This is a genomic window from Streptomyces sp. NRRL B-24484 (assembly GCF_000717715.1).
Classification (GTDB): Bacteria; Actinomycetota; Actinomycetes; order Streptomycetales; family Streptomycetaceae; genus Kitasatospora.
The window spans coordinates 56,477-138,881 of record NZ_JOAI01000017.1 but is presented as its reverse complement, the minus strand read 5'-3'; the positions used below and the strand labels follow the sequence as shown (position 1 = coordinate 138,881).

75 protein-coding genes, 2 tRNA genes and 1 pseudogene are annotated in these 82,405 nt (G+C 74.4%); 46 read left to right on the top strand and 32 right to left on the bottom strand.

Features of this window, described 5'->3' with window-relative positions:
• Positions 1–266 precede the first annotated feature (266 nt).
• The 3 genes from IE98_RS0117525 to IE98_RS0117515 form a co-directional block, all read right to left on the bottom strand.
• Positions 267–1,913, bottom strand: a complete 1,647-nt coding sequence (locus IE98_RS0117525) for an amidohydrolase (protein WP_030269946.1) — start codon at positions 1,911–1,913, stop codon at positions 267–269.
• Positions 1,910–3,340: an APC family permease gene (locus tag IE98_RS0117520; protein ID WP_078661093.1), complete on the bottom strand. Its 1,431-nt coding sequence runs from the start codon at positions 3,338–3,340 to the stop codon at positions 1,910–1,912. The genes IE98_RS0117525 and IE98_RS0117520 overlap by 4 nt, the downstream gene beginning before the upstream one ends.
• 156 nt (positions 3,341–3,496) lie before the next feature.
• Entirely contained in the window at positions 3,497–4,417 is a 921-nt protein-coding gene (locus tag IE98_RS0117515; protein ID WP_030269943.1) for an Lrp/AsnC family transcriptional regulator, read from the bottom strand.
• Positions 4,418–4,866: 449 nt separating this feature from the next.
• On the opposite strand from IE98_RS0117515, the gene IE98_RS0117510 reads away from it, so the two are divergent.
• Positions 4,867–5,895, top strand: a complete 1,029-nt coding sequence (locus tag IE98_RS0117510; RefSeq protein ID WP_052390631.1) for a substrate-binding domain-containing protein — start codon at positions 4,867–4,869, stop codon at positions 5,893–5,895.
• A 52-nt stretch (positions 5,896–5,947) separates the two neighbouring features.
• Here the strand turns inward: IE98_RS0117510 and IE98_RS47955 are convergent.
• The 3 genes and pseudogenes from IE98_RS47955 to IE98_RS0117495 form a co-directional block, all read right to left on the bottom strand.
• Positions 5,948–6,129: pseudogene (locus IE98_RS47955) on the bottom strand (AMP-binding protein); the annotation flags it as partial.
• Positions 6,130–6,667: 538 nt separating this feature from the next.
• Entirely contained in the window at positions 6,668–7,039 is a 372-nt protein-coding gene (locus tag IE98_RS0117500; protein ID WP_030269939.1) for a hypothetical protein, read from the bottom strand.
• Positions 7,036–7,245, bottom strand: a complete 210-nt coding sequence (locus IE98_RS0117495) for a hypothetical protein (protein WP_030269938.1) — start codon at positions 7,243–7,245, stop codon at positions 7,036–7,038. The genes IE98_RS0117500 and IE98_RS0117495 overlap by 4 nt, the downstream gene beginning before the upstream one ends.
• A gap of 165 nt (positions 7,246–7,410) precedes the next feature.
• Between IE98_RS0117495 and IE98_RS0117490 the strand changes: the two genes are divergently transcribed.
• Both IE98_RS0117490 and IE98_RS0117485 read left to right on the top strand, forming a co-directional pair.
• Positions 7,411–8,190: a hypothetical protein gene (locus tag IE98_RS0117490; protein ID WP_030269936.1), complete on the top strand. Its 780-nt coding sequence runs from the start codon at positions 7,411–7,413 to the stop codon at positions 8,188–8,190.
• Between the two features lie 109 nt (positions 8,191–8,299).
• Positions 8,300–9,538 (top strand): SUKH-4 family immunity protein, encoded by a 1,239-nt coding sequence (locus IE98_RS0117485; protein ID WP_030269934.1) that lies wholly within the window; start codon positions 8,300–8,302, stop codon positions 9,536–9,538.
• Positions 9,539–9,581: 43 nt separating this feature from the next.
• Here the strand turns inward: IE98_RS0117485 and IE98_RS0117480 are convergent, their stop codons facing one another.
• Positions 9,582–11,081 carry an FAD-dependent monooxygenase gene (locus tag IE98_RS0117480; RefSeq protein ID WP_030269931.1) on the bottom strand — a complete coding sequence of 500 codons (1,500 nt, stop codon included), beginning with the start codon at positions 11,079–11,081 and terminating at the stop codon, positions 9,582–9,584.
• Positions 11,082–11,176: 95 nt separating this feature from the next.
• Between IE98_RS0117480 and IE98_RS0117475 the strand changes: the two genes are divergently transcribed.
• From IE98_RS0117475 to IE98_RS0117410, 14 genes are all read left to right on the top strand, one after another.
• Positions 11,177–11,818 carry a TetR/AcrR family transcriptional regulator gene (locus tag IE98_RS0117475; RefSeq protein WP_078661091.1) on the top strand — a complete coding sequence of 214 codons (642 nt, stop codon included), beginning with the start codon at positions 11,177–11,179 and terminating at the stop codon, positions 11,816–11,818.
• 224 nt (positions 11,819–12,042) lie between these two features.
• Entirely contained in the window at positions 12,043–13,260 is a 1,218-nt protein-coding gene (locus IE98_RS0117470) for an esterase/lipase family protein (RefSeq protein ID WP_030269927.1), read from the top strand.
• Between the two features lie 585 nt (positions 13,261–13,845).
• Positions 13,846–13,930: transfer RNA gene (locus IE98_RS0117465), tRNA-Ser, on the top strand.
• A gap of 27 nt (positions 13,931–13,957) precedes the next feature.
• A tRNA-Tyr gene (locus IE98_RS0117460) sits at positions 13,958–14,037 on the top strand.
• 353 nt (positions 14,038–14,390) lie between these two features.
• A complete protein-coding gene (locus IE98_RS0117455; RefSeq protein WP_078661090.1) occupies positions 14,391–16,031 on the top strand; it encodes an AMP-binding protein in 1,641 nt (546 codons plus the stop codon).
• A gap of 253 nt (positions 16,032–16,284) precedes the next feature.
• Entirely contained in the window at positions 16,285–16,572 is a 288-nt protein-coding gene (locus IE98_RS0117450; protein ID WP_078661089.1) for an acyl carrier protein, read from the top strand.
• Entirely contained in the window at positions 16,569–17,999 is a 1,431-nt protein-coding gene (locus tag IE98_RS0117445) for a flavin monoamine oxidase family protein (RefSeq protein WP_078661088.1), read from the top strand. The genes IE98_RS0117450 and IE98_RS0117445 overlap by 4 nt, the downstream gene beginning before the upstream one ends.
• 158 nt (positions 18,000–18,157) lie before the next feature.
• The gene (locus IE98_RS0117440; RefSeq protein WP_030269919.1) at positions 18,158–19,864 is read left to right on the top strand and encodes a class I adenylate-forming enzyme family protein; all 1,707 of its coding nucleotides are present in this window, start codon (positions 18,158–18,160) and stop codon (positions 19,862–19,864) included.
• A 6-nt stretch (positions 19,865–19,870) separates the two neighbouring features.
• Positions 19,871–21,286 (top strand): KamA family radical SAM protein, encoded by a 1,416-nt coding sequence (locus tag IE98_RS0117435; RefSeq protein ID WP_030269917.1) that lies wholly within the window; start codon positions 19,871–19,873, stop codon positions 21,284–21,286.
• Positions 21,287–21,325: 39 nt separating this feature from the next.
• Positions 21,326–22,399, top strand: a complete 1,074-nt coding sequence (locus IE98_RS0117430) for an ATP-grasp domain-containing protein (protein WP_030269915.1) — start codon at positions 21,326–21,328, stop codon at positions 22,397–22,399.
• A 5-nt stretch (positions 22,400–22,404) separates the two neighbouring features.
• Positions 22,405–23,622, top strand: coding sequence for a phenylacetate--CoA ligase family protein (locus tag IE98_RS49150; protein WP_030269913.1), 1,218 nt, complete (start codon positions 22,405–22,407; stop codon positions 23,620–23,622).
• Positions 23,619–24,923 (top strand): MFS transporter, encoded by a 1,305-nt coding sequence (locus tag IE98_RS0117420; protein ID WP_030269911.1) that lies wholly within the window; start codon positions 23,619–23,621, stop codon positions 24,921–24,923. The genes IE98_RS49150 and IE98_RS0117420 overlap by 4 nt, the downstream gene beginning before the upstream one ends.
• Positions 24,920–25,789: an SDR family NAD(P)-dependent oxidoreductase gene (locus tag IE98_RS0117415; RefSeq protein WP_030269909.1), complete on the top strand. Its 870-nt coding sequence runs from the start codon at positions 24,920–24,922 to the stop codon at positions 25,787–25,789. The genes IE98_RS0117420 and IE98_RS0117415 overlap by 4 nt, the downstream gene beginning before the upstream one ends.
• Positions 25,790–25,954: 165 nt before the next feature.
• On the top strand, positions 25,955–27,205 hold the full coding sequence (locus IE98_RS0117410) for a phenylacetate--CoA ligase family protein (protein WP_030269907.1): 1,251 nt from the start codon (positions 25,955–25,957) through the stop codon (positions 27,203–27,205).
• A gap of 42 nt (positions 27,206–27,247) precedes the next feature.
• Here the strand turns inward: IE98_RS0117410 and paaI are convergent, their stop codons facing one another.
• Complete coding sequence (gene paaI, locus IE98_RS0117405) at positions 27,248–27,688, bottom strand: hydroxyphenylacetyl-CoA thioesterase PaaI (protein WP_052390629.1); 441 nt, start codon at positions 27,686–27,688, stop codon at positions 27,248–27,250.
• Between the two features lie 281 nt (positions 27,689–27,969).
• Between paaI and IE98_RS0117400 the strand changes: the two genes are divergently transcribed.
• Positions 27,970–29,646 carry a serine/threonine-protein kinase gene (locus IE98_RS0117400; RefSeq protein WP_063748944.1) on the top strand — a complete coding sequence of 559 codons (1,677 nt, stop codon included), beginning with the start codon at positions 27,970–27,972 and terminating at the stop codon, positions 29,644–29,646.
• A gap of 45 nt (positions 29,647–29,691) precedes the next feature.
• Here IE98_RS0117400 and IE98_RS0117395 read toward each other — a convergent pair whose 3' ends face one another.
• Entirely contained in the window at positions 29,692–30,036 is a 345-nt protein-coding gene (locus tag IE98_RS0117395; protein ID WP_030269901.1) for a hypothetical protein, read from the bottom strand.
• 139 nt (positions 30,037–30,175) lie between these two features.
• Between IE98_RS0117395 and IE98_RS0117390 the strand changes: the two genes are divergently transcribed.
• The 5 genes from IE98_RS0117390 to IE98_RS47950 all read left to right on the top strand — a co-directional run bounded on the left by IE98_RS0117390 (position 30,176) and on the right by IE98_RS47950 (position 33,472).
• A complete protein-coding gene (locus tag IE98_RS0117390) occupies positions 30,176–31,012 on the top strand; it encodes a class I SAM-dependent methyltransferase (RefSeq protein WP_234443576.1) in 837 nt (278 codons plus the stop codon).
• Between the two features lie 87 nt (positions 31,013–31,099).
• The gene (locus IE98_RS0117385) at positions 31,100–31,609 is read left to right on the top strand and encodes an SUKH-4 family immunity protein (RefSeq protein WP_030269897.1); all 510 of its coding nucleotides are present in this window, start codon (positions 31,100–31,102) and stop codon (positions 31,607–31,609) included.
• A gap of 604 nt (positions 31,610–32,213) precedes the next feature.
• A complete protein-coding gene (locus IE98_RS0117375) occupies positions 32,214–32,804 on the top strand; it encodes a hypothetical protein (RefSeq protein WP_199922925.1) in 591 nt (196 codons plus the stop codon).
• A 107-nt stretch (positions 32,805–32,911) separates the two neighbouring features.
• The gene (locus IE98_RS0117370) at positions 32,912–33,172 is read left to right on the top strand and encodes a hypothetical protein (protein WP_030269891.1); all 261 of its coding nucleotides are present in this window, start codon (positions 32,912–32,914) and stop codon (positions 33,170–33,172) included.
• A gap of 51 nt (positions 33,173–33,223) precedes the next feature.
• On the top strand, positions 33,224–33,472 hold the full coding sequence (locus IE98_RS47950; RefSeq protein WP_052390628.1) for a hypothetical protein: 249 nt from the start codon (positions 33,224–33,226) through the stop codon (positions 33,470–33,472).
• 970 nt (positions 33,473–34,442) lie between these two features.
• On the opposite strand, the gene IE98_RS0117355 is transcribed toward IE98_RS47950, so the two are convergent.
• Positions 34,443–35,147: an HU family DNA-binding protein gene (locus IE98_RS0117355; protein ID WP_030269885.1), complete on the bottom strand. Its 705-nt coding sequence runs from the start codon at positions 35,145–35,147 to the stop codon at positions 34,443–34,445.
• 764 nt (positions 35,148–35,911) lie between these two features.
• On the opposite strand from IE98_RS0117355, the gene IE98_RS0117350 reads away from it, so the two are divergent.
• Positions 35,912–36,553: a DedA family protein gene (locus IE98_RS0117350; RefSeq protein ID WP_030269883.1), complete on the top strand. Its 642-nt coding sequence runs from the start codon at positions 35,912–35,914 to the stop codon at positions 36,551–36,553.
• A 27-nt stretch (positions 36,554–36,580) separates the two neighbouring features.
• Here IE98_RS0117350 and IE98_RS0117345 read toward each other — a convergent pair whose 3' ends face one another.
• Positions 36,581–37,036: a hypothetical protein gene (locus IE98_RS0117345; RefSeq protein ID WP_030269882.1), complete on the bottom strand. Its 456-nt coding sequence runs from the start codon at positions 37,034–37,036 to the stop codon at positions 36,581–36,583.
• Between the two features lie 243 nt (positions 37,037–37,279).
• Between IE98_RS0117345 and IE98_RS0117340 the strand changes: the two genes are divergently transcribed.
• The 9 genes from IE98_RS0117340 (at position 37,280) to IE98_RS0117300 (ending at position 45,124) form a co-directional block, all read left to right on the top strand.
• A complete protein-coding gene (locus IE98_RS0117340) occupies positions 37,280–38,812 on the top strand; it encodes an MFS transporter (protein ID WP_030269877.1) in 1,533 nt (510 codons plus the stop codon).
• Complete coding sequence (locus IE98_RS0117335) at positions 38,809–39,402, top strand: TetR/AcrR family transcriptional regulator (RefSeq protein WP_052390627.1); 594 nt, start codon at positions 38,809–38,811, stop codon at positions 39,400–39,402. Before IE98_RS0117340 ends, IE98_RS0117335 begins: the two co-directional genes overlap by 4 nt.
• 148 nt (positions 39,403–39,550) lie before the next feature.
• A complete protein-coding gene (locus IE98_RS0117330; protein WP_078661086.1) occupies positions 39,551–40,108 on the top strand; it encodes a DUF2231 domain-containing protein in 558 nt (185 codons plus the stop codon).
• Between the two features lie 455 nt (positions 40,109–40,563).
• Positions 40,564–41,145, top strand: a complete 582-nt coding sequence (folE, locus tag IE98_RS0117325; protein WP_030269870.1) for a GTP cyclohydrolase I FolE — start codon at positions 40,564–40,566, stop codon at positions 41,143–41,145.
• Between the two features lie 68 nt (positions 41,146–41,213).
• Complete coding sequence (locus IE98_RS0117320; RefSeq protein WP_030269868.1) at positions 41,214–41,927, top strand: helix-turn-helix transcriptional regulator; 714 nt, start codon at positions 41,214–41,216, stop codon at positions 41,925–41,927.
• Between the two features lie 32 nt (positions 41,928–41,959).
• Positions 41,960–42,460: a DUF3291 domain-containing protein gene (locus IE98_RS0117315; RefSeq protein ID WP_030269866.1), complete on the top strand. Its 501-nt coding sequence runs from the start codon at positions 41,960–41,962 to the stop codon at positions 42,458–42,460.
• A gap of 150 nt (positions 42,461–42,610) precedes the next feature.
• On the top strand, positions 42,611–43,531 hold the full coding sequence (locus IE98_RS0117310; protein WP_030269864.1) for a phosphatidylinositol-specific phospholipase C: 921 nt from the start codon (positions 42,611–42,613) through the stop codon (positions 43,529–43,531).
• Between the two features lie 303 nt (positions 43,532–43,834).
• Positions 43,835–44,323 carry a DUF3995 domain-containing protein gene (locus IE98_RS46355; protein WP_199922924.1) on the top strand — a complete coding sequence of 163 codons (489 nt, stop codon included), beginning with the start codon at positions 43,835–43,837 and terminating at the stop codon, positions 44,321–44,323.
• A 120-nt stretch (positions 44,324–44,443) separates the two neighbouring features.
• Positions 44,444–45,124 carry a hypothetical protein gene (locus IE98_RS0117300; RefSeq protein ID WP_159400953.1) on the top strand — a complete coding sequence of 227 codons (681 nt, stop codon included), beginning with the start codon at positions 44,444–44,446 and terminating at the stop codon, positions 45,122–45,124.
• A gap of 212 nt (positions 45,125–45,336) precedes the next feature.
• Here IE98_RS0117300 and IE98_RS0117295 read toward each other — a convergent pair whose 3' ends face one another.
• Both IE98_RS0117295 and IE98_RS0117290 read right to left on the bottom strand, forming a co-directional pair.
• Positions 45,337–45,675: a hypothetical protein gene (locus tag IE98_RS0117295; RefSeq protein ID WP_030269860.1), complete on the bottom strand. Its 339-nt coding sequence runs from the start codon at positions 45,673–45,675 to the stop codon at positions 45,337–45,339.
• Between the two features lie 417 nt (positions 45,676–46,092).
• A complete protein-coding gene (locus tag IE98_RS0117290) occupies positions 46,093–46,377 on the bottom strand; it encodes a hypothetical protein (RefSeq protein ID WP_159400952.1) in 285 nt (94 codons plus the stop codon).
• Between the two features lie 1,666 nt (positions 46,378–48,043).
• Between IE98_RS0117290 and IE98_RS0117275 the strand changes: the two genes are divergently transcribed.
• Both IE98_RS0117275 and IE98_RS0117270 read left to right on the top strand, forming a co-directional pair.
• Positions 48,044–48,706 carry a hypothetical protein gene (locus IE98_RS0117275; RefSeq protein WP_030269856.1) on the top strand — a complete coding sequence of 221 codons (663 nt, stop codon included), beginning with the start codon at positions 48,044–48,046 and terminating at the stop codon, positions 48,704–48,706.
• Positions 48,703–49,590 carry a hypothetical protein gene (locus IE98_RS0117270; protein ID WP_030269854.1) on the top strand — a complete coding sequence of 296 codons (888 nt, stop codon included), beginning with the start codon at positions 48,703–48,705 and terminating at the stop codon, positions 49,588–49,590. The genes IE98_RS0117275 and IE98_RS0117270 overlap by 4 nt, the downstream gene beginning before the upstream one ends.
• Before the next feature lie 144 nt (positions 49,591–49,734).
• Here the strand turns inward: IE98_RS0117270 and IE98_RS0117265 are convergent, their stop codons facing one another.
• The 5 genes from IE98_RS0117265 to bla all read right to left on the bottom strand — a co-directional run bounded on the left by IE98_RS0117265 (position 49,735) and on the right by bla (position 55,060).
• Positions 49,735–50,391 carry a GPP34 family phosphoprotein gene (locus IE98_RS0117265; RefSeq protein ID WP_030269852.1) on the bottom strand — a complete coding sequence of 219 codons (657 nt, stop codon included), beginning with the start codon at positions 50,389–50,391 and terminating at the stop codon, positions 49,735–49,737.
• Between the two features lie 160 nt (positions 50,392–50,551).
• Positions 50,552–52,534, bottom strand: a complete 1,983-nt coding sequence (locus IE98_RS0117260) for a pentapeptide repeat-containing protein (protein ID WP_078661083.1) — start codon at positions 52,532–52,534, stop codon at positions 50,552–50,554.
• Between the two features lie 186 nt (positions 52,535–52,720).
• A complete protein-coding gene (locus tag IE98_RS0117255; RefSeq protein ID WP_030269848.1) occupies positions 52,721–53,278 on the bottom strand; it encodes a DinB family protein in 558 nt (185 codons plus the stop codon).
• A gap of 255 nt (positions 53,279–53,533) precedes the next feature.
• Entirely contained in the window at positions 53,534–53,878 is a 345-nt protein-coding gene (locus tag IE98_RS0117250; protein ID WP_030269846.1) for a hypothetical protein, read from the bottom strand.
• A 255-nt stretch (positions 53,879–54,133) separates the two neighbouring features.
• Positions 54,134–55,060 (bottom strand): class A beta-lactamase, encoded by a 927-nt coding sequence (gene bla, locus IE98_RS0117245; RefSeq protein WP_030269845.1) that lies wholly within the window; start codon positions 55,058–55,060, stop codon positions 54,134–54,136.
• 264 nt (positions 55,061–55,324) lie between these two features.
• Here bla and IE98_RS0117240 point away from each other — a divergent pair, with 264 nt between their 5' ends.
• Positions 55,325–56,836 carry an alpha/beta hydrolase gene (locus tag IE98_RS0117240; RefSeq protein WP_030269843.1) on the top strand — a complete coding sequence of 504 codons (1,512 nt, stop codon included), beginning with the start codon at positions 55,325–55,327 and terminating at the stop codon, positions 56,834–56,836.
• Between the two features lie 100 nt (positions 56,837–56,936).
• Here IE98_RS0117240 and IE98_RS0117235 read toward each other — a convergent pair whose 3' ends face one another.
• Together IE98_RS0117235 and IE98_RS0117230 are read right to left on the bottom strand one after the other, a co-directional pair.
• Complete coding sequence (locus tag IE98_RS0117235; RefSeq protein WP_106976606.1) at positions 56,937–57,740, bottom strand: NAD-dependent epimerase/dehydratase family protein; 804 nt, start codon at positions 57,738–57,740, stop codon at positions 56,937–56,939.
• A gap of 125 nt (positions 57,741–57,865) precedes the next feature.
• Positions 57,866–58,342, bottom strand: coding sequence for a DUF2000 domain-containing protein (locus IE98_RS0117230; RefSeq protein ID WP_052390624.1), 477 nt, complete (start codon positions 58,340–58,342; stop codon positions 57,866–57,868).
• Positions 58,343–58,391: 49 nt separating this feature from the next.
• On the opposite strand from IE98_RS0117230, the gene IE98_RS0117225 reads away from it, so the two are divergent.
• Positions 58,392–59,204: a helix-turn-helix transcriptional regulator gene (locus IE98_RS0117225; RefSeq protein WP_030269838.1), complete on the top strand. Its 813-nt coding sequence runs from the start codon at positions 58,392–58,394 to the stop codon at positions 59,202–59,204.
• Positions 59,205–59,303: 99 nt separating this feature from the next.
• On the opposite strand, the gene IE98_RS50860 is transcribed toward IE98_RS0117225, so the two are convergent.
• Positions 59,304–60,299: a transglycosylase SLT domain-containing protein gene (locus tag IE98_RS50860; protein WP_234443575.1), complete on the bottom strand. Its 996-nt coding sequence runs from the start codon at positions 60,297–60,299 to the stop codon at positions 59,304–59,306.
• Between the two features lie 1,287 nt (positions 60,300–61,586).
• Between IE98_RS50860 and IE98_RS51950 the strand changes: the two genes are divergently transcribed.
• The 3 genes from IE98_RS51950 (at position 61,587) to IE98_RS0117205 (ending at position 63,846) form a co-directional block, all read left to right on the top strand.
• Positions 61,587–62,702: a hypothetical protein gene (locus IE98_RS51950; protein ID WP_159400951.1), complete on the top strand. Its 1,116-nt coding sequence runs from the start codon at positions 61,587–61,589 to the stop codon at positions 62,700–62,702.
• Between the two features lie 187 nt (positions 62,703–62,889).
• Positions 62,890–63,348, top strand: a complete 459-nt coding sequence (locus IE98_RS0117210; RefSeq protein WP_030269832.1) for an NUDIX hydrolase — start codon at positions 62,890–62,892, stop codon at positions 63,346–63,348.
• Positions 63,349–63,438: 90 nt separating this feature from the next.
• Entirely contained in the window at positions 63,439–63,846 is a 408-nt protein-coding gene (locus IE98_RS0117205; protein WP_030269830.1) for an NUDIX hydrolase, read from the top strand.
• A 39-nt stretch (positions 63,847–63,885) separates the two neighbouring features.
• On the opposite strand, the gene IE98_RS0117200 is transcribed toward IE98_RS0117205, so the two are convergent.
• Positions 63,886–64,236 carry a zinc ribbon domain-containing protein YjdM gene (locus tag IE98_RS0117200; protein WP_030269828.1) on the bottom strand — a complete coding sequence of 117 codons (351 nt, stop codon included), beginning with the start codon at positions 64,234–64,236 and terminating at the stop codon, positions 63,886–63,888.
• Between the two features lie 195 nt (positions 64,237–64,431).
• Complete coding sequence (locus IE98_RS0117195; protein WP_030269827.1) at positions 64,432–65,373, bottom strand: LysR family transcriptional regulator; 942 nt, start codon at positions 65,371–65,373, stop codon at positions 64,432–64,434.
• A 134-nt stretch (positions 65,374–65,507) separates the two neighbouring features.
• Between IE98_RS0117195 and IE98_RS0117190 the strand changes: the two genes are divergently transcribed.
• On the top strand, positions 65,508–66,767 hold the full coding sequence (locus IE98_RS0117190) for an MFS transporter (RefSeq protein ID WP_030269826.1): 1,260 nt from the start codon (positions 65,508–65,510) through the stop codon (positions 66,765–66,767).
• Between the two features lie 210 nt (positions 66,768–66,977).
• Here the strand turns inward: IE98_RS0117190 and IE98_RS0117185 are convergent, their stop codons facing one another.
• The 8 genes from IE98_RS0117185 to IE98_RS0117150 all read right to left on the bottom strand — a co-directional run bounded on the left by IE98_RS0117185 (position 66,978) and on the right by IE98_RS0117150 (position 75,332).
• Complete coding sequence (locus IE98_RS0117185; protein ID WP_030269824.1) at positions 66,978–67,682, bottom strand: hypothetical protein; 705 nt, start codon at positions 67,680–67,682, stop codon at positions 66,978–66,980.
• Positions 67,683–67,693: 11 nt separating this feature from the next.
• Positions 67,694–68,824: a nucleotide disphospho-sugar-binding domain-containing protein gene (locus tag IE98_RS0117180; RefSeq protein ID WP_030269822.1), complete on the bottom strand. Its 1,131-nt coding sequence runs from the start codon at positions 68,822–68,824 to the stop codon at positions 67,694–67,696.
• Positions 68,825–69,149: 325 nt separating this feature from the next.
• Positions 69,150–69,485, bottom strand: a complete 336-nt coding sequence (locus IE98_RS0117175; RefSeq protein WP_030269820.1) for a hypothetical protein — start codon at positions 69,483–69,485, stop codon at positions 69,150–69,152.
• A 151-nt stretch (positions 69,486–69,636) separates the two neighbouring features.
• Entirely contained in the window at positions 69,637–70,392 is a 756-nt protein-coding gene (locus IE98_RS0117170; RefSeq protein WP_030269819.1) for a YqjF family protein, read from the bottom strand.
• Between the two features lie 175 nt (positions 70,393–70,567).
• Positions 70,568–71,356 (bottom strand): hypothetical protein, encoded by a 789-nt coding sequence (locus IE98_RS0117165; RefSeq protein ID WP_030269817.1) that lies wholly within the window; start codon positions 71,354–71,356, stop codon positions 70,568–70,570.
• Positions 71,357–71,459: 103 nt separating this feature from the next.
• Positions 71,460–71,942, bottom strand: coding sequence for a SigE family RNA polymerase sigma factor (locus IE98_RS0117160; protein ID WP_324605778.1), 483 nt, complete (start codon positions 71,940–71,942; stop codon positions 71,460–71,462).
• Between the two features lie 275 nt (positions 71,943–72,217).
• Positions 72,218–72,637 (bottom strand): VOC family protein, encoded by a 420-nt coding sequence (locus IE98_RS0117155; protein ID WP_030269813.1) that lies wholly within the window; start codon positions 72,635–72,637, stop codon positions 72,218–72,220.
• Positions 72,638–72,797: 160 nt separating this feature from the next.
• Positions 72,798–75,332: a DEAD/DEAH box helicase gene (locus tag IE98_RS0117150; protein ID WP_030269811.1), complete on the bottom strand. Its 2,535-nt coding sequence runs from the start codon at positions 75,330–75,332 to the stop codon at positions 72,798–72,800.
• 294 nt (positions 75,333–75,626) lie between these two features.
• Here IE98_RS0117150 and IE98_RS44705 point away from each other — a divergent pair, with 294 nt between their 5' ends.
• The gene (locus tag IE98_RS44705; RefSeq protein WP_030269809.1) at positions 75,627–76,226 is read left to right on the top strand and encodes a DUF4328 domain-containing protein; all 600 of its coding nucleotides are present in this window, start codon (positions 75,627–75,629) and stop codon (positions 76,224–76,226) included.
• Positions 76,227–76,281: 55 nt separating this feature from the next.
• On the opposite strand, the gene IE98_RS0117140 is transcribed toward IE98_RS44705, so the two are convergent.
• Positions 76,282–76,782, bottom strand: coding sequence for a hypothetical protein (locus tag IE98_RS0117140; RefSeq protein WP_052390623.1), 501 nt, complete (start codon positions 76,780–76,782; stop codon positions 76,282–76,284).
• Positions 76,783–77,036: 254 nt separating this feature from the next.
• Between IE98_RS0117140 and IE98_RS0117135 the strand changes: the two genes are divergently transcribed.
• From IE98_RS0117135 to IE98_RS0117120, 4 genes are read left to right on the top strand one after another with little or no spacing between them, the layout of a single operon-like run.
• Complete coding sequence (locus IE98_RS0117135) at positions 77,037–78,359, top strand: helix-turn-helix domain-containing protein (RefSeq protein ID WP_234443574.1); 1,323 nt, start codon at positions 77,037–77,039, stop codon at positions 78,357–78,359.
• A 54-nt stretch (positions 78,360–78,413) separates the two neighbouring features.
• Positions 78,414–79,199 (top strand): toll/interleukin-1 receptor domain-containing protein, encoded by a 786-nt coding sequence (locus IE98_RS0117130; protein ID WP_030269803.1) that lies wholly within the window; start codon positions 78,414–78,416, stop codon positions 79,197–79,199.
• Entirely contained in the window at positions 79,196–81,145 is a 1,950-nt protein-coding gene (locus IE98_RS0117125) for a hypothetical protein (RefSeq protein ID WP_052390622.1), read from the top strand. The genes IE98_RS0117130 and IE98_RS0117125 overlap by 4 nt, the downstream gene beginning before the upstream one ends.
• A complete protein-coding gene (locus IE98_RS0117120; RefSeq protein ID WP_052390621.1) occupies positions 81,142–82,299 on the top strand; it encodes a hypothetical protein in 1,158 nt (385 codons plus the stop codon). Before IE98_RS0117125 ends, IE98_RS0117120 begins: the two co-directional genes overlap by 4 nt.
• The last annotated feature ends 106 nt before the right edge of the window (positions 82,300–82,405 follow it).

The window sequence follows — 82,405 nt, the reverse complement described above, 5'->3', positions numbered from 1 at the left end:
CCCCCTCGTCGGCATGGCCGCCGCCGTCGCCGTCGGCATCCTCGTCGGCGTCCTCAACGGACTGGTCATCGTCTACGGCCGCGTCAACCCCACCATCGCCACCCTGGCCGGCCTCGCCGCCTACAAGGGACTCGCCCAGCTCATCTCCGACGGCCGGAGCCCGCCGCGCCCGCCCGGGCGTCCCGGGCCGACGCGCCGCGGGCCCGCACCCCGGGGGAGGGGGTGCGGGCCCGCGTTTGCGCACGCTGCGGAGCGCCGACGGTCCGTCAGGCGGCCCGGTGGACGACCTCGCCGCCGAGCACGCCCAGCTCCACCCGGGCGTCGAGGAAGGCCCTCGGCTCCAGCTCGAACAGGTCGTCGGAGAGCATCACCAGGTCGGCGAGCTTGCCCGGGGTGACGCTGCCGAGCTCCTGCTCCAGGTGGACGGCGTACGCGCTGCCGAGGGTGTAGCCGCGCAGCGCGGTCGCCAGGTCGAGCGTCTCCTCCGGCATCCACGGCTCGCCGCCGGCCAGGCCGCGACGGGTCACCGCGGTGTAGAGGCCGACCAGCGGGTCCATCTCCGCGACGTTCCAGTCGCTGGACAGCGCGAGCACCGCGCCGGACCTGTGCAGGCTGCGCATCGGCCACGCCTTGTTCCAGCGGTGCTCGCCGACCGCCTCGGCCCAGTCCCGGCCCGGGCCGGCGATGTCCGGCGAGCAGTGCCGCGGCTGCATGCAGGCGACGACACCGAGTTCGGCGAAGCGCGGCACGTCGGCCGGGTCGAGGCACTCCACGTGGACGACCTGGTGCCGGGCGTCGTTCGGCCCGTTGACGGCCCGGGCGTGCGCCACCGCGTCCAGCACGGTGCGGATCCCGCGGTCCCCGGTGGCGTGCACGAAGGCCTGGAAGCCGGCCGCGTCCAGCCCGGCCAGCACCTCCGCGAACTCCTCCGGCGGGTAGAAGGTCTCCCCGCGGTGGCTGTGGTGCCCGGCGTACGGCTCCAGCAGGGCCGCGGTGTGCGGCTCCACCACGTCGTCGATGTACAGCTTCAGCGGTCCGACCCGGAACCGGTCGGAGGCGTGGCGCCGGGCGGCCGCCGCGAACGCCGCCAGGTCCTCGGCGGTGGTGCCGCGCGGGTGGAAGAGCCCGGCGACCAGCCGGGACCGCAGCCGGCCCTCGGCGAGCGCCCGTTCGAACAGCGGCAGGTCGTCGAGGGAGTTCTGCGGCTCCACCACCGTGGTGATGCCGTACCGGGCGGCCATGTCGAGGCTGCCGGCCAGCCGCCGGTACTGGCGGTCCGGATCCGCCCAGGGCGCGCCGGCCGCCCGCAGCGCCCGGTGGCCGTCCCGGGAGAGTCCGCGCACCGCGAAGTCGGTGAGGAAGCCCGTCGGTTCGCCCGTCGCCGGGTCCTTCTGCACGGTGCCGTACGCGGTCCGTTCGGTGCCGCGGCCGATCCCGAGGCGGCGCAGCGCCGCGGTGTTCAGCCAGGCGGTGTGCACGTCGTAGCTGAGCACGAAGGCCGGCCGGTCCCCGGTGAAGCGGTCCAGGTCGGCCGCGGTGGGCATCCGGCCGCCCGGGATCGCCGAGTAGTCGAATGCCTCGCCCTCGATCCACTCGGCGTCCGGGTGCGTGCGCAGCCGGTCGGCGATCCGGGCGCCGATCTCGTCGAGGCTGCCGGCGCCGGCGAGCTGGACGCAGTCGGCGTCGGAGCCCAGCCGGACGTGGTTGTGGCTGTCGACGAAGCCGGGCAGCACCAGCCGCCCGCGGGCGTCCACCGTCTCGGTGTCCGGGCCGGCGAAGGCGCGCCAGCCGTCGCCGTCGCCGACCCAGGCGATCCGGCCGTCGCGGACGGCGACGGCCTCGGCGCGCGGACGGGCGTCGTCCACGGTGTGGACGTGGGCGTTGTGGAGGACGAGGTCGGCGGGGCGGGTCACAGCCGGGCTCCGTTCAGCGGGGCGGCGGCGCCGTCGGCGCCGGCGGGCTCGGGTTCGCCGGCCACGTCGGCGGGCAGGCTGAGCACCCAGTGCGTGGCGCTGCGCGGCCGCAGGTACGCGAACCAGTAGCACGCGCCGGCGAGCAGGATGCCGCCGGTGATCAGCAGGTCGCGGGCGGTCTGCTGGGTGAGCGAGTAGCCGAGGACGGCGATGGTGACGAGCGGCACGGCCGGCCACAGCGGCATCCGCCAGGCGGGCACGGCGCGGTGGCGGGCTCGCCGGGCGGTCAGCGCGGCGCAGCCGAGCAGCAGGTAGATCACCGCGACCACGACACCGGTGAAGCCGAGCAGGGCGTCGATCGGCACCGCGAGGGCGAGGACGACGCCGGGCAGGCCGATCGCCAGCGTCGCGGCCCACGGCGAGCCCCACCGGGGGTGCAGCGAGCCGAGCACCCGGTTCACCGGGTCGGGCCAGGTGCGGTCGCGGGCGGAGGCGTACAGCACCCGGCCGTTCTGCAGCACCATGACGATCACCGCGTTGAGGATGGCGGCGGCGATGCAGAGGCTGACGAAGGTGCCGACGGTGCTGCCCGCCCAGGAGTCGACGACCGCGACGAGGTCGCCGGCGGCGAGCCGGTCGGGCGAGTCGACGCCCAGGCAGATCGCGGCGACCGGCACGGTGATCAGCACGACGCCGGCCAGCAGCGACCAGAGCACCGTGCGGGCCACCGTGCGGCGGGGGTCGCGGAGGTCCTCGGAGAGGTAGACGGCGGTGCCGAAGCCGTTGTAGGTGAACAGGGCGACGGCGAGGCCGGAGACCAGCAGGCCCGCGGTGAACGGGCCGGTGCCGCCGTGGCCGTCCGGGACGGCGGCGTGCACCAGGCTGCCCAGCGGCTGGTGGACGTGGGTGAGGCCGAGCACGCTGACCACGGCCGCGGCGAGCACCTCCAGCCCGAGGAAGAGGCCGGTGATCAGCGCGTTGGACTTGATGTCCAGCACGCCGACGGCGACGGCGAGGGCCATCACCACGGCACCGGTGACCGCGGGGTCGAGCGAGGCCACGGACGACAGGTAGCCGGCGGTACCGAGCGCGATGATCGGCGGGATCACCAGCAGCGACACCACGGAGATCACGAAGACCAGCCAGCCGGCGAGGCGGCCGAGCAGCTGCCCGACGATCGAGTACTCGCCGCCGGCGCTGGGGACGAGCGTGCCGAGCTCCGCGTAGCAGAAGCCGACGCCGAGGGAGAGCAGCGCGGCGATCAGCAGGGTGAGGACGGCGCCGCTGCCCTGGGTCTGCAGCAGCGGCGGCACCACGATGAACAGCGAGGAGGCCGGGGTCACGCAGGAGAGGGTCAGCAGGACGCCGCCGAAGACGCCGAGCGAGCGGGGGAGCGCGGCGACGCCGCTCCGGGGGGATCTGGACATCAGCCGTCCCGGCAGGGTGAGGGAGAGGGGGACGCCGGTCATTCAATGCCGGGCGAAAACACCGCGTCAATGGCCTGCGGGAACATTTCCGCAGGTGATTCGCGCCTTCACCGGCGATTCGTAGGGAGGTGCCGGTGGCAGCGACCGATCCGCCGGTCAGGCCGGGAGATCGTAGCTGTACGTCTCCTTCACGATGTCGAGGTGGTACCAGGATTCCGCGCGGACCACGCCCGGCAGGGCGCGCAGCACGTCCAGGGTGCCGAGCAGGGCGGCCCGGTCGGCGGCGTCCACCCCGCAGACCACGTCGAAGCGGCCGTGGCCCGCCGCCACGTAGTTCACCCCCGGCAGTCCGACGGCGAGCGCGGCCGCCTCCCGGGCACCGCCCCGCACCCCCAGCCCCACGCCGACCGCCTCCCGCACCCCGAGCGCCTGCGAGGCGACCAGCCCGGTCACGTGGACGGCCCCCGACTCCAGCAGCCGCAGCACCCGGGCCCGGGTCGCGGGCTGCGACAGCCCGACCCGCTCGGCCAGCGCCGCGAACGAGGCCCGCCCGTCCACCTGCAGCAGACCGAGCAGCACCCGGTCCGTCTCGTCGACCGGCGGTGGCGGCCCCTCGGCCGGCCGCGGCGCCGCCGGCCCGCCCGGCAGCGGCGAGTACGCGTCGCGCAGCAGCTCCGCGCAGCGGAACACCTCGATCCCGTGCACCCCCGGGACACCGCGCAACGCGGTGAACTCGCGCTCCAGCGCGCGGTCGTCCGCGACCCGGACCTCGGCCACCACCGCGCCGCCGCCCGCCGTGCAGGAGACGAACGACGTCGCGGGACGGGCCGCAGCGGCCTCGGCGACCGGCCGCGCCGGGCCCTCCACCGCGAGCGACACATGGGCCACGGCCGTGATGCCGACCACCGACGGCCGGACGATCCCCACCGCGCGCACCGCCCCGGAGGCGGTCAGCCGGTGCACCCGGGCCCGCGCCGCCTCCCGCGAGACGCCGAGCAGCTCGGCCAGGCGCTGGTAGCTCACCCGGCCGTCCCGCTGCAGCTCGCGCACCAGCGCCGCATCCAGCCCGTCCAGCACCGCCGCCACACCCTTCCCGCAGACCTGCGCACCACCGCTGCGCCGAGCGTAGTGCGCCGGGCCGGGACGGCCGCACCGGCCGCGGGCGGGCGGGGGGCCGGCGGGGATGCGCCGCAGGGCCGAGGGCGCCACCGCCGGCCCGCCGGCGCGGTGCACCCGGGGACGAGTCGGGCGCGCCGCGCCGGCGGTGTGCGGAGTGCGCGGGCCCGCACTGCGGGCAGGCCGAGCACCGCGTTCGCCCATCAGAAAACCCCACACTCCAACAGAACCGAACGCGCGGCAGCATCACACCGCACGCTCCGACACCGCGTCAAGGCCCCGTCCGGCCGCCCGCGTTCCCTCACGCACCCCTGTCGCGTTCTTGCTGTCGTACCGTCCCGCCCGCCACTCCCGTCGCCGTCCCGCCGCCCCGGCCGCCGACCGGGAGCCCGAACCCGCCCGAGGTCGCCATGCCCCGCCACCCCCTCCCCCCGAAGCCGGCCGGCGCCGTCGCCGTGCTCGCCGCCATCGCCACCCTCGGCGCCTGCACCGTCCAGGGCCCCGAGACCGGCCGGCCCCGCAGGATCTCCGTCGCCTACATCCAGAAGCAGGGCGACCAGCAGTACTTCCGGGACGAGGCGGACGGCGCCCGGGAACGGGCCTCCCGACTCGGCATCGACCTGGAGGTGGTGGATGTCGGCACGGACGCCGCCCGCACCCTCGACGCCGTCCGCACCGCCGCCGCCCACGGGGCGAGCGGCGTCGTCGTGGCGGTGCCCGACCCGGCGCTCGGACCGCAGCTGGTGCGGATCGCCCACGACGCCCGGATCGAACTGCTGGCCTCCGACGACCAGATCTGCGCCGACCTCGCCGACCCCGGCATCTGCGCCCGGCGCAAGCTCGTGCCCCGGGTCGGCTACAGCGGTGCCCGGATGGGGGAGGAGGTCGGCCGGCGCGCCGCCGAGGAGTACCGCAAGGCCGGGTGGAAGGCCGCGGACACCCGGATCGTCGCCGCGGCCAGGATGGACCTCAGCGTCTGCCGCGAACGCGTCGACGCCGCCAGGCTGGCCTTCCTCCAGGACGCCGGCCAGGTCCGCACCCTGAACGTCACCACCGACAACACCCCGGACGGCGCCCGAACCGCCGTCGCCTCCACCACGGCCGCCGAGGCCGGCAACCCCGAGCACTGGGTGGTGTGGGGCTGCAACGACGAGAACGTCCGGGGCGGTCTCGCCGCGCTGCGGGCCGCCGGCGTCCCCGACACCGACGTCATCGGCGTCGGGCTGGGCGGCTACCTCGCCTGCCGGGACTGGCAGAACGGGGACCGCTTCGCCATGCGGGCCGCCCTCGCGGTCAGCGGCCGGGACGTCGGCGCCCTCGCCGTGCAGACGATGTACGACAAGGTGCGCAACGGCAGACCCTTCCCCGCCGAGGCCTTCGCGCCCACCGCCATGGTCGACCCGGACACCTGGCGCGCCTCGGGCGCCGCCTGCGGCTGACCCGGAGCGAGGCTGCCCCGTGCGGCCACCGGGTGGCCCGTCGTCCCGTGGGAAAGCTCCTACCCCTCGCCCACGCCACCTGCGTCAGGTAGCCGCCCGAGGTGTGCAGGGGATGGCCTTCGGCTTCGCCGTCGTCCCCGAGGCGTACATGATGTACAGCGGGTGCTCGGCGTCGAACGGCTGCGCCTCGTGCTCCGGCGACTGCCGGTCCACCAGGTCGTGCCACCACAGGTCCCCGACGAGCGGCTGCCGGCGGTGTTCGCGGAGTTCCGCCGGGTGCTCGCCCCCGGCGGTTGCCTGCTGGTCGCGTTCCAGGTCGGCGAGGTGCCCCGGCGCCGGACCGAGGCCTTCGGCCACGGCATCGACCTGGTCTTCCACCGTCGCCGGCCCGAACAGGTCGCCGAGCTGCCGGAGGCCGCCGGCCTGCCGGTGATCTCCCGGACGCTGCGCGCCTGCGACGAGGACGGCCCCTTCCCCCGAGAAGACCCCGCAGACCTTCCTGGTGGCCCGCACATCGCGGACGTCCGCCGCCTCGTGACCGACCGTCCGCGGACCGGACCCGGGTCGCCAGCCGGTCCGCGGGCCGGCACGAGGCGCGGCCCGGGCCGCGACCTGAGTAGGGGGCAGGGCGGCCGGGCCGGCGCGGAAGGGGCGGTGGCCCCTCCGCCTCCGACGGTACGGGCCGGACGGCGGGACGCGGTCGGACGCGCCGTGCGTCCCGCGGCTTCCACCCGTCGGGAGCCCGGTCGGGACGGGCTCCGCGGGGCCGCCCTCAGACCAGCCAGGTCCTGAGCGCGGCGGCGAGGTCGGCCGCGGAGGAGGCGGGGCGCCGGAGTTCGTCGGCCACGGCGGAGACCCGTTCCTGGTCGAGCTTGACGGAGACACCGCTCGCCAGCAGGTAGCCGTGCGCGACGGCGACCGCCACCCGGAGGTTCGACCGTTCCAGCCACGGCAGCCGGCCCAGGGTGTGGGCGAGCGCGGCGGCCCGGGCGAACGGCCCGTCATAGACCTCCTGCCCGGCGACCACGGCCCGGTGCCGTTCCACCGCGGAGATCGCGACCCCGTAGTCCACCGGCGCCGGATCGCCCACCCCGGCCCGCTCGGCGACCTCCAGGATCCAGGCGAGATCGACGTGGAGGATCACGCGGCCTCGATCCCGTCGAGCAGGTCCCTGTACTCGTCGAGCACCTCCTGCGCCCCGGCCATGAAGACCTCGCGCAGCTTCTCGTTGTCGTCCCGGATCAGCTGCGCGACGTAGTCGTTCACCGGCATCCGCCGGGTCTCGGCCGCGTGCCGGGCCATCTCGGCGACGGTCTCGTCCATGCGGAGATTCACCTGGGTCTTCGCCATACCTCGAAGATAGCAGGTGATAGCAGGGTGGAGGAGGGCGCCGGGGCCCGTTCCCGGGCGGGCGCCCGCAGGAAACTCCGGAGCGGTCCGCTCCGCGGGGCGGCCATAATGACCGGCGCCCGCCGGAGGTTCGTCTCCGGCGGACCGGAGACACCAGGAGAGACCTTGGCACGGCCCGCCGCCCGTACGGCCCCGGTACTGATCGCCCTGCTCGCCCTCGCGGCCGGCTGCTCGTCCGCACCCGCACCGGCCCCCGCGCCGGGAACGGCCGGCGATACCGCCGTCACGGCCCCGGCGCCGTCGACCGCGCGGCCCGGCACCGCGCCGTGGCGGAGCCTCGCGGCACTGTCCCCCGAGCAGTTGACGGACCTGCTGCTGTCCGGCGAGGACCTGCCGCCCGGCATCACCTCCCAGCCTGCCGAGGATTCCTCCGAGGGCGGTGCCGACGCGGTGGCCGCGACGGCACGGCAGTACCCGGCCTGTGCACCGGTCCTCGCCCTCTTCTCCGAGGAGGAATCGGTCGGACGCTACTACCACGTCACCGGGAACAACGTCCTCGGGGGCCTCACCCGGCTGGGCCTGCTCGGGGCCGCCGGGGGCAGGGAACGCTACGACGCCCTCGCCTCCGCCGTGTACGGCGGCGGGTGCACCGGCTTCCGGCTGGCGAGCGGACCGCAGGTGCAGGTCGAGGCGGTCGGGACCGAGGGGCTGGAGGCACCGGCCGTCGGGTTCCGGATCGTCACGGCCACGGGCGCGCAGCTCTCCCCCGGGGGCGTCACCCGGGACTACCTCTACGCGGCGGTCGGCGACAACCGCGCCCTCTTCCTCACCGCCGACGACACCGCGAACGCGCCGGTGCTGCGGGCAGACCTGGTGAACGCCCAGATCCACCGCCTCGTCGCCGCCGCGAGTGCCCCCGGGGCCGGTGCCTCCGCAGGGCACTGACGACCGTCGGCGGCCGTCCGCCCGCCGCCGTCCGGACGGGCTCCGAGGGTCGTCGGCGGGGTGCCGTAGGCTCGTGGTCGAAGATCATCGGGGAACGGGGGAGCGGGGCATGGGGACGGCGGCGTGGCGGCCGGACGGGTTTCCGGAGCGGCTGGCGGAGCATCAGGAGGCGCTCGCGGAGGTCGCCCGGGTCTACGGGACGGACGACGGTGCGGGGCCGGAGGAGTGGGCGGCGAGGCTGCGGTTCGCGGCCCTGGTGCGGGGTGACGGTGCGCTCGCCGCGTGGCTGGACGGCCTCGGCCTCGCGATGCCCTGGCGGGTGGTGTGGGCGCACTGGCGGCCGATCGAGGTGTGGGACACCGGCGCCGTCGCGCCGGGCTGGACCGGGCCGGTCGCCCTGCACGGCTTCCGGGCCGGCGGGAGCGAGGTCTGCCTGCGGTCGCGCTACGACCACACCTACCGGTGGTACGCGCTGGAGGACGGCGCCCCGCTCGGCGAGCCGTCGCCGGACGAACCGGCCCGGGCGGAGCCGCCGGCCGCCCCGGACTCGGCGCTGGACACCGGCGACCCGCTCAACTCGATGGTCGAGGTCACCGTCACCCGGGCCGGCGCGGCCACCGTCCACGCGCTCTACCCGGTGGCCCACGACGACGACGTCCACGTGCTGCCCGGCGACCGGGTACTGATCGCGGGTTACAGCGGCGCCGCGCTCTTCGACTTCGGACCGCCGGCCGCACCGTCACCGGCGGTCTCCGGCCAGGACGCGGCCGCGGGCGCGCACCTCCGGGAGACCGCGCCCAACCTCCTGCCCCGGGACGTCTGGTGGGACGCCGCGCGGCTCACGCCCGAGGACGTGCATCCGTACTACGGCGGCGTGGTCCTCGCCGACCCCGGGCAACTCGCCGCGGCGACCGGTGACGCGGCGCCGGCCCGGCCGCTGGCGACGTTCGGGCTGCCCCGGATCTCGGCGCTCGGCTGGCTGGAAACCGACCGGGCGATGAAGGAACTCACCGTCACCGACGGCCGCCTGGTGATCGCCGAGGTCCACGGCGAGCCGGCCCTGTGGCTCGACCTCGCGACCGGCCGGATCGTCGACGGGTACGGCGACACGGTCAACACCTCGTTCACCGCCTTCGCCGCCTGCCTGGCGATGACCGACTGGGCGCTCTGCCTCTCGGTCGGCCGGGCGACCCGTGGCGGCGACGCATTCGGGGAGCACTACGCCTTCCTCGCCTTCGTCCGCGACTCGCTCGTCCGGATCGATCCCGAGGCGGCGGCCGAGGCGGAGGACGACGAATGGTGGTGGCTGGGGCAGACCGAGGACCACTGCTACTCGCTGGGCGCCTGACGGCTTCCGCCGGCGCCCTGCCGGCGGCCCGCCGGACGGCCGGTCAGGGCAGCCGCACCAGGTGGTCGGCGACGGCGGCGAGCACCTCGTCCGGGTCGGCGGCCGGCCCGTCCGTGGCCCAGCAGACGTAGCCGTCGGGGCGGATCAGCAGGGCGGCCGCGCCCGGCCCCTCGGTGCAGGTGGCGCGGACGAGGTCGACCCGCGGCGGGAGCGGCAGACCCTCCGGGACGGCTCCCGCGAGGTCGAGCAGGACGGCGTGCCCCGCCGCGAACAGCGACGACAGCCGGACGGTACCGGCGCCGCCGGTGAGCTCGGTGTCCGGCACGCGCCCGCCGGTCAGCGGGTGGGCGCCGTTCAGCGGATAGCGCAGTGCGAGGCCGGACATCAGCCCCGCGATGTGGCGGTTGGCGTCGGGCAGGCGCAGCAGGTCGACGACGATGTCGCGCAGCGCGGCCACGTCCTCGCCCGGGTCCGGGTCCGCCAGGACGCGCTGGGCCGAGGTGTGGTGCAGGACCTGCGCGCCGACCGGGTGCCGCTCGGCGTGGTAGCTGTCCAGGAGGCCGTGCGGTGCGCGGCCCCGGACGGTGGCGGCGAGCTTCCAGCCGAGGTTGACGGCGTCCTGGATGCCGAGGTTGAGGCCCTGGGCGCCGAGCGGCGGATGGACGTGCGCGGCGTCGCCGGCGAACAGGACCCGGCCGGTGCGGTACTGGTCCAGCTGCCGGGTGGCGTCGCCGAACCGTGAGGAGTTGTCCACCGCGCCGAGCACGGTCCCCTCCCCGTACAGGGCCCGCAGTGCCTCGGCGATCTCCTCGCGGGTGACGGGGGTCTCGCGGGCGGGGGCCTCCTGGCCCGTGCGGCCGAAGGTGAAGCGGTAGCGGCCGTCGCCGAGCGGGGCCAGCACCGCCCAGTGGTCGCCCGCCCGGCGGGTCAGGGTGCTGATGTGTCCGAGTCGCTGCGGCACCGGCGGGGAGACGGCGGACAGCCGGATGTCGGCCAGCACCGCCCGCTGGGTGCCCGGCCGGCCGGGGAACGGGAGGCCGAGGAGGCCGCGCACCGTGCTGTGGCCGCCGTCGCACGCCACCAGGTGGCGTGCCCGCACCTGCAGGCCGTCCGCCGCGACGACCACGCCGTCCTCGTCCTGGTCGACCGCGGAGACGGCCGCGCCGCGCAGGATCCGGGCACCGAGGGCGGTCGCCCGCGCTTCGAGCACCTGCTCGATCTCCCACTGGGGGAGGGTGATCGGGCAGGGGTGCCGGGTGTGCCAGGGGGTGCAGTCCAGGGGCACCGGCAGGGCGGCGAAGTGTCCGCCGACCGGCTCGCCGGGGGCGGTCCGTCGCCGGATCGGCTCCAGCAGCCCGCGCATCTCCAGCAGTTCGGCGGTGCGGGGCTGGATCGCGCCGCCCTTCGCCTGCTCCACGCGCCGGGGCAGCCGCTCCAGCACCACGGTGTCGATCCCCGCCAGTGCCAGCTCGCAGGCCAGCATCAGGCCGGCCGGTCCCGCGCCGACGACGGCGACCTCGGTGTCGATCCCGGTCCGGGTCATGGTCCTCACTCCGCTCGTCCGATCTCTCGCCTCAGGGCAAATATATACCAGGTGCAGAAATATCCCCGGTTGCCGTCTCTGCTAGGTTGACTGCCGTGGACGGCGCACCAGGGCTGCGGGAACGCAAGAAGCGGCGGACCCGCGCGGCGATCTCCGACGCGGCGATCGCCCTCTTCCTCGAACACGGCTTCAACCAGGTCTCGGTGGCCCAGGTCGCCGAGGCGGCCGAGGTGTCCAAGCGCACGCTCTTCGCGTACTTCCCGACCAAGGAAGACCTCGTGCTGCAGCGCCTCGCCGACCACGAGGCCGAGGCCGCCCGCGTCGTGCGGGCCCGCCCGGCGGACGTCGACCCGCTGACCGCCCTGCGCGAGCACTTCCTGCACGGGCTGCGCGAACGGGACCCGATCACCGGCCTCAACGACCACCCGCACGTCCTGCGGCTGACCCGGATGATCCAGGACGCACCCACCCTGGCCGCCCGGATGGACCGCTTCAAAGCCGGTGCCGAGCGGGCGCTCACCGAGGCGCTCCGGGAGACGGCGGACGTCCCCGGGCTCGCCGCGCGGCTCGCCGCCGTCCAGATCGTCGCCGTCCAGTGGGTGCTGGCCCAGGACAACGCCGCGCTCCTGGCCGCCGGCGAACCCGCCGACGCCCGCTACCCGGCTGCGGTCGCCGACGCGGAGCAGGCCTACGCGCTCCTGGCGAACGGGCTGCGGGACCTGACGCCGCGACGGTGACCCGCGGCCGGTGTGCTGCGCCCGTCCTCCCCGCTGTGCACCCACCCTGGGCGACGTTCGTGTGATCAGCCGACCAATGGTCCGTCGAGGGGAACGGTTCGCGTGGGAACCGCCCGGGGTCGACCGTGCCGTCCGATGATGCTCCCGTCACCCGCACGGGCCTGCGGTCCTCAGCCCCGTCCCGCGGCTGCCGCGGCCCGTGCGTACCCGAAGGAGGTACCCCCTTGTCCGACCAGGACGAGAAGGCGGAGCAGAGCGTCGGCGCCTTCACCCTCGCGGCCCCGCTGGACTCCACCGCCCCCACCCCGCTCCCGTACCCCGTACCCACGCCCGACGAGGAGTGGCAGCTGCCCCACGGCTTCGCCCACGTCTTCTACGGCGAAGGCCACCAGGGCATCACCCGGCCCGTGATCATCGCCGACGGCTTCAACCTCGGCCGCAGCGACCTCACCTGGCTCTACGCCGGCCTCGACCGCGACTACCCCTTCCTGACCGAGCTGCGCCGGCGCGGCCGCGACGTCGTCCTGCTCGGCTTCGACGAGCGCTCCGCCTCGATCATGGTCAACGCCGAGGCCGCGACCGCCTGCATCATGCGGACCAACGCCGAGCAGCTGGGCTCCGCCGGGCTGACGGTCGGCGGCTTCAGCATGGGCGGCATCATCACCCGCTACGCCCTGGCGCGGCTGGAGATGCAGCGGATGGACCACCGCACCCGGCTCTACTTCTCGTACGACAGCCCGCACCGCGGCGGCGTCGTCCCGATCGGACTCCAGGCCTTCTCCCACTTCATCCCGGTGCCCAACGACTTCGCGCGGCAGATGGACAGCCCGGCCGCGCGGCAGATGCTCTGGCGCCACTACGACCCGGCCACGGGGACGATCGGCGTGGCCCCCGAGCGCATCGAGTTCCTGCAGCAGCTGGAACGGCTCGGCGGCTGGCCGCGCATCCCGCGGCTGATCGGCGTCGCCAACGGCCGCGGCGACGGCACCGGACTCGCCGTCGAACCCGGCGACATCACCCTCACCGTGAACCGGATCTACCCCGGCACCACCTTCTACGCCCAGGCCCAGGGCGACAACACCGTCGTCGCCGAACTCAAGCGCCGCTTCCCCAAGGCCGAGAAGACCGTCACCACCAACGGCTTCCCCGAGCTCGACGGAGCCCCGGGCGGCACGCTGCGCTCCTACGGCATCCTCGCCGACATGCTCGAGAAGTTCGGGGCCCAGGTCGACCTGCGCCACGAACACGTCTGCTTCGTCCCCTCCGTCAGCGCGGTCTCCATCCGGGACCTCGACGACAACAAGGCCCTGTACGCCACCATCGACGACCTGGACCCGTCCGAGAGCGACCTCGACGACTTCCTGTGCTCCAGCACCACCACCGAGCACACCGCCGTCACGCGTGAACTCGGCGAATGGATCCTGGACCGCCTGCCCGACTGATCCGAACCGCGCCCGGCACCGACGGACGCACCCCGGACCGACCGGCGCGCCCGCCACCGAGCGGGCGCGCCGCCGGCGTTCCGGCTGCCCGGCAGGACGTCGGCCGGTCGGCGTCCGGTGTGTACGCCAGGAGATCCCGCGCCGGGTGATCCGCGCGAGCGGTCATGGCCCCTCCATTCCGTCGTGCCGTCCCCGGCCGTCGGGCGGGAATCGCGTGCTCTGTTCCGAACGGATCGAAGCAGACGGTACGGACGACGGTCGGCCGCGGGGTGCCGAAAAGCGTTTGTCCGCCGCGGTGGTGGTGCTGCACAGTGGATCCATCGCGCCGCACAGGCCCAGGAAGGAGCGCGAACATGAAGACCCTCGACCGTGTCCAGTCGTATCGGCGCTCCTCGAGTTCCCGGATCGGCGGGACGTCCTCGTAGTGTGCTGACCGGCGCTGTTGCCGGGCCGCCCACGGGGAGCACCCCCGGCCGGGCGGCCCTTTCCGTGCGCCCGGCAATGCCGGACGGTGCAGTCGGAAGCACGCCTGACGACGGATCGGGAAGGCCGAAGTCGGAATCCCCGTCCGGCCGTGCAGTACCGGGAGAGTTGGCCGAGTGGTAAGGCGGCGGCTTGCTAAGCCGTCGTCGGGGTCGCACCCGCGCGCGTTCGATCCGCGCACTCTCCGCGCACGTTTCACGACCTCTTCCACCAAGGGCGAGCTGGGCAAAGGAGAGCCCAAGGGCCTGTAAAGCCCCCGCTCCGGCTGTGACGGTTCGAATCCGTCCTCGCCCACCCGCGATGCCGTCACCGACGGTCCGCCCCGCCGACCCGGCGCGTCGGCCGGTCGGGAGGCGGTGGCACTCCGCAGGGCTGTCAGTGCCGAGTGGTGCCGGCCGCCGTCGGGCGGCTCCCCGCGTCGCTGTCGGATCGTCAACTCCGGTTCTCTGTAGCGGAAACCGTTGGCCAAGGGGTCCGGATCCCGCAAATGGACGGGAGTGGGCGGTGATCGGCCGCACCCGTTCACGTTTCAAGCACAAGCTCTCGCACAGATCAACTCAACAACCATTGTGGCTACGCATGTTCGAAGGTAGAGTCCCGGTTCGCCGAGCGCGGAGTCGCTCGCGAGCATTCAATTTGGGGCGGGCATGTCAAAGATTCGAGGCGTCAATGGGGTCGCCTTCGACCTGTTTGACGCGTTCACGGAAATCGTCGCGCGATTTCCCGAACGTCCGGCGATCGTGCACGGCGGCCGCGTCGTGAGCTACCGCCGGCTGCAGGAGCTGGCGAACACCCTGGCAGTGCGCCTGGGGCCGGAGCCGGGCGCGGTCGCCGTGGAGGCGACGCACGCGCCGGGAACGGTCGTGGCGCTGTTGGGAGTTCTGGCGGCGGGCGGTGTGTACTGCCCCGTCGATCCGGCCTTCCCGGTCGAGCGGCAACGGGCGATGGCGACGGCGGCCGGTTGTCGGAGAATGGTCGCGGCGGCGCCCGCCGCGGCGGTCCGACTCGGCCTGGAATTAGTCGAGTCAGGCCCGTTCGAGGACCTCGCGGCAGACCTTCCGGGAAACCCGGGAGCCGACCGGCCGCATTCCCCGGTCCACGGCGAAGCGTTCCCGCCGGACGCGCCCGGGGCACCCGACCCGACTGTGCACCTCGGTGCCCACCGGCCCGACGCACCGGCGTACATCCTCTTCACCTCGGGCTCCACCGGGCAGCCGAAACCCGTGGCGACCCCGCGGCGTGCGGTGTCCGCCGCCGTCCACTCGCTGCGCGAACTCTTCGGCCTGGCACCCGAGGACCGCGTGCTGCAGTTCGCCTCGCTGAACTGGGACACCTGCTTCGAGGAGATCCTGCCGGCCCTCACCACCGGAGCGGCCCTCGTCCTCGACGACGACGCGTACGCGGGGTCCTTCCCCCGCTTCCTGCGGACGGTCGAGCGCAACGGGATCACCGTCCTCGACCTGCCGACCGCCTTCTGGCACGAACTCGTGCTGCACCTCGCCGAGGACGGGCTCGCCCTGCCCGGCTGCGTGCGGACCCTCGTCATCGGCGGCGAGGCCGCCGCGCCCGCCCGGCTGGCGGACTGGAGCCGACTCGACACCGGCCGGATCCGTCTGGTCAACACCTACGGCTGCACCGAGACGACCATGATCACGCACGCGGTCGACCTGCACGGGCCCGCGGCCCCGGCAGGCCTGCCCGCGTGGGACGGCACGGCGCGGGCGCCGATCGGCCGGGCACTCCCGCACGTGGTGCAACGCCTGGGCGAACAGGGCGAGTTGCTCATCGGCGGTCCTGCGGTGGCGCTCGGCTACGTCGGTCTCCCCGAGGCCACCTCGGCCCGGTTCACCGTCATCGACGGCGAGCGGTACTTCCGGACCGGCGACCGGGTCGCCGAAGCACCGGACGGCGTGCTCACCCACCAGGGCCGGCTGGACGGCGAGATCAAGGTGCGCGGCATCCGCGTGGACCCCGCGGAGGTGGAGGCGCACATCGCCGGCCACCCGGGGGTGGCCGCCGTCGCGGTGGCCGGCGCGACCCTCGCCGGGCGGTCGGTGCTGGTCGCCTACGTGGTGCCCCGAGCCGGGGCGTCGGGCCGCACCCTGGACACCGACGTCCTGTCGTACCTCCGCGGCACCGTGCCCGCCCACCTGGTGCCCGGCCGGATCACCGTCGTGCCCGCCCTCGTGCTCACCGCGAGCGGCAAGGTGGACCGGGCCGCCTCGCACCGGCAGCTCTCCGCACCGCAGACCACCCCGCTCGCCGCCCCGGCCGCCGCCGCCACCTGACGCGGACCCGCCCGCCTGCACCACCCGCCCGGCATCCGCCGCACCGCTGGCCCCGCCGGCCCGCACCGTTCGGCCCGCACACCCCCGCGCCACCCCGCACCGCGCCATCCGCACGCCGCCTGCGCCACCCGCACGCGGCACTCCGACGCACCGCACCGCCGCCGTCCGACACCCCGGTACGCGGCACCGACGCACCGCACCGCCGTGCCCGAAACCCGGCACGCGGCGCACGACCAGGTCAAAGGAGACCTCCATGAGCGTTGACACCACCGACGCCGCTGCCGGCGCATCCGCCGCTCCCGGTGTCCAGGCCCGCCCCGGCGACGGGGTCGAGGGTGTGGCGGCGATCTTCCGACGCGTGCTGGAGACCTCCGACGTCACGGCCGACTCCGACTTCTTCGAGCTCGGCGGCGACTCGCTGATCGCCACCCGGGTGCTGAGCGCCGTCGCCCGGGAGCACGGGGTCGAGCTCTCCTTCGAGGACTTCCTGCTGGCCCGCACCCCCGAGGGCCTGGCCCGGGCGATCGAGGCCGCCCGATGAGCGGCACCGGCCGTGGTGTCGGCGCCGACCACCTCGCCGGCGGCCCTCCGGCCCCGTCCGGCGCCCCGAGAGCGAGCAGAGTCCCGAGAGCGAGCGGAGCCCCGGGCGCGGGCAGCGCCGTCGTGGTCGGCGCCGGGCTCGCCGGACTCACCGCCGCGGCCGGCCTGTCGGCGCACGGCGTGGAGGTCACCGTGCTGGAGGCCCGCGACCGGGTCGGCGGGCGGATGCACGGCCTCCAGGTCGCACCCGGCAGCTGGGTCGACGCCGGCGCCGCCTACCTCGGTGAGCGCCACACCGAACTCCTCGCCCTGACGGCCGGCCTGGGCCTCAAGACCATGCCGACGACGATGCTCGGCGCCAGCCGCTTCGCGCTCGGGGCCGAGGACGCCACCCGGGACGGCCGGTTCCCGCCGCTGAACGCCGTCGCGCTCGGCGACCTGTTCGAGCTGCTGGACGAACTCACCGCCGCCGTCCGGCCGGACGCGCCCTGGCTGACCCCGGACGCCGTCCGGCTGGACACCACCACCGCCGCCGCCTGGGCGGACCGGCACCTGACGCACCCGGACGCCCGGCTGTTCTTCCCGCTCTTCCTCGGCGAGATGATGGCCGCCGACCCGGCCGACGTCTCCGTCCTGCACATGGCGTTCTACCTTCGCTCCGGCGGCGGCCTCCGCTACCTCAACGCCTTCGAGGGCGGCGCCCAGCAGGACCGGATCGCCGGCGGCGCCCACCTGGTCTGCGAGCGGCTGGCCGAGCGGCTGGGCGGGCGGGTGCGGCTCGGCGAGCGGGTCACCGCCGTCCACCAGGACGAGGACGGGGTCACCGTGCACGCCACCGGCGGCCCGTACCGCGCCGACGTCGTGGTGATGGCCGTGCCGCCGCTGCTCGCGGACGCCGTGGAGTTCAGCCCGGCCCCGCAGGTCGGCCGCGCCGGCGAGCGGACGGCCCGCGGCTGCGCGGTCAAGGTCAACCTGGTCTACCCGGCGCCGATCTGGCGCGAGCACGGCCTCTCCGGCTGGTCGGTGAACGCCGAGGGCCCGCTGCTGTCGACCGTCGACGACTCGCCGGCCGAGGGCGGGGTCGGCGTGCTGACCGGGTTCGTCACCGGCAGCGAGGCGCACCGCTTCGCAGCCCTCGACCCGGAGCGGCAGCGGGCGGCGGCGGTCGCGCAGGCCGCCCGGCTGTTCCCGATGCTGCCGGAGCCGATCGGCTTCCACGTCACGGACTGGGTGAACGAGCCGTACAGCCGCGGCTGTTACGCCGCCCTGTTCGGACCGGGGGACTGGCTCCGCAACGGGCCCGCCCTCACCGCGCCGCACGGCCGCGTCCACTGGGCCGGCACCGAGACCAGCACCGAGTTCTTCGGCCTGATGGAGGGCGCCGTCCGCTCCGCCCACCGGGTCGTCGCGGAGATCACCGCCCGCTGAGGCCGCCCCACCGCGGCGCACCCCGCCGCACCCCGTGCAGGCCGGCGCCACCATACGCCCCCACCTGCACCGATCCGCCCACCCGCACCTCCACCGGTGCCATGCACCAGCAGATCTGACGGATCGTCAGATTGTCCCGCCCACCTCAGGAGAGCGACATGAGCGAGCAGACGTCCATCGCCCCCCTCGCCGCCCGGCAGCAGCTGATGACCGAGCCCGAGCTCGGCGCCGGCAACTTCCTCGACCACGCCATCGCCGCCAACCCCAACCGGGCGGTGCCGTACCTGTACACCCACCGCACCGACCACCGCGGCGCCGTCGTGCTGCGCGGCCACAGCCTGCTCGACGTCGCCGCGCTCCGCGACCGCTACGCCGCCTGGTACGTGGCGAACGGCGTGCGCCCGGGCGAGCCGGTCGGCATCGTGGTCGGCGAGGGCCTGGAGCCGCTGCTGCACTTCCTCGCCCTCACCGCGCTGGGCGCCGTCCCCGCCCTGATCAACGACGCCATGCGGCACGACGTGATGGTGCGCTACCTCGACCACGTCGGCGTGGTCGGTGTCGTCGCGGACGACCCGACCCGGCTCGCCGCCGCCTACCGCGAGGACCCGCAGCGCCGCCCGCGGTTCATCGCGATGGCCGCCGAGATCCAGGCCTTCGACGCCTCCGCCGTGCAGCTGCCCGAGCAGTACCCGTACCGGCACGCCGCCGAGGACGTCGTCGCGCTGATCCACTCCTCCGGCACCACCGGCACGCCGAAGTCGACGATGCTGGCGCACCGCCAGTTCTGGGACGGCAAGCAGCCGCGGATGGTGCGCTTCCCCGCGGAGCCGTACGACCGGCTGATGTCGCTGATGCCGCACACCCACGCGGGCGGGCTCAGCTACTTCCTCACCGCCACCCTGCTCGGCCTGCCCACCGTCGTCATGGCCGACTGGCGGCGCGCCGTGGTCGAGCCCGTCATGGAGGCCTTCCGGCCGACCATGGTCGCGTCCTTCCCGCGGACCTTCGTCGAACTGGCCACCGGGGAGCTGCCCGTGGCCGGCGCGGCGAAGGTGCACTCCTGGTTCAACACCGGCGACAGCGCCCACCACGGGCACATCCGCAGGCTGGTCCGGCTCGGCGAACGCCCGACCGGCCTGATCAAGCCCTGGCTGCTGCCGCAGGAGCAGGCCGAGCAGCCCGCCCTGCCCGGTTCGCAGTTCATCGACGGCCTCGGCTCCTCCGAGATGGGCATGGCCCTGTTCGGCCAGGTCACCACGCCCGAGACCGTCCGCAACGACCGCTGCGTCGGCAGGCCGCTGGAGGTGGTGACCCGGGCCGCCGTGCTCGACGAGGACGGCCGGGAGGTCCCGGACGGCACCGTCGGCATGCTCGGCGTCGTCACCCCGTCCCGCACGCCCGGCTACTGGAACAACCCGCGGCTGACCGCCACCTTCGAACTGTCCGGCTACTGGCTCACCGGCGACGTCGCCCGCCGCGACGCCGACGGCGCGTTCTACCACCTGGACCGCACCGTCGACGTGATCGACACCGCCGACGGCCCGGTCTACAGCCTGCCGATCGAGGAGGTGCTGCTCGCCGACTGCGACGACCTGGTGCAGGACTGCTCGGTGGTCGGCGTCCCGGGAGCCGCGGGGGAGGGTCAACGGCCCGTCGCGGTCGTCCGGTTGCAGGCCGGGGCCGCCGAGGCCGCCGCCGAGGACGTCCAGCGGGCCGCCAACAAGGCGCTCGCCGAGGCCGGGCTCGCCGAACTCGCCGCCGTCAGCATCGCCCGGACCCCGGAGGACTTCCCGCTCGGGCCCACCGGCAAGGTGCTCAAGCGCGAACTCCGCACCCGCTTCGCCACCCTCTTCACCGGCCAGTAGCCCCTGATGGACCACCACACCGTCCGGCAGCCGTACCAGTACGTACGGACCGCCCTGGCCGAGCCGGACTGGCGCCGGCTGCCGGGCTGGCGCGACGTCACCGAGGCCCAGTGGCGCGACGCCCAGTGGCAGCGCGCGCACTGCGTCAAGAACCTCCGGCAGCTGCGCGACGTCGCCGGCACCCTGCTCACCGACCGGTTCTACGAGGGACTCGCCGCCGACCAGGCCGAGTCCGCCACCATGCCGCTGCTGCTGCCGCCGCAGATGCTCAACACCATGGCCCCGCACGCCCCGCACGACCCCGGGGCGTTCACCGAGGCGTTCCTGGCCGACCCCGTGCGGCGCTACATGCTGCCCGTGCGCGCCGACCGGCACCCGCGGTGGCCCAGCCACCCGAAGGCCGAACGCGACTCGCTGCACGAGGCCGACATGTGGGTCGCGGAGGGCCTCACCCACCGCTACCCGACCAAGGTGCTGGCCGAACTGGTCGCCACCTGCCCGCAGTACTGCGGCCACTGCACCCGGATGGACCTGGTCGGCACCTCCACCCCCCAGGTCGCCAAGACCCGGCTGGTGCTGCGGCCCGTCGACCGGCAGGAGCAGATGCTCGACTACCTCAAACGCACCCCGGCCGTGCGCGACGTGGTCGTCTCCGGCGGCGACCTCGCCAACGTGCCCTGGCCACAGCTGGAGTCCTTCCTCCTCCGGCTGCTCGACCTCGGCTCGGTGCGGGACATCCGCCTCGCCAGCAAGGCCGTCGTCGGCCTGCCGCAGCACTGGCTGCAACCGCACGTCCTCGCCGGACTCGGCCGGGTCGCGGCACTCGCCGCCCGCCGCTCGGTCAACCTCGCCGTGCACACCCACGCCAACCACGTGCAGTCGGTGACCCCGCTGGTCGCCGAGGCTGCCAGGGCCCTGCTGGACGCCGGCGTCCGCGACGTCCGTAACCAGGGCGTGCTGATGCGCGGCGTCAACGACACCCCGGAGGACCTGCTCGACCTGTGCTTCGCCCTGCAGGGCGAGGCGAACGTCCTGCCCTACTACTTCTACCTCTGCGACCTGATCCCCGGCGCCGAACACTGGCGGACCCCGCTCCACCAGGCCCAGCGCCTCCAGGAGGCGATCATGGGCTACCTGCCGGGCTACGCCACCCCGCGGCTGGTCTGCGACGTCCCGCACGTCGGCAAACGGTGGGTGCACCAGGCGGTCGCCTACGACCGCGAACGCGGCATCTCCTACTGGACGAAGAACTACCGCACCGCGCTGGAACTCCGCACCCCCGACGGCGCCCCCGACGGCACCGCACCCGAGGACCCGCTGGAGCGGCGCCACCCCTACTACGACCCGGTCGACACCCTGCCGGAGGCCGGCCGCCGCTGGTGGTCCGAGCAGTCCGCACCGCCCGGCGACCGAGCCAGCTGACGCACCCACCCGCCTGCCGCACCCCCCGTGAGGACGACGATGACCCCACCCCAACCGCAGCTGCCCGACACCGGACCCGGCACCGGATCCGACACCGCGCCCGGCGGCCCGCTGCGCCGGATGTGCTGGATCTTCCCCGACCGCGAGTCGACCCGCACCGGCGCCATGTGGAAGCACTACTTCTGGGACATGTACGCCGAGGTCGCCGAGTCGATGGGGATGAGCTGGACACGGCACGCGCCGGACGCCGTCACCGTCGACGGCACCGACCTCCGCCGGCCCCGGGTCTACGTCGACGACCAGGAGGTCACCCCGCAGGACACCCTCTTCGTCACCGCGCTCTACTCGCTGCCCTACCAGTCGATGGACGTCTTCAACCAGTACGCCCTGTACGCCGTGCTGGAACAGGCCGGCTTCTACCTGCCGTTCCCGCCGCAGATGTCGCTCATCGGCAACGACAAGCTGGCCACCCTGCTCCACCTCGCCGACTCACCGGTGCCGCCGATCCCGTCCGTGCGGATCGGCTCCGGCCGCGACGTCGGCAAGCACCTGTACGAGGTCGCCCTCGGCGGCATGACCTACCCGGCCATCGTCAAGCCGGCCGGATGGTGCGGCGGCGGCGGGATCAACCTGGCGCGCAGCGCCGAGGACGTCCGCGGCCTCGCCAGCCTCGCCCAGGGCGGCGACACCACCCTCGTCGTCCAGCCCTACCTCGGCGACGGCACCGTCGACCACCGGGTCTACGTCGTCGACGGCAAGCCGTACGCCCTGCTCAAGCGCATCCCCGAGGACGGCTCGCCGGTCGCCAACGCCAGCCGCGGCGGCACCATGCAGTTCGCCGACATCCCGGACGAGCTCGCCGCCGCCACCGCCTGGTTCGCCGAGCGGCTGCCGATGCCCTTCTTCTGTATCGACTTCCTGCACGACGGCGAGCGGTTCTGGTTCTCCGAACTCGAACCGGACGGCGTCATCGCCCCCGACTTCGACGACCCGAACCGCTCCGTCCAGCGGGACGTCACCCGCGCCCGCTTCACCGCCTACCGGGACGCCCACGCGAAGTGGCTCGCCGACCGCGGCGAGGCCCCCACCACCGCCGAGCCGGAAGCGAGCTGACACCCGTGTTCTCCCTCACCCCGGCCGCCGCCGCGCCCCGGCTGCACGTCGCCCGGCGCACCCTCGCCCGGCTGCGGACCGTCCCCGAGCTGGCCCCCCGCTACACCGGGCACGCCGACCCGCACGCCCTCGACGACCTGGCCGCGCTCCCGCCGCTCGCCAAGGACGACCTCAACACCGCCCTCGCCCACCTCGAACCCCAGGCCGAACACGGCGCCACCTGGCTCTTCCAGAGCGGCGGCAGCACCGGCGCCCCCAAGATCGGCTACGCACCCACCGGCTTCTACATGGCCGGCGTGCACGCCCACTGGCAGCCCCTCGACCCCGACGACGTGTTCGTCAACGCCTGGGGCGCCGGCCGGATGTGGGGCGCGCACTTCCTCGCCGCCGCCCTCGCCGACCTCTCCGGCTGCCGGATCATCGCGGTCGGCTCGGTCGCCGCCGACGAGTACCCCGACTGGCTGTCCTTCTTCGCCGCCCGCCGGGTCACCGCCATCGGCGGCACCCCGAGCGTGCTGCGGCTCTGGTTCGCCCACGCCCGCGCCGCCGGCATCACCCTGCCCGACCTGCGCAAGGTGCTCTGGCTCGGCGAGGCCTGGCAGCCGCAGCTCGCCGAGGACATGGCCGCCGTCGCCCCGCTGGCCCGCCGGCACGGCATGTTCGGCAGCACCGAGACCTGGGTGGTCGGCACCAACGGCCCCCGGTGCCCGGCCGACACCTTCCACACCCTGCCCGAGCAGCTGGTGCACGTCGGCCCCGACGAGCTGCTCGACTTCACCACCCTGAACCCCGAGATGCTCAACCCCGTGCTGCGCTACCGCACCGGCGACGCCGGCCGCCTGGTCGCCTGCCCCTGCGGCCGCCCAGGACCGGCGATGCAGGTGCTCGGCCGCCGCGACAGCGTCGTCCAGGTCCGCGGCCTCGGCCTGCACGTCCAGGAGGTCGTCGCCCGGGCCGAGGGCGAGCCCGGCGTGACGCAGGCCCAGGTCCTGGTCACCGAGCAGGGCGGCCGGGCGTCCGCCGTCGAGGTGCTGCTGCTCACCGCCGCCGGCGCCGAGGTCGACACCGAGCGGCTGCGCAAGGAGATCCTCGCCGAGACCTTCACCCTCAGCACCGCCTTCCAGCACGACCCGCAGTCGTTCCGGGTGCGCGCCGTCGCCGCACTGATCAGCAACGACCGCACCGGCAAGACGTCCGACCTCGTCGTCCGGGAGGACTCGTGAAACCGCGCCTGCCCGCCTCCCTCGGCCGGGGCTTCAACCTGTTCTGGGCCGGCCAGACCATCAGCACCGTCGGCGACCGGGTCACCGTCTTCGTCGTCCCCACCCTGATGATCTTCGTGCTGCACGCCTCCGCCCTCCAGGTCGGCATCGTGGCGATGGCCCAGTACCTCGGCATCCCGCTGCTCGGACCGATCGCCGGCGTGCTCGTCGACCGCTGGGACAAGCGGTGGACGATGCTCGCCTGCGACCTCGTCCGGCTGGTCGCCGTCGGCGTCATCCCGCTCGCCTACTGGCTCGGGTGGCTCTCCACCCCGCTGATCTTCGGCTGCGTCGCCGCGATCAGCGGCGCGACCATCTTCTTCACCGTCGGCTACCTGATCGCCGTCCCCGCCGTGGTGCCGAAGGACGACCTCGTCCGGGCCTACTCCCGCCTGGAGGGCAGCCGTTCCGTCTCCGAGGTCTCCGGCCCCTCCGTCGCCGCCGGCCTCTACGGCGCCCTCGGCGTCGCCGCGCTCCTCGTCGACGCCGCCAGCTACCTGGTCTCGGCGCTCTGCCTGCGCTCGATGCCCTCCTGGGGGGACCGCACACCCGTCACCGGCTCCGTCCGGGAGCGCCTCACCCTCGGCTTCCGGCTCAACTGGTCCGACCCGGTGCTGCGCCGGGTCGTCGTCGCCGCCATCACGCTGAACTGCGGCGGCCCGATCTTCGTCACCGTGCTGCCCGTCCTCGCCTACCGCGGACTCGGCGTCTCCGTCGCGGTGTTCGGCGCGGCCATGTCGGTCGCCGCGGTCGGCGCACTGCTCGGCGCGGTGGTCGCCCCCAAGATCAGCGAGCGGTTCGGCACCGGCCGGACGATGGCCTACGGCCTGCTGCTGCACTGCCTGGTCGGCCTCGGCGTGCTCGCCGCCCCCACCCTGCCGACCGGCCCGGTGATCGCCGTGACCATGGGCTGCTACGGCTTCTTCATGTCCTGCATCAACGTGTGCAGCGCACCCGCCCGGCAGTCCCGGATGTCCGCGCAGAACCAGGGCGTCATGCACGCCGCCTACCGCACCGTCACCTGGGGCGTCATCCCGCTCGCCGCCCTCGTCGGCGGCTGGGCCGTCAGCCTGCTGACCGACTCCCTCGGCATCCTCGACGCCGCCCGCGTCGTGATGGCCGGCGGCACCCTGCTCGCCGCGTTCTCCTTCCTGCCCGCGATCCGGATCCAGCCGCTGCTGGACGCCGCCGAACGCGAGAAGGCCCGAGCGGCGGCCGGGGACGGGACGGCCGACGCGGCCCTCGCGGAGCGCGCCTCATGACCACCACGCGCAGGACCGTCCTCATCACCGGGACCTCCTCCGGCATCGGCCTGGCCACCGCCGTCGCCGCCGCCCGGGCCGGGCACGCCGTGGTCGCGACCGTGCGCGACCCCGACCGCGCCGGCGCCCTGCGCGAGGCCGCCGCGCAGGCCGGTGCCGAGGTCGACGTCCGGCGGCTCGACGTCACCGACGCCGACTCCGTCACCGCCTGCCTCGACGCCGTCGCGGGCGAGTACGGGCGGCTGGACGCGGTCGTCAACAACGCGGGCATCTCCAACTTCGACCCCACCCTGGAGATGTCCACGATGGCCGCGCTGCGGACCAACCTGGAGGTCAACTTCTTCGGGGTGATCGCGGTCAGCCGCGCCGCGATGCCGCTGCTGCGCGCCGCCCGCGGCAGCCTGATCACCATCGGCAGCGTGCACGGCGTCGTCGGCCAGCCCTTCAACGAGGCTTACTGCGCCGCCAAGTTCGCCGTCGAGGGCTTCATGGAGAGCCTCGCCCCGGTCGCCGCCGCGCACGGCGTCCGGGTGTCCCTGGTGGTGCCCGGCTTCGTCCGCGGCACCAACTTCGGCATCTTCCCGGACGTCAACCGCACCACCGTCCAGGCCGCCTCCGGCCCCTACGCCGACACCTTCGCCGACTACGTCGACTGGGTCCGCACCAAGGGCTGGGAGGGCGCCGGCCAGCAGCCGCAGGACGTCGCCGAGGTCGTGGTCGACACCCTCGGCGACGAGCACCCGCCGTTCCGGATCCCGGCCGGCCGGTGGGCCGCCGACTACCTCGACCAGAAACTCACCGACCGCGACGGCACCCGCGTACAGACCCTCGCCCACACCTGGATCGGCCGCCCCGACCTGCCCTAGGAGTTTGTCTTCAAAGGCACTCGGGAGGTGCCCCCACGCGCCCCTGTGCGGCATCCGTCGCCTTTGAGGACACGCCTCAGCAACCGTCCCCGAAGGGCGCCCCTCGTGGCACACCCGAGCGCCCCCTGAAGAAACGACGCCCCGACACACCCGCCCGGAGGACCCGTGCCCGCCAAGTCCCTGCAGGAACTCGTCGACCTCGCCCGCACCCACTCGCCGTTCTACGCCGAGGCCTACCGCGACGTCCCGCGGACGGTCTCGCACCTCACCCAGCTGCCCGTCGTCGACCAGGACGCCTTCTGGGCCGCGACCCGCGAGGACCGCCTGCTCACCGGCCCGCTCACCGACGCCGGCGTCTACAAGTCAGGCGGCACTACCGGCGCCCCCAAACTCTCCCCGTGGACCCGCACCGAGCACGCCGAGGCGCTCACCGCCTTCGGCACCGGCATGGTGCAGGCCGGCCTCAGGCCAGGCCACCGGGTCGCCAACCTGTTCCGCGCCGGCGAGCTCTACAGCGGCTTCCTCTTCATCGAGGGCGCCCTGCACCACGCGCCGGTCGACAACGTCCGCCTGCCCGTCGGCGGCTCCGCGCCCAACGACTACATCGCCGACCTGGTCACCGGCTTCGGCGTGCACGTCCTCGCCGGCGAACCGATGAAGCTCAGCGCCGTCGCCGAACACCTCGTCCGCCGCGGCGAGGTCGCCGCCTCGGTCGAACTGCTGATGTTCGGCGGCGACCTGCTCTTCACCGACCTGCGGCCGCTGCTCACCCGGGCCTTCCCCAAGGCGGCGATCTCCTCGGTCGGCTACGCCTCCGTCGACGCCGGCCTGGTCGCCTCGCCCGTCCCCGGCGACGACGTCCGGGTGCACGAGGCCTTCCCGCACCGCACGCTGGTCGAGATCGTCGACAGCGCGACCGGCGAGCCGATCACCACCCCCGGCGTCCCCGGCCGCGTCGTCGTCACCAACCTCTTCCGCACCCTGATGCCGATCCTGCGCTACCCGGCCGGCGACCGCGCCGAATGGCTCGACGCCGACTGCCGCCGCTTCCGGCTGCTCGGCCGCTCCGAGGAGGGCGGGCGGGTCGGCATCGTCTCCATGCCGACCGAGGACATCCGCGCCGTCCTCGTCGCCGCCGACCCCGGCCGGCACATCGCCGGCATGCAGATGGTGCAGCGCCGCCGGGACGGGCGGGACGGCATCGTCCTGCGCCTCGGCTACACCGAGCAGCCCCCCGCCGACCTCGCCGAGCGCCTGATCGCCGCCGTCTACGCGGCCCGGCCCACCTACCCCGAGGAGGTCGCCGCCGGCGCGATCCACCCCCTCGCGATCGAGTGGGTGCCGCGCTCCGAACTCGTCACCAACCCGCGGACGGGCAAACTGCGCCAGGTCGTCGACGAGCGCCCCGAGGACTGACGCACCGCCGCACCGCGGACGGACCGTCGCGCTCCCCGGAATTCACCCGCCGTCGACCGGCTTTCCGGAGAGCGTGACGCTCTGCCCGCGGAATTCCGCGACGACCCTCCCGGTGGATTGCCGGACGGTCACGTCGTAGATTCCGTGCCGCCCCGAACGCGACCGTTCCGCCGCCTCCGCCACCAATGCGTCGCCGACCGCCGCCGGAGCGAGGAAGGTGACCTGCGCGGCCTGCGCGACGGTCACCGGACCGTAGCTGTTGCACGCGTACGAGAATGCCGCGTCGGCGAGCAGGAAGATGAAGCCGCCGTGCGCGATGCCATGGCCGTTCACCATGTCGGCGGACACCTCCATGCCCATGCGCGCGTGCCCCGCGGACACCTCGTCGAGGGTGATCCCCAGCGACCGGCACGTCCGGTCGCGCTCGAACAGCGCGGCCGTCCGGGAATTGTCGGCAACGCCCTGATCCGCATTCTCGTCCACATTCCCCTGCCTTCCCGGGACCGGCCCGGACCATTCGTCTATCCGTTCCCGGGAATTACACCGACCCGCACCGCCGGCTGTCAACGACGGTCCGATCGTCCGTCAGCACCCCGGGCCGTCGCATGAATTCCGGACGGGCCGGCCGCACCGCACCGATGAACACCGCAGGCCACCCACCCCGACCGGCCGCACACCGGAAGGTGTCCGATCCACTACCCTGAGTGCCGATCCGGCCGGGGAGGGCCGGATCGTCCAGGGGTGGGACGGAAGGGCGATCGACGATGTCCACGGACGACGGCCGCGTGGTGGCGGGCCGCTTCGAGCTCCTCGCCAGACTCGGCGGGGGCGGCATGGGGACGGTCTGGCGGGCCGTGGACCGCGAACTCCACCGGGAGGTGGCGCTCAAGGAGGTCAGGCCGACCGAGGCGGGCGGCGACCGGCCGACCGGGGTGATGCGCGAGCGGGTGATGCGGGAGGCGCGGGCACTGGCCCGCCTCCAGCACCCGCACGCGGTGACCATCCACCAAGTGGTCGACGCACACCCCTTCCCCTGGCTGGTCATGGAACTCGTCCGGGGCGAGTCGCTGCAGGACGTCCTCGACCGGCAGGGCCCCCTGCCGCCCGCCCGCGCCGCCCGGATCGGCCTCGACCTGCTCGCCGCACTCGAGGCCGCCCACCGGGCCGGCATCCAGCACCGCGACGTCAAGCCCGCCAACGCCGTCGTCCGGCCGGACGGAACGGCCGTCCTCACCGACTTCGGCATCGCCGCCGTGGCCGACCTGCCGGCCCTCACCGCCGTCGACGCGGTCATCGGCACCCCCGCCTACATGGCACCCGAACGCGCCGCCGGCGAACCGGGCGGCCCGGCCGCCGACCTCTGGTCCCTCGGCATGCTGCTGTACACGGCGGTGGAGGGCACCAGCCCCCTCCACCGCGACACGCCACTGGCGGCGCTGGCCGCCGCCCGTGACGGCCGCGTCCCGCCGCCCGTACGGGCCGGTGCCCTCGCCCCGGTGCTGCGCGCACTCCTGGTGCCGGAACCGGCGCTGCGCCCCGACGCCGGCGAACTGCGGCGGATGCTGGCGGCGGTGGCCGACGGGAGGGTGACCGGCGGGGCGCCCGGCGCGGGCGGTGACGGAACCGCCGACGCGGCCACCGTCACCGCCGCGCCCACCCCCGGACCGTCGGCCGCGGCCCGGACGCCGGTCCACCCGCCGGTCCACCCGCCGACCCACCCGGACGGGCCCGGCCGGCCCGGCCTGCCCACCGTGCCGGGCCCGGCGGCGCCGCCCGACCCGTCGGCGGCGACCACGCCGATGCCGGGCGCCCGACGCAGACCGGTGCCCGCCCTCGTGGCGGTCCTCGCCCTCGCGGCCCTCGGCGGCGGCGCGCTGACCACCCTGCTGCTCGGGCCCGCGCGGGACACCCGCACCCCGTCGCGGGCCGCCCCGGTGAGCAGCGCCCCCGCGGGCTCCCCGGCCCCGGCCCCGCTTCCGGCCACGCCGTCCGGCGCGCCGTCCGGGACGCCCGCGACCAGCGCGACCGCGACGACTCCGCCGTCCCCGGCGGGGTCCGCCGGGGACGGCCCCGGGGACGGCCCCGGGGTTGCGGGCGAGGCGAGCGCCGGCACCTGGATCGCCCAGCTCTCCTCGGTCGACGCCAGCCTCGGGCGCAGCGCGGCGGAACGCGAACTGGCGGCCGTCCGGCAGCAGATCCCCCAGGCGGTCCTGCTGCGGAGCGACGACTTCGCCTCGCTCCGCCCCGGGTACTGGGTCGTCTACGCCACCGGCCCCTTCGCCGACGGCCGGGCCGCCCTCGCCTTCTGCGCCGCCGGAGGCCGCACCACCGACGACCGGTGCGTGGGCCGCTACCTCACCCACCGTGCCGCCGACCTCGGGCTGATCTGCCGGCACGCCCCGGAATCCGCCGACAACCGCTGCCGCGCCCCCGGCGGCTGACCCCGCGGGCCGGCGCCACCGGGCCGTCGTGGCCGCGGCGGTGCATCAACGGCCGGTGGCGTCACCGGTGCTCGTGAGCGGTGCGGTCGTGAGCGTGCCGTCCGGGTGGAGCGTGAACCGGACGGACTCGGAGACGGCGGTGCGCGCATCGTTCGCGCCGTAAGCCCTGAGCTCGAGGTCCTCGGCCTTGCCGAAGTGCAGGTCGGCCTCGGCCGCGTGCGCCCATGCGTTCACCCGCACGTGGACGGACCAGTGCTCCACGTCCACCGTCCGCCACGCCCCCCAACTGGCCTCCGGCAGAGACCCCGCCGCCGCCCCGCCCCGCAGCCACAGGCCCGCGAGCACCAGGACGACGACCACCAGCAGACAGACCGCCCCCCGCAGCTTCATGATCGCCAAATTACCACCGGGCCCGCCCGTCACCCCCGACCCCGTGCCGCGTTGTGAGGGAGTGCGGCAGACTGACTGCGGACGCCCGCGAAACAACCGCACGCACGACGACGATCACTCTCACGGCAGGGGTGGCACGGTGGCAGACGGCACACGGCAGGCGGAACCCGCGATGAACCCGGCGGTGCGCGAGACGTACGGCCCGGCGGACCTGAGCCGGAACCCGGTCTTCGGCGGCGGATTCATCAACTTCGGCGACTGGCAGGCGATCGACCTCACCCGGCCGCTCGACGAGACCGACCGGATCCGCAGCCAGCAGGACCTCTACCGCCGCGTCCTGGCCGCCGCCGCGCCACCCGCCGAACCGGCGATCCTCGAGGTCGGCTGCGGCCTCGGCATGGGCTGCGCCCTGGCCCTCGACGCGTACGGCCGCGCCACGGTCACCGGCATGGACATCCACCCCGAGCAACTGCAGCGGGCGCGCGACACCCATGCCGACCTGCTGCGCCGGGAGCCGGAGCGGCTGCGGTTCGTCCAGGGCGCCGCCGAACACGTCCCGCTGGAGAAGGACGCCTTCGACGCCGTGATCAGCGTGGAGGCCGCGCAGCACTTCCCGGACCTGGGGGCCTTCGCCGAGGAGACGTCGAGGGTGCTGCGGCCCGGTGGCCGGGCGGCGGTCGTCAGTTTCTTCACCGTCGACGACGCACCCGGCCGGTCCGCGGAACTCGCCGGCCTCCTGGACACCTTCGCCAACGGCCTGGACATCGCCCGTCCGGTGCGCCACCTCGCGGACGCGCTCACCGGCGCGGGCCTCACCGACGTGGCCGTCGAGTCGATCGGCCGGCACGTCTGGCCCGGCTGGGACACCTGGCTGAGCCGGTGGTGGGCCCCGGAGACCTGGCCGCGCAACTTCCTGCGCGCCTACGAGTGCGGAATCCTCGACTACTACCTCGTCACGGCGCAGCAGCCCCGGTAGGAGTCCCGGCGCGCCGGCCGACGGGCGCACCCGGACGGCGTCCGGACGCGGTCGACGGGGACCGTCCGGTGGGGGAGGATCACTCCCGTGAGCCACCCCCTGCTGCCCCTGCCGGAGCCCGCGTACGTCCTGATCCGCGTCGAGGCTCCGCCCGAAGCACCCGCCCGGATCGCCGACCGCCTCCGGGAACCAGGCATCCCGGGCGGGCTGATCGGATACGAGTACCGGCCCCTGGGGGAGCCGCTGTACCTCGGAGCGGTCGGCGAGCAGGGTGCGGTCGCCGTCGCCGCATCGGGCCTGTTCGGCTACATCGCCGTGGACGCGGCCACCGGGCAGGTGGTCCAGGTGCCCCGCGCCGACTCGGCGGCGACCCGTCACGTGAACGGCGATCTGGACTCGTTCACCCGGTGCGTCGAGGCCGTGATCGCCCGCTTCCCGTTCTACGCGGAGGACGAGGAGGACCGCTTCGGCGAGGTGGCGGAGGAGCTCCGCGCCCTCCTGTCCGGCATCGACGGGACCGCCCTCGCACACAGCGGGTTCTGGGAGACGTTCTGCGACGACGTCGAGATGGGGAGTTACGCCGACGGCGACGACTGATCCACCGACGCCGGACACCCTGCCGCGTGCGGGCCTGCACCTCGACGGAGGGCACCCACGGTGGGCGCGCGCCGGGCCCCGCCAGGACCTCGACGGTCAGCGGCTCGTACTCGTACGGGCTCTCGCGGACGGTGAACCCGGCCGAGCCGGGAAACCGCGATCACCGCCGAGAGCATGGCCTCCTGCACCGCCCCGTAGTGACGGAACGCCGGATCGTGCCACTGCTCCAGGTCACAGGCCCGCGACAGACAGTCCTGAAGCCGCGGACGGCAGTTCCAGGAGACCGCCACCTCACTGGCGTCGTCGCCGACGGTCTCGTCGTAGCCGACCACGGCACCCGCGGACAGCACCGGGTCCCCGGTCACCAGCGCGGCCGGAAGGCCCGCAGCCGGCAACTCGTCCCGCACCCACCCGGCGAGCCGCTTCCGCGCCGACACCACCTCGGGACCCGCCTCCTCCACCATGCCCGGCACCCTGCGTCCTCCCTCCGACACCTCCCGGCCCGGTGGTGTCGGTGCCGGCCCCTACGGTGGCCCGGACCGACGGCGCACGGCCCCGCAACGCGGCCGCGCGCCGCCCCCCCGCCACCGAGGAGCCGCAGACCGTGGGATACCACACCGAGTTCACCGGCCGGATCGAGGTCGTTCCACCGCTCAACGCGGCCGAGCGGAGCTATCTGCGGAGGTTCGCCGGGAGCCGGCGGATGGACCGGGACGCCGGCCCCTACTACGTCGACGGCCCGCCCCACCGGCCGTTCGACCGCTCCGGGCGGGCCGGGAACGAGGATGTCCGCGACGCCAACAGTCCGCCGGAAGGACAGCCCGGCCTGTGGTGCCACTGGGAATCCGTCGAGGACGGGAGCGGCATCGAGTGGAACGGGGCCGAGAAGTTCTACTTCGCCGCGGAGTGGATGACCTACCTCGTCGACCACTTCCTCAAGCCCGGCGCGGCCGCCCAGGGCCACCCCGGATTCGGGCACTTCACCTTCGACCACGTCCTCAACGGCACGATCGAGGCGGTCGGCGAGGAACCGGGTGACGAGTGGCGGCTCCTCGTTCGGGACAACACCGTCAGCACCATCGCCCCCGACCCCGGGGAACCGGACTGGATGTGCGAAGCCTGTCTGCGGACCGTCGAGAGCGAGGACACGGCCTGCTGCGCCCACGCGGAGACCGTTCCGGTGTGGCCGGCCTGACGGACCGGGCGGCCATACTTCCGCCATGATCGGCAACCACGGCGCTTCCCCGGTTTCGGACAGCCTGCCGCCCGCGGCCCGGGCCGCGCCGGAGGCCACGGACTGGAGTGCCCCCCGCGGCCGGCGGCAACTCCCGCTACCGGTGGATCGCGCGCCGGTGCCTGCGGGCCCGGGGTGAGGAGATCGGCGACCCGGTCGCCGAGGAGGAGGCGGCGGCCCGCCGCGCGGCCCGCGAGGGGGCCGTCCCGGAGGATCCCTGGGCGGACCCGCAGGCCGTGGCGGACGCGCGCCGCCGGGAGGCCGAACGCCCGGAGGACACCGCGGAGTACGCCTGGCTCCGGCACGCCCGCCGGCCGGACCGCCGGTGACGAGGCGTACCTCGCCTGCGTCGCCGTCGACGCCGGACCGAGCTCCAGGTCGTGCCGGAGGGCACCCCGCTGGTCGGACGCGTCCCCTCGGAACTCGAACGGTGGCTGACCGGGCTGGAGGCGAACCGGTCGGGGCTGCTGTACACCCACGCAGGAGACCCCGGCTCCCGGGACCTCGGCCTCGTGCTGCGCGCCCAGCGGGCCGGCGACGTCGTCCGCTCCCGCCCCCTGTTCACGGTGGACCGCCGAGTGGAGGCCACCTGGGACTGCCTGCCGGCCGGCGAGCGGTCCCGCTGCTGACCGTCGCGGGCCCGACGTCCCCGGTCCTCGTCGGTCCTCGTTCACGGGCGACGGCCTCGCCCACCCCGAGAACCACCCCGAGGTCGCGGCCTTCGGCGGTGGCGAGTTCGGGCTCGGGCCCGCCCCGGACGTCGGCGTACTCGATCACCTGGTGGGCCGCAGGCTCACCGATCTCGGCGAGTAGGGCCCTCTGTTGGCCGGGGATGTGCCACACCGCGACCACGGCCGGGTCGGCACGGGTGACGTGCTCGCCCCACCCCGCCGACCAGGTCGTCGTACGTCACCACGGCGGGGTCCTCCCGGAGTGTCGTGGCATCGGGTCCGACGGCCGCATCGCCCGCCGACTGCAGGAGATGCGCCCCGCAGACCGAGGCCGCGGGAGCGTGAAGCCTCACCGCGGGCCACCGTTCGGCCCCACCCGGCCCACCCGGCCCACCCGAACGCGGGGGGCTGACCACCCGGTCCGCGGGGCCGGTGGACCGGTGCGCGCTTCGGCCGTCGTTCCGGCAGATCGCCGCGGTTCCGGCACGGTGATCCCAGGGTCGATCGGGGGACTTGATACAGCATCCGAGGCAGGACCCGCCGCCGTACGGTTCCGCCGGCGCCGCAAGTGACTGTCGCGGTCTCCGGGCAGGGCTCCACGGCATCCACGGGGCTGTGCGCCGGTCGGGGAAGTCCCGCTTCGGCATGGAGGGCATCGACCTGTCGGCCCTGTCTCCCCGCCGAGGGAGACCGCGTCTGCGCGGTCAACGACAACTCGCCCATCGGCCTGGCGACCGTCACCGCGGCCCACGACGACCAGGGCGGCTACGGCGAGCTGGACGTGGACCTGAAGGTCTGGAACCTGCGGCTCGGCCACTGACCGCGCACGCGCCCCGTCCCCGCGTCCCGGAGGCGCTCGGACGGCGCCGTGTCCGCGCACGCGAACGGGCCGGCCCCGGTACCGAGTACCGGGGCCGGCCCGTCCTGTTCAGGCCGTGGTGCGGCGGCTGGTCCGTTTGGCCGGCGTCGCCTTCTTGGCGGTGCGCGGTGCGGTCTTCTTGGCGGTGGCGGCCTTCTTCGCGGGAGCCGTCGACTTCTTCGCCGCCGCGGTCGTCTTCCGGGCGGTGGTCTTCTCGGCGTTCGCCGCGGTCTTCTTGACCGCGGTGGTGGCCTTGGTCGGAGCGGCCTTGGTCGCCGTGGACTTCGTCGCGGCGGCCCTGGTCGGGGTGGCCTTCTTGGCGGTGGCCTTCTTCGCGGTCGTCCGCTTGGCGGCGGCCGGCGCGGCGGCGGCGGCACCCGCGGCGGCCGTGCGCTTCACCGCGGCCCGCTTGCGGGTGGGCGCAGCAGCGGCCGACTTGCCCGCGGTGAGCGAGCCCTTGGGGGCCTTGGCCGTGGCCGGGCCTGACTTCGGCAGCTTCTTCGCGCCGGAGACCAGGTCCTTGAAGCCCTGACCCGGGCGGAAGCGGGGCACGTTGGTCTTCTTGACCCGCACGCGCTCGCCGGTCTGCGGGTTGCGGGCGTAGCGGCCGGCGCGCTCCACCTTCTCCAGCGTGCCGAAGCCGGTGACCTGCACCCGCTCCCCGGCCACCACGGCACGGACCATGGTGTCGAGGACCGCGTCGACCGCGTCCTCGGCGGCGGTGCGGCTGCCGAGCTGCCCGGCTACCGCCTCGACGAGTTGTCCCTTGTTCATGACGACATCTCCACAACCACATCGGGGATGGTTTGTCCTGTTTCATCCTCAACATAGAGGCCATTCAGGCCTTCCGCCCGCCCAACGGGGCGTTGTGGGCACAATGTCGCGATCGGATCGGCGTCGTGGCCGGCGCGGGGGTGCCGCCCGGCGCGGGGATCCGGGTCAACACGACCGGTGGACGGCCGTCGTGAGGCGGTCGTGCACCCCGCCGCGGCCGCTCCCGGTCGGCCCTTCGAACCGTGCGAACGGGGGCGGGCGGTCGGCGCGGCGGGGGAACGGATCGGGTGCAAGTGGCGGCCGACCACGCCCAGTCGGGATGCCCGACGGCGAGGGCGCCGGAACCTCGTCCGCCGCGCCCGGCCCTCGGCCGTCGAGGACCGGACGAGTACCAGACGGCCTCGCGGTGTTGGGGGGCGCGCTCACTGACGTGAGGGTGACGGCGCCCGCGGCCCGGTCCTGCACTCGGTCGGCGCGGCGGACTCCACCGTCCGCAGACCCGGCCGGCCCCCGCAGCGTCCGGACCGTTCGTCATCCCCCGGTGAGGTCGAGCCGACGGTCCACCGTCGGACCCGTGATCGCCGCTCCGCCCAACCGGCGTTGCCCGACCCTTTCCCCGTCCCGGACCAACTCCGCGAACCGCGACGGCTGCCGTTCGTGGTGCACCCGGAGATGGGGGCACAGCCCTCCGTCTTCACATCCCTGAAAGTGGAAACCGTTACATTGGGGGAGGAAAGGGGCGTCGATCCCGAACGAGGTGGCTGATGCACTCGATCACCGACTGGCTGTCCGGTCTGTCCGGCCCGGTCGTGTACGCGGTCGTGGGCGCCCTCGTCTTCGCGGAGGACGCGCTCTTCTTCGGCTTCGTCATCCCCGGTGAGACCGCCGCCGTCCTCGGCGGTGTCCTCGCGCACCAGGGCAAGGTCGCGCTCGGCGTGATGATCCTGGTCGTGGTCGGCGCGGCGATCCTCGGCGACTCCGTCGGTTACGAGGTCGGCCACCGGGCCGGTCCGGCGATCCTCGGCACCCGACCCATGCGGCGCCACGGGGAGCGGATCTCCAAGGCCCAGGACCTGATCCGCCGACGCGGACCGGCCGCCGTCTTCTTCGGCCGGTTCATCGCCTTCTTCCGCGCCATGATGCCCGCGCTGGCCGGCATCTCCCACATGCCCTACCGGCGCTTCCTGTTGTTCAACGCCCTCGGCGGCCTGGCCTGGGGCGTCGGCTTCACCCTTCTCGGCTACTTCGCCGGCGCCGCCTACAGCCGGGTCGAGGGCGTCGTCGGCCGTGCCCTCGCCATCGCGCTCGCCGTGGTCGTGGTGGTCGGCCTGATCGTCTGGCACCTGCGACGCCGCAGGAGCGAGTCCCGCGCGGAGAGCGGCGGCGGCCACGACGAGCAGTCCTGATCCCGGGCGGCCGGGCTGCCGGCCGGGTCACCAGCACGCCGAAGCCGCTCCCAGCGGAGCCGACCCGCGGCGGAGTTGACCGCAGCACCGGTCAGAGGGCCCCGACGGCTCCTCGCCCGACCCGTGGGCCGCCAGCACCTCGTCGACGGCCGCGTGCAGGGCCGCCCGGTCCTCGTAGAACGTCATGAACGTGTTGTAGCGGGCGTCGATCAGGCCCAGTGCCGCCGCCTTGGTCAGCTCCACGTTCTCGGTGTCCTCGGTGAGCGGGGCGCGCAGAACGTCGAGCATGACCGGCCGGAGCGCCGGGTGGTCCTGGTCCTGCACCAGCTGCACCAGGGCCACCCGTTGCATCCAGTCGTCCAGCGTCCAGTAGATCCGCGCGAGACCATCGACGTGCTCGCTCCGGACGCGCGGCCGCGCGAACTCGATCTCCACCCAGGACAGGGACAGGACCAGGGACCGGAACCGCTCCAACTCGTACATGCGCGGCATCCTAGGCCCTCGCACCCGGTGCCGGATCAGGCCCGGGCGGCGAGGCAAGTCGCGAAGGACCGCAGCACCGGGTCGAGTTCGCGGACGGCGTCGAGCTTCTCCCAGGAGACGGAACGCCGCCGTGCCGCGGACCGCCCGACCCCCGCCCGTCCAACCCCTCCCGTGCGCCCCCATCCACATGTCATCATGTGAAGACATCGGTTGATGACAAACGAGCGGAGAGGCGGGCCGGGCATGCGGGCGAGCGCGGTGACGGGCGCGTCGGGGCGTCAGCGGGCACTGGTGCCGGTGCTGGTGTTCCTCGGCACGGTGGTGGCCGTGATCAGCAGCCTCGGCGCGCCGATGATCCCGACCATCGCCGCCGTCGACCACGTCTCCCTCTCCGACGCCCAGTGGTCGTTGACCGTCACCATGCTGGTCGGCGCGGTCGCCACCCCCGTCATGGGACGGCTCGGGGACGGCCCGCACCGCCGCACCGTGATGCTCGCCGCCGCCGCGACCGTCCTCGCCGGCAGCGTGCTCGCCGCCCTGCCGCTGGGCTTCGGCTTCCTGGTGGCCGGCCGGGCCCTCCAGGGCGTCGGACTCGGCCTCACCCCGCTCGCCATCGCCACCGCCCGCGACAGCGTGCCCGGCGAGCGCTCCCGCTCCGCCCTCGCGATCCTCTCGCTCACCACCGTCGCCGGCGTCGGCCTCGGCTACCCGCTCACCGGTCTCGTCGCGCAGTCCCTCGGCGTGCACGCCGCCTTCTGGTTCGGGGCCGCCATCAGCGCCGCCGCCCTCACCGCCGGCGTCCTCGTCCTGCCGCCGACCGCGCACCGCCCGGCCCGCCCGCTCGACCTGCTCGGCGCGTGCCTGCTGGGCCTCGGACTCGGCGGACTGCTGCTCGCCCTCAGCGAGGCCGAACCGTGGGGATGGACCTCACCCCGTCTGCTCGGTCTCGCCGCCGCCTGCGTGCTCCTGCTGCTGTGGTGGGTCCGGCACGAGCTGCGCACGGCCCACCCGCTGATCGACCTCCGCTCGCTGCGCAACCGGGTGGTGCTCACCGCCGACGTGGCCGGACTGGTCGCCGGCGTCGGGATGTACCTGCTGATGTCGCTGGTCACCCGGTTCGTGCAGACACCCGCCGCCGCGGGGTACGGCTTCGGCGCCTCGGTCACGGTGGCCGGACTGGCACTGCTGCCGTTCTCCGTCGCCAGCATCCTGACCAGCCGGATCGCGCCGCGCCTCGCCCGGCGCACCGGCACCGCGGCGATCCTGCCGATCGGCTGCGCGGTCTCGCTGGCCGCGACCCTCGCCTTCCTGTTCGGCCGCGACCGCCTCTGGGAGCTCTTCGCGGTGATGGGCCTCGCCGGCCTGGGCGTCGGCCTGACCTTCGCCGTGATGCCCGGACTGATCGTCGGCGCGGTGCCCGCCCACGAGACCGGCAGCGCGATCAGCTTCAACCAGGTGCTCCGCTACGTCGGCTACTCCACCGGCAGCGCGCTGAGCGGTGCGGTGCTCCAGGCCCACACCCCGGCCGGCCACGCCCTGCCCACCGGAAGCGCCTACGGGACCGCCGCGCTGATCGGCTGTGCCGTGTGGGTGGTGGTCGGTGCGGCTACCATCGTGCTGCCGCGGCGGGGCTCCGCGGTGGCCGCCGGCACCACCGCCCGGCCCGCGGGCCGGGACACCGCCGGTGCGGACCCGGCCGGGGAACGGCCGCGGACCGCCGCCCGTGCGGCGGACGGCGAGGGCGAGACCGCCCGGGAGGAGGGAGCACCCGCGTGAGCGAGACGACTGCGGGGGAGCGGCGACGCGATGCGGCCCGCAGCCGGGACCTGCTGCTGCGAGCGGCCATCGAACTCTTCGCCGAGCGCGGCTTCGACCGCACCACCATTCGGGAGATCGGCGAACGGGCGGGCGTCGACCCGGCCCTGATCGCCCGCTACTACGGCGGCAAGACCCAGCTCTACCTGGCCACCGTGCAGGCCGAGCACGGCGACGCCACCCCGGCCGACCTGCTGGACGAGGAGCGCCTCGCCGGACTGCTCGACCGCTTCGAACAGCGCGGCCCCGGGCCCGCCTTCCAGACCGTGGTGCTGCCCTCCGACGACTCGGCGGTCCAGGACGCCGTCCGCGCCCACCTGCACCGCCGACTGGTGGACCCGCTGCGCGAACGCCTCGAACGCGAGGGCGTCGACCGCCCGCAGCTCCGCGCCGAACTCGCCGTCGCCGCCTTCACCGGCGTGGTGCTCGCCCGCAGCAGCACCGGCATGCCCCACCTGGCCGCCGCCGACCCGGCCGAGGTCCGCGAACTCCTGCACGACCTCCTCGCCGCTGCCGCCGGCCGGTCCCCGGACACCGGCACCGCCGGCTGATCCGGTTGACCTGGCCGACCCGGCCGGACGGCCCGGCGCCGATCCGTCGCGGGCGCGTTCCTCAGGACGGCGCGGTGGTGCGCTCGGTGGCATCGGCCGCGGCGGCGGTGGCTGCAGCCGGACGGGCCCGGAGCGGCGGGAGGCCGGCATGACCAGCGAGCAGCAGATGCAGGCGAACGAGCAGCAGATGTCGGCGAAGCGGTCGGTCGGTGCGGTGACGGCCGGCCCCTACAGCCACCCCCTCCATCCGATGCTGGTCACCGTCCCGATCGGGGCGTGGGTGGCCGGCCTGGTCTTCGGCATCGCCTCGCACGTCGTCGACGACCCGGCCTTCCTGACGCGGGGTTCGATGTGGTTGATCGCGGTCGGTGTGCTCGGCGCCCTGGCCGCGGCGGTGGCCGGCTTCCTCGACCTGCTCGCTGTGCCCCCGGCCACCAGGGCCCGGCGCACGGCGCTCGTGCACATGACGCTCAACCTGCTGGTGACCTGCGCGTACGTCGCCGGATTCCTCTGGCGGCACGCCGCCGGGAGCACGCAGGGCGTCGGCGCGGGGATGCTCGCCCTGTCCGCGGCGAGCCTGGCCGTGCTCGGCGTCTCCGGTCACCTCGGCGGCCGGCTCGCCCACCGCTACGGCGTGCGGGTGGCCGACGAGGCCACCCAGGCCGAGGGCTGCACCGGCACCGGCAGCAGCGCCGGACGACGCTGAGCGGCAGCACTCACCAACCGGGTCCGCCGGCCGGTCCCGGACCGATCCTCCAGGAGGCGTTCCCGTGGACACCGCACCTCACCTCATCGGGCCGGCCGTCGTACTCGGCGACCCGTCCCCGTGCGAGGCCGACCGTTCGGAGCCGCGCCCGATCACCGGCCGCCCGATCACCCGCCGTGGCGCTGCCCCGGTGCCGGGCCGGTGCCACGGCCCGGAGCGCACCGTGCGCGCAGGCGTCGCGGTCGTCGTGCGCAGGGTGCCCGCTGCGCCCCGGACCGGAGGTGCCCGAGATGCTCCAGCGCCCTGGTCCTGCACCGGGGGCCGGCACGGTCCCCCGAACGCCGTCGCTGCGGCCGGTGCCCCGGCCGACGGCCGACGAGCCGGTGGTCCGGCCCGACGGCGGGTCCGTGGACCGCCCGGCCGCCGGGTCCCTCGGCCGTGCCTCCGACGGGGCCGTGCCGCGGGTCGGCGTCGTGGCGGGCCGTGCGGACCTGGCCACGGCCGAACGGGCCGCCGCCCGGTTCCTGCACGCCCTCGGGATCCCCACCACCTCGGAGAGCCTGCGCGACACCCCCGGCCGGATGGCCCGCGCCTACGCCGAGCTCTTCAGCCCGCGCCCGTTCGACCTGACGACCTTCCCCAACGACGAGGGCTACGACGAACTCGTCCTCGCCCGCTCGATCCCGCTGCGATCGGTGTGCGAGCACCACCTGTTGCCGCTCGTCGGCACTGCGCACGTCGGCTACCTGCCGGGCGGCCGCATCCTCGGCCTGTCCAAGCTCGCCCGGGTCGTCGAGTTCTTCGCCCGCCGGCCGCAGGTGCAGGAGCGCCTCACCCGGCAGATCGCCGACTGGCTGCAGGGGCAGCTCGAACCCGCCGGCGTCGGCGTGGTCGTGGAGGCCGAGCACACCTGCATGACCCTGCGCGGCGTCCTGGCCACCGGCTCCCGGACCGTCACCTCCACCCTGCTGGGAAGCCTGCGCGAGGACGCCCGTGCCCGTGCCGAGTTCATGATGCTCGCGGGCCTGTCCCGGTGATTCCGGGACGGCCCGACCGTCGCCGGCGGGCTTCTATCTCCTACCTCCGTTGTTCCTAGAATGGGCGGATGGAGGACATCGACGCGATCGCCGTGCTGCAGGACCCGGTGCGGCGGCGCCTGTACGAGTACGTGGCCGCGCAGGGGCGCGAGGTCGGCCGCAACGAGGCCGCCGAGGCGGCGGGGGTGGCGCGCACGCTCGCCGCACACCACCTGGACAAGCTGGCGGAGGCCGGGCTGCTGGAGACCGGCAGCCGCCGCCTGACCGGCCGTTCGGGCCCGGGGGCGGGCCGACCCGCCAAGGTCTACACGCGGTCGCGGGCCGAGCGGTCGGTGTCGCTGCCCGCCCGCGACTACCGCACCGCCGCCGAACTGCTCGCCGAGGCGGCCGAGGAGGCCGGGCTGGACGCCGGTCTGTACGCGGCCGCCCGCCGCCGCGGCGAGGCGCTGCGCGGCTCGGCGGCACCCTGCGGCGGCCTCGGCGAGGCGATGGAGGTGCTGGCGGCCCGCGGCTACGAACCGCACCTCGAAGACCCCGAGGGCGGCGAAGGCCGCGGGCGCGGCGAGGGGGGCGGGCGCGGCGAGGGGGGCCGGTGCGTGGTCCGGATGCGCAACTGCCCCTTCCACGCCGTCGCGGAGCGCTTCCCGCCGCTGGTGTGCGGCATGAACCTCGCACTGCTGGAGGGGCTGCTCGGACCGGACGGTCCCGTCCGCGCCCGCATGGACGCCCGGCCCGGGGAATGCTGCGTGGTGGTAGAGGATTCTAAAAACAACGATGATTGACATAGAGAGAACGGCCGTGCTGGGATGAGGCCATGACCGCATCCGCGCGCGCCGCCCACCTCGCCCAACTCAACATCGCCACCCTCCGGCACCCCCTCGACGACCCGCGCACCGCGCCGTTCGTCGAGATGCTCGACCCGGTCAACGCGGCCGCGGACGCGGCGCCCGGCTTCGTCTGGCGGCTCGTGGGGGACGGCGAGGCCGACGCCACCGGACTCCGCCCGGCCGGCGAGGACGTCATCGTCAACCTGTCGGTGTGGGAGTCGCAGGAGGCGCTGTGGGACTTCACCTACCGCAGCGGACACCTGGAGGTGATGCGGCAGCGCCGTGACTGGTTCGAACGCCACGTCCGGGCGCACCTGGTGCTCTGGTGGGTGCCCGCCGGCCACCGGCCGACCGCCGGTGAGGCGCTGGAGCGACTGGCGGACCTGCAGGCACACGGGCCGTCCCCGCGCGCCTTCACCTTCGCCTCCTCCTACACCGCGGCGGAGGCCGCCGAGCACCTCCGGGCGGAGCCCGCGCCGCAGCCCTGAGCGGAGCCGCGGTCGTGCGCAGGTGCGGCCGGTGAGCGGTTCCCCCGTCTCCGGTCGAGGGGTTCGACGCGGGTATGGCCCGGAGGCGGGACGGCCGCCAATAATGGGCATGCCCATGACCTGTCGGACCGTCACCAGGAGGTTGATCCCTTGTCCCTGACCGGCACTCCGATCACGAGACGCACCTTCGCCCGCTCCGCACTCGCCGCCACCCTGGCCGGCGCGGGACTCGGTCTCGGCGCACCGCAGGCCTCCGCCGCCCGGGCCGCAGCCGTCCCCGGTGGCGCCGACTGGCTCGCCGCCTTCGGTGCGGACGCCGTGCTGTCCCGGCTCACCCTCCCCGGGACGCACGACACCTGCGCCCTGTACGGCGGTGCGCTGGTGCAGACCCAGACGCTGGGCGTCCCGGACCAACTGGCCGCCGGGGTACGGTTCCTGGACATCCGGTGCCGGGCGATCGACGGCGTGTTCGCGATCCACCACTCGCAGTTCTTCCAGAAGATCTTCTTCGGCGACGTGCTCAACCAGGTCGGCGCCTTCCTCGCCGCCCACCCGGGCGAGACCGTGGTGATGCGGGTCAAGCAGGAGTACTCCAGCGTCTCCGACACCGACTTCGGGGCGATCTTCGCCGACTACCAGCGCCGCTGGCCGGGCCTGATGTGGACCGAGGACCGCATACCGCGACTCGGCGACGTCCGCGGCCGGATCGTGCTGCTCGCCGACAACGGCGCGCTGCCGGGCATCCGCTGGGGCGGGACGCGCACCGACATCGAGGACGACTACGACATCGGCACGATCTTCGACTTCTACAACCGCAAGTGGCCGGAGGTCTCCTCGCACCTCGACGCCGCCCGGGCCTCCGGCGATCCGAACCGGCTGTTCCTCACCTTCACCTCCAGCTCCGGTTGGGGCCTGTGGCCGCGCCAGGCCGCCGACGCGGCCGCCTCGAAGCTCCGCGGCTACCTCGGCGGACTCGACCACGCCTCCCGGCCGGTCCTCGGCACCGTCCCGATGGACTTCGTGACGGCCGACTCCGTGCGCAGCCTGTACGCGCTGAACTTCGGCGGCTGACGGCGGGGCGTCCGCCCCGGCCGTCCACCGCACCGACGACGGCCATCGGGGCGGACGCCCGACGCGCACGACCCGCTCCGCGTCGTTCGCTGTCGCCTGCCGTCGGGCCTTCGGGGCCGTCGCCCAGGAGGCGCATCACCCGGCCCTCCTGACGGACGATCGGAAACGAACCGATCGGACGATCCGCCCCACCGGCCGAACCGGCAGGGTGGACCGCATGGACACCCAGACCCTCGCCGCCGCCCCGCGCGCCACGCACCTCCCCCGTACGGTTCACCGGGCCGCGGCACGGGCCGCCGCCACGTGGGTCGCCCTCTTCTCCCTCGTCCCCCTGTACTGGCTGCTCGGCGGTCGGGTCGGCCTGCCCACAGCCTCTCGCCGCGCGGCAACACCCCGCTCCTGGCCATCGACGTCCTGGCCGCCCCGCTCTGCGCCGGTGCGGCGGTGCCGGCCCCGGCGCTCGTCCGGCCCTGGGGCTTACGACTGCCCGGCCGGCTGCCCGCCGCCGGGCTGTGGGCCACCACCGCGCTGCTGCTCCTCCACTCCGTGCCGTCCGTCCCGGACCGGGCGGCCCCGGCCGTCGGGGCGCGGACGACCGCGGACCTGGACCCGATGGCCCGGTTCGCGACCCTGCTGTACGAACCCTTCTCCATGGTGGGCGGGTTGCTCTCCGCGCTCGCCACCCTCGGCCGGCGGTTGACGGCGCAGCCCCGCCCTGCGGCGAGCACGGCGAACCCGACCACCGCCCGTGAGCAGGCCGCGTCGGGACCACGCCTGGTACACGGTCCGTGATGGATTCGGCCCGGGGCGGTGCGCCGTGGTCAGGATCGAACGGAACCGAACGGGTTCCGGTCGCGTGCTGTGAGTGGGCTGCCCGCCGCGGGCGGCCGTTCATCGTTCGGGAGAGTTCTTTTGAAGATCCGTCATGTGACCGTGGCTGGTGCGGTGGCCTTCGGGCTGTTCGCGCTGACCGCCTGCGAGCCCGATGCCGGTTCGGCGGACTCCGCCGCAGCCGCAGCCGCAGCCGCCGCCTCCGCGACCCGGGCCGGTGCGCCGGCGCCGGCCGACGTGGTGCCCACCCTGACGGACGTCCCGGCCGACCCCGTGTGCGGAGGGCTCGGGCCGGGGTCAGACGTCACCGCCCAGCTGATCGAGCTGCAGGAGAGCGGCTCCCGGCACACCGCCCTCATCCAGGTCACCAACCACCTGCAGTTCGCGTGCAAGCTCTACGGGCCCGCCGACGTGCGGACCGACGGACCGGGCGGCTCGTACACCAAGCTCACCACCGGTGTGCTGGGATCCCTGCGGTTCATCACCACCCGGCAGCAGTCGATGGTGATCGGCCGGCACGAGTCGCTCTACCACGCCGTCACCTGGGTGTCGTCCGCACCGGCCGGCTCCGACGCCCACTGTGTCAGCGGCTCCCGTCTCGTACTGGCCCGCAACGAGGACAAGCTGCTCCTGAGCGTCCCGGTGAAGGACGGGCGGTTCTGCGCCGTCAGCGGCAACGGCTCGCCGCAGGTCATGCTCGGCGCTCAGCTCTACTCCAAGGACCAGGCACGTGCGCAGCTGGGGAGCCTGCCCACCGGATGACCGCCGGACTCCGGGGGAGCGCAGGGAGCCCCGCCGCCCGGGCATCTGGTTGCGGCGGGCGGCGGGGCTCCGGAGGACGGCGGGGCTTCGGCGGGACAGGGGAGCGGTGCGGCTCAGCGGTGCCGGGCGCGGGCCGCCCGCACACCTCGGACCCGGCGGGCGCCGGGCGTCGGAGCGGCCGGGAGAGCTCTCCGGTCGGGGGAACGGGTACGTCAGTGGAACCGGACGGCCAGCAGGGCGAGGACGAAGAGGAGCGCGACGGACCCGAGCCCGATCAGGCCGAGGCGCCGGCGCTCCCGCGCCGTCAGCACGGCGAACCACACGATGCCGCCGACCGAAAGGGCCATGGCTGCCAAGCCCGCCAGCACCTCCGGCCAGTACGGCCCGTACTGATCGGGCGTCGCGTTCGGGGCCGGGTCCGACATCCCCCCGGCGACGACCATCACGAAGCCGAGGAAGCCGCCCCCGCAGGCGACCACGGCGCAAGCCGCGGTGATCAGCGTCAGGAGCACCGTCCGGGTCCGTCCGACGGGCGAGTCCGGGCGCGTCATGGTGCTCCCACGGGGATCTCGACGGGTGGTCTCCAGGGGCGGAGCCCCGCCAGACGATCCCGCAGGGCCCCCCGGTCACGCAAGAGCTCCGGCAAGCCGCCCGGGTCCCGGCCGGCCGTGTCGGATCGGCATGTCGGACAGGCAAGTCGGTTCGCCTGCCGCGGGCAGGCCCGGGCTGCTCAGGAGAGTACGGGGCCGATCGCCGTCGTGCCCGGCCGGACACCTCTCGCTGCGCCGGGATCTGCCGCGCCGCGCCCGCGCGGTGCCCGCGCCGAACCCCTGCCGCGCCGGTCTCGTGCCCGAAGGGCTTCGCGGGCGGCCCGTGCTGCAGCCCCCGTCCGAGGAACCGGCGGGGTGCGCTGCCCGGCGAGGTCCGGGGCGCGGATGCGCTCCGTGTCCCGGGCCCCGGTCGGGTTGTCAGTGGTGACTGACCTGGAAGCAGGCGACGTCGTACTGGGACGGTGCGCCCGCTGCGTTGTAGGCGGCACCGCCGGTGCCGCCGTTCGTGCTGCCGAAGCCGGGCTCGTTGAACACCGAGCCGGGCGAGGTCCCGGAGTGTCCCGGCGCACCGGCGCCGGTGCCGGGGGTCTCGAAACTCTGGCAGGACTGGTTCGGGGGGCCGGTCCCGTTCGGGTTGGCAGCGGCCATGGCAGTGGCCGCTCCGCCGAGGCAGAACAGGCCGGCGAGGAGTCCTGTTGCCACGCTGCGCAGCATCTGTCCTCCATCGGTGAACACTCACGCGGGGCCGGACGGCTCCACGTCCCCCCGTCCAGAGGTACGTACGGGAGGCCCGTCGCGTTCAACGAATGCCGCCCGGGTTCGTCGGCGACGGGGGCGGGTCGCGCCGCGGGCTGGGCGCCGGCGAGCCGGTCGCCGGTACCGCGGAACCCGGACGGCCGGGCGCTCGGCGGTGCGTGCCGTCTCGCGGGCGGTGAGCGGAACCCGTCGCGCCGACTGCGGAAGCCGGGCCGCGAACTCCGAACGGGGAAGGGTCGCGATGACGGTGAGTGAGGTGACCTCGGGCGGGGTGCGTCGCCCGACGGATCGCGGCGGCAGGGTGGATGACGGTGAGAGCCGGCATCGCTGGCAGCGCCGCCGCCCGGGCTGATGATCACCTCGACTTCCCGCCGTCCCGGAGCGCATCGTGAACCGTCCCGCAGGTGCCGCCGTCCTTCTCCCGTCCGTGTTGATCGCCCTGCTTCCCGGCGCAGCTCCGGCTCGGGCCGTCGGCCACGGCTCGCTGACGACGACGGTCAGCGGCGTGCCGACCAGGTCGCCTCCGGCGGGAGCTTCGCCCGGGTGTCCGTGGGTGCCGTGGCAGCGGGCGGCTACGGACTCGGCGCGAGTGGAGCCATCGGCTACCAGCTGCCCGGTCCGTCCGGCGATCCGATCCCCGGGCACGGCACCTCGACCGCATCCAGCAGGCCCAGCGGTCCTTCACCTACGGCTCGGCGAGCGGTGGCGCGTCCCCCGCCCGGGCGGCATCCCCGCGGCGGCCGAACCGTCGCCCTCCCGTACCGGCACCGTGCTGGTCGCCACCAGCAGTTCCGGGACGACCGTCGCACCCCTCGCGCTCGGCATCGCGGCGTTCCTTGCCGCGGCCGCCGTCGGCACGGTCGCCGTCCTTTGCCGGTGTCGGGTCGAGCGGGGCGGACCGGCGGACGGCTGGGCGTCCCACCGCGCAGGGCTGTCCCCCGATGCGCCCTCCCGTCGGGATCGCCCGGCGGGACACGGCTGTCCTATTGCCGATCCGCACCCCGGGAACGATCCGCACTCCCGGAATGGTGGAACGGGAAACCTTCGGGTGTCCGACAACCGAACGACCGGCACGACGATTCCCGCGAATTCCTGGCGCGCCACGGGTCACGCTGGGTGCGTTCCCGCGCGGAAAGGCCGGGGGATTCGGTCTGTATACCGCCGAATTGTGACCATCTGTCACGCCTGTCGAGACGGCCGGTCCGACGCCCGCCCGGAAGCCCTCCCGGCGAACTTGATTGTCAATCACGGGAGGAGGAGAGTGAGGACGGAACGAGCCGCGCGCCGGGACGCCCGAATGCGCCGGGACGATCGCCGCCCGGAAGGCATGCAGGACGAGGCCGACGGTCCGCTCCGCCTGCACTCGCCCGTCCGGTTCCGGCCGTCGCGGCCGGCCCGCCGCGCGCACGCCGCGACCGAGGTGTCGGAGCCCTGAATTCCGCGACGGGACTGCGCGATGCGGTCGTTCGCGCGGTCGGTCGCGGTGATGCCGACGCTGCCGAAACGGCGGCGTCGCCCTCGGAGAATGTCGATTCCGGAGCAGGTGCGGCCGGGAGACGGCGTGGGCCGCGGCCCGCGCCGGTCGGCCGCGCGCCCGTGAAGAGGGATAGCCATGCCTGACGATTTCAGCCTCCCGCCACCCGAACTCCTGCGCGTCGACGTGGTGGACCTGGGCCCCGTCATCGACCCGCCGTTCACCGACACCAAGAGTTTCCACGCGTACCTGCCGAAGGTGCCCACCAAGCCGGTCGAGTTCGAACCGACGGAATCCAACCTCACCGACGACGGCACCCGCCGTGCGGTGGAGGTGGCGCTCGCCTCCGACGAGGTCGGACGGCAATCGGCCGGCAAACGCTGCGACGTCCTGGGCGTGGGAACGGCCGCGACCGGACGGAACAGCGAATACCCGCTGGTGACCGTCTACAACTACACCGACGGCCTGACCGTCGAGGTGATGGTCGACCTCGACACCGCACGGGTCCTGGAGGTCAGGACGGAGAACCGCCAGCCTCCCCTGGCCGACGCGGAACGCAGCCAGGCCCTGGACCTGCTCCGCGACGCCGGCGGCCTGGCGGACTCCGGCGTCGACCTCGACACCGGCATGGGCCTCATCGTCGAGGAGGCCGACTTCCGTGACCCGCGGTACGGGCACCGGCTCGTCGACCTGAGGTTCGGGCCCCGGGACAAGCGTCTGCCGACCGCCTACGCCGTTGTCGACCTCACCGACCGGGACGTCGTGACGGCCGGCCGGGTACCCCAGGAGGCGTCCTCATGACCGTGCAATCGTTGTCCGGCACCGCCCTCAGGTCGTCCGGCGGCCTGGTGCAGTGGCCACCGGAGGCCCCGGTGTGGACCTTCCAGTGGAACGTGGTCGACGGGGACAGTGAGGCGATCGCCTTCACCGACATCCGCTACAAGGGCCAGAAGGTCCTCTACAAGGCGAGCCTGCCGATGATCCGCGTCCAGTACGACGGCCCGGCCGGCCCGTACAAGGACGCCCTGAGCAGCGGGAACATGCAGGGGCCGGTCAAGGTCTACGAGGGGACGAATCCCGCCTACCGCTTCCTCGTGGTCGAGAGCTACCACACCATCGGCGCCTACCGGCTGACCAACCGGTGGATCTTCCGCAGCGACGGAATCATCCTGCCGCAGCTGTACAGCGCCGGTCTCCAGGCGCCGTACAACCACCGGCACCACGCGTACTGGCGCTTCGACTTCGACATCGTAGGCGCCGCGAACAACCTCGCGCTGGAGCACCTGCAGGTCAGCACCGACTGGGGCTACGGCCCCGGCTGGCTCCCGTACGGCACCGAGTCGGTGGTCGCGCGCACACCGCGGAGCACCTACGCGGTGCTGAACAAGTCGAACCCGCTGGGCCGGACGACGGGGTACCTGATCGCCCCGGGCCCGTTCGACGGCGTCGCCGACGGGTTCGGCCGCATGGACGCGGCGGTGCTCGTCTACCACGGAGCCGAGGACCTGCGGGGGAGGCTGGGGACGTCGCTGGACGACCAGATCCTGACGCAGGCCACCGGCGAAGGCATCGACGGCCAGGACCTGGTGCTCTGGTGGTGCGCCCACCTCGACCACCACGCCAGCGAGGGCGGCGACGAGTGGCACGTCTGCGGACCCATCCTGCAGCCGTTCGGCTACCCGTGACCGCGTCCGGCCCGCACCCCGCCCCCGCACCCCGCCCCCGCACCCCGCATCCCGTCCTGCGTCCGGCCCCGTGCGCGGCCGTCCGCAGGGCGGTCAAGGGGAGCCCCCGAGGCACCCCCGGGCCGCCCCGGCCCGGGGGAGTCGTCACCCGCCGCCGCCCGCCCCGCCCTGGGCGGCGATCATGGTCAGGTTCAGCCCGGACACCGCCTTGGCCAGCCCCGGCGCACGGTCGGCGAGCCGACCGGTCAGGGCGGTGATGCGGTCGGCGTGGGCCTTCCGGTCGTGGCGCGTGAGGACCAGCCGCAGGTGCCCGTGGGCGGCCAGCGCCGCCAGGGCCGCATCCGCGTACGGAGCCCCGGCGACCGGCTCGCCGCCGCGCACGAGCTCGGCCACCCGCACCTGCAGGTCCAGCGCCTCCCGCGGATCGTCCATCGTGACCGTGCGGTGCGGCGCCACCGGGCCGTACGGGTTGCGGTCCGCCATGGTCATGATGCCGAGCACCGCGAGCTGCTCCTCGACCGCCTCCAGGGTGGCGTCGCGGTCCCGTCGGATCCACGCCTTCCAGGTGCGCGGACGTCCGGCCAGTTCCGTGACCAGCGCGTCCAGCACACCGTCCCCCACGGGGTCGGCGGAGACCACCGCCACCCGGCCCGCACCGTCCTCGACGACGGCACCCCGGTGGGCGAGTTCGGCGAGAGCGGCCGCACGGAGCAGGAAGCCCGCTCGGGTACGGTCCTGCAGCGACTGGGCGCGGGTGTCGAAGGCCAGCAGGTAGGCGGCCAGATGCAGTCTTCGGCTCATGGCACCGACGATACGGCGCACCCCGCCGCCCGCCATCGACCCGCAGGACCATCCGCACTCCGCCCCCAGGCGTACCCGAACCGCCGCGGCCTCGTCCGAACGGCAGACCCGCGCCGGGGGAGCCCGCGGTGCCCGCCGCACCGCGACCGGCCGGCCGCGGTCACCGCCTGACCCGGCTGCGGACGGCGAGCGCGGCGAGACCGAGCAGGACGGGCTCACCGATCCGGGACGCCATCTCGACCACCGTCCCCGGCAGCGTCAGGTTCTGCCCGCTGGACCGGAACACCACGGAGTTCACCACCACCAGCGCGGCCTTCCCCGCCCGCTCCTCCGTGACCCGCCGCGACCAGGGGAGCGACAGCACCGGGTCCGGCGTCCTCGTCGCCAGCGTCACGGTGCCGCCGCCGTACGTCCCGGCGGTCCGCGGGTCCGGCGCGTCGTCCGGCAGCCCGAACAGCACCGTCAGGAGCAGGGTCGTCGCCATCGCCGCCAGCAGCCAGGAGAGCGCCCGGGAGGCCCGCAGCCCGTAGCCGGACGCCAGCCAGTACAGCCACAGCAACCGGCGCTCCGCCCCCGGCCGCCGCCGGTCGTGCCGGCGCATCTCCATCTCGCCGTAGTAGAAGTCCGCCGCGTCCGGCTCGTTGCTCGCCTCCTCGAACGCCTTCCGCAGCTGCTGGTACACCCCGGCCAGGTCCTCCGGCCCCGCCTCCCGCTCGGGCGTCCCCCGGTGGGGCCCCGCCGGCCACCCCCGGCCCCCCGCCCCCCCCCGCTGCGCCCGCCAGTGCTGCTCCTCGGCGAGGACCTTCCGCGGCGACCAGCGGGCGGGGAAGGGGCCGCGACGGTGCGGGGCGGCCGGCGGGCGGGCGAAGCGGCAGCCGAAGCCGATCCGGATCTGGTCCAGGTGGAAGGCGCCGGTGAACTGGCACCGGCTCAGATCGACGTCGGTGAGGACCAGGTGGGCCGCATCCACGCCCTCCAGCGAGGCGAGCCGGACCTCCGCCGGGGCACCGCCCGCGGCGAGCAGACCCTCGTCGAGCGCGGCGCCGTCCGGCCCGTCGAACGGCACGGGCCAGAGCTGAACCGCGGTCGGGGCGGACAGCGTGGCGCGGCTCAGCTGCAGCGTCGCGTACCGCAGGCGCAGCACCGCCGAGCCCTCGAAGGAGGCGCGCTCGCAGGTCACGGCGGCGGCGGACGCCTCGACGGTGACCTGCGACCCGGTGAAGCGGGCGCTGCCGAAGCCGACGGTGCCGGCGCAGACCAGCGGGCCCAGGTGCTGCAGGCCCTCGAAGGTGGCCCGGTCGAATCGGGCCGTGCCGGCGAAGGCGGCCGCGTCGAACCGGGCGGTTCCGGTGAAGAGGGCGGCGTCGAACAGCGCGGTGCCGGTGAAGGCCACCGCGTCGAAGCGGGCCGTACGGGTGAAGCGGGCCCCGGTGAACCGGGCGGTGCCGTGGAACCGCGCCGCGTCGAACCGGGCGTCGCGGACGAACTCGACCGTGTCGAACCAGGCCTCGCCGGTGAACGCCGCCTTGTCGAACCGGGCCGTGCGGGTGAAGACGGCCGAGTCGAACCAGGCGGTGCGGGCGAACGCGGCGGCGCCGAAGCGGGCGGTGCCGGTGAAGACGGCCAGGTCGAACCAGGCGTCCCGGGCGAAGGCCGTCGCGTTGAACCGGGCGTCGCTGTGGAAGGTCGCCTCGTTGAACCGGGCGTCGCCGCTGAACACGGCCTCGTTGAACCAGGCGTCCCGGGCGAAGGAGGCCGCGTCGAACCGGGCGGTGCCGGTGAAGGTCGCCGCGGTGAAGACCGCGGCGTCGTCGAAGTCCGCCGAGTCGAACGGGGCTTCGCCGGTGAAGACCGCCCGGGTGAAGTCGACCCGCCCGAAGCGGGGACGTCCCGTCCCGGTGTCGGTGCACGCGGAGCGGAGCGCACGCAGCAGGTGCTCGTCCAGCGTGGTGCCGCGCAGGTCGAGGCTGCTGCCGGGGGCGAGGGTGCCCAGAAGGGCGGTGCGGTCCGCGTCCGCCATGTGGCGCAGGCACCGGGTGCCGGAGCCGGCGCGCACGCCCGGGCAGCCCGCCGGGTCGCCGGTCGACGCCCCTTCTCCGCAGGGTTGCCAGGGGGACGCGGTGGTGCCGAGCACTGTCGTCATGGCGGTGTTCTAGCCGCGGCCCGGGCGTCCCACGCCACGGACGGGCGGACTGTGACCGATCCCGGACCACGCCGGCCCGGCCGGCGACCGCCGGACCGCGCGGGCCCGCCCGCCTCCGGCTCCTCGCGCGTGCGCGGCCCCGCCCGGCATCGGAGCGGACGGGGCCACGCACGCGTGGGGCTGCGGTCAGCCCATGCTCTTCGAGCCGTCGAGGGACTCGCGGATGATGTCGGCGTGGCCGGCGTGCTGCGCGGTCTCGGCGACGACGTGCAGCAGGACGCGGCGGGCCGACCACTTCTCGTCGGTGAACCACGGTGCCTTCGGCAGCGGCTGCGCGGCGTCCAGGTCCGGCAGGGCGACGACCAGGTCGTCCGTGCGGCGGGCGACCTCCTCGTACGCGGCGAGCACACCGGCGAGCGTCTCACCCGGCAGCATCCGGAACTCGTCGGCCCGGCGGGCGAAGTCCGCCTCGGTCATCGCGGTGAAGTCGGGCATCGCCGACGGGCCGTCCACGATGAAGGCCGCCCAGGTCCGCTCCACCGAGGCGACGTGCTTGATCAGGCCGCCCAGGCACAGCTCGCTCGCGGTGGTCCGCTGCCCGGCCTGCTCGTCGGTGAGGTCGCGGGTGGTGAAACGCAGGAAGTGGCGCTGCTTGGCCAGTGCCACCAGCAGGTCCGCCCGCTCGCCGGTGGGCGCGTCCGCGGCGGTGGTGGCCGCGGCAGTGGTCTCGTCGATGGTGCGGATCTCGGTCACGGTGTGCGCCTTCCGTCGGTACTGCTCTGTCGGTCGGGTTCCACGTTAGGGACCGTTCAGGTCAGCCCCTGACCTGAATCGCGGCGGAACTCGGAGAATCGGCGAAACCTGCGACCGGACACTGCGGCCGCCCGCTCCTGCCCCCTGACGGACGGTCGTCGGGCGCAGATCCGGCCGGGCTCCTGCGGACGCGCAGTCACCCGGCCGGTCAGGTGCGGAGCGGGACCGGCGGGCCGGTCCCCGCCGTCACGGGTTGATCTTGGTGACGGTCATCTCGATCGGCCAGCCGTTGCTGCCGCAGCTCAGCACGGAGGCCTGCTCCATGCCGCGCGAGCGCTTGCCCTCGGAACCGAGGTACGGGCCGTTGACCCGGCCCGGACCGGCGCACTTGGCCTTGACGTACCAGGTGCCACTGCCGCGGGTGCACCAGCCGACGGCGTTGTGCTCGTTGTCGTGGGAGACGTAGGCGGTGCAGCCGCTCGGGCCGCCGGGGGCGGCCTCGGCCACGGGCGCGGCGAAGAGGGTGGCGCCGGCGGCCACGACGCCGGCGAGCGAAACGGTGAGGCGGGTGATCCTGTGCGAACGGTTCATCAAAGTCCTCGAAACGAACGGGGAATGATCGGAGTGCGAATGCACTTGGACAAGCCTGGCAAGCGTCCGATCCGCATCACCTCGTACTTTGGGACGACTCTGCCCCCGCCGTCGGACCTGTGTCCTACCCGCCGGTAGGCGGGGGGGCGTACAGATAAGGGATCGCTGTACGGACAAGGGGGCGTTCCGGCCTTGCGGTGCCTCGCTCCGCCCGCCTGCCGGGCCGGGCGGCGGCCCGTCCCGGCAGGCGGGCGGTCAGCGGAGCGCGGGGACCAGCAGGGCGGCGGTACCGGCGATCAGAGCCTCGTCGGCGGTGGCGTACGGCTCCGGCCCGGTGGACAGGACGGAAAGGACCACGGGCGTCCGGTCTGCGGTCCAGGCGATCCCGACGTCGTTGGTGGTGCCGTAGCTGCCGGTGCCCGTCTTGTCCGCCAGCGCCCAGTCGGACGGGAGGCCGGCGCGCAGGCGGGCGGCGCCGGTGGTGTTGCCGAGCATCCAGGTGGTCAGCTGCCGCCGGTCCCGCGGTGCGAGCGCGGTGCCGAGGACCAGGTCGGTGAGCGTCCGCGCGATGGCGGCCGGACTGGTCGTGTCGGTCACCCGTCCCGGCTCGGCGGAGTTCAGCGCCGGCTCCCACCGGTCCAGGCGCGTCACCCGGTCGCCGACCGACCGGCAGAAGCGGGTGATCGCCGACGGGCCGCCCAGCTCGCGGAGCAGCAGGTTGTCGGCGGCGTTGTCGCTGTGGTCGAGCGCCGCCGCGCACAGCTCGGCGACCGTCATGCCCGCCGCCAGGTGCTCGGGAGTACCGGTGACCGGAGCGTAGCCGGAGTCGGCGACGTCCTGGGCCGTGTAGCGGATGCGCCGGGCGAGGACCTCCCCGTCCCGGTCGAGGTCCCGCAGCACGGCGGCCGCCGTCACGATCTTGTGCACCGAGCAGATCGGGAACAACTCGTGCGCGCGGTACCGCACCTGCGCGCCCGTCACCGCGTTCCGTGCGAACACGCCCAGCCGGGCGCCGTGCTCACGCTCCAGAGCGGCCAGCGCCCGGCCGACCCCGCCCCCGTCCTGCGGTACCCCGCTCGCCGCAGCAGCCCGCCCACCCGTCGCCACCGCGGCCGCCAGAACCGTCCCGGCCCCCATCCCCAGGACCGCCCGTCGGCTCGTACGCTTCCCCGTCGTCGTCATGCCGGTCTCCCTCCGTCGGACATCTGTCCCTGCCTGAGACGCCCCTGGACCCCGTTCAGTTCGTCGTACACGATGGATGGCCGTCGTGCGTGTCGCCGACACGGAGGAGGCCGGACCTCGTCGCCGTGAACCGATCAACAGTCAGGAGCCTTTCGGCCGGCCGGGGGTGGGGCAGGCCCCCGGGTGTGGGGGAGGGCGGCATCAGGGCGGGTCCGGGGGGCGGCCGGATCGTTCCGGGCGGTCCGGGCGCGAAGACTGTTCGGCATGCGAATCGTTCACGCCGCGGCCGCCGCCGCGCTCCTCGCCCTCCTCGGAACCGCCGTGCCGGCGAGCGCCGCCACCCTCCCGGACGCGCCGCCGGCCACGCAGTCCGCCGGGCCGAGCCCGCTCGCCTGGGGCGCCTGCGCCGACACCGCGGCCGACAGCCGCCAGCAGTGCGCCACGCTCGATGTGCCGCTCGACCACGGCCGTCCGGACGGCCCGCAGATCGGCCTCGCGGTCTCCCGGATCAACGCCGCCCGCCCCGAACTGCGCCGCGGCGCCCTGCTCATCGTCCCCGGCGGACCCGGCAACTCCGGCCTCAACGGCCCCACCAGCGCCGTGCGGCGGCTGCCGCAGTCCGTCCTCGACCGCTACGACCTGATCGGCTTCGACCCGCGCGGCGTCGGCCGCAGCAGCCCCGTCGACTGCCACCTCGCCCACGAGGACCTGTCGATGACCACCGTGATGCCCTGGCCGGCCCCGGACGGCTCCGTCACGGGCAACCTCGCCGCCGCCCGCCGGATCGCCGACGCCTGCACCCGCAACGGCGGCCCGGTGCTGCGCAGCATCAGCACCCGCACCGAGGCCCGCGACATGGACCGCATCCGGCAGGCCCTCGGCGAACGCCGGATCTCCGCCTGGGGCGTCTCCTACGGCACCTACGCCGGCGCGGTGTACGCCACCGTGTTCCCCGGGCGCACCGACCGGATCGTGCTCGACAGCAACGACGACCCCGACCCGCGCCGCGTCGAGCGCGGCTGGCTGGCGGCGTACGCCCAGGGCGCAGAGGACCGCTTCCCGGACTTCGCCGCCTGGTCCTCCGGCCCCGCCGCCGGCGATCTCCGGCTGGCCGACACGCCGCAGCAGGTGCGCGAGCAGTTCCTGCGGCTCGCCGCCCGCCTGGACGCCGCCCCGCTGCCCTGGCCCGGCGCCAACCCGGCCCGCCTCGACGGGAACGCCCTGCGCGCCGCCATGCTCGACGCCCTCTACGACGACGCCCGCTTCCCCCGGCTCGCCCGGCTGATGCTCGCCGCCGACGGCCGCGGCGAACTGCCCGCCGCCGCAACCCCGCCGGACGCCGCCGTGCAGAACACCGTCGCCGTCTCCGTCGCCACCCTGTGCAACGACGTCCGCTGGCCCCGATCCGCCGACGCCTACGCCCGCGCCGTCACCGCCGACCGGACGGCGCACCCGCTGACCGCCGGCATGCCGGTGAACGTGGTGCCCTGCGCCTTCTGGACGCAGCAGCCCGCCGAACCGCCGACCGAGGTCACGCCCGACGGCCCGTCGAACGTCCTGATGGTGCAGAACCTGCGCGACCCCGCCACGCCCTACAGCGGCGCCCTCCGCCTGCGGGCCGCCCTCGGTGACCGGGCCCGCCTGGTCGGCGTCGACTCCGGCGGCCACGACGCCTACGCCGCGCACGGCAACGCCTGCGGCGACCGCCTGGTCACCCGGTTCCTCGTCGACGGCCGCCGGCCCGACCACGACACCCTCTGCCCCGCCGAGCACTGACGCCCCGCCGAGCACCGGCGCCGCGCCCGACCTGCCTCTTCCGTGCCCGTCCCGCCCCCTCGTGCTCGTCGCGACGGCGGGTGGGACGGGCAGGCGCCGGTCAGCGCTGCAGGTACGGGAGCGTGAACCCGGGCGAGGCGTAGACCCCGGCCTGAGGCGCGTCCGGGTCCGCCGGGCGGTCGGCCCCGGGCACGTCGGCCGCGTACGCCTCGGCGTCGTCCACGGGCGTGTAGCCGAGGACCGCCGGATCGGGAAGCTCCCAGAAGCGGCGGGTGTTCGCGGAGACCGCGTACACGGCGGCGAAGCGGGTGGTGGGCGCGGCGGTCAGCGCCGCCCGCACGTAGCCGACGGCGTCCCGCGGACTGAGCCAGGTCGCCAGGTGGCGGGGCTCGGTGGGGACGGGCTCGAAGCTGCCGATCCGCAGACAGACCACGGACAGGCCGAACTTGTCGGCGTAGAGCCGCCCGAGCGCCTCGACCGCCACCTTGCTCACCCCGTACAGACCGTCGGGCCGGACGGGCTCCCGAGGCCCCGTCAGGTGACCCGCCGGGTAGAAACCGGTCACCCGGTTGCTGCCGGCCAGCACCACCCGTCCGATGCCGAGACGGCGCGCCGCCTCCAGCACGTGGTGGGTCCCGAGCACATTGGCGTCGAGGAGGTCCGCGAGCGGCGCCTCGTCCGGCACACCGGCAAGGTGGAGCACCCGGTCGGCGCCCGCGAGGGCGGACTCCACGGCGGCGGCGTCCCCCAGGTCGACGGTGTGCACCACCTCGTTGTCCGCCTCGGCCCGCAGCGGCACCCGGTCGAGCAGGACCATCCGCCCCGCCTCGCGCCGGAGCGCCCTGCGCACGACGGACCCGATGGTCCCCGCTGCGCCGGTCAGCGCCACCGTTCCCAGCTCCACCGCGGCCTCCCCCGTGATCGTCGGACCTCCGCATCCTCCCTGCCGGGCGGCCGGGGATCAAGCGGCGGCCGACCCGCACCGGCCGCCGTGCGGGCCGGGCGGCGCGGACCGGTCGGCGGCCGCGGTCAGGGGTGCATGCGCGCGCCCTTGAGGACCTTGTCCACCGAGTTCCGGGGCCCGTGGACGCCGACGCCGACGAGGTCGAGGTGGGCGGTGGGCACGGCCCGTACGGCGGCCCGGTTGTCCCGGTCGTTGCCGGTGGCGAACAGCTCCGAGGTGAACACCGCGACGGGCAGCGAGCGGGACAGCGCACGCCCGTGCGCGGCGCTCAGGAGCTCCTTCGTCCCCTCGAAGACCAGCACGGGCTGACGGAACATCGGCAGGTACCCGGTGCCGTCCGCGTCCTCGTACGGCTCGCCGATCACCTCCGGAGCCGCGGTGCCGAGCCCGCTCACCAGGAAGGCGGTCACGTTCAGCCGCTGCCAGGGTTCGAGGTCCTCCCGCAGCAGGACGGCGATCTTCGTGTCGAAGCGCACAGGGGCGTCGTCGGTGGGCGGCGCGGTCTCTGCCGCGGCGCGGGTGTCGGTCCGGTCCGTTCTCATGCCACGAGACTGCAGGCCGCCCGGCCCCGCCGTCTTGTACGTTCTTTGCATGGCACCGCAGCAGGAGGTCTCCGCCTGGCGACCCGCCGTCCCGGGGGTCGTGGAGGTCCTGCACGCCCGCTTCACCGAGCACGCCTACCCGATGCACGTCCACGACGCCTGGACGGTGCTGATCGTCGACGACGGCGCCGTCCGCTACGACCTCGACCGGCACGAGCGCGGCACCCCGGGCGGCACCGTCAGCCTGCTCCCGCCGCAGGTTCCGCACAACGGCTCGCCGGCCACCGCGGACGGCTTCCGCAAGCGGGTGCTCTACCTCGACATGACGCAGCTGGACGCCCGCCTCATCGGCCCCGCGGTCGACGGACCCGACCTCACCGACCCCCTCCTGCGCCGGCGCGTCGGCCAGTTGCACACCGCCCTCGCCGCCCCGGGGGACGAACTGGAGGCGGAGAGCCGGCTGGCCCTCGTCGTCGAGCGCCTGCGCCACCACCTGCGGCCCGGTCCGGACGGCCGCGCCGGCGGCCCGGCCCGCGGTCTCGCGCACGACCTGCGCGACCTCCTGGACGCCCGGCTGCTCGACCGCCTCACGCTGGACGGGGCCGCCCACCGGCTCCACGCGCACCCCGCCCACCTGGTGCGCGCGTTCAGCACCGCCTTCGGCATCGCACCCCACCAGTACGTGATGTCCCGCCGCGTCGACCTCGCCCGCCGACTGCTGCTCGGCGGCCGGCCGCCGGGCGAAGTCGCCACCGCCGCGGGCTTCTACGACCAGTCCCACCTCACGAGGCACTTCAAGCGCGTCCTCGGCGTGCCCCCGGGCCGGTACGCCCGCACGGGACGCCCGCCACGGAGCGGCTGAGGACGGCAGGGCCGCCCTGCCCCGGTCCCGGCGGCCGCACCGGCAGTCCGGTGGGCCGCCGGTGCGGGCCGGACTGCCGGGCGGGCAGCACCGCCGGGGTCAGTAGGGCCCGTTGACGTTGTCGATGGAGCCGTAGAAGTGGGCCGCGTAGTTGCAGGCGGCGGTGATGTTCGCGACCGGGTCGTAGATGTCCGTGGACGTACCGGCCACGTGGTAGGCCTGGAAGGTCGGGTCGATCACCTGGAGCAGGCCCTTCGAGGGGTGACCGGCGGCGGCGTTGGAGTCGGTGAGGTTGATGGCCTGCGGGTTGCCGGACGACTCCCGCATGACGTTGCGGTAGATCCCGTCGTAGGTGCCGGGGATGTGGTTCGCGGCCATCACGGTCAGCGCCTGGTTGATCCAGCTGTCGAGGTCGCCGGTGGCCTTGGTGGTCGGGGCGGCGGACGCCTGCGTACCCGTCGCCGCGGTGGCGGGTGCGGCGCCCTGCGCGGTGGACGGCGAGGTGGACTGCGTGCCGGCGGACTGCGTGCCGTACGAGCCGTGGCCCTGCCACCCGGTGCCGCCTGAGGAGCCCGTCCAGGTGTGGGTGGAGCCGGTGCTCCCGTCCCAGGACCGGGTGGCCGTGCGACTCGCGGCCGTCGTGGCCGAGCCGCCGGTTGTGGTCGACGCCGTGGTGGCCTTCGTGGCCGTGGTGGTCGGGCTGGTGGTGGCCGGTGCGGTGGTGTGGTGCGCGCTGTGTCGCCAGGTGGCCGAGGTGCCGTCCGACCCGGCGGTGCGCTGGGCGGGTACCCCGGTGCGGTGCGCGGCCCGGGTGGTCTGCGCCGAGGGGGAGGTGCTGCGCTGCGCGGGGACCGCTCCGGTGGTGCGGTGCGCCGCGGCCGTCGTCGGACGGGCCGACGTGGCCGTGCTCCACGTCGTGGATTCGTGCTGGGAGCTCCCGCTGCTGGTCGCGGCGGTCGCTCCCGACCCGGTGTGGGCGGAGGCGGTGTTCGCGGTGGTGACCGCGACGGCCGCGGTGGCCAGGGCTGCGGTGGTGATCCACCGGCCGGACAGCAGAACGGCGGGGACTCGGCGCGGGCGGGCGTGCTTCGGCATGGGGGCTCCGGTACGCGGGGGCGACTGGTCGCACAAGGGGGAGAGGGGGACGGTGGCGGCGCACCGCACGCACGGGCAGGCTCGGGCGCCGTGCGGGGGCACGGGGTGTCCGAACGGATGCCGCAGGGGCGTGTACGGGGGAGTGGAGGCGCGCCGCGGGGGCCGGGCGGGCACGGCAGTGCCGGCGGGCCCGGGGCTCAGTGGGTACGGCGGGGTACGGCGGACGGCGCCGCGGCCGGGGAGTCGGCCGGTAGGGGGAGTGGGCCGTCGCGGGCCGGACCTGCCGGGAGGGACGCCGGTGGTGCCGGCGGTCTCGCGAAGGGTTGCGGGGACAGCGCTCTGCACGAGGCTGCCCCGAGGGGGCGGTGATCACCGCTCGGGGGCACGGTGCGGGCTCGGCGGAGGGCGGGGCCGTCCGGCGGTGGAGGACGGTTCGCCGTGCGGGGTGTCGGTGGTGGTTGTCACGGTGTCACCTCGACGGGAGGGGCGGGGTGGTGGGCACGCAGGGGCCACCTGGCCGGACGTGTCCGGCCGAGGCCGGGGCCCGGTGCCACACGGTTCCCTGCGGAAACTCGTCGGTGCACTGACCGACGGGGTTGCAGTTTTCTATCCTCCCGGCGGCAGCGGAGTCCAGACTTTTCCTGGAAAAGGGCCCAAAGGCGGCGGACGTCACAAAAGCGTGCGCGGATTGGGGTATTTGAGGGTTTTGGGCGATTTGCGCGGTGTGAGAGGAGCGCGCCGGAGGCGCTGGGGGCGCGGTACGGCGGTCGCACGGCGGCCCGCACCGCCGGGGCGATCCGTCCCCTCGGAGGGCCTCGCCCCGGGTCCTCGCGCGGGGTGGCGTCACCCCGTCCGTCCCGTCCGGGAGGTCGGTCCTCGTCGTCCGCCCGGGCACCCCAGCGGGCCCACAGGCCTCCTCGGCGGTGACCGGCCGCTCGGCGGTCGTGAGCTGCGTCACCCGCCGCTCGATCTCCGCCTCGTCCGCCTCCTGGTCGGGAAGGGGGCCGTCCGCCACGAACGCTCGCACCTCGGGGCGCATCCCCGAATGATCGACTGCGGCGGACCGCGCCGACAAACCGCCGTACTGCGGGGCCGGGACCCCGGACGACGCTCCGCGCCGGCACCGCTCCGCGCCGGCACCGCTCCGCGCCGGCACCGCTCCGCGCCGGCACCGCTCCGCGTCACGTCGGCGCCGCCCGCCCGCCGCCCTTCGCCCGGCACTCCGCCGACCGTGCACGCGCAGACCGGTCGGGTCGCGTGCACGCCGACCGGCTACTCTGCCCGCTCATGGACGAGGGTTTCGACGCGCGAGCGGTCAGGGCCGTACGGGGAATCGACGTGCGCGGCGTCAGGGCCATGCCCGAGGCCACCGCATGCCCGGAGTGCGGAACCGCCGTACGGGCGGCCGGCCCGGGGCGCCGGCCGGTGTACTGCACCCGGTCCTGCTCGTCCAAGGCGTACCGGCGCCGCCGCGCCGAGAACCACGACCGCGCGGTCGCGGAGGCCCTCATCGCCTCCCGCGCCGCAACCCCCGGAGGCTCCGACAGCTCCGACGCCACCGACCCCGCCGCCCGGCACCTGCTCGACCTCGCCGACGCCGTCCAGCAGGCCGCCGCCCGCTTCCTGGAGAACCTGCAGAACGCCCGGCACGACGGCCCGGACGAGAACGCCGGCCACGCCCTGGACCGACTGGAACGCAACATCGCCTCGGCCACCCAGGAACTGCTGCGCACGGCCCGCCTGCTGCGCTCCCGGATCCCCGCCGACCGCCCCGGGCCGGAGGGCGCCGACGCCGGCACCGGCACCGAACCGACTGGCCCCGACACCTCCCCGCGCGTCGGCCCGGACCCTGCGCCCCCGCGCGTCGAAACCCCGCCGCAGCCCCGGCCCCGACGGCGGTTGCACCACGGCCCGGTCCCCGCACCGGCCTCCGAACAGCCGGACTCCGCCCCGTGCGGCCGAGCCGCGCCGGACACGGACACGGACACGGACACGGACACGGACACGGACACGGACACGGACACGGACGCGGCTCCGGAGTCGCACGCCGGCTTCGGCGCGGGCACCGGTGCGGGCAGCGGCGCGCCGCTGCGTCTGGCGCTCGCGGCCGAGCGCACGTCCCTCTCGCCGCTCGCGCGGGGCCTGGGCGCCCCGACCGGGACGTGGAGCGTCGAGGACGGCACCCTGCTGGTCGACGGCTGGGAGGCCGATCCGGGTGTGTTCGCCGTCCGCCACCCCGACGGCCGTCCCGCCGGCTGGGTCGCCACCGTCGGCGAGGACTGGGGAACGTTCATCGACGGCCGCATGGTCACCGACGCCGCCGACGGCGAGCCCTGGCTGTCCCAGGACGCCCTCTACGCCGTCTCCCTGCTGCAGATGGCCCTCGACCAGCACCTCGGATGACCCCGACCCGGCTGCCGGCCTTCGCTGCGACCGGCACGCGATCGTGACACCGTTCCTGCCGGGTAGCCTCGGACTCGGCGCGCCGACGCGGGCCGAGACTGACGGATCGTCCGCCCGGCACCCGGCGTCCTCCGAGGAGCCGTCGGCGCGCGTGGCCGTGACGTGTGGAGCATCCCGGAGGTGAAGCATGCCGAGGCGTGACTACGTGGAAGATCCCGCCGCGCCGAAGGCGAACTCCCTGGTGCCCGCGGCGTCGGTGGTCGTGGTCGACGACCGCGGCCGTGTGCTGCTGCAGCGCCGCACCGACAACGGCATGTGGGCCCTGCCGGGCGGCGCGATGGAACTCGGCGAGTCCCTGGCCGGCTGCGGCATCCGGGAGACCCGCGAGGAGACCGGCATCGACGTCGAGATCGTCGGCACCTACAGCAACCCGCACCACGTGTTCGCCTACGACGACGGCGAGGTCCGGCAGGAGTTCTCCGTCTGCCTGCTCGGCAGGCCGGTCGGCGGCCGACTCGGCATCTCCGACGAGTCGCTGGAGGTCGCCTGGTTCACTCCGGCGGAGACCGACGAACTGCCCATGCTGCCGTCGATCCGCAGGCGCCTGGCCGACTGGCGGTCCGGGGCGATCCCGGTGGTCCGCTGACGGCCGCCGTGCCCGGCTGAAGGGGCGTCGGGTGGCCGCAGCCGGACCGGCCCGATGTTGTGTCGGCGCATGGATGGGTACGGTCCCGGCATGGAGAGGCTGACGGTCGTTCCCGAGAAGGTGGCCTGGGTTCTGGTACGTGGCGGCCGGGTGCTGGTGACGCGCAGCCACGGCATCGACGTCTTCTACTTCCCCGGCGGCAGGAGGGAGCCGGGGGAGTCCGACGCCGAGACCCTGGCGCGCGAGATCGACGAGGAACTCCGGTCCCGGGTGGACACGGCCACGATGGTGCACGTGGGCACCTTCGAGACGCGGAGGGATTCCGACGGAAGCACCGAGTTCCGGATGATCTGCTACACCGCCGACCACACGGGCCCGCTGGTCCCCGCCCACGAGATCGCGGAGCTGGACTGGTTCGGCTACGCCGACCGTGCGCGGGTCTCGGCCGTCGACCGGATGGTGTTCGACCTGCTGCACTCCTCCGGCCGACTGCCCTGAGGTGTGCCGGGGTGCGGGGCCGAGGCCGGTCCGGTGGGGTCAGGCCTTCTTGACCACGCTCGACTTGAGCTGCATGGCGCCGAAGCCCTCGATCCGGCAGTCGATGTCGTGGCCGTCCACGCCGTCGACCAGGCGGATGTTGCGCACCTTGGTCCCGGCCTTGATGCCCGACGGGCTGCCCTTGATCTTCAGCGCCTTCACCACGGTCACGGTGTCGCCGTCGTGCAGCTCGTTCCCGACCGAGTCCCGCACGACCCGCCCGCCGGGGGCTTCCGTGCCCGTGTCGGAAGGGTCCCACTCGTGCCCGCACTCGGGGCAGACCAGCAGCGCGTCCATGGCGTACGTGTACTCGCCGGAGCACTTCGGGCACGGGGGCAGGTACTCGCTCATGGACCGGGTCTCTCCGTCGGATGCGGTGTCTCGGGGAAAAGGTGCGGGTCCACCGCACCCCCTGGCGCAGCGGACCCGCGTCGGCAGCGCCTCCGGGCGCCACCGAGAACATGAGTTTAGCAGTTTAGAATTTCTGCAAGTCGCAGCGGCTCGCCGTCGGCCGTCGGGCGGACCGGCGATCGTCCACCCCGGGGCTCAGCGCGGCAGCACCCAGGCGGGTGTCCACGTCGACGTCCCCGCCGCGGCTCGGCCGGGCGCCGCGGTGGCGAGATGGGCGCGCAGGGTCGCCAGCGCCGGGTGCGGGTTGTCGCGGTGCCAGAGCAGCGAGTGCGGGTAGACCGGCGTCGGGTCGGTGACCGGGATGCGGCGCAGCCCGTGGCCGGCCGGCCAGACCAGGCGGGTCTGCTCGCCCATGAAGGTGGCCAGCGCCGGGGTGTCGGCGATGGTGTCGAGCAGCGCGTCCGAGCCGAAGTTCGGGCCGGTCGCCTCGATGGTCAGGCCGAACTCGGCGGCCAGGTCCTCGTAGTACGCGGCCCACTCGGTGCCCGGCACCACGCCCGGCATCCAGATCCGGTGCTCCGCGAGACGGGCCAGCGGCACCGACCGGGCGCCCGCGAGCGCATGGGCGGGGCCGGTGAGGAGCTGCAGCGGCTCGTCGACGACCCGGACCGACGCGATGTCCGCCGGAAGCGGCCGGCCCGGTGCGGCGACCGCGCGGAAGGAGGCGTCGATCGCACCGGACCGGACGGCGGCGACCGCCGCCTCGATGTCGAACAGCATCACCACGTCCAGTTCGACCTCGGGGTGCGCACGGTGGAACCCCCGCATCAGACCCGACGCCGCCACGCGCGAGGCGATCACGTCGACCCGCAGCGGACGGCTGCCGCTGCGCACCGACGCGACCGCACGCTCCGCGACCCGGAGCAGCTCGCTCGCGTGGGGCAGGAACGCCTGTCCGTCGATGGTGAGCTCCGCACCGCGAGGGGTCCGGGTGAACAACCGCACGCCGAGGAGCCGCTCCAGCGCGGCGATGCGCTTGGACACGGCCTGCTGGGTCACCGCCAGCTCTGCGGCGGCCTCCTGGAACCGCCCCGCGTCGGCGGCGGCGACGAAGGTCCGGACGGCGTCGAGATCCATGAGACCACCCTAGGGTCACAACCACCGGTTGTGGCCCGGGCGCCCCGGGGTTGTTTGATCCCCGGCCACAGCACCCGCTTGGATGCAACCGATCACCGATCGGTTGTGCGCTGGCGTGGCGAGGGGCATCGGACATGAGGAGCGGGCACCGGCTCGGCCGGAGCTTCGGACGGCTCTGGGGAGCGTACGGGACGAGCGCGCTCGGCACCTGGCTCGCCTTCGGCGCCTTCCCGCTGATCGCCGTCCGGGTGCTGCACGCCGGACCGGCCGAGGTCGCCGCGCTCTCCTCGGTCGGGGCCGCGGTGGGCGCGCTGGCCGCCGTGCCGCTCGGCCCCTGGGTGGAGTTCCGCCGCAAACGGCCGGTGATGATCGCGACGGACCTCGTCCGGTGCGCGGCGCTCGCCACCATCCCCGCCGCGTTCGCGCTCGGCGCGCTCACCTTCGTCCAGCTCCTGCTCGTCTCGGTCGTCGTCGCGGCGGCCGACATCACCTTCCGCACCGCCTCCGGCGCCCACCTGAAGACGCTCCTGCCAGCCGAGGACCTGCTCCTCGCCAACGCCCGGTTCGAATCCACCGCCTGGACGGCCACGATCCTCGGACCACCACTGGGCGGCGCCGCGACCGGACTCCTCGGACCGGCCGCCACCGTCCTGGCCGACGCGGTCAGCTACCTGCTCTCCGCCCTCGGCATCCGCTCGATCGGCGGGAACGAGCCGCCGCCCGCACCCCGCCCCGCCGCCCGTCCCCGGGCCCGCGACCTGCTCGACGGCTGGCGGTACATCCTCGCCGACCCGACCCTGCGCCGCCTCTTCCTCAACACCGCCGTCTTCAACGGCCTGCTCATGGCCACCGAACCACTGCTCGCCGTCCTGATGCTCGGCCGACTCGGCTTCGCCCCCTGGCAGTACGGCCTCGCCTTCGCCGTCCCCTCGATCGGCGGCCTGCTCGGCGCCCGGCTGGCCCGACCGCTCGCCGCCCGGTACGGACAGCACCGCGTCCTGACCGCCGCCGGCACGCTGCGCGCGCTCTGGCCCGTCGCGCTGACCCTTGTGGGGCCGGGCACCGGCGGGCTGCTCCTGGTGATGGGCGTCGAGTTCGGACTCATCCTCTGCTGCGCCGTCTTCAACCCCGTCTGCGCCACCTACCGCCTCGAACGCACCGCGACCGACCGGACCGCCCGGACGCTCTCCGCCTGGTCGGTGACCAGCAAGGCCTCCACCGCGCTCCTCACCGCCGTCTGGGGCCTGCTGGGAGCCCTGCTCGGCCCGCGCACGGCCATCGCCCTCGTCGGCGTGCTCCTGCTGGCGACCTCGCTGCTGCTCCCGCGGCGCACCCCTGCCCCGCACCCCCGGCCCGAGCCGGCCCCGGCCACCGCAGGGGCCGGAGACTCCTGACCCGACCGGCTCCCGGTCCGCTCGGCACGACGGACCGGCGTGGAGCCCGACCCCGGACGGAGAGCGGGTCAGAAGCCCTCGGGACACCGGAGGGGCGCTCCCGTGGCCGGGTCGAGCCCGGCCTGCCAGCGGTCCTCCCGTCGCACCGTGTCGTGCTCCCTCCCGGTCCGCCGGCCCCGGAGGGGGCGGGCGGGCGGCCGGTCGCTGCGGTCAGGCGGGTGTGGGGCGGGTCCTGGCCAGCAGGGCGCGCAGGGGCGCGGTGTCGGGGGTGTCGGCGACGGCCGCGTCCAGGGCGTCGTCCAGGTGCTCCTCCCACACGTCGGGCAGGGTGACACCGGGCCGGCCCGCCCAGGCGATGTCCGGGGTGGTCTCCCCGGCGGCCGTGAGGTGCAGCTGCACCATGCCGGCCAGCGCGTCGAAGATCTTCGGCCGGACGAAGTTGCGGGCGGACACCCCGGTCAGCCGTCCGGCCTGCGGCGGCCTGGGGAAGCGGTCGGCGATCGTCGGCCACAGCAGGCCCCGGTCGAACGCGTCGAGGATCCCGTCGAGGCCCGGCAGCTCGTCCGGCGCCGCGCCCCCGGCGCTCCGGTCCGCCGCCTGCGGAGTGTCCGTGTCCGGGTCCGACGGGCGCAGCGCCCGCGCCGTGGCCACCCGCAGCGGCCGGGACCAGCCCTCGGAGTCGACGGCGGCGCGGGCCGTGACGAGGTCGTCCCAGCTCATCCGCGGCAGCCGCGCCGCCTCCTCCGACAGGGTGCACGCCTCCAGCGCGGTGAACAGGCGGTCCGGGTCGCGCAGCAGGGAGAGCGCGGCCGGTCCGTCTGCCGGTCCGCCGTCCGGTCGGCCGTCGATCTTGGCGGGCCGGAGGCCGCGCCGCCGCGGACCGAACGGTTCGCAGCGGCGGCGCGGCTCCTGCACCCGACGGGGGATCAGCGGTGGGCGGTGACCAGCGCCTCGATCTCGGGGACGAGCGCGGCAGGGGTGGGAAGCGCGTCGTTCTGGGCCCGCAGGTCGTCCGCGGAGGCCCGCAGCACCGGGTCGGCGACGAGACGGGCGAGCAGCTCGGTGTCGACGTCCTCGGAGGCGCTGCGCAGCGCGGCGCCGGTGGCGGTGAGGATGTCGGCGACGGTGAAGTTGTCGGCGCCCTGGGGGAGCAGCAGTTGGGGGACGCCGGCCTGCAGGGCGGTCAGCGAGCTGCCGGAACCGCCGTGGTGGACGACCGCGTCGCACACACGCAGCAGCTCCGCCAGCGGCACCCACGGCAGCGCGCGGACATTGGCCGGAAGGGGACCGAGGTGGGTGAGATCCGCGTCACCGACCGCGAGGAGGAAGTCGGCGTCGACCGCCGCGGCCGCCTCGGTCAGCCGGGTGATCGCCTGTAGGCCGTCGATCCGGGTGATCACCGTGCCCAGCGTCACGGCGACCTGCGGCCGCTCGCCGCGGCTGAGCAGGCCCGCGGGGACCGCGCCGCCGCCGTTGAACGGCACGTACCGCATCCGCAGACCGACCGGGTCTCCGCCGAGCGCGGCCGGGACGATGTTCAGGGGCGTGGTCTCCGCCGGGGCGGCCACACCGTGCCGCTCGTACACGTCGGTGAAGTGACCGGCCAGGCGCGCGGCCATGTCGAGGCCCGAGCTGAAGCCGAAGTTCTGCAGCGCCGCCGGGATCTTCAGCTGCGCGGCGACCAGCTGCGCCGAGGCCAGGCAGGAGTCGTGCACCAGGAGGTCGGCCCCCCAGGCCCGGGCGGTCTCCAACAGGTCGTCGACCGTGGCGCGCGAGGCGTGCGCGAAGGCGGCCGCACCCAGGTCGAGGATCTGGTCCTGGGTCAGGTCCGGCCGGGCGTAGCTCATCCCGTGGTCGGTGCTGACGGCCTGGAACGACTCCTGCAAGGGCTTGCCGTCGCCGATCTCGACCGTCGGGAAGCCGGCCACCGCGAGCTGCTCCAGCGGCTGCGGGACGGCGAAGAGTATGTCGTGGCCCGCGGCCCGCAGGGCCTGCGCGGTGGGCACCATCGGGTACAGGTGGCTCGGAGCTGCCGGGCCGGTGAAGAGGACGCGCACAATGTCTCCAGGCTGTTGCATCGGTCGGACGTCTCACGGGGGCCGCCCCCGGCCCCGCGCGTCCGCTGTGAACGGCTCGGCCCGGGTGTTCGGCCCCGCACCGATGAACTGACTGACCGTCAGTCCGTGTTCCCGCCACCGTCGACAATCGGACGTTCCGTGAACCGGCGACCGTCGGCCGCCACGTCGGCGACGGGGAGGCCGCCCCGGACCGCGGCGCCCCGCGGAGCATGGCCCTGCGCGCGATCCCGCTGCGGGAGTGCCGGACGGGCACCCCCCGAGCAGTAGGGGGCCGGGAGGTCCGTGCCCCGGGGCCGGAGGCCGGTCACTCCGGCTCTGCCACGGCGTCCTTCTGCAGCTGCACGGCGGCAAGGAGGCTCAGCTTGGGCTCCGCCCGACGCAGCGCCCGCACCGCGGCGACCGAATCGATCGCACCCGTGAAGCCGGCGGCGGCCAGCCTGGAACGGACCCAGCGGGCGCGGACCTGGCCCTCGGTCGCGGCGGCGGTGGACGCCACCAGCGCGGCGGCACGCTCCAGGCCGGGGCGCTCCTCGGGCGAGGCTTCGGCCAGCGCCCGCTCCAGGGCCGCCGCGATCGAGTCGGCGTCCCGGATGAGCAGGACGACGTTGTGCTTGGTGTTCACTCCGAGGAATCCAGTCATGCTGATCATCGTGCGGGGCCTTGGCCGTGTACAGCAAGAAACTTGAGGAACCGCAGAGCTTCGACCGGAATGACGCACCGTCACTGCCACAGATCGGCAGTGCTGGTCACGAACGGCAGGCGGCGGTGCCGCGGACGGGGGCCGCCCGTGTTCAGGCGGTCGTCGGGCGGGCCGGTCGGCCGAAGCGGACCGGGACGCCGGGGGAGTGGAGGACGCTCACCGGCGGGCCGGCGGGGGAGGGCAGGCCGGCGGCGGCGATCAGGTCGTCCTCGCAGTGGAGGAGCTCCGCGCGGTGCAGCGGCCAACGCGGGTGGACGTTGGGCAGGTACAGCGTCCGGCCGAAGAACGCGCTGTGCATGCCCCAACGGGCCGTCAGGAAGTGGTCGAGGTCCGTCGGCCGGTCGATCCGCTCGCCGATCCGGACCGCGATCCGGCTGTGCGCTCCGCGCGGACCCGGCCAGCGCCGCCTGCTGGTGTAGTGGACGGTGTCCGCATCGCGGTGGATCGCCATCCGGGCCCAGGTGTAGGGCAGCCGGAACACCGTACGGGCGACGACCACCGGCAGCAGCCGCGAGGCCTCCAGCGAACGGAACACCACGCCGCGCTGTCCGTGCCCGTCCACCGAGTAGAGCCGCACGTTGGTCTCCGGGAAGGTGCCGAAGTACGGGACGCCCGGCAGGCCGAGCCAGCCCACCCGGTACATCCGGAAGGCCACCAGACCGACGTAGGTGAGCCCGTCGAGCGTGTCCGGCACGGTCCCGGCCGGCAGCAGCGGTGCCACGTCCGCGGGGTCGGCCGCCCAGTGCAGGAAGGACAGGTCGAGCCAGGACTGCGTCAGCAGGGTGTCCGGCACCTCGCGCACCGGATCGGCCGTGACCGGCTCCGCAGGGACAGGGACGGGCGACATCCCCTCAGCGTCGCACGCCCCCGTCCCGAGCGCCACGGCACGGCCCCGACGACCGCCCCGCCCGACGGGCGAACCCTTCGAGCGGGACCTGCCCCCGGAGCCCGGCGCCGGGCTCCACGATCCCCGGACCGCACGCTCCCCGACTTTTCATCAGGCCACGGCTCCCGGAGCACCGTCACCCGGGCGCGTCCTGGGGAACGGCCGTCAGTGCGGACAGCACCTCCGGGTTCGAGACCAGCGCCTCGAGGTCCGCCAGTGTCATCGGCTTGGACGGCAGCTGCTCCTCGCCCTCGCCCTGCGGCGGTGCGACCAGCGGCAGCGTCCCCATCCCGGCGATCCGGCCGTCCCGGGTGACCAGGCTGAACCGGGTGAGCGAGTACGGCGTGGACCAGTACAGCCAGCCGGTCGACCCGTCCGAGAGCGTCCGGAACGCACAGTCGGTCGCATAGACCGGCCGGCCGCCCTGCGGCTCGCACGGCGACGGCTCGCGGGTGCCCGGCGCCACGGGATTGCCCATGATCGTCGCCACCGCGGTGAACCCGCCGTCGGCGCGGACCAGCCGGAAGGTGGTCGGGCCGGCGCCGGGCAGCACGCCGGTGTACCCGGCCGGCAGGTGCGCGGCGAGCGCGGCCTGCAGACGGGCCTGCACCTCGTCCAACCGGTCCATGCCGTAGACCGAGGGCCGTGGCGTGGCCGGCCGGCCGTCCGCCGGCCCGATCCCCACCAGGTCCCGCAGCCCCGCCGTCGCCGAACCCGGCACGGCCAACGCCGCCGCGAACGCCAGCACCGGGACCGCCGCCAGCACCGTCGCGCCCAGAGCGAGCCGCCGCCGGGCCCGCAGCCGCCGACCGCCGGCCCGCACGGCCGTCAGCTCCACGGGCTGCTCCGGCTCCGGCTGGTCCAGCACCGCCCGGAACACCTCCGCCGCCATCCGGCGGTCGGGGTCGTCCCCACCGTGCTTCATGCCCGATCCCTCCCTCTCCCCACGCATCCCCGACCTCGCCCGTCCACCCGCTCACCCATCGGCCCGTCCAGCCGTCCGCGCACCCGTCCGCGCCGCCGTCCCTTCACGCCCCGGCGATCTCGTGCACCGAGTCGCCGAGGATCTTCCGCAGCTGCGCCAGCCCGCGATGGGCGTCCGACCGCACCGCGCCGCTGCTCCGCTTGAGGATCGCGGCGCACTCCTCGATGCTCTGGTCCTCCCAGTAGCGCAGCACCAGGACCGCCCGGTAGCCCGGCGTCACCTGGGCGAGCGCCGCCAGCAGCGCCAGCCGCCGGTCCGGATCGGTGCCCACCGCGGCCGTCTCCGGCGGTTCGGCACTGGCCACCTCGCCGGCCGAGCGGCGCCGCCGCCCGTCCACGAAGGTGCGCACCAGCGTCGTGCGGGCGTAGCCCCCGGCGGCGTCCGGGTCGTGCAGCCGGGGCCAGCGTGCGTACACCTTGATCAGGGTCGACTGCACCAGGTCCTCGGCCAGGTGCCAGTCGCCGCACAGCAGGTACGCGGTACGGCGCAGCGCCCCGTACCGACCCGCGGCGAACTGTTCGAACAACCTCTCGCGCTCCGGCGACATCCGTGCCCGGCCCCCTGTTCCGTCGTCCGTGCCGAGTTGCCCGCGGGGCGGTGGTGCCCCGCGTCGACTTCCACACGCGTCGGGGTGCCGGAAATGTTGCGTCCCGGCCGAACATCGTTGCGGACGAGTCGATGACGGCACGTTTGCGCCGGGTGCCGTGGGTGCGCAATGCCCTTCAGCGGCAGCGCTGTTGACGGGAACGGCGGACCGCCCGGACCATCCGGGCCGACCGCACCGGGACCGGGGGCGGCGGGTCAGAGCACCAGGTCGTCGTGGTCGTCGAAGATCCAGCCGTCCTCGTACAGCACCTCGAACAGGTGCCCGTCGGGATCGGTGAAGTACCCGCTGTGCCCCCAGGCGTTCGGTCCGGCCGGGCGGGTGACGGTGGCACCCAGCTCGGCGGCCCGGGCCATGACCCGGTACACCTCCTCGGCGCTGCGGGCCACGTACGCCAGGGCGAAGCCGGCGAAACCGCCCGGCCCCCGGTCGGGCAGACCGGCGTCCGCCGCGAAGGCCTCCCGGGACTGGAACGCGACCGCCACCCCGCCCAGTTCGAACAGCGCGAACTCCTCCGAGCCGGCCTCCGACCGTCGCCAGCCCAGCGCCCGGTAGAACGCGACCGAGGCGGCCACGTCGCGCACACCGAGCAGGATCAGGTTGAGCCGCTGCCGCATGTCTTCCTCCCAGGAGTCCGGCGCCCGGCCCGCGATCCTGCCACCTGCCACCGACACCGCCCGACCGGCCCGGTGACGGGGTCGACCGTTCGTGACCCGACGGCCCGCCCGCCTCCCGGCCGGGCCGGCCTCCGGAGGGACCCGACCCGCTCCGGCCGTGCTACCAGGCCACCCCCAGGGCCTCCAACTGCCCGAGCTGCTCGGCCGTGAGCTTCTCCCGCCGCGCCTTCGTGTTGTTGAGCCAGGTGCCCAGCGACGTCCCGCCCTCCTTGTGGGCCCTGGGAACCCGCGCATGCCCCTCCCGCTCCACGAACGCCGCCAGCGCGGCCAGCCCCTGGGCGAAGCGGTCCGCGCGGGAGGTCCTCGGCTTCGCCTCCGCCGCCGCCTTCGCCGCGACGAGCCCCGGGTCCGGCTCGACGCCGATCGCCGCCAACAGGTCCTGCTGGTCAGCCTCCAGGCCGGGCCGGCCGGCCCGCTGCGCCACGATCCAGCGGCCGAGCTGCTCACCCTCGAACACGGTCTCCGGCGGCAGCGCGGCCCAGTCCACCCGGCCGTCCGCCGCCAACCACCACATCCGCGCAGTCGCGTAGCCGCGCTGCCAGACGACCGGCCAGGACGGGCACCAGAACGGGTCGATCTCCTCCAACGCCCGGCGCCGGCCCGGAGCGAGCGCTCCCGGCTCACCCTCGGGCAGCTGCGCGGCGGAGCGCAGCTCGGCGAGCCACGTCCCGATCGCGTACCCGCCGACCGAGGCACGCGCCGGCGCCGCGAGGCTGCCGCCGTGCTCCTTCGCCCACACCCGCGCCCAGTCGAGACCCGCCTCGAACCGCGCGTCGGACACGGACCAGACCATGCCCAGCGCATCCAGCATCTCCACCCGGTGCGGCGCCAACTCGCCCGCGGCGTTCTCACCGCGCCGGTCGGACAGCCACTTCCCCAGCGGGAAGGACCCGTCCCGCCCGGCCGTCGCGGAGTAGGGGACGTCGAGCGCACCCGTCTCCCGGAACCAGCGCCGGGCGTGGCCGATCCCCTCCCGCCAGAACTGGTTCTCCCCCGTCAGCACCCGCGAGGCGACGAACAGCGCGAGCACGTCCTCGTCCACCCGGCTCCGGAACCGCACCGGCAGCACGAACGCACCCGCGCCCGCACCCGTCCCGCCGGCGTCCGACCCGCCCGCACCGGGCAGCCCCACGGCCTCCGCCCCCGGCCCGGCCGTCCACCGACCCGACCGCTGCGGCACCGCCAGGGCCTCCACCACCCGCGCGTCGTGACTGCGCAGTGCGGTCAGGACCTTGACCAGCGGACCGTAGGAGTCCGACGCCAGCAGGTCCCCGGGCTCCTCGCCCGGCCCGAGGAAGACCGGCACGATCAGCGACGCGGTCTTGCCCTCACCGGGCTGCATGCGCAGCGCACGGCCGATCGCCTGGACGACGTCCACCATGCTGCCCCGGCCCTGGAGGAGCACCGAATCCGCGTTCGGCATGTCGACGCCCTCGCCGAGGACCCTGCAGTTCGACACGATCCGGTGCCGCAGCCCGTCGTCCTCCTCGCCCGCCCCGAACCCGCCGATGACCTCGCGGCGGAAGTCCACGTCGTGCTCGCCGGACAGCCACTGCGACCAGAACTCGGCCGGGTACGTCCGCGGGTCCCCGGCGTGCAGCTTCTCGACCGTCTGGTTCAGCGTCTCGGCGAAGTACCGGGCCTCGATCGTGCGGGTGTGGAAGGTGATGCACCGCTGCAGCCCCCGCTCCACCACGGTCTTCACCAGCCCGGCCTGGACCGCCGCCACGTGCGCCACCGGCACCTCGTCCTCGCTGCCGTCCTCGGCCTCACCGGCACCCGCCCCCCACGGCACGCCCTGCCGTGCAGCACCGGTGCGGTCGCCGAGCGGGTCGCGCAACTCCAGGACGACGACCTCGAACGGCGCCAGGAGCTTGCGGTCGATGGCCTCGGCCAGACCCAGGGAGTAGACCTGCGGGCCGAAGACGCGCTGGTCGTCCATGGACACCGCCAGCTCCTCCGGCAGCGGTTGCCGGGCGTCCTCACGCCGCCGCACCGCCGCACCCGGCGGCGCCCAGATCCGCGGAGTCGCCGTCATGTACAGCCGCCGCTCGGCCGGGACCTCCGCCTGCTCGTGCACCACCGTCCAGGACTTCTCCACGCTGCCCGAGGAACGGTGCGCCTCGTCGCAGACCATCAGCGCCAGCGGCGGCAGCGGCTCGCCCCGGTGCTGCGCCCAGTGGGCGTAGCCGTCCGCGACCGCGCCCACCGAGGCGTACGTGGCGAACAGCGTGGTCGGCCGGCGGCGGGCGGCCGCGCGCTGCAGCCACAGGCCGATCATCAGCGGACTGGTCGTCGCGGTCACCCCGAACGGCAGCTCCGAGTCGGCCAGCGAACAGACGGCGTGCATCTCCCCGGAACGGCCGGCGGCCCGCCACGAACCGACCGTCTGCACCAGCAGGTCCAGCGTCGGCACCACCACCAGCACCGTCCCGTGCGGCGCCAGCCGCTGCCCCGCCGCCGCACCGACGTACGACTTCCCGGACCCGGTGGCCATCTGCACCGTCACCCGCAGTCCACCCGGCGGGACCGGCTGCCCGGGACGGGGCGTCAGACCCCGTACGACGGCACGGAGCGCCTCCTCCTGGTGACCCCGCAGCGTGATCGCGCCACGCGCCGGTTCCGTTGCTCGCACTGCGCGGTCTCCTCGCTCGGTCCGGGGGAGCGGGCACACGTCGACTCCCGCACCTCCCGGCGCTCGGCACCCTTCGGCCCTCCCACAGCCTCCCACGCCGCACCCCGGCGCGGGCCCGACGCCGACCCACGCGCCGACGGTGCCTCCGGGGCGGGCGGCCCGGTCCCCGCTCCCGTGATCAACTCCATGGACGGGGGCAGTGCCGCGCCGCTAGGTTCATCCCGCCCCAGCACCTGTCACCTGCACCTCTCCCCGCAGGTGACGAGCCCCGCGACCCCCTCCGGACGGACCACCATGCACTCCCAAGAACCCGGCGCCGCACCCGAGCCCGTGACGCCCGCGGTGCGCGACCCGCGCAGGCCCGCCGCCGTCGCGCAGGCCGCGATCTGGGCCGAACTGCTGGCACTGGCCGCGGTGATGGCAGTCGGCGGCAAGGCCGGCGAGGACCTCCCGGCGGCCGTGCCGATCATGACGCTGCTCGGCGCGGTCGCACTGGTGGCGGTGATCTGCTGGCTCCGCCGCTGCCGACACAACGCGGAGGCGTTCGCCCCGGGCACCCACCGGTACAGCCCGGGCTTCGCGATCGGCGGGTGGTTCGTCCCGGTGGCCATGCTGTGGATCCCGCGCCGGGTCACGCTCGACGTCCGCCGCGCCGGCGGACCCGTCGGCCGCGCCTGGCTGGTCGAGGCCTGGTGGTGGACCCGACTGGCCAAGGTCGCCGTGGCACTGGTCTGCGCCCGGTCCCTGCCGAACCCGATGTTCTCCCCGTACGTCGCACTGCTCACCGCCGCCTCCGGGATCATGCTGTCACTCGTGATCCGGGAGATCACCACCGCCCAGGTCGGGCGGATCACGGCGCGACCGACCGAAACCGCACCGCTCGCGGCGGTCTGAGGACAACGGCCGTCACACGGCGCGGGGGCTCTCGGAGCCGTCGGCTGAAGGGCGATCAGATAGTCGGCGCGAGCAGTCGGCCAGCCTCGGAGACCAGCGCGTCGCACACGAGCTTCGACTGCTGACGTCGATGTTCGACATCTGCGAGACTTTCGGCCTCCCGGATCGCGAAGGTCGCCTCGACGGCGCGCTCGGCAGCCCCCGCCAACGCTGGACACATGATCCGCAGGGTGACGCTCGGGCCCGTCACCGCGCTGCGGGTCTGGTGAACAACCGCGGTGTAATGCTCGTCCGCCACAGCGACGTCACCCCCCGAGGCGATGACCCGGGCCCTCCCCCTGACGCGGACCAACTGGGCTCGGCGATGGTCGTCGAGGGCTGCCACGAGTGCCGTCACCGTGGTCAGAACCTCTTGGCGACGGGCCTTGTCGTCGGCCACCGACTGCGTGGCACGGGAGGTGCGTCCGTGCATCCATCCTGCCAGCACCGTCCCGGCGAGCGTGCCGGCCACTGCCACCACACTCGTGCCGACCGTGGCCCATGTGCCGATGTCCATCAACAGGTCCCCTTCGTGGCTTCACGACCCACTCCTCACGTGTCGAGCAGCTGTGCGGGGCGCTGGTGAGAGTGTTTCCGACCTGCCTTGTTCTGAGACCTCATCAGGCATAAACGGGAAACGGGAAACCCATCTGATCCCCGCCTCTGCAGCTTGATCGCATGCCAGGATTCACACGGAACCGAGGAGGGACCCGCGGCCGACCGTGACAACGGTGGGTATGCGGGCCTCCGCAACCGGGAAACGGGGAGGGCATGCAGACGTCCATGGCGCCGTTGAACGAGTTCGGCCCGGAACTCCGAAAACGGCGGATCGCCGCAGGTCTCACGCTCACCCGCCTTGCTGGGCTCCTCAACTACAGCAAAGGCCACCTGAGCAAGATCGAACGCGGCGAGAAGGCCCCGCCGCCCGAACTCGCCCGCCGTTGCGACGCGCAGCTCGGCGCCGGTGGCGAACTCGAGCGGCTCCTGCAGGCGGGGCACAGCCGCAAGGCCCGCATCGCCGAACGCACCAGGACCGAACCAGCGGAGGAGCCACCGCTCCGGGGTCGGTACGGCGGCCCGCCCGGAGGCCTCAGGCGGCGGCAACTGCTCGCGGCAGGCGCATCATCCCTGTTCGGCGGCGAACTCGCTGCCTCCCTGCAGTCGTTAGCCACGGGCACGACCAGTGGTAAGGACGTGGCGGCGGAGTCCGCTCCGGTCGAGATCTTCCGGGCCCAGTTCGACCAGATGCGTCGCCTCGGCCAGACCAGCGCCCCCAGCACCCTGCTTCCCCTGCTCACCGTTCAGACCGAGACACTCGGCCGGCTCGCTGTCCAAGCCGACGCCGTGAACCGCAACCGGCTGTTCCTGCTCGCGGCCCGCTTCGCCGAGTACGCGGGCTGGATGGCCCAGGAGGCCGGCGACAACTCCTCGGTACTCGTGTGGACCGCCCGGGCCGTCGAGCTCGCGGAGGTGGGCAGCGACCGTCATCTCGCCTCGTATGCCCTGGTTCGGCGCGCTCTGGTCGCGCTCTACGCGGGCGACGCGGCCGCGACCGTACAGATCGTCGGGCCGGCGCAGGCCAGCAGCCTGCCGCCCCGGATCAGAGGTCTCGCCGCCCAGCGCGAAGCCCAGGGCCACGCCCTTGCCGGGGACCATCACGCCTGTATGCGCAGCCTCGACCGGGCCCGGGAACTGCTGGCCAGGGCCGATGCGGAGGACGCGGTCGGCACACCTGTTCTCGGCACCACCACGCTGGCGGACCCGGCAGCCATGGTGACCGGCTGGTGCCTGTACGACCTCGGCCATGCTGCCCGGGCCGCTGAAGTCCTCGACCGTGAGTGCCTGAGGCTTCCGTCGGACGCGGTCCGCAGCAGCGCCCGGTACGGCCTTCGGCGCGCCCTCGCGCACGCCGCCGCCGGAGAACCGGAGCGCGCCTGCGACATCGCGTCCGACCATCTGCCGCTCGTTCCGGAGCTGCAGTCGGCCACCATCCAGGCCGACGTCCGACGGCTCGCCCGCGAACTCCGCCGGTCACACGCCAACCGGAGCGTACTGAACCTCCAACCCCTGCTGGCCGCAGCGCTGCATCCGTAGACCGCCGGCCCGGCCGCCCCCCCCGCCCCCAACCCACGGGAGTCGTGAACCGCCATGCCCGACATCTTCGTCAACTACCGCACCAAGGACGAGGACTCCACCGCCACCCTGATCGAGAGGGACCTCTCCCGGCGTTTCGGCACGGATCGCGTCTTCCGTGCCAGCAAGTCCATCAGGATCGGCCAGGCCTTCCCGCAGGAGCTCCTGACCGCCGTCCGTCGCAGCAGCGTCCTCCTCGCCGTCATCGGCCCGCGCTGGTTCACGGCCCGAAACGCGGACGGACGGCGTGCGCTCGACGACCCGGAGGACTGGACCCGCAGGGAGATCGACGAGGCGTTCCAGAGCGGAGCCCTGGTCGTGCCGGTCCTCGTCGGGGCCGCCACACGACTCGACCGACACGCTCTGCCGGCGGGGATCGCTCGGCTCGCCGACTGCCAGTACCGCCGCTTCGTCAACCGCGACGCGGACTCCTGCCTCAGGCGCCTCGGCGACGACCTTGCCGAGGCGATCCCACACCTTGCGGAAGCGGAAGCGAGGATCAGCCGCCCGGCCGGTGGCACCGACGAGTCCCGGGAGGAGGACGGCCGGGGCGACGGGACCGTCGTGCGGGCGCGGGACTACCGGCACGAGCAGAGCGGGGGCATCGGCAACGTGGGGCGCGACGTCGGCACGTACATCAACCGGGCCGACGGGCCGGTGCACACCGGAAGCGGCACGCAGAACAACACCGTCCGCCAGGGCGGCGTCGAGTTCCACGGTGACGGCAACAGCTACGTCGAGCGCGGCAGTGTGAGCAACCAATTCCACGGGAAGCGCGGCCGCGACGGACGGCAGCGGTGACCGACCCCGGGCACGCGACGTGGATCGGCAGCGCCGCAGGACAGACGCACACGGGCAACGGAGCGCAGAACAACTACTACATCTTCGCGGCGGAGAAGCTCGTGCGTGGTGGCGCCGATCCGTTGCGCATGGCGGCCGACGGACGTCTGTGGCTCAGCCGTCGCTTTGCGAATCCACCTGGATACGGCGAGGCGGCGAGGCGGCTGGAGGGGCCCGGCACGGCCGTTCTGGTCTCGGGCCCGCCCGGCACCGGCCGCCGTACCACCGGCGTCGTTCTCCTGCACCGCACGGGTGGGCGGGACGCCCCGTTCCGCGAGGTGGCGCTGGACGACCGGGAGGACGAGCCTGCCGATCTGGCGCCGGGCGAGCGCGTCCTGATCGACCTGTCCAGCGTGTCCGAGTCGGAGTTCGTCGCTGCCCAGGTCCTGGTTCAGTCGTACTGGGACAAGGTCGAGCGGTTCGGCGGCCGGCTCGCGGTGGTATTGCCCGAGGACCGCGAGCACCTGCTGCAGGCGGACCTCCGCCAGATGTTGGTGCGGATCGGCCGACCCGACGGCCGCGCGGTTCTCGCACAACACCTGCGCTGGGCCGACGTCGAGGTGTCGCACACGGAATTACGCCGCTCGGCCCTCGGCCCGCTCCTTGACCGCTCCCCCATGCGGGAACTGCAGCGACTGGCCGAGCTGGTGGTCGAGGCACGACCACGAGGAGGCGGCTTCGAGGCCTGGGCCGAGCAGGCCGTCCTCGCTCTTCGGGAGCGGGGCCACGAGGTGGCCCGACAGATCGCCGCCCTGACCGACGGGCGTCAGCGGGCGCTGTTGTTCACGGCGGCGATGCTGGACGAGGCACCCGTGGATGCGGTGTTCCGACTCTCCACCGAGCTGCTGACGAAACTCGGCCACCCCGACGACGAGCGGCCTCGGCTCGACCAGCCCGATCTGACCCAGCGCTTGCAGGAGCTGGGCGTCAAGGTGACCGAGGGACGGATCCGTTTCGAAGCGCTGGCGTACGCCCCGGCCGTCCGATCCCACTTCTGGCTCTACTACCCGGACCTGTGCCCCGCTTTCGGGACCTGGGTGGCGGACACCGTCACGGGGTCGGACCGGCTGGACCGCACCGAGCGCCGGAAGCTCGTCGGCCGGTTCACCGAGCAGGCACTGCAGGCCGGCGACGTCCGCGTCCTGACCGACCTGGTCGAGTCCTGGGCCAAGGAGACCCGCTTGCTTCCCGAGGCGCTGGCGGTGCTCGACCAAGGGCTCAGGGGCGAGCGATCGGGAGCAGCCTTCCGGAGGAAGATCTATGACTGGTCGACGTCCCCCCGTGTGCAGCCGAACCTTGCACGAGGCCTCGCTCGCATCTGTGTCGATGTGATGGCGCCGCACCACCCCGACCAGGCGCTGGTCCGCCTGCACCAGCTCGCACGGAGGGAACCCGGACACGTTCAGCCCCATGCCCGGAGCTCCCTCCTCGAACTGGCTCGCACGCAAGAGCGGCTGTACGACCGGCTGCTCACCCGTGTGCGCGAGGGAATGGAGGGGCCGGACCGGTGGCCTCGAGACGTCACGATCTTCCTGGCGCTGGTGAATCCACCCCCGCCCGACGTCCGACGCGAGCAGCTGGTCAGGGGATGGCGCGCGGCCCTGTCGGCGGCGCCGTCCGAGGAGTGGGCGTCCGGGATCGAGGCGTGGCTCTCGGCCGCCCGGACGGAGCGGGACGGGGGTGAGCGGCTGACGGGCGTCCTCATCGAGGCTGCCGACGGTGGGACCCAGGTGCTCAGCCGCTACTACCTCTTGGCATGCCGCTGGGCGGCCGAACCGGACGACACCGTCGGTCGGACGAGCCGAGCCGATGTAGCGGCGCGATTCTGCCGAGAGATCGACCGCGCGCAGGGAATCGAACCGCTGGACCTGGCCTCCGCCGGGGCGACCGAGGGGAGCTGCACATGAAGGGAACGGGAAAGGCACCGCTCGTCGGGCTGGCCCTCCTGGCCGGTCTGATGACCGTCGTTCTCGGCAGATCGGCAGGGTGGCCGCTCTGGCTGTGGGTGGTGCCGGCGGCCGTCTCCGTCGTGCTGGCGATCCTGCTCGCGTCGGCGCGGTCTCCCGATCCGGAGCCTGAGCCGGCAGCGCCGGACCCGGACGAGCCGCAGTGGGAGGAGACCCGGGTGGACGATGTCGCCCTCCCGAGCAGGGTGCCGGACTACGACTTCCGCTTCTCGGCGACCGTGTGGTGGCGTCCGATCCCGAACGCGACCGGGCTGGTGCACGCAGACCCGGCCAGCCTGGCGATCGAGACGGTACTGAGCAGGGCCCGCGAGGTGACCGAGCGTGAGGTCCCGGAACGACTCGATCTGGTGATGCACAGGCTGAACGGCGTGCTCGGCACGCAGGTCCCGGATGCGTCGAGGCTGGTGGAAGCCATGGGCGGTCGGGTCGATCTCAGGCTGTCGGAGGAAGACCGGAGCCGGCTCGGAAAACTGGCCGAGGTGCGCAAGACCGAGGAGGTTTGGGAACACGAGCGGCGGTACGAGCAGAGCAAGCGGGCCTATCTGGGCGACGACGTCCTGAAGTCGCCCGGCAGTGCGGTGGTGTGGTGGTTGGCCCGCCACGACGACAAGGTCACTGAGGCGGTGGACCTGATCGGCCCGCTGGCGCAGCTCTCGGCGGCGGCCAACGACGAGCCGGTGGACGACCTGTACAAACACCTGGTCCCGCAACCGGCGGCGCAAGCGATCCCGTTCCTGGAGGGTGTGGCACCCTGTCGTCGCCGTGGCGACGAACCGGACGGTGGCATTGATGCAGGTCCGTGGGATCACCCGCCGACGGGCCCGACCGGTCCGACCAGGGGACCGCTGGTGATCGGTCCGCTCAACCAGTTGTTGGACGACGTCGAATTGGCTAGGGAATCCCCCGAGCGGGCGGTCTACGCCCACCGGGTGGCGGCGTTCACCGACGCCATGGGCCGGCCGGATCAGGCCCGACTGATCCGGGAGGGACTGCTGAGCGACGGGCACCCGGCTCCCGGATCAGTACCCGGCCAGCAGCGGATCAACGGGCAGCCGGACGAGGAGCCCGGCGTGCGAGGGAACGCAACGCGATGAACAGGCCGTCACCCGCGGCCGGCCGGGCCGGTCTCCGACGATCCGGCTGCGTGCCCCGCAGAGGCGCCGACTCCAACCCGGTACTGCTGGACGAAGTCGGGACTGT

Bases quoted from the DNA above. Each gene is read 5' to 3' on its own strand.
- IE98_RS0117520 (WP_078661093.1), bottom strand. From the start codon at position 3,340: ATGTCCAGATCCCCCCGGAGCGGCGTCGCCGCGCTCCCCCGCTCGCTC.
- IE98_RS0117510 (WP_052390631.1), top strand. From the start codon at position 4,867: ATGCCCCGCCACCCCCTCCCCCCGAAGCCGGCCGGCGCCGTCGCCGTG.
- IE98_RS0117495 (WP_030269938.1), bottom strand. From the start codon at position 7,245: ATGGCGAAGACCCAGGTGAATCTCCGCATGGACGAGACCGTCGCCGAG.
- IE98_RS0117485 (WP_030269934.1), top strand. From the start codon at position 8,300: ATGGGGACGGCGGCGTGGCGGCCGGACGGGTTTCCGGAGCGGCTGGCG.
- IE98_RS0117480 (WP_030269931.1), bottom strand. From the start codon at position 11,081: ATGACCCGGACCGGGATCGACACCGAGGTCGCCGTCGTCGGCGCGGGA.
- IE98_RS0117455 (WP_078661090.1), top strand. From the start codon at position 14,391: ATGTCAAAGATTCGAGGCGTCAATGGGGTCGCCTTCGACCTGTTTGAC.
- IE98_RS0117450 (WP_078661089.1), top strand. From the start codon at position 16,285: ATGAGCGTTGACACCACCGACGCCGCTGCCGGCGCATCCGCCGCTCCC.
- IE98_RS0117445 (WP_078661088.1), top strand. From the start codon at position 16,569: ATGAGCGGCACCGGCCGTGGTGTCGGCGCCGACCACCTCGCCGGCGGC.
- IE98_RS0117440 (WP_030269919.1), top strand. From the start codon at position 18,158: ATGAGCGAGCAGACGTCCATCGCCCCCCTCGCCGCCCGGCAGCAGCTG.
- IE98_RS0117435 (WP_030269917.1), top strand. From the start codon at position 19,871: ATGGACCACCACACCGTCCGGCAGCCGTACCAGTACGTACGGACCGCC.
- IE98_RS0117430 (WP_030269915.1), top strand. From the start codon at position 21,326: ATGACCCCACCCCAACCGCAGCTGCCCGACACCGGACCCGGCACCGGA.
- IE98_RS0117415 (WP_030269909.1), top strand. From the start codon at position 24,920: ATGACCACCACGCGCAGGACCGTCCTCATCACCGGGACCTCCTCCGGC.
- IE98_RS0117400 (WP_063748944.1), top strand. From the start codon at position 27,970: ATGTCCACGGACGACGGCCGCGTGGTGGCGGGCCGCTTCGAGCTCCTC.
- IE98_RS0117395 (WP_030269901.1), bottom strand. From the start codon at position 30,036: ATGAAGCTGCGGGGGGCGGTCTGTCTGCTGGTGGTCGTCGTCCTGGTG.
- IE98_RS0117355 (WP_030269885.1), bottom strand. From the start codon at position 35,147: ATGAACAAGGGACAACTCGTCGAGGCGGTAGCCGGGCAGCTCGGCAGC.
- IE98_RS0117350 (WP_030269883.1), top strand. From the start codon at position 35,912: ATGCACTCGATCACCGACTGGCTGTCCGGTCTGTCCGGCCCGGTCGTG.
- IE98_RS0117345 (WP_030269882.1), bottom strand. From the start codon at position 37,036: ATGTACGAGTTGGAGCGGTTCCGGTCCCTGGTCCTGTCCCTGTCCTGG.
- IE98_RS0117340 (WP_030269877.1), top strand. From the start codon at position 37,280: ATGCGGGCGAGCGCGGTGACGGGCGCGTCGGGGCGTCAGCGGGCACTG.
- IE98_RS0117330 (WP_078661086.1), top strand. From the start codon at position 39,551: ATGACCAGCGAGCAGCAGATGCAGGCGAACGAGCAGCAGATGTCGGCG.
- IE98_RS0117320 (WP_030269868.1), top strand. From the start codon at position 41,214: ATGGAGGACATCGACGCGATCGCCGTGCTGCAGGACCCGGTGCGGCGG.
- IE98_RS0117315 (WP_030269866.1), top strand. From the start codon at position 41,960: ATGACCGCATCCGCGCGCGCCGCCCACCTCGCCCAACTCAACATCGCC.
- IE98_RS0117295 (WP_030269860.1), bottom strand. From the start codon at position 45,675: ATGACGCGCCCGGACTCGCCCGTCGGACGGACCCGGACGGTGCTCCTG.
- IE98_RS0117275 (WP_030269856.1), top strand. From the start codon at position 48,044: ATGCCTGACGATTTCAGCCTCCCGCCACCCGAACTCCTGCGCGTCGAC.
- IE98_RS0117270 (WP_030269854.1), top strand. From the start codon at position 48,703: ATGACCGTGCAATCGTTGTCCGGCACCGCCCTCAGGTCGTCCGGCGGC.
- IE98_RS0117265 (WP_030269852.1), bottom strand. From the start codon at position 50,391: ATGAGCCGAAGACTGCATCTGGCCGCCTACCTGCTGGCCTTCGACACC.
- IE98_RS0117260 (WP_078661083.1), bottom strand. From the start codon at position 52,534: ATGACGACAGTGCTCGGCACCACCGCGTCCCCCTGGCAACCCTGCGGA.
- IE98_RS0117250 (WP_030269846.1), bottom strand. From the start codon at position 53,878: ATGAACCGTTCGCACAGGATCACCCGCCTCACCGTTTCGCTCGCCGGC.
- bla (WP_030269845.1), bottom strand. From the start codon at position 55,060: ATGACGACGACGGGGAAGCGTACGAGCCGACGGGCGGTCCTGGGGATG.
- IE98_RS0117240 (WP_030269843.1), top strand. From the start codon at position 55,325: ATGCGAATCGTTCACGCCGCGGCCGCCGCCGCGCTCCTCGCCCTCCTC.
- IE98_RS0117230 (WP_052390624.1), bottom strand. From the start codon at position 58,342: ATGAGAACGGACCGGACCGACACCCGCGCCGCGGCAGAGACCGCGCCG.
- IE98_RS0117225 (WP_030269838.1), top strand. From the start codon at position 58,392: ATGGCACCGCAGCAGGAGGTCTCCGCCTGGCGACCCGCCGTCCCGGGG.
- IE98_RS50860 (WP_234443575.1), bottom strand. From the start codon at position 60,299: ATGCCGAAGCACGCCCGCCCGCGCCGAGTCCCCGCCGTTCTGCTGTCC.
- IE98_RS51950 (WP_159400951.1), top strand. From the start codon at position 61,587: ATGGACGAGGGTTTCGACGCGCGAGCGGTCAGGGCCGTACGGGGAATC.
- IE98_RS0117210 (WP_030269832.1), top strand. From the start codon at position 62,890: ATGCCGAGGCGTGACTACGTGGAAGATCCCGCCGCGCCGAAGGCGAAC.
- IE98_RS0117205 (WP_030269830.1), top strand. From the start codon at position 63,439: ATGGAGAGGCTGACGGTCGTTCCCGAGAAGGTGGCCTGGGTTCTGGTA.
- IE98_RS0117200 (WP_030269828.1), bottom strand. From the start codon at position 64,236: ATGAGCGAGTACCTGCCCCCGTGCCCGAAGTGCTCCGGCGAGTACACG.
- IE98_RS0117195 (WP_030269827.1), bottom strand. From the start codon at position 65,373: ATGGATCTCGACGCCGTCCGGACCTTCGTCGCCGCCGCCGACGCGGGG.
- IE98_RS0117190 (WP_030269826.1), top strand. From the start codon at position 65,508: ATGAGGAGCGGGCACCGGCTCGGCCGGAGCTTCGGACGGCTCTGGGGA.
- IE98_RS0117175 (WP_030269820.1), bottom strand. From the start codon at position 69,485: ATGACTGGATTCCTCGGAGTGAACACCAAGCACAACGTCGTCCTGCTC.
- IE98_RS0117170 (WP_030269819.1), bottom strand. From the start codon at position 70,392: ATGTCGCCCGTCCCTGTCCCTGCGGAGCCGGTCACGGCCGATCCGGTG.
- IE98_RS0117165 (WP_030269817.1), bottom strand. From the start codon at position 71,356: ATGAAGCACGGTGGGGACGACCCCGACCGCCGGATGGCGGCGGAGGTG.
- IE98_RS0117155 (WP_030269813.1), bottom strand. From the start codon at position 72,637: ATGCGGCAGCGGCTCAACCTGATCCTGCTCGGTGTGCGCGACGTGGCC.
- IE98_RS44705 (WP_030269809.1), top strand. From the start codon at position 75,627: ATGCACTCCCAAGAACCCGGCGCCGCACCCGAGCCCGTGACGCCCGCG.
- IE98_RS0117140 (WP_052390623.1), bottom strand. From the start codon at position 76,782: ATGGACATCGGCACATGGGCCACGGTCGGCACGAGTGTGGTGGCAGTG.
- IE98_RS0117135 (WP_234443574.1), top strand. From the start codon at position 77,037: ATGCAGACGTCCATGGCGCCGTTGAACGAGTTCGGCCCGGAACTCCGA.
- IE98_RS0117130 (WP_030269803.1), top strand. From the start codon at position 78,414: ATGCCCGACATCTTCGTCAACTACCGCACCAAGGACGAGGACTCCACC.
- IE98_RS0117120 (WP_052390621.1), top strand. From the start codon at position 81,142: ATGAAGGGAACGGGAAAGGCACCGCTCGTCGGGCTGGCCCTCCTGGCC.